This is a genomic window from Brevibacillus sp. HD3.3A, assembly GCF_013284375.2.
Classification (GTDB): domain Bacteria; phylum Bacillota; class Bacilli; order Brevibacillales; family Brevibacillaceae; genus Brevibacillus; species Brevibacillus parabrevis.
The window spans coordinates 3,574,288-3,689,630 of record NZ_CP085874.1 but is presented as its reverse complement, the minus strand read 5'-3'; the positions used below and the strand labels follow the sequence as shown (position 1 = coordinate 3,689,630).

Genomic DNA, 115,343 nt, shown 5'->3' with positions numbered 1-115,343 from the left:
TGGGTAACAGAGACACCGGATACGGCAACTGCTTCCGTCATCGTCGATGTAGAACCAGGCACGACCCTGGAGCAAAAGCAAATTAACTCGCTCTACCTGCTCGTTTCCCGAAGCGTTCCGAAGTTGCCGATCGATGCGATTGCCATTACGGACCAATATTCGAATCCGCTGGAGCGCGCAGAAGGCGAAGAAGCAGAAGGAAGCTTGAGCAGCTTTAAACAACAAGAAGCGATCAAGTCCGAGGTTGAAAAGAAGATTCAACAAAATCTGTACAACCTGCTTGGTACAATCATGGGTCGCGATAAAGTGATTGTTCACGCTTTTATCAAAATGAACTTTGATAAAGAAACTCGCGTGGAAAATCTCGTGGAAGCGCCTGACAAAGAGAACAACGAAGGACTTATCATCTCTTCTCAAAAATTATCAAAAGCTTTCTCGGGTCAAGGCCAACCGCCAGGGGGCATCGCAGGTACAGGCGCGAATGCCGTTCCAAACTACCCGGGGAACAATCCTCAAGGAAGCAACAGCCAGTATGAAGAGTTGAATGATACAATCAATCGCGAAGTCAATCGGTTTACTCGGAATATTACGTTGAGCCCGTACAAAATCGAAGACTTGACGATCAACGTCGGGGTTGAGCCTCCGAATGGCACAGAATTGGATGCGGCTACACTTGAAAGCATCAAGCAAGTGCTGCGCAATGTTGTGCGTGTAACGTTAAGCGACAAGGCTGTCGATTTGAGCGAAGAAGAACTGGACAAGCATATTTCCGTTCTTCCGCGTCAGTTCTCTGGAAAAGTGGCTGTCGAAGAATCCAGCGCACTCAGTCCAGCTGTATTGTGGACCGTTGGTGGTATTGCCGTTTTGGCACTCGCCGCTGTTGCCTTCCTCATCATCCGCCGCCGCAATCAAGCGAAGCTGGAGCAGGAAGAAGAAATGTCCGATTTGCTGGCACCTGGTCAACCTACCGAAATTCCGGATCTGATTTATCAGGAAGACGGAGATCAGGTTGTGGTCAGAAAACAGCTTGAAAAATTGGCGCGAAGCAAGCCGGATGAATTTGTTGTTCTGCTTCGTACTTGGTTAGCAGAAGATTAAGGAGTGAAAGATATGGCTCGCGGCGCTAAAGAGTTGTCTGGACGACAGAAGGCGGCTATCCTCCTCATCTCACTAGGGCCGGAAATCTCTGCCCAGGTGTTCAAGCACTTGCGTGAGGATGAGATCGAGCAACTGACGTTGGAAATTGCCAACGTTCGAAAAGTCGATACAGAAGAAAAAGATAAAATCTTGGCCGAATTTCATCAAATCGCCGTAGCAAAAGAAGTAATCTCGCAAGGCGGGATCACCTACGCGAAAGAAATCTTGCAAAAAGCTTTGGGCGAGACGAAAGCGATGGATATTATTAATCGCTTGACTGCCAACCTGCAAGTACGGCCATTCGATTTTGCCCGGAAGGCTGATCCAGGCCAGATTTTGAACTTTATCCAAAACGAGCACCCGCAAACGATTGCCCTGGTTCTTTCTTATCTCGAACCGCAGCAAGCAGCGATGATTTTGTCCGCGCTTCCGCAAGAGCGGCAAGCTGAGGTAGCGAAGCGGATTGCCATGATGGACAGCACTTCTCCGGAAGTAATTGCACAGGTAGAACAAGTCCTCGAACAGAAGCTCTCGGCCACTGTCACGCAGGATTATACGCAAGCAGGCGGGATCGAAGCAATCGTGGCTGTACTCAATGGTGTCGATCGTGGGACGGAGCGCACGATTCTCGATTCTCTCGAAATTCAGGACCCCGAATTGGCCGAAGAAATCAAGAAACGCATGTTTGTATTCGAAGATATCGCTACACTGGACAACCGTTCGATTCAGCGCGTAATCCGCGATGTAGAAAATGCGGATCTGCAACTTTCTCTCAAAGTGTCCAGCGAAGAAGTTCGGGAAGTTATTTTCCGCAATATGTCCAAACGGATGGCGGACACTTTCAAAGAAGAAATGGAATTTATGGGACCAGTTCGTCTGCGCGACGTAGAAGAAGCACAATCTCGTATCGTTGCCATTATCCGTCGCTTAGAGGAGGCTGGTGAGATCATCATCGCCCGCGGTGGAGGAGATGATATCATTGTCTAGGATTATCAAAGTGGCTAATTATCGGCCTTCGGAGGACGCTGTTCTCCTCTCGGTGACGCCTGTACCACTAAAGACGGAAAATGATCCCGAAAGGTTGCAAGAAAATCTACAAATTTTACAACAAGCTGAAATTGAGGCCAAAACGATCCTCGCAGATGCCGAAGAAACCGCGCAAAACATCCTTCAACAAGCATCCGAGCAGGCTGAGCAACTGAAGCAGGAAGCACTCCTGGAGATCCAGCAATGGTGGGAACAAAAGCAGCAGGAAGCTTCCGAATTGTTCAGCTCTGTGCAGGAGCAAGCGGTTGTTGAAGGACAGGAAAAAGGTTTCGAGGAAGGGAAGCGCCAAGCGTATGAAGAGGAGATAAAAGCACTCTCTGACGCGCGCGCAATTCTGGAGCAGGCGTACAGCAGCAAGCAGCAGATTATAGCCGAAGGGGAACCTTTTTTAGTGGAACTTGCCCTTGATGTTGCCAAAAAAATTATCGGGCAAGAATTGCAGCAAAATCCGGAACAAGTCATGGAGATTGCCAAAAAAGCGCTGCGACGCTCCCGGGTTCACGGGGAGATAACGATATGCGTCAATCACAACTACTTTGATTACGTTTCTGACCACCGAGCCCAATTGCTTGCCCTGCTGGACGGTCAGGCGGAGCTTTCCGTCTATCCTGACTACACGATTTCCGATGGCGGGTGTGTGATTCGGACGCCGCTCGGAAGTGTGGATGCAAGAGTGGATACACAGCTGGAAGAGATCAAACAAGCATTGCTTGCGATTGCCGGAGGAAGTGAGTCCCGATGAGTTTCCTAGACATAACGAAGTACAAGCAGGCGCTGGGTGAGATTGATCCGATGCGCGTGAATGGAAAAGTGACGCAAGTTGTGGGGCTCACCATCGAGTCTCAGGGACCAGAAGTAAAGCTCGGCGAAATTTGCCATCTGTATCCGGCAAACAGCAAAGAGCCGATTATCGCTGAAGTAGTTGGCTTTCGCGAAAATAAAGTGCTGCTCATGCCGCTGGGCGAGCTGACAGCAATCGGACCGGGCTGTGATGTAGTGGCTACGGGGCGATCGCTGGAAGTGAAGGTAGGCCCGGAAATTTTGGGATCTGTCCTCGACGGCCTCGGTAGACCGTATCAAGGAGCGTTGCCGTTTGGCTTGAGTTCCTATCCGACGAACAATCTGCCGCCCAATCCGATTTTACGGCCGCGCATTAAAGAGCCGCTAAGCGTGGGCGTACGCGCCATCGATGGATTGTTGACTGTCGGAAAAGGACAGCGGGTCGGAATTTTTGCCGGATCAGGGGTAGGGAAAAGTACCTTGATGGGAATGATTGCCCGCAATACTACGGCGGACATCAACGTCATCGGACTGATCGGGGAGCGCGGCCGCGAGGTCATGGAGTTTATCGAGCGCGATCTGGGGGAAGAAGGTCTAAAGAGGTCTGTCGTAGTCGTTGCGACCTCCGACCAGCCTGCGATGATCCGCATCAAGGGAGCCTTGATTGCCACATCGATCGCCGAATACTTCCGTGATCGCGGGTTGAATGTGATGCTCATGATGGACTCGGTAACCCGTTTTGCCATGGCGCAGCGGGAAGTAGGACTTGCTATCGGAGAACCGCCGGCAACACGCGGCTATACACCGTCTGTGTTCGCGCTGATGCCGAAGCTGATGGAGCGGGCAGGGACAGCCGACAAAGGCAGCATTACGGCGTTTTACACGGTGCTCGTCGACTCCGACGACATGAATGACCCGATTGCAGATGCGGCGCGAGGAATTTTGGACGGACATATTGTGCTCGACCGGAAAATCGCGCAAAAAGGCCACTTTCCTGCCATTGATGTGATGGCGAGCGTCAGCCGTGTCATGTCAGAGATCGTTACAGACGATCACAAGGAAGCGGCAAGACAGTTGAAAAAACATTTGGCCACTTTTCGCGAGGCGGAAGATTTGATCAATATCGGAGCGTACAAGCCTGGCTCGAACCGCGATATTGATGCTGCCGTCCGCTACAAAGACATCATTAGCGAGTTTACGGCTCAAGGGACACATGAGCCCTCGACATTACAAAGCGCGGTCAAGGCGCTGTTAGCCCATTTCGGAGGAGTGAACTAATGTGAAAGTGTTTCAGTTTCATCTCCAAAAAGTTCTCGATCTGAAGGAAAAAGAGAAAGAGCAGGCAGAGTGGGCATTTGGGAAATCGGTTCAACGCAAGAACGAAGAAGAGTGGAAGCTCGCGCAATTGACAGTGCAGCATGATGAGATGACCCATATGCTTGAGGAAACGCAAATGCAGACATGCAGTGCCGCCCAACTGATTTCAATCACGCAGTATCAACAGTCGGTTGCCAGATCGATAACGAGACAGCAGCGAACGTTGCGCGGATGTGAGCAGGATGTGGAACGATGTCAGTCCCATTTGACGGAGAGAATGAAGGAATCAAAGCTATGGCATCGATTGCGTGAAAAATCTCTCTACCAATTTCTCGACGAACAGCGTCAGCGCGAACAAAAAGAATTGGATGAAATCGGCACTCAGCTCTATCTTCGCCGCAGCAACTAAGGGAGGTACCAGATGGAAGAAATCCAAGAAGAACGGGAATACGGCAGGTGGGAATGGTTTTTCTACATGATTGTCATTCCTGCACTGTTTGCCAGCCTCCTTGGCGGCGTACTCCTGAGCTTGCTGGGAGTAAACGTGCTAGGGAATGTTCTCCACTGGGCTAACTCCATACCGTACGTGGAAAAGCTCGTCCCGGACGAATACGCGGCTACACCCGGTGAAGAAAAGAAACCCGACACCGAGAAACAGGTTGCGACTTTGCAGCAGGATCAGGCGAAAAACCAGCAGCAAATTTCCGTGCTGAAAGAAGAAGCAGCCAAAAAGGATGCAACGATCCAAGCGTTGGAAAAGCAAGTGCAAGACTTGAACAAGCTTATGGAAGATCGCAGGGCCACCGAGGAGGAGCGTCAAAAGCAGTTTGCTGATCTCGCCAAGGTGTACACGACCATGTCAGCGAAAAATGCAGCAGCCATCATCGAAAATCTTAGCCTGGATGAGTCTGTCACGGTCATGACCAAAATGAAGCCAAACCAGCGCGCTGACATTTTGGCCAAAATGGACCCGAAAAAAGCGGCTGACATTTCCATTCTGCTAAAAGACTCTGTGGTCAACAAAGATGATGACATCGCTGCTCTCCAGGAGCGCGTTCAAGTGTTGACGAAAGCACTCAGCGAAACGCGCAGCGGTACTTCCGCGAGCGCTAACGATCAAGTGTTGAGTGACACGTTTGCTCAAATGCCTGCGGAAGATTCCGCGGCGGTCATTCGCTCGCTGATGGCGACGAACAAGAGCAGAGCCTTGTCACTGATCAAAGAAATGCCTGCGGACAAACGGGCGCAAACTCTCTCAGCGATCGCCAAAGAGGACAAGAAAGAAAAAGACAATTTGGCGGCTCGCATTACGGAAGAGTTGCTTCGATAACAAAAGCTTCGCTTCTCGTTATCGTTAAAATAAGCAACAAATCAACCATAAGGAGGTGACGAGATGAATGTAGCCAATCTGACTCCGCCGGTAGGCTCGGCTGGTAGTGTAACATCTGCCACTGGTACTGCGGGCAATGGAGAAGCTGGCTTGGGACAACTGTTTTCGTTGCAAATGCTGCAATCTTTTGAAGCGATGCTCGATTCCAAAGGCGCCGTTGCGGCTCCAGAAGGCTTGTCAGAAGACGACCAGAAATTGCTGGATGAACTGATGGCGCTGATCGCTCAACTGCTTGCCGCCAGTCAACAAGGCAATCAAGAATTGAATGGACAAGTAGAAGAGAAAGCAGCAGCCGTTGAACAGCTTTTGGGAAAAGCGTCCGGGCTTAGCCAGGAACTTCAGGCACAGTCCGGAATGGATCTGAAACAGCTTTTGTCCAAGCTTTCGCAAAGCGAGACTTCTTCCGAGGAACTGAACAAGCTGGCCGCACTTCTCGAGTCCCTGAAGAACCAGAAAGGCAATGAAAGCAAGCAAAAGAACGGGGTTTTGCAACTGCGTTCCGAAGCGGTTCCCGTTCTGAATGCTTCGCAGCAAGAAGGGTTCAAGACAATTTCGCCTTTGCGAATGAATCAGGGCTTGGCTGCCTACAAGCTGGAGGCGGGAGTAGCCACGCAAACGGTTCAACCTGCACTTTCCGGCAGCCTGTTGAACCAAGAAGGAAATCAGGAAGACGGCGGCTTGACGATGGCCAACCAAAACCCGGTTGTCGCCCAGCAAACGACGCAAACGCAAAACGCTTCCTTCCAACAGTCACAAGCACAGCCGCATCATGTGAATGCGAACCAATTGCCGCAGCAGCTCACACAGCTGTTTGTCTCGAAGTTGCAACTCGGCGGGCAAAACGGTGTGCATGAAGCTAAGCTGATCTTGAACCCGCAATCACTTGGACAGGTAGACGTGACAATTACGTCGCACAATGGCGTGATCACTGCTCAGTTCCACGCTGAAACGCAGGCAGGCAAAGATTTGCTCGACAATCAGCTTCCGCAATTGCGGATGGCATTGACGCAGCAAGGCTTGCAGGTGGATCGACTGGAAGTCAACCAGCAGCAGGACACCGCATTCAACTTCCAGCAGCAGCGTGAGCAAGCTGGACAACAACGAGAAAACCAGCAGCAACAGAAAGAGGAAGAGCAAGAGTTTGCTCTGGACGCACTCGTAGACAGCAGTGAAACGAGCGAGTCGCTCTGGAATCGCCTGCGGGAATCGGCCCGCGGAGTGAACGATCTCGTCTAGGATTGGAATGAAGGAGGAAGCAGCATGAACCAATTTCGTGTCGCGCAGCCCTATTTCCCTCCGAAAACGAATCACGTCACCAAAACGGCTGCCCAAACAGCTCAGGGGACTGGCAAATCGTTTCAACAGTATTTGACGGAAGCGACATCGCCAACTGCCAAGACACAGCCACTATCGTTCAGTCAGCACGCTATTAGCCGCTTGCAGCAGCGTGGAATTGCCCTTGGCGGACAGCAGATGGAGCGTTTGGAGTCAGCGGTTCAAAAGGCAGCCTCCAAAGGCGCCAGAGAATCTCTTATCATCATGGATAACGTGGCTTATGTCGTGAGTATCGTAAATCGGAAGATCATTACCGCTGTGGACGATGGCAGCATGAAAGACAACGTATTTACAAACATAGACAGCGCCATCTTCGTATAAATGGCCTGTACGGGCTGGACCTCCCAGGAGGAAGCCTGATGGTTACCGAACGACAGAGGTAATCTAGACAAGCGAGAAAGCAGAGGAGGAAACAGATCATGCTTCGTTCCATGTATTCAGGTATCTCAGGTATGCGTGGCTTTCAAACAAAGCTCGATGTCATTGGTAACAACATTGCGAACGTAAACACAGTGGGCTTCAAAAAGGGCCGCGTGATGTTCCAAGACATTTTGAGCCAAAACGTGCAAGGCGCCGGTGCTCCTACTGACGGAGGAAAAGGTGGTACCAACCCGACTCAAATCGGTCTTGGTTCATCGATTGCATCGATTGATACCGTGTTTTCTGCGGGAAGCCCGATGACGACCAACTTGCCAACGGACCTTTCCATCGAGGGTGACGCCTTCTTCATGGTGACTCCGGATGATGGCGCAACGATCTACTATACACGCGCTGGTAACTTCACCCGCGATTCCCAAGGGTTCCTGGTAAACCCGCAAGGACTCAAGCTGTTGAACTCGGACGCTGCTCCGATTCAAATCAACCAGGCTGACGGGATTGTCTCTTACTCGATCGGCAAGGACGGCGTAATCACTACCGTAGATGAAGCCGGAACGCTCGCTTCCGACAATACGGTCGGTGTCATGACCTTCAACAACCCAGGCGGTTTGAAAAAGGTCGGCAACTCCCTGTATGAGAACACAGTGAACGCGGGAGCGCGTGATGAAGATCCAATGACACCTGTTACCCCAGGTACAGCAAAAGTGAGCGTCATTGCCGGACAACTGGAAATGTCCAACGTTGACCTTTCCGAAGAGTTTACGGAAATGATCGTCGCGCAGCGCGGCTTCCAGGCCAACTCGCGGATCATTACCACTTCCGATTCCGTTCTCGAAGAATTGGTGAACCTGAAACGATAACTTCTTGCAGTGGGTTAGGGAGGGGAAGCGATTGACTCCTTCCCCTGCTTGATCCCAGGAGGAGCACACGATGATCAAACTGACCCGTTTTAACGGCACTGCTTTTTATCTGAACATTACTCACATTGAAACTGTTGAAGCGACACCAGACACTGTGATTACGTTGTTCAACGACAGGAAGTACATCGTGAAGGATTCTATCGAATCGATCGCTGAACGTGTTCAGGCTTTTTATCAAAATGCTCATCCGATAGCGACTGCACCCAAGCTGCCGGACGACTTAAATGAATAGCGGGAGGCATTGCGATGTTTCAAAATCGTTTGTTTAACATGGCTCTAATTATCATCATCGCGATTTCGCTACTGGGAGTAATCTCGTTTGTCCTTTGGCAAACATACCTCTCTCCGGCCGCTCAGACGGCCAGCACGGAACAAACAGAAATGAAGCCTTTGTCCGCGAAGGAAATGAAAGAGTACTCCGTTGACACAGGCGAAATTACGACCAATCTGCTGACGAACAACTACATGATCGTGCGCTTCAGCATCACAGCGGACAGCTCGGATGCGAAAGCGGAGCTGGAGCAACGTTTGCCCCAGGTCAATCAGGTCATTATCAAAACGTTGGCTGGCCTGACGCCAGAAGACATAAAAGGAACAGAAGGCGTAAACAAGCTGGAAGCAAAAATTATGAATGAAATCAGCTCCCTGATGCAAGAGGGCAAGATCGTGCAAGTTGTGACGACCAAGCGCGTCTTGTCATAAAGGAAGCGATCACACGGATACATAGCAAGGAGGTGACGACATATGGCCGAGGTTCTCTCACAAAGTGAGATTGATGCGTTGTTGGCCGCTCTATCATCTGGCGAGATGGATGCCAACGAGCTGAAAAAAGAAGAGACTGAGCGCAAAGTCAAAGTGTATGATTTCAAACGCGCGTTGCGGTTCTCCAAAGATCAGATCCGTGGCTTGACGCGAATCCACGAGAACTATGCGAGGCTGTTGACTACTTATTTTTCAGCTCAGCTCCGTACCTTCGTGCAAATTACGGTTGCCTCCGTCGATCAATTGCCGTATGACGAATTTATCCGCTCCATTCCCAAGATGACCATCTTGAACATCTTCGAAGCTCCACCTTTGGAAGGACGAATGGTCTTGGAAGTCAATCCAAACATCGCCTATACCATGCTGGATCGGCTTCTTGGTGGCCAGGGTGCAATCCCGGAAAAAATGGGTGCACTTACGGAAATTGAAACAACGGTGATGGAGCGAGTATTCGGCAAAGCGCTGGATACTTTCCACGAGGCATGGAAGCAAATTATTGAGCTTGATCCGTACCAGGAAGGACTGGAGATGAATCCCCAGTTCATGCAGATTGTCTCGCCAAACGAGATTGTCGTCGTAATCTCGTTCAGTACCAAAATTGGAGATACGACAGGAATGATCAACCTCTGTCTGCCTCACGTTGTACTGGAGCCAATCATGACCAAGCTCTCCGGGCAATACTGGTTCTCCAAGCAGAAAAAGACGCGGGATGAGGATGAGCGCCTGCGGGTCGAAGAGCGAGTCAAGGTTGCCAAACTGCCGATTATTGCAGAAATGGGAACCGCTACAATTACAGTCGGCGATTTCTTGCAACTGCAAAAAGGAGACGTCATTCAATTGGATCAGTCGCTTGATACCAAGCTGAAAATCAAGATTGGCGATCAGCTGAAATTCCTGGGACAACCAGGGACACTCAAAGGCAGAATGGCTGTGCAGATTGATGAAGTCATAGAGGAGGGGGAGGAACAAAATGAGTAGAGATATGCTTTCTCAAGACGAGATTGACGCGCTGCTTCGCGCGAACAACTTGGTTGAGGACGAAGAGGAAGCAGGACCCATGGAGAGTCAGGATGTGGCCGATTTTCTTTCCCCATTTGAACAGGATGCGCTTGGCGAAATCGGAAATATCTCCTTCGGTAGTGCAGCGACTGCGTTATCGACTTTGTTAAGCCAAAAAGTAGATATCACCACGCCGACGGTTTCCGTTGTCAATGTGGATGAATTGGAAAGTGAGTTTCCGATTCCCCATGTAGCGGTCCACGTTGAGTACACCGACGGTTTCAAAGGGATTAACCTGCTTGTTATTCGGATGGAAGATGCGGCTGTCATCGCAGACTTGATGATGGGCGGCGACGGCAGACCTGCCAATACAGAAATGTCCGAGCTGCACATCAGTGCGGTACAGGAAGCGATGAATCAGATGATGGGTTCTGCGGCGACGTCCATGTCGACGATTTTTAACCAGTTCATCAATATTACGCCTCCAGGCATCGACGTCATGGATTTGGCCCAAGGCAAGGGCGGAGACAGCTTCTCGGACGATGACAGTCCGTTGGTCAAAGTCTCCTTCCGTCTGAAGGTCGGGGAACAGGGAGAATTGATTGACTCCAATATCATGCAGCTTTTGCCGCTTTCGTTCGCGAAGAAGATGATCGATCGACTGGTTGGCGGATCAGAAGGCGAAGCAGCAGCAGCGCTTGTAGCGGAGACAGAAATGCCTTCTATACCGGCAATTACCCAGTCGGCTCCACCAGCCCAACCTGTGCATCAGGAGCCTGTACAGAGCCACGTACCGCCTGTAGCGCCGCCTCCTGTGCAGCAACCGCCACAGGTGCAGCAACAACCGCCTGCATACCCAGGCCAACCGATGTATCCAGATCCTTATGCGCAGTATGCGATGCCACCGGGCTATGCGCCGTATCCAGGTGCTTATCAGCAACCGCCAATGGCACCGCCACCGCCTCAGCATTTTGGCAGTCCTGCGGTTAACCAGGCAAACGTCGTTCCTGCACAGTTTGCGCCGCTTGGAACAACGCCTATGTATGCAGGAGACAATCAAAACTTGAACCTTTTGCATGACATTCCGCTGCAAGTAACCGTTGAATTGGGACGGACCAAGAAGCTGATCAGAGAAATTCTTGACTTGTCTGCTGGTTCCATCATACAGTTGGACAAGCTGGCAGGTGAACACGTGGATATCTTGGTAAACAACAAGCTGATTGCCAGGGGCGAGGTTGTCGTTATCGACGAGAATTTCGGGGTTCGCGTAACAGATATCATCAGCCAGTTTGATCGTGTTCAAAAATTGCAATAAAAACAAATCAAGAGTCAAGTATTGGGGAGGATCTATCCATGTCGAACAAAGTATTAATCGTTGATGATGCAGCATTCATGCGTATGATGATCAAGGAGATTTTGTCCAAAAACGGATACAGCGTCGTAGGGGAAGCTAGTGATGGCGCACAAGCAGTAGAAAAATACAAAGAATTGGGTCCGGATTTGGTTACGATGGATATTACCATGCCGGAAATGGACGGAATTTCCGCTCTGAAGGAAATCAAAAAACTCGATCCAAACGCACGTGTGATCATGTGCTCTGCGATGGGACAACAGGCAATGGTTATTGACGCCATTCAGGCGGGGGCAAAAGACTTCATCGTGAAGCCATTCCAAGCGGATCGCGTATTGGAAGCGATCAAAAAGACTTTGAGCTAATGATGAAGATCCGGAATGCAGGGATGAGACTATCCTGGGTCTTCTGTCTGATCCTGTTGCTGTCTGTCTTAGCCCTGCCCATTGCCGTCCATGCGGAAGGTACTGTTGCCGATGCGTACAACCAGAAGAACACAGAACAGAGCAATGCGCCCGCCGGCGGCGAACAGCCGGCGGCCATTCCGGGCAGCGGAACAGGAAGTATGATCGGCTATCTGGTTCAAGTCGTTTTTTCACTAGGCTTTATCGCTGTTCTGATCTTTTTCCTGCTCCGTTTCCTCGGACGGCGTCAAGTCGGACAAAGTCAAGGGCCGATCAAGATCATCAGCGCAGCCGCTCTCGGCAACGGGAAGACGCTGCAAGTCGTCATGATCGGAGAGTCCTTGTACATTGTAGGTGTGGGTGATAACGTCCAGTTGCTTAGACGAATCGAACCGGGTGAAGAAGTGGATCTGATCTTGTCTGATGCCGAGATCGGGCCCATAAAAAATCCGCTTTCGCTAAGCTGGCTGCCCTTTGGCAAAAAAAAGCAGGCTGACGAAGAGTTGCTGTTCTCATCCGATGTGGATGGAAAAACGTTTCAAGACCTGCTGAAAGGCCAATGGGACAACGTGAAAAAACGGCCACTCCACTCCGAATCGTGGGACAAAGAGGAAGCTTCCGACAGAGGGGACCGAAAATGAAACATTTTTTGCAGGTGCTCGTGCTTGTCGCTGTGATGCTCCTGGTACCAGAGATAGCGCTTGCTGCGCCAGCGGGATCACCGCTTATTCCGAGCATTGATTTGCAAATTGGCGGCGGCAATGGGACACCACAGGAGACATCTTCAGCGATCCAGATTTTGCTAATTTTGACGGTGCTCTCTGTTGCGCCAGCTATATTGCTCTTGATGACAAGCTTTACCCGAATCGTCATTGTCTTGTCTTTTGTGCGAAATGCCTTGGCGACACAGCAAATGCCGCCCAACCAGGTACTGGTGGCACTCGCGCTGTTCCTGACGTTTTTCATCATGGCACCGACCTTCGGGAAGGTGAACGAAACGGCTGTACAACCGTTTATGCAGGGCAAGCTGACACAGGAACAGGCATTCAACGCGGCTGTCATTCCTTTTAAAGAATTTATGGCCAAGCAAACACGCGAGAAAGATTTGGCGCTGTTTTTGGAATTTACCAAAGCGGAGAGACCGAAGACGATTCAAGATATTCCGCTGACTGCTCTCGTACCTGCTTATGCGATCAGTGAATTGAAGACAGCTTTTCAGATCGGGTTTATGATCTTCATTCCATTCCTCGTGATCGACATGATCATATCCAGTATTTTGATGGGGATGGGGATGATGATGCTGCCGCCCGTCATGATTTCATTGCCGTTCAAAATTTTGCTATTCATTATGGTGGACGGCTGGTATTTAGTTGTGAAGTCGCTCTTGACCAGTTTTTAGCGGCATTCCGAAGGGACCAGGAGGGTAGACATGACACAGGAATTATTAATGCAAATTGCCCAAAACGCTGTTTATACCATCCTGCTGATATCCGCACCCGCACTCGGGATTGCCTTGCTGGTCGGATTGATGGTCAGTGTTTTTCAGGCAACGACACAAATCCAGGAGCAGACCCTTGCATTCATCCCTAAAATTGTTGCCGTGTTCATTACCATCTTGGCAGTGGGACCGTGGATGCTGCGCGTCATGCTTGATTTTACGATGGGGATTTTTGGCAACCTTCATCGTTTTGTCGGATAGCTTATGAATCTTTATCTCGTATATTTGCCCGTTTTCTTGCTCGTGTTTGTCAGGATGAGTGCCTTTTTCGTCGCAGCTCCCTTTTTCTCGATCAAGGGTGTGCCAGCCCACTTTAAAATTGGCTTGGCATTCATCGTTGCCCTGATCAGCTTTCAAACGTTGCCTGTACAAGGACAAATTCCTCTGGACCTGACGTTTGTGCTGTATGTGATGAAGGAAGCGCTGATTGGCGTCATACTCGGTTACATTTGTGAGTTGATGTTCATCGCCATCCAAGTTGCCGGAGGACTGATGGACATGCAGATGGGTCTGGCCATGGCAAACGTGATCGACCCGAAAACAGGCGCGTATGTCCCGATTACGGGTAACTTCAAAAACATGCTCGCTGTCTTGTATTTTTTCAGTATCAACGGACATCACATGCTGCTGCGCGGCATCATGAGCAGCTATCAGGTAATCCCGGTTGATAAGATGTGGGCTGCTTTTGGCAGCGAGGCTGTGATGATGACGGCGGTAAAAGTGTTTCAGAACATGTTTCTGAGCGCCTTTATGATGGCGGCACCCATCGTGGTCGCACTGTTTCTCGTAGACCTCTCTCTTGGTATTATCGCCAAATCCGTCCCGCAGTTTAATATCTTTGTTGTCGGATTGCCCATCAAACTGCTTGCAGGCTTCCTGCTCCTGATTGTCGTCATGCCCGCCTTTTTATTGACGCTAAGCGGATTGTTCGACCACATGTTCCGGGCACTCGCGGAAATGATGAAATCGCTCGGAGGATCACCATGACGCAGAAGAGGTTCCTTTTACCCGTAGACCTGCAATTTTTTAGCGGAGAAAAAACGGAGAAGGCGACTCCCAAGAAAAAAGAAGATGCACGAAAAAAGGGGCAGGTGGCCAAAAGCCAGGATCTGTCGCCCTCCATCGCGCTAACAGGATTCTTTTTTTTGCTGATGATGCTCGGTTCATCCATGCTCGGTACGTTTCAGAACCTCATGCGTGAAGCGCTGATTACTTTCACGAGCTGGCAGTTGAACGAAGAGAATCTCAAAGTGATCGTCATGACAATGACCTTCGAGGCGATAAAAATTGTGGGACCTGTCCTGGGGCTGTCTTTTTTGCTTGCCTTTGCTGTCAACTACATGCAGGTGGGATGGATGATCAGTACAGAGCCGCTCCAGATGAAACTGGAGAAGTTGGACCCGATCAAAGGAGCCAAACGCATTTTTTCCATGCGATCAGTCGTTGAGCTTCTGAAGTCGCTGTTAAAAATCAGTGCTTGTATGTACGTCGCCTATGTTATTTTGTGGAATTCAAAGGAACAAGTAACCCAGCTTTCTTTGCTCTCACTGGGGAGCGTCCTGTCGTTTACGGCAAACGAAGTAGCCAAGCTCGGGATTTACATCGGTTTGCTGCTGTTCATCCTGGCGATTATGGATTACGCCTACCAGAAATATGAACATGAAAAGAATTTGCGGATGTCCAAACAGGATCTTAAAGACGAGCACAAGCAGGCGGAAGGGGACCCGTTAATCAAAGGGAAAATTCGTGAAAGGCAAAGGAGCATGGCGCTTCGCCGGATGATGCAGGAACTGCCCAAGGCAGACGTGATCATCACGAACCCGACCCACTTTGCCGTCGCAATCCGCTACGATGCCAGTGCAATGAGCGCGCCTACTGTATTGGCCAAAGGCCAGGATTACATGGCGCTGAAAATCAGAGAAGTGGCCAAGAAGCACCGGATTGTTACGATGGAAAACAAGCCCCTGGCCCGGGCTCTCTATAGTCAAGTTGAAATTGGACAACAAATTCCCGAAGAGATGTTTAAAGCGGTCGCGGAAGTTCTCGCGTACGTCTACAAGCTGCAAGGGAAAGTGAAATAACGAGGAAGGAGGATGAACAGTGGGATTTCGAATCAAGGAAGTAGGTACGATTTTATTTGTAATAAGCATTGTTGTCATGATGGTAATCCCACTCCCTTCTGGGCTGCTTGATCTGTTGCTGATATTGAACATCTCCCTTGCGTTGACGATCTTGCTTGTGTCGATGTACACAAAAGAAACACTGGAGTTTTCCATCTTTCCGACAGTTCTGCTGATTACGACGTTGTTTCGTCTCGCCCTGAACGTATCCACTACACGGAACATCTTGTCGCACGGGGAAGGCGGGCAAGTCATTGAAACCTTCGGAAGCTTTGTTGTCGGAGGCAACCAGGTCGTCGGATTTGTCGTGTTTCTGATTCTGATCATCATTCAGTTCATCGTCATTACAAAAGGTTCAGAGCGTGTCGCAGAGGTAGCTGCACGTTTTACGCTGGATGCGATGCCAGGTAAGCAAATGAGTATCGACGCAGATTTGAATGCCGGGATGATTACGGAAGCAGAAGCGCGAGTGCGGAGAAAAAAGATCGAAAACGAAGCAGACTTTTACGGGGCCATGGATGGTGCGAGTAAATTCGTAAAAGGGGATGCAATCGCGGGAATTATCATTTTTATTGTAAACATCATCGGCGGCTTTATTATCGGGATGCTCGTGCATGGCTTCAGCTTCCAGGAATCCGCTTCCCGTTTCACTACCATGTCGGTCGGGGACGCGCTGGTCAGCCAGATTCCTGCCTTGCTTATCTCGACTGCTGCAGGTATTATTGTCACTCGCTCCACTTCCGGAGAAGGTCTGGGAGAGGACATCGCTCGGCAAATGTTCTCCTTCCCGCGTCTGTTGTACATCGTGGGAGGCTGCATGCTCTTGCTCGGCCTTTTCACGCCAATCGGTCTTCTGCCAGTTTTGCCCGTGTCGGGGATTATGGGATTTGCCGCATGGCGCATGGACAAAAAGCAAAAAATCGAGATTCAGGAATCGGCGGACAAGGTGGAGGAGCAACAAATCGAAGAAGTGCGCAGCCCGGAAAGCGTGGTCAACCTGTTGCAAGTCGACCCGATCGAGTTCGAGTTCGGCTACGGTCTGATTCCGCTGGCAGATGTGAAACAGGGGGGAGACTTGCTGGATCGCGTGATCATGATCCGCAGGCAGATTGCGTTGGAGATGGGGATTGTCGTTCCCGTCATCCGCATTCGCGACAACATTCAGTTGCGGCCTAATGAATACATGATCAAGATCAAGGGCAACCAGGTGGCAAAAGGGGAAATTTTGCTCGATCACTACCTTGCCATGAGTCCGGGAATAGAAGATGATTCCATTGTCGGGATCGAAACAGTAGAACCTGCGTTTGGATTGCCCGCATTATGGGTAACAGAAGAAAATAAGGAGATTGCAGAGCTTTCTGGCTACACGGTAGTCGATCCGCCGTCTGTGGTGGCGACACACCTTACCGAAATCGTCAAGCGCCATGCGCATGAGCTGCTTGGCCGCCAAGAAACGCGAGCGCTTATCGACAACGTTCGAGAAGTGGCGCCGGTTTTGGTGGACGAGCTCATTCCGGGACTGCTGTCGATTGGCGATGTGCAGAAGGTGCTCCAGAAGCTTTTGCGGGAGAAAGTGTCCGTACGCAATCTTCAAGTCATTCTCGAAGCTTTGGCGGATCATGCCTTGTTTACCAAAGACCCGGATGTGCTCACCGAGTACGTGAGACAGGCGATGTCCAGGCAGATTACGTTACAGTTTACAGAGCCAGGGCAGCCTTTGCGGGTAGTGACAGCAGGCGCTGGTCTGGAAAAAGCAATCTCCGAGCGGGTGGAGCAGTCGGAGCAAGGAAGTTATCTGGCGATGGACCCTGATACATCGCAACGAATCTTCCAGGGTATGTCGGCAGAAGTGAGCAAAATGATCAACTCCGGTCAACAGCCGATTCTCCTTTGTTCTCCGGCGATCCGCATGTATCTGCGTCAGCTGGTTGATCGAATGATGCCCGACGTTCCTGTATTGTCATACAGCGAGCTTGAGCCACATGTTGAAGTGCAAAGCGTAGGGATGGTGAACATTTCGTGAGAGTAAAACGTTACATTGTCGATTCGATGCCAGAAGCGATGGAAAAAATCAGACTCGATCTGGGGATAGACGCAGTCATCCTGAACTCCAAATCGATCAAGACGGGCGGATTGTTCGGTATGTTTGGCAAACAAAAAATCGAAGTGATCGCTGCCGTCGATGAAAAGGTGCCCGAGCGCGGGAACACCTTGGTCGCGGATGAACATCGGTCGAAGGACGTTTTCTCCTCTAAAGGACAGGCCGGCACCTACACGGCTCAACAGGCTTACCGGAAGGCGAATCTGGCGAAGGAGCCTGCCGAGAAGACCGCGACTTTGCCCAATGAGCAAAGAGCAGAAGCTGCTTCGAAAGCAGCTCCACCGATGGTAGCTCCTCGAACGGAAGCGAGAGAACAGTCATCGGTGCAACAGGCGGAAATTCCGGCGCAAGTGCCCCATGTATCACCGGAATCAACAGGTGCTGCCGGAAACAAAGCGGCAAATGACGCCCTTGCCAATGAAGTGCGCGATATGCGGCAAATGTTCCAAAAGCTTTTGGTCAATGACCTGAGCCAACAGCTCCCGCCTGCTGTTCAAGAAGTGCGCAGCCGACTGGTGAGCCAGGAAGTAGGGGAAGAGGTTACCGCGGAAATCATCCGCAAGCTGCTGGAAGCGAAGAAGCTTGAGGAAACGTGGGATCAGGAGACGGCTTTCGGCGAGGCGCGAAGCATCATTTCTTCCATCGTTGCCTCGTATGCGCCAAAAACATCAGGGATTAGCAGGGATGTGCAGTACGCTTTCTTTTTTGGCCCTACAGGCGTTGGCAAAACAACGACGATCGCCAAACTGGCAGCGAGCAGCATGTTGAAGGAAAAGCGCAAAATCGGCTTTATCACCGCGGACACGTACCGGATGGCTGCGGTGGAACAACTGAAGACGTACGCGAACATCTTGAATGTGCCGCTCGAAGTGGTGTTTTCCCCGAAGGAAATGGTTCCGGCCATGGAGCGTTTAAGCGACTGCGACCTGATTTTTGTCGACACCGCAGGCCGTAACTTCCGCAACGATGAGTACGTGCAAGGCATCCGGGAACTGGTGGAGCATGGGAAGAACAGCATGAATTACCTCGTGCTGAGCCTCAGCTCGAAGTACAACGATATGAAGACGATCGTGGAAAACTTTGCAGAGGTGCCTGACAAGCAAGTCATTTTTACCAAGGCAGATGAGACAAACAGCTACGGTTCCGTTTTGAACATTTGTCACGAGAGCAAGCTTGCACTCTCCTACTTCACGACGGGACAAAACGTCCCAGATGATATCGTAGTGGCTACACCAGAGCTGGTAGCAACGATGATTATGGGAGATTGACTGGATGAGAGACCAAGCAGAACAACTTCGGATGCGCATGCAGCAGTCAGGTGCGAAAGAAAAAACGACGCGGCTGGTGACCGTAACGAGTGGAAAAGGCGGGGTCGGCAAATCCAATTTCAGTTTGAATTTTGGACTTGGATTGCTCGAACGGGGCCATAAAGCCGTATTGTTCGACGTCGATCTCGGGCTTGCCAACCTCGATGTATTGATGGGGATTACCCCGAAAAAGCACTTGTTTCACTTGCTTGAGCCGGACACGGATGTGTGGGAGATCATCGAGCATGGGCCAGGCGGACTGGAATTTATTGCCGGAGGTTCGGGCTTCACTCAGATCATGCAGCTGGACGAAGCCAAGCTGGATCGCCTGTTTACTAGGCTTGAGCCGTTGCAGGGCTATGCGGATACGATCATCTTTGATACGGGAGCAGGCTTTTCCAAAGAATCGTTGCGCTTCATGCTCTCGTCTGACGAAGTCATTCTGGTGACGACGCCAGAACCGCCAGCGATTACGGATGCCTATGCCGTCATTAAGATGCTTCACGCGCGAAACCCTGCGATTGTGATTCGTCTGGTCATTAACCGGGCTTCCTCGGAAAGAGAAGGCAGAATGACAGCGGACAAGCTTGCGATGGTAGCCAAACGTTTTCTGGATATGGACATCCAGTCGCTCGGATATGTTTCAGACGACCCGCACGTATCAAAAGCTGTCAAGCAGCAGCGTCCTTTTCTACTTACATATCCGCAATCGCAAGCCGCAAAGAGCATTCGGAACCTGGTTGACCGATACTTGGACAGCCCGACCGGACAGGATGCGAAAACAAATGGACTGAAAGGCTTTCTTGCGAGGCTGAAACACTTCATACGTTGAGACACATAGGTAGGAAGGGAGTGACATTCGATTGAGCAAAATTCGAGTTCTGGTCACAGATGATTCTGCATTCATGCGTAAAGTTATTAGCGACATTTTATCAGGTGATCCTGAAATTGAAGTGATTGATCGAGCAAAGAACGGACTCGAATGCGTGGAGAAATGCAAGCAACTCAGTCCGGATGTCCTCACCCTGGACATCGAGATGCCGGTGATGAACGGCTTGGAAGCGTTGGAAAAGCTCATGGTTGACTGTCCGGTTCCAGTGGTCATGCTGAGCAGCCTGACACGCGAGGGAGCTGAGGCGACGATTCAGGCTCTGGAGCTTGGAGCATTTGACTTTATTACCAAACCTTCCGGACCGATCTCACTCGATATCCACAAAGTGGCGGATCGGCTGATCGAAAGAGTCAAAGCGGCAGCTGCTGTAAAAGGCCGCATGCGCAGGACGCTCAGACCGAGTCGACCTGCCGCGCCGGAACCAACGCGCCAAAGTCCAATTCCTGCCCCCGCTCCGTTGCGCCCTGCGCAGCCGGTGATCAATGCTTTGCCTCGCATCCAAAACAACGGGAAAGCAAGGTTGGTCGTGCTGGGAACATCGACAGGCGGACCGAAAGCGCTGCAAAATGTGCTGACGGCAATTCCGGCCGGGTTCCCTGCACCGATCGCGATTGTCCAGCACATGCCGGCCGGGTTTACGAAGTCGCTGGCGCAAAGGCTCGACTCTCTGTGCCAGATTCGGGTGACAGAGGTAACCGACGGGGAATGGCTGGAGCCGGGCACGGCCTATATTGCACCGGGCGGATATCACTTTGAGGTACAGCAGGTGAGTGGAAAGCTGCAAGCGCTATTGCACCAGCAAGAGCCACGAGGAGGCCATCGTCCTTCCGTAGATGTCCTTTTTGAATCTGTGAGTCGATTGACAAATGTAGACAAATGGGCAATTATCATGACAGGCATGGGAAATGATGGGACCAAAGGTCTGAAGCAAATGAAGGAGTTTGGACCTGTTACCAGTATTATCGAAGACGAGTCGAGTTGTGTCGTATTCGGGATGCCACGAGCGGCGATCCAGGCAGGACTGGCAGATCATGTGGCCCCATTAGAAAAAATTCCAGAGCTGTTGTGCAAGCTCTTGCACTGATTTTGGGAGGTGGATCACCGATGGATATGAATCAGTATTTGGACATGTTTATTGAGGAATCAAAAGAACACCTGCAAGCAATCAACGCCAACTTGTTGCTGCTGGAAAGTGATCCGGGAAACATTGGGCACGTGAAGGAGATTTTTCGTTCGGCGCACACGTTGAAGGGAATGTCGGCGACCATGGGTTTTGAAGACATGGCCAGCCTGACGCACGAAGCGGAAAATGTGCTCGATCTGATCCGCAACCAAAAACTGACGATTACCAGTGACATTATGGATGTGATCTTTCATAGCGTGGATTTGATTGAGAGCATGGTAATCGACATTACGGAGGGCGGAGATGGTTCCGCTGACGTATCCGCTCCGGTGAAAAAACTGAGAGCGATTGTGGCTGGCGACTATACGGCTGACCAGGAAGTAGCGGCGGCGACAGCGGTAGCCGAGGCAGAAGCAGTGGAAGCTGCCGAAGAGGAAGGAACGCCAGCCGAGGATCACGAGCTGGACGATTACGCTCTGATGGTGCTCAAGCAGTCCAAGGAGCTGGGCAACAACCTGATGTGGATCACGGTGACGCTCAATGAGAACTGCCTGCTGAAAGCGGCGCGCTCCTACATGGTGTTCGACCAGCTCGAATCCATGGGTGAAGTGATCAAGACGAAGCCATCGGTAGAGGATATCGAGAACGAGCGTTTCGAGCAGTCTTTTGAGATCGCCTACGTCACCATGCAGTCGGTCGAAAAAGTGCGCAGCACGATTCTCAACATTTCGGAAATCCAGGATGTTGTCATTGAACCGATTCAATTGAAAAGTGAAGCGCCACCTGCTCCGGTAGTCACAGAAGTTGCCGCGCCTGTAGAGAAAAAGCCGGCAGACAACGCCCAGACAGCTGCTGCGAAGAAAGCGACGGCTGGCGGAAAAACAATTCGCGTCGACATTGATCGCCTGGACATTTTGATGAACCTGTTCAGTGAGCTGGTCATCGATCGTGGTCGTCTGGAACAGCTTGCACGCGAGATCGGAAAAAGCGAGCTGCAAGAGACTGTGGAGCATATGAGTCGCATCAGCGGCGATTTGCAAAACATCATTCTGACCATGCGCATGGTTCCGGTCGAGCAAGTGTTTAACCGCTTCCCGCGTATGATTCGCGATTTGCAAAAAGATCTACATAAAAAAGTGAATCTGGAAATCATCGGGGCGGAAACCGAGCTGGATCGCACCGTTATCGATGAAATCGGCGACCCGCTCAACCACTTGCTGCGCAACTCGCTCGACCACGGAATCGAATCGCCTGCCGATCGGAAAAAAGCAGGGAAGCCGGAGGAAGGAACTATCGTACTGCGTGCGTTCCACAGCGGCAACCACGTCTTTATCGAAGTCAAAGACGACGGCGCAGGCATCAACAAGGAAAAGGTGCTGAAAAAAGCGCTTGAGCGCGGCATCGTCAATCCGGCGAACGCTGACAGCATGTCGGACAAGCAGATTCATGAACTGCTGTTCGCAGCAGGCTTCAGTACCGCTGAAGTGGTTTCGGATATTTCTGGCCGCGGTGTCGGTCTGGATGTCGTCAAATCGAAAATCGAATCGCTTGGCGGAAGCGTAGGTGTTGAATCCGTTCGCGGACAAGGCACGACCTTCCTGATTCAGTTGCCGCTGACGCTCTCGATTATTTCCGCCATGCTCGTACAAGTCAAAGACGAGAAATATGCGGTGCCGCTCTCCTCTATTATTGAAACAGCCGTGTTCAAGAAAGATCAGATCATGATGGCCCACCGTCAAAAAGTAATCGACTTCCGGGGACGTGTCGTTCCACTCGTTTCGTTGCAAGACATTTTCCAAGTGCCGGACAACGGAGCGGATAAAGAAGATGAAGTGGCGGTTGTCATTGTGCGCAAAGGCGAGAAGATGGCCGGACTGGTCGTTGACTCCTTCATCGGGCAACAAGAGATCGTCCTCAAATCGCTTGGCAAGTACATGGTCAACGTCTTCGCGATCTCAGGCGCTACGATCCTGGGTGACGGACAGGTCGCACTCATCATTGATTGCAATGCACTGATTAAGTAGAGGGAGGGGCAGTCACATGCTCGATCAAAAAGAAATCGTAAGCGAAGTCAAAGTGATTGTGTTCCGTTTGAAAGATGAAGAGTACGGAGTAGAAGTCAACCAGGTGAAATCCATCGAAAAATTGGAGCACATCACTCGCGTTCCACGCACGCCTCCATTTGTCAAAGGCGTAATCAACCTGCGTGGAGTGGTGACGCCGATCATCGACCTGCGCAATCGCTTCGGATTGGAAGAAAGCCTCTATTCCGAATCGACGCGCATCATCATCGTAGCGGTAGGCGAGCTGGAAGTCGGGCTGATCGTCGATGCAGCCAACGACGTTATCGATATTCCGGTCAACGCGATCGAGCCGCCGCCTGAGGTTGTAGGCGGCGTGGAAGCGGCTTACTTGCGAGGAGTAGCAAAACTGGACAAGCGGCTTTTGATTTTGTTGAATCTCGATAAAGTATTGAGCACAGAGGAAATTAAACAGCTGGACTCAATTGAGGGGTAAGAAAGATGGCCTATTTCACAAAGTTTGGAGATTTCCAATTTGACGTGCTGCGGGAAATCGGGAATATCGGTGCAGGACATGCTGCAACGGCGCTCTCCAAGCTGATGCAAAAAGAGATCGACATGAAAGTGCCCCAGGTCAACATCATCCCGTTTGACAAAGTGGCAGATTGTGTCGGCGGAGCCGAAGCAGTTGTCCTTGCCGTGTTTTTTCGTGTGGAAGGCGATTGTCCGGGAAACATGTTCTTCATTCTCGATCTGGATTCCGCGAGATACCTGCTTGAACAAATTACGGGAATCAGCAAGGATGTCTATGAATGGGAAGAGCTAGAGATTTCTGCGCTTCACGAGATCGGCAATATTTTGACAGGTTCCTATCTCTCCTCGCTGGCGGATTTTACACAGCTTAATTTGCAGCCTTCCGTGCCTGCACTCGCTGTGGATATGGCTGGAGCTATTCTTAGCTACGGACTGATAGCGTTGGGTCAAGCGGGTGACTTTGCCCTCACGATTGACACAGCATTTTTTGAAGGCAACGAGAAAGTCAAAGGGAATTTTTTCCTTATACCTGATCCTGAATCGCTTCCTATTCTATTTCGTTCATTAGGGGTTCCGTTCGATGGAGATTATTAAGATAGGTATGGCCGACCTCGGTGTGGCAAAGCCGCCGAGTAAATTACGAACTACTGGTCTAGGTTCTTGCGTAGGGGTTGTCCTCTACGACCAGACCCATAAAATTGCAGGAATGGCACATGTTATGCTTCCAGAGTCTTCGCTGGCCAAAAGCGGAGAACTGACGATTGGAAAGTACGCAGATACAGCTATTCCCCATCTGATCAATCTGATGGAAAAGGCAGGGGCGCAAACCCGAAACATCGTTGCCAAAATCGCGGGTGGAGCACAAATGTTCGCTTTCTTGGGAAACAGTGATACGATGCGGATTGGGCCGAGAAACGTCGAGGCTTGCAAGCAGGCTTTGAAGGACGCACACATTAAAATCGTGGCAGAAGATACAGGGGGAAACTGCGGTCGGACGATAGAGATGGATGCCACAAATGGAGTTCTTCAAATCCGTACGGTAAATCAAGGTGTGAAGGAAGTATAAGAATGTTGGGAACCATTTGGATAAATACAGGCATGGGGTTGCTCGCTTTTGTCATTACATTGTGCACGGCGCTTGCGAGTAATGTCTGGTTGGTCTCCTTGGAGCGAGCCGGCATTGCTCTGGTGATATTCTTCCTTGCCGCTTTCCCGATTCGCTTTGTGCTGGCGCTCGTCACGCAAACACCAGCCCAGTCTGCAGAAGCAGGCGGCCAAGAGGAGTTGAATGCTCCTCTGGCCGATGGCGGGGATGAGGCGAATCCGCCAGGTCAAACGGGAGAGCAAGCGGCAGCAGAAGCATTTTCTCCGCTGTCCTTCACCAAGCTGGAAACGATCCATCCGTCAGAGGACCCAGCCACCGTTGCAGAGGTCGTTAGGCGCTTAACAGATGAGTAAAGGTTGGTGACTATTCGTGGCACGGCTAACCAGTCAAGAAAAAGCAAAAGAGTTCGATAAATGGGTCATGTGGAAGCAAGAGGGCAGTCGCGAGGCGGAAGTTGACCTGATCACTAAATTTTTGCCGCTGGTGGACAAAGTGGCGAATCGTCTGGCGATCAATTTGCCAGCGAATGTGGACAAGGACGACTTGATTAGCTACGGACGATTTGGGCTGTTGGATGCTTTGGCCAAATTCGATCATACGCGGGGACTGCAATTCGAGACGTATGCCATGTGGCGCATTCGTGGAGCCATGATTGATGGCCTGCGCGAAAATGACTGGATTCCTCGCACCGTTCGAGACAAAGCCAAAAAAATCGAAGAAGCGTACACCACTTTGGAACAGCAGATGCTGCGAATGCCAACCGATCAGGAAGTGTCCGAATATCTCGGAATAAGCGAAAAAGATCTGCAGCAGGTGTTTTTGGAAACCTCTTTGGCTAGCATGGTCTCCATTGACGAGGCAGTAGGGGAAGAGGACGAGCAAAAAACCGCAAGACATTCCTACATCGTGGACGAGCTGACTCCTCGCCCGGAATCGGTAGCAGAAGTCAGCAGCCTGAAAGAAGTGTTGGTCGGTGTGATTGACAAGCTTCCTGAAAAAGAAAGACTCGTCGTCTCCCTGTTTTATTTCGAGGAGCTGACGCTGTCGGAAATTGCTGAGATCATGAGCTTGTCGCCTTCACGCATTTCCCAGCTTCATTCAAAGGCGCTTTTCCGACTTCGTTCCGCATTGTCAAGATGGAAGTCGCAGTTACTGTAAACAGAAATTTACCCAAGCTTGAGAGGGGTAGAATGTATGGAAGGGATCGGGAATTATAGACTAGAGGTCAAGTTATCCGCAGACAAATTAGAAGCAGATATCATTTTGCGCGTAGATGAAGAAGACATCGACAACATTGTCGTCGTGGAATCGGATATTTACAACGCATTGCAACAGCAAAAAGTGAAGGCTGGCATTTTGGAAGACGTCGTGCAGGGGCTATGTACTTTTCCGGCGAAGTATGCCAATGCCAAGGTTACCATTGCACGCGGAGTGGCTCCAGTCCCAGGCGCAGACGCCATCATCGAGTACCCGTACTTGGCGACTGTTTCAGACAATGAAGGGCCGAAAGAGCTGGAAGACGGCCGCGTCGATTATTACAACATAACCAGTATTCCGAATGTCGCCAAAGGACAGCTTTTGGCCCGCAAGACTCCAGCTAGCTCTGGAACTCCAGGGACAGCAGTTACCGGAGAGCCCATCGCTCCCAAAGCAGGCAAGGAAATCAACCTCAAGCCAGGCAAAAATGTCGTGCACAATCAGGAGCGCACGATGCTTTACGCCGCTATTGATGGACAGGTTTCCTTTACCGACCACGACAAGCTGAATGTTTTTCCCGTCTTTGAAGTAAAAGGGGATGTCGATTTTGGTGTAGGCAACATCGATTTTGTGGGAACGGTGGTCATTCGCGGGAACGTACTAAACGGTTTTCGGGTGAAGGCGTCTGGTGACATCCGTGTACTGGGAAGCGTGGAAGGCGCCGAGTTGTACGCGGAGGGCTCTATCGAGATCAAAAGTGGCATTGTTGCCCAAGACAAAGGGGCGATTGTTGCCGGCAAGGACATTCGCACATCCTTTATTCAAAACGCGAACGTCACCGCTGGCAATCAGGTGATTGTGTCTCAAAGCATCATGTTTTCCAATGTGCGTGCAGGGAAGCAAATTATTTGCAAAGGCCCGAAAGGAATTATCATCGGGGGCGTCCTGCAAGCGGGAGAGAAAATTGCTGCGAGAGTTTTCGGCAACACCAGTGCTACACCTACACTCTTGGAAGTAGGCGTGAAGCCAGAACTGCGTCAGGAACTTTCGAACATCCAGAAAGATTTGCAAAATGTGTATGAAAATTTACGCAAAACGGATCAAGGCCTGGGTGTGCTCAATCAAATTTTGCAAACAGGCAAGGAGCTTACCACCGAGAAAAGAATCATGCAAATCAAGCTGACCAACACGCGGCTTGTTCTCGAAAAAGAGTGCAAGCAGCTGGAAGCGCGCAGAAAAGATTTGGAGAGCGAGCTGAAAGGGGAAGGCCCTGCGGCAGTCGAAGCGTACCACGTCATGTACCCCGGGATCAAAATGACATTCGGCAAGCTTGTGCATTTTATCAAACACGAGTATGCACGTACGCGATTTATCGTTCTCGATGGGGAGATCAGTACAGCAACACTCATCTAATAGCCGAATGTGATTTCGAGAGGCGAGGAAGGGGCTGGGCTGCATGAGCTTGAAAGCAGTGGAATTGCAGGTGGCATTGCCACGCACCTTGGAAGTCGGCCGAATCCAAGAGCACCAGATGCAACGGTCCATGCATGAAACGCAATCGATGATCGATCAGCGCAAAGAACTGGACGCGCACATGCGCCATCGTGCGACGGATATTGATGAAACGCAAAAAAATCAGATTCGCGATAGGGAGCAGGGGCAACAGCGAGAGCATGATGAGTCAGGTGACAGCTCTTCCGCAGGACAGAAGAATGCCGCAGCAAAAGACCAAAATGCCCCTTCCTCGGTCTCCATGAGAGATCCGATGCGCGGACGCTTCATTGATATTTCCTTATAAAAGGAACAGAAATTGACAAGCCAGAAGTAAAGGTGGTCAACATGGATCAAGTGTACATCATCCTGATTGGCGCAGGAATCATCACCATGCTGCTTGCTTTGTTCATCCAAAGAAAGTCGCCTGCTGATCATACTGCCGCCATCCAGACATCACGATCAACTGACAAGGCAGATATTGAAAAAAACCTGCAACGCTTGAACAAGCAGTTCAAGCAGGAGACCGCCCTTCTTTCTGCCGAATGGCAAGAAACAAGGGCTGATTTGCTTCGTGAAATCGAATTTTTGCAAAAGCGCGTGGAGCAACTGGAACAACAGTTGGATGAAAGAGTAGTCGTTCGCGAAACCGCCGCTGCTGTAGAGGATCCGCCAGTCAAAAGCGCAGAGCCTGTAGAGGAGCAAGTCGACATGCTTGCCTTGCGGGAACGCTATCGGCGCGTCTTTGAGCTAAGCAAGGAAGGGCTCGCTCCAGACGAGATTGCGAAACGGCTGGGGGCGGGCCGGGGAGAAATCGACCTGATTTTCTCATTGGCGCAAAGAAACGAGCGAGGTTTTGCCGATGCGTAAACGCGAATTGTTATTTGGATTCGGCGCGGGCTTGATCGTGGCTGCTTCGGCTCTCGGGCTGATGGCTCCGAAAAGCGGGGCGCCCAGTCCTGCGCTAACCGAGGCTGAAATCAAGCAGGCTGCCACCGAGCTGCAAATGGTCGTGCTTACGCCTGAAGAATACAAGCAGTGGCAGGAAGAAAAGAAAGTGAACGTGCAGCCTGCTCCAAACGCGCCAAAAGCTCCGGCGGCACCAAACGTCGAGCAGACGAAGACACCTGCGGCTGCCAAGCCCCAAACTCCTGGAGTTAATGAAGTGATACCGCCAAGCGTGAATAGCGTCCAGGAGACGTCGTCAGCCGCTGAGAGCAAGGTACAGTCTGTTGCAGCTCCGGCACAGACAGAGACGCCACAAGCACCTGCGGTCGAGACTCCCGTCGTGAAAAAGACCGCTTCCTTTACCGTGCCATACAAGGCGACGGCAGAGGGTGTTGCAGCTACGCTCGTCAAGGAAGGTATTTTGCCTGCAAACAATCATTTTGTCGACCAGCTGCGTACGATGGACAAGCTGAATCGGATTCGCGTAGGGACGTATCAGGTTTCCCTGCCCGCTTCTGAGGAAGAGATCGTCAAGCTGATTACTACGCCGCCGAAAAAATAGGGCGGTATTTTTTTGCAAAAATAATGGGATTCGTTTGTTGCAATTGAAAGACCCATATGATATATTCATTTACGGTGTTGAAATCGCACGTCCACCAATTCCGGCAACGGTGCTGCCACTGGCAGAATTGCTTGGAACATGCGGTGAGGCGGAGGTAGGCATCACAAAAACCATTTTTGAAGGAGGTGTGAAATATGGCAGTAATTTCGATGAAACAATTGCTCGAGGCTGGTGTACACTTCGGTCACCAAACTCGCCGTTGGAACCCGAAAATGGCTCGCTATATCTTCACCGAACGTAACGGAATCTACATTATCGACCTGCAAAAAACCGTTAAAAAAGTAGAGGAAGCGTACAACTTCGTGCGTGAACTCGCTCAAGACGGCGGAAAAGTGCTCTTCGTTGGTACGAAGAAACAAGCACAAGAATCCGTAAAAGAAGAAGCTGAGCGCACAGGTCACTACTTCATCAACCAACGTTGGTTGGGTGGTACCTTGACTAACTTCACTACCATCAAAAAACGTACTGCTCGCCTTGCTGAGCTGAAACGTATGGAAAACGATGGCACTTTCGCAGTATTGCCTAAGAAAGAAGTTATCGTACTGCGCAAAGAAATGGATCGCCTGGAGAAATTCCTCGGCGGTATCGCTCACATGGATAAATTGCCAGACGCACTGTTTGTCATCGATCCTCGTAAAGAGCGCATCGCTGTAGCAGAAGCTCGCAAATTGGGTATCCCAATCGTTGCTATCGTAGATACTAACTGCGATCCAGATGAGATCGACTACGTGATCCCAGGTAACGACGACGCAATTCGCGCTGTTAAACTGCTCACTGCAAAAATGGCAGACGCTCTGCTGGAAGGCAACCAAGGCACAGAGCAACAAGCCACAACAACTGCGTAAGCAAGTGTGTAAAAGGGTGGACTGAGGGTGTCAGAGCCCCCGGCCACCCTTTTTTTCTTAGCAAGCATTTGTAACAGTTGACTTGCATTTCCCCTATACTAGGATCGTAACTTTCCAAGGAGGTTTCACTCAATGGCAATTAGTGCACAAGCGGTTAAAGAACTGCGCGAGCGTACAGGCGCAGGTATGATGGATTGCAAACGCGCGCTGGAAGAAACAGCAGGCGACATGGAAAAAGCAATTGACTTGCTCCGTGAGCGCGGTATCGCGAAAGCGGCGAAAAAATCCGGCCGTATCGCAGCAGAAGGTTTGACAGCTACAGCAGTTGCTGGTAACGTAGCAGCAGTTGTAGAAGTAAACTGCGAAACAGACTTCGTAGCGAAAAACCCTGAGTTCCAAGCACTCGTGAAAGACATTGCAGAACACGTTGTATCCCAACGCCCTGCATCCGTTGAAGCAGCTCTGGAGCAACCGTTCAAAGGTGCTGGCGAGTCTTTGGCTCACGTCATCAACGAAAAAATCGCGACTATCGGAGAAAACATCTCCTTCCGTCGTTTCGCTCTGTCCGAGAAATCCGATAGCGGCGTATTCGGTACTTACCTGCACATGGGTGGACGAATCGGCGTTCTGGTAACTTTGGAAGGTACACAAGACGAAGCGCTGGCTAAAGACCTGGGCATGCACGCAGCAGCGTCCAACCCACGTTTCGCTAACCGCGAAGAAGTTTCTCAAGACGAGATCGAACGCGAGCGCGAAGTTCTGAAAAACCAAGCGCTGGCTGAAGGCAAGCCTGCTAACATCGTTGAGAAAATGGTGGAAGGCCGCCTCTCCAAATTCTTCGAAGAATACGTACTGGTTGAGCAACCATTCGTAAAAGATCCAGACAAGAAAGTAGCTGCTTTGTTGAAAGAAGCAGGAGCTACCTTGAAAGGCTTCGCTCGCTTCCAAGTAGGCGAAGGTATCGAGAAGAAACAAGAAGACTTCGCAGCTGAAGTAATGGCTCAAGTGAATAAGCAGTAATAAAGGTATAGGGAACACCTTCGTGTTCCCTATTTTCAAAGCGAGAGTTTCACTTCATGTGAAACTCTCCTGCACGTAAAAAGCAATGTGTGCCGCAGCTTGCAGAAGGAATGCAGGAGGCGCACAGAGAATGATTCATGAATGGAGGCCGTTTCACATGCCACTTCCTGCCTATAAACGGGTTGTGTTAAAGTTGAGTGGGGAAGCACTGGCGGGAGACCTCGGGTACGGAATCGACCCGAAGGTGATTCTCTCCGTAGCGAACCAGATCAAGGAAATCGTAGAATTGGGAGTACAAGTCGCCGTAGTCGTCGGAGGAGGTAACATCTGGCGCGGACTTTCCGGAAGCTCAAAAGGAATGGATCGGGCTACTGCCGACTATATGGGGATGTTGGCCACGATTATGAACTCACTCGCCTTGCAGGATGGGTTGGAAAAAGTGAACGTCCCGACTCGTGTTCAAACCTCGATTGAGATGAGACAGGTAGCCGAGCCATACATACGCCGACGCGCCATTCGCCATCTGGAGAAAATGCGCGTGGTCATTTTCGCTGCGGGAACGGGTAATCCTTACTTTTCTACAGATACAACGGCTGCCCTGCGCGCTGCTGAAATCGAAGCAGAGGTCATTTTGATGGCGAAAAACAAGGTCGATGGGGTCTACTCCGCTGACCCAAGCCTGGACCCAAATGCAGAGAAGTACGATAAGCTGACATTCCTGGAGGTCCTCAACAAAGGATTGGGAGTGATGGATTCGACCGCATCGAGCTTGTGCATGGATAACAGCATCCCACTCATCGTATTTAACATTTCCGAAGAAGGTAATATTCGTCGGGCAGTAATGGGCGATAAAATCGGTACTCTAGTGAAGGGGGAATAAACGATGCCACAAACAGTGCTAAAAGACATGGAAGATCGTATGAGCAAAGCGATCCTCGCTTTGAAAAAAGACTTGTCCAGCCTCCGCGCTGGCCGTGCTAACCCTGCGATGCTGGACCGCGTCATGGTTGACTACTACGGTTCGCCAACGCCAATCAGCCAATTGGCTAACATCAGCGTTCCGGAGCCGCGCATGCTGACCATCCAGCCTTGGGACAAAACAGCGCTGAAAGAAATTGACCGCGCGCTGCAACAGTCCGATTTGGGCATTTCTCCATCCAACGACGGGGTAATCATTCGCCTGATCATTCCTCCGCTTACAGAAGAACGCCGCAAAGAATTGGTGAAGCTGGCTGGAAAAGGCGGAGAAGAAGCGAAAGTTGCCATCCGTAACATCCGTCGTGATGCGAACGATGACATCAAAAAGCTGGAAAAGGCTGCGACCATTTCCGAGGATGAATCCCATCGTCATCAAGAAACGATCCAAAAAACGACAGATAAGTTCATCGCTGAAGTCGACAAGATCGTAAAAGACAAAGAAAAAGACATCTTGGAAGTATAAATTTTAGGGCGATCCCCCTCATTTGAGGGGGATGCACGTCTATATCTCTCATTACGGGGGAACACTTTATGTTAGAACATCTGGCGCGCAAATGGAGCCGCAAGGAAAAACAAACGGTACCAGCCGAGTTGGATCGTTCCGGGAAAATCCCGCAGCATGTTGCGGTGATTATGGACGGCAACGGTCGTTGGGCCAAAATGCGCAATTTACCCCGGGTCGCCGGGCATCGAGCAGGCATGAAAACGGTCAAGGAAGTCGTAAAAGCTGCTGACGAGATCGGCGTGCGCTACATGACCATGTACGCTTTTTCTACTGAAAACTGGAAGCGACCGCGGGACGAAGTGGATTTTCTCATGAAGCTTCCGCAGGAATTTTTGTCGACAGAATTGGATGAATTGATCGAACGGGACGTGCGTATCCGCATGCTCGGCAGCAAAGACGAGCTGCCGTCGCATACACTAGATGCTCTCTTGGAAGCAGAAGCACGTACGCAAAACAATCAAGGGCTTCAATTGTGCTTTGCCATGAATTACGGTGGCCGCGACGAAATCGTCAAAGCTGTTTCCGTATTGGCTTCGAAAGTAAAAGCGGGCGAACTCGATCCACAAGACCTGGATGAAGAGGCGATTTCCCGCTATCTGTATACAAGCGATATTCCAGACCCTGATCTTTTGATCCGCACCAGTGGAGAAATTCGCTTGAGTAATTTTATGCTTTGGCAATTGGCTTACACAGAATTGTGGTTTACGGATGTGCTCTGGCCTGATTTTACCCGTGAACACTTTTATCAAGCGATTGTGGAATACCAAGGCCGAGCTCGTCGCTACGGGGCGGTATAGCCGAGAGGTGGAATCAGTTGAAGCAACGAATCATAACAGGCTTGATTGGTGGAGCGGCATTTCTGTTTTTTATCTACCAAGGTGGAGCCTGGTACTCACTTTTGGTGTTATTACTGGCCGTCATAGGCCATTTTGAATTTATGCGGATGGCTGGCATTCAGCCATTCAATGTGGCAGGGATACTCGGATACGTGCTCATGGCCAGTTTGCTGTGGCCATCGCTCGCGTTTTCTGACTGGCTTCGCATCAGCATGCCGGATCTGATGCTGCCTGTCCTTTTGCTTTTGTTGATTTACTCCGTTCTGCGGAAAAATCAGTTTCACATTGAACACGTCGCCCTTACACTGGTGGGGGCGTTATACATAGGCTTCGGTTTTACATACATGGCCGCAGCCCGCAATCTTCCAGACGGATTGATGCTCACTGCGCTTGTGATTGCTGCGATCTGGTCCACAGATTCGGGGGCCTATTTTGTCGGGAAAGCAATCGGAAAGCGAAAGCTCTGGCCCGAGATCAGTCCGAACAAAACGGTCGAGGGCGCGCTTGGCGGGCTGGCAGCGGCCGTTCTGATCGTGATCGTCATCAATGCTTGCTTCGGCAGCATAGCATTTGACAAGGCACTAACGATTGCCCTGGTTGCCGGCATCATTGGACAAATGGGCGACCTGGTAGAATCGGCATTCAAACGTCATTTTCAGGTAAAAGATTCAGGACAGCTCATTCCCGGACACGGTGGCGTGCTGGATCGCTTTGACAGTTTTCTGCTTGTCTTTCCGGTTTTGCATCTACTAGGTATCGTCTGAAACCTGGTGCATATAGAAGAGATATAGAGGGTGAAATCAGTGAAAAAAATAGCGCTCTTGGGTTCGACTGGCTCGATTGGAACAAGCACCTTGGAAGTGGTTGAACAGCACCCGGAAGATTTTGCTGTCGTCGCAATGGCAGCAGGGACGAATGTGGAGCTGTTTGCCAAGCAGGTCGAAAAGTTTCGGCCTGAGCTTGTTTCGGTGGGGAGCGAGCAAGCGGCTGTCCAGCTTCGCGAACAGTTGGGAAGCGGACATAAACCCGAGATTGTTTTCGGATCAGCGGGGCTTGAACTGGTTGCCTGCCACGATGCCGCCAGCTTTGTCATGACAGCGGTGGTCGGCAGCGTAGGCGTGGCGCCTACCCTTGCCGCTATCGAAGCGGGCAAGACGATTGGACTAGCAAATAAGGAAACGCTGGTGAGCGCAGGTCCCGTTGTGATGAAGCGGGCGAAAGAAAAAGGGGTTTCCATCATCCCTGTCGACAGCGAGCACTCTGCTGTCTTTCAATGTCTGCAAGGAGAAAGAGCAGAAGATGTAGCCCGTATCATCTTGACTGCTTCCGGAGGCTCGTTCCGCCATTTGAGCCGCGAGGAACTGCAACAGGTGACGGTAGAGCAAGCACTGGCGCACCCGAACTGGAGTATGGGCGCAAAAATCACCATTGATTCGGCTACCATGATGAACAAAGGCTTCGAAGTAATCGAGGCCCATTGGCTGTTTGATATGCCGTACGAGCACATTGACTGTGTGCTGCATTATGAAAGTATCGTTCACTCTATGGTAGAATACAAAGACCGGGCCGTTATGGCGCAGTTGGGCACACCTGACATGAAGGTGCCAATCCAGTACGCCATGGGGTATCCCGGCAGACAAAATTTGAGTACAGAACCTCTTGATCTGGTCAAAATCGGCTCGCTTCATTTTGCTGCCATGGATTTTGAACGCTATCCTCTGCTACAATTGGCGTATGAATGCGGGAGAGCGGGCGGTACGCATACCGCTGTCCTGAATGCAGCCAATGAAGTCGCTGTCGACCTTTTCCTGAAAGGCGCCATTGCGTTCCTCGACATCGAAAAGGTTGTCAGACAGACGTGTGAGGCCCATGAGGGAGTACATAATCCCGAGCTGGACGAGATTTTTGCGGCTGATCAGTGGGCGCGCGCTCATGCGCTTGCGTCCGTTTAAGAGACTGGATCTAGACACTCCAACGAAAGGTGGCTGTTCACTTGCCTTTTCCCAACATGGATTCCGTTGAATCAATTCTCGCGATTGTCGTCGTTTTTGGTGCGCTCGTTTTCGTGCATGAGCTGGGGCACTTTCTCTTGGCTAAAAGAGCCGGGATTCTGTGCCGCGAATTTGCACTGGGAATGGGGCCGAAAATCTTTCGCGTGAAGCGGGGAGAAACGGAATACACGCTTCGCCTCCTCCCCATTGGAGGTATGGTCCGCATGGCGGGCGAAGACCCCGAAATGGATATGTTGAAACCGCACATGGAAGTAAGTTTGGAGCGGGATGCGTTAGGAAAGGTAACCCATATTTTGCTGGACGGACCGAATACTGCTTCCCCTCGTGCGATCACGGGGACAGTGGTTCGTTTTGACTTGGAAAACGATTTGCATATCGTAGTGGATGTGGCAGGAGATGAGCGCCAGTTTTCCATTCATCCGCAGGCGCAGTTGGTCAAGGATGGACAAGAGGTGCAGATCGCGCCATTGAACAGACAGTTTAAAGGAAAGACGATCTCGCAGCGCTTCTGGGCGATTTTCGCCGGGCCTTTTGCCAACTTCTTGCTGGCGTTTCTGTTGTTCATCGCTATCGGTCTGCTGTACGGCGTGCCGAAAGACATCCCGTACCTGGGCGAAGTCAGGGCAAATGGACCAGCGGCTGAAGCTGGCTTGATGCAAGGAGACAAAATTATTTCGATTCAGGGACAGCCTGTGGCTTCCTGGAAAGAAATCGTCCAGATTATCAGTACATCGCCGGGCAAGGAAATGAAGTTTGAGTACGAGCGCAATGGACAGCGCAACTCGGTTTTGGTCAAGGTCGGAAAAGACGAAAATAACGTGGGCAAAATCATGGTGACGAATCCGTTGACGTACGCCCCGGGAGAAGTGTTGAAGTACGGCGCGTCCTCGACTTACGAGTTCACGGCGATGATTTTGAAAAGTTTAGGGATGCTCTTTACGGGTTCAGTCGGGCTTAACGACCTGAGCGGACCAGTAGGCATCTTCAAGATGACCGGAGAGTTTGCTCAGCAAGGCATGGCCATTTTGATGAAATGGGCAGCCGTGCTCTCCATCAACCTCGGACTGTTCAATCTGTTGCCGCTTCCGGCACTGGACGGAGGAAGACTCGCCTTCCTCGCGGTAGAAGCGCTGCGTGGACGTCCGGTTGATCCGCATAAAGAAGGAATGGTTCATTTTCTGGGCTTTGCTTTCTTGATGTTGCTGATTCTTGTTGTAACCTGGAACGATCTGCAACGGTTGTTCTTCCAATAACGTACTATCATGATGAGTAGAATACAGACAAATTTAAAGGATGGTGCAAAATGTACAAGCGCGAGGAGACGAAACCGGTTTTTGTGGGAGGCGTGCAAATCGGTGGCCAAAAAAGCGTAGTAATTCAATCGATGACGACAGCAGACACGCGTGATGTAGAAAAAACACTGGCCGAGATTCAAAGACTTCACGATGCTGGTTGCCAAATTGTCCGCCTAGCCGTCATCAATCAAGACGCAGCGCTCGCCATCAAAAAAATCAAGGAGCGTTCCCCGCTGCCGCTTGTTGCCGACATCCATTTTGACTATAGGCTGGCGTTGACTGCGCTGGAAAGCGGCATCGACAAAATCCGGATCAATCCGGGAAATATCGGGTCCATTGAAAGAACAAAGCGCGTTGTGGAGGCTTGCCGCGAGCGGAACGTTCCGATCCGCATCGGGGTAAACTCCGGTTCGGTCGAGAGACGACTGCTGGAGAAGTACGGATATCCTTCGCCAGAAGCGATTGTTGAAAGTGCGCTTGACCACGTGGAAATTTTGGAAGACCTGAACTACGACAATATCGTCATTTCCTTGAAGTCGTCCGATGTGCCGACGATGATCCAGACGTATTCGCTGATGGCGCAAAAACGCAACTATCCGCTGCACGTTGGGGTGACAGAAGCAGGAACACAGTTCTCCGGCACGGTCAAGTCTTCCGTCGGCATCGGTACAGTTCTGTCGATGGGAATCGGCGACACGATCCGCGTATCCTTGACGGCTGATCCGGTAGAAGAAATCAAGGTTGCCAAGCAGATTTTGCGCAGCCTCGATATCGTGAACAACGATCCTGTCGTGATTGCCTGCCCGTCTTGCGGCCGTTGTGCGATCGATCTGATCGGCTTGGCTACAAAGGTCGAGGATGCGATTTCCACTTTGAAAGTGCCGTTGAAAGTAGCCGTCATGGGATGTGCTGTAAACGGGCCGGGGGAAGCGCGCGAAGCGGATGTCGGCGTTGCGGGCGGAAACGGTGAAGGTCTGATTTTCCGCAATGGTAGAATTGTTCGCAAAGTGAAAGAAGATGAATTGTTCGAAGAGTTGATGAAAGAAATTAACGAAATGGTCAACGAGAAAAAGCCGACTGAAGTAGGCTGATCATTGTTGATTGCTGACGAGGCATAAGGAGGACACGCACGTGTTGAAGCAAAGTCAAATGTTGATTCCTACCTTGCGGGAAGTGCCTGCGGATGCGGAGATTGCCAGCCATAAGCTGCTTCTCCGCGCCGGTATGGCCCGCCAACTGGCTTCCGGTATTTATACATACCTGCCATTGGCGCTTCGGACCCTGCATAAAATCCAGGCCATTGTGCGTGAAGAGATGAACAACGCAGGCGCCCAGGAGCTGTTGATGCCAGCGATGCAGCCGGCTGAGCTGTGGCATCAGACAGGCCGTTGGGACGTGTACGGGCCAGAACTCGTACGTCTGCGCGACCGCCACGACCGCTCCTTTGCGCTCGGACCGACGCATGAAGAAGTCATTACCAGTCTGGTTCGTGACGAGATTAACTCTTACAAAAAACTCCCGATCAACCTGTATCAAATTCAAACGAAGTTCCGCGATGAAGTGCGTCCGCGCTTCGGTTTGATTCGTTGCCGCGAGTTTATCATGAAGGATGCGTATTCCTTTGATACGACCCAAGAAGGACTGGATCGCAACTTCCAGGCGATGTACGACGCCTATACGAACATTTTCACCCGCGTTGGCCTGAATTTCCGTGCAGTAGAAGCGGATGCAGGCGCGATCGGCGGAAAAGGCACGTATGAGTTCATGGCACTGTGCGACATCGGGGAAGATACGATTGCTTATTCCGAAGAAGGCGACTTTGCCGCCAACCTGGAAAAAGCAGAAGTCGTGTACAAGCCAGCAACAAAACCAGCTGCAGAAGCGGCAGCAAAAGAAAAAGTGCACACGCCAGGCAGCAAAACGATTGATCAACTCGTACAAGCTTTGCAAGTCGAAGCGAAGCAAATCATCAAGAGCCTCATCTACCGCGTAGACGACAAGCTGGTGATGGTGCTCGTTCGCGGCGATCATGAGCTGAATGAAGTGAAGCTGAAAAACATGTACGATGCAACCTTCGTTGGATTGGCAACAGAAGCGGACATCGTTTCCGTGACGGGAGTACCTGCCGGATTTGTCGGCCCTGTCGGTATCGATGCCGAAAAAGTGGAAATCGTTGCGGACAACTTCGTGCAGGACGTGCACGATGGCATCGTCGGCGCCAACGAGACGGACTACCATCTGTTGCACGTCGTCCCAGGCCGCGATTTTGCCGTTTCCCGCTATGCTGATTTGCGCAACATCACAGAAGGCGATGAATGCCCGCGTACGGGTGGCGCGATCAAGTTTGCGCGCGGCGTAGAGGTTGGACACGTGTTCAAGCTCGGAACGAAATACTCTACGGCTATGGGCGCTACCTTCCTGGATGAGAACGGCCGCAGCCAGCCGATGATCATGGGCTGCTACGGTATCGGCGTATCGCGGACGATTGCAGCGGTCATCGAGCAAAACAACGATGAGAATGGGATTATTTGGCCGGTAGCTGTCGCGCCTTTCCATGTACATGTGATCCCGGTCAATGTTAAAGTAGAGGAGCAGCGCCAAATCAGCGAACAAGTTACGGAAGCCCTGCAAAAAGCAGGCGTGGAAGTATTGTTCGATGACCGCCCTGAGCGTGCTGGCGTGAAGTTCAAGGATGCAGACCTGATCGGACTGCCGCTGCGCATTACCGTATCGGACAAAGCGGCGCAGGAAGGCACGATCGAAGTACGCGTCCGCAAAAATGGAGAAACCGTAAACGTGAAGCTGGAAGACCTCGTATCCGAAGTGAAAGCGATGCTTGCTCGCGTGGATCATACGGGAGCCGCCCTGTTTGGCATCGAGTAGCTTGCAGGATTGAAGGAAGATTTTGTCGAATTTTACGGGGTACTCCCCTAGTCACAATGGGAGTACCTCTTTTTCTTGTTTTTGGGAGGGTGGAATACCGTGGACCGTATACAAGAGCAAAAACAGCGTTTCTCTCTGTTACTCAAGCAAATGGAAGTACCTGAAGAATGGGTCAACCGCTATTTTCTTGACGGGCAGGTCGACAAGCTGGAGCTGTACAAACAAAACAAAGAGTGGGTTTTCCATTTTACATTGCCCAAGCTTTTGCCCGTCGAAGCTTATGCAGCTTTCACGAAGCGATTGACGCAGTCCTTCTCCCATCTGGCGAAAGTCGATGCCAGGTTTTGCTACAGGCAGAAGCCTGCGCTTGATTTTGTCGTGGAGCAGTATTGGGACTTGCTCGTCGGGGGACTGGAGCCGACGCTCAATTCCTTGGCTGCAACGTTGCGTACCGCGAGAAAACAGGTGGAGCAGCAAGAAGTAAAAGTGTACTTGCCGACCGAGATGACAGTCGAAGTAGCCAAGCGAAAGCGCGCTGACAACGAATTGCTTGCCGCTTTCCAAAAAGCGACGGATACTTCCATGCGGTTTTCATTTCATGGTGAGGAGAGCGATGAAGCGTACCAGGCTTTTGTCGAGCAGCGGAATGAAGAAGAGCGGGCGCTGGTTGAAGTCGTCATGACGGCGGCAGCCCAGGAAAACAAAGGCTCCGACAAAACAGAAGCCATCACGACATTGATGATGGGCTACGAGATCAAAGACGCCCCGATCCCGATCTGCGAGATTCAGGAGGAAGAGCGCCGAATCGTGATTCAGGGTGCCGTGTTCAACGTGGAAGTAAAAGAGCTGCGCAGCGGCCGTCACTTGCTGACGTTCAACGTGTCTGACTATACGGATTCATTGACGGTCAAAATGTTTTCGCGTGACAAAGAAGACGTCAAGATGCTGGAAGCACTCAAAGACGGCATGTGGGTCAAGGTGCGCGGGAGCGTTCAGCATGACACCTTTATCCGCGAGCTGGTGATGAATGCCAATGACTTGAACCAGATCGAGCAAGTCATTCGCCGCGATCAGGCGGAAGAAAAGCGGGTGGAGCTGCATTGCCACACGCCGATGAGCGCGCTGGACGCAGTAGCTTCCGTCAAGTCGCTTGTTTCCACAGCGGCCAAATGGGGTCATAAGGCGATCGCGATTACCGACCACGGGGTTGTGCAGGCGTTCCCGGAGGCGTATTCGATCGCGAAGAAAAACAACATCAAGTGCATTCTCGGCATGGAAGCCTACGTGGTGGAAGATGGCATCGACATCGTCTACAACTTGAATGCAGACAACAACTTGCCAATCGACGAGACGACAGAATACGTCGTGTTCGATACGGAGACGACGGGTCTGAATGCTGCCGAGCACACGATTATCGAGATCGCTGCGGTAAAAATGAAAGGGTCGGAAATTGTCGATCAATGGACAGAGCTGATCGATCCGCAACTGGAGATCGGGCCAAAGACGACGGAGATCACGGGGATTACGAACGAGATGCTGCGCGGTCAAGACACGCTCGACGTCGTGCTTCGCAAGTTCAAGGATTTTACCGGCGACGCCGTGCTGGTTGCGCATAACGCCGAGTTTGACAAGGCGTTTATTAACGCGTGTGCCAAGCGCATCGGGATGGAGCCGTGGAACAACCCGTTTTTGGACACATTGCCCCTGGCGCGGATGATGTACAAAGGCATGCGCAACTACCGTCTCGGTTCACTCGCCAAGAAGTTTAATGTCGAGCTGATCAACGCTCACCGGGCGTTGGACGATACAGTCGCACTCGCACACGTCTTCCAGCAAATGCTTAAAGATATCAAGGAAGCGCAGATCAAGTCGCTCGCCGAGCTGAACGAAAAAAGCAACGAAGAAGCCGATTACAAGAGCGGACGTCCTTTCCATGCCACGATTTTGGTGAAAAACAAGGAAGGTCTCAAAAACTTGTACAAGCTCGTCAGCCGCTCCCACGTGGAGACGTTCTTCCGTTGGCCTCGCATCCAGCGCAGCCAGCTGAGCAAATACCGCGAAGGCTTGCTGATCGGGACGGCGTGCAAAGACGGAGAGCTGATGCAGTCGATTTTGCGCGGGAAGTCGCCCGAAGAATTGAAGGAAGTCGCTGCTTTTTACGATTTCCTGGAGATTCAGCCTATCGCTCATTACTCGCCGCTGCTCCGCAACGAAGAGATTCCTTCGCTGGAGACGATGAAAAACTATCACAAAATGATCGTGGACATGGGAAAAGAGATGGGCAAGCTGGTCGCTGCGACAGGCGACGTTCATTTTCTCAATCCACAGGATGAAATTTTCCGCGATGTGTTCCTGTTGTCAAAAGGCGATCCGACAGCAGGGAATCAACCGCCTTTGTATTTGCACACGACAGATGAAATGCTGGAGTCCTTTTCCTACCTTGGCGAAGAGCTGGCCAAAGAAATCGTCGTGACGAACACCAATGCCATAGCCGACATGATCGAGGACGTCAGCCCGATTCCAGACAAGCTGTACACCCCGATTATCGAGGGAGCAGATGATGAACTGCGGGAAATGTGCTACAACAAGGCGAAGCTGCTCTACGGCGATCCATTGCCGGAGCTGGTGGAAAAGCGTCTGGAAAAGGAACTGAACAGTATCATCACGCACGGCTTCGGGGTTATTTACTTGATTTCGCAGCGTCTGGTGACCAAGTCGCTTCAGGATGGTTACCTGGTTGGCTCGCGTGGATCGGTCGGGTCCTCCTTCGTGGCGACGATGTCGGAAATTACTGAGGTAAATCCGCTGCCGCCGCACTATCGTTGCCCGAATTGCAAGCATAGCGAATTTATTACGGACGGTTCCATCGCTTCCGGTTTCGACTTGCCTGACAAAGAATGCCCGCAGTGCGGAACCAGCTTTGCAAAAGACGGACAGGATATTCCGTTTGAAACGTTCCTTGGCTTCAAGGGAGACAAAGTCCCGGATATTGACTTGAACTTCTCGGGTGACTATCAGCCGCGAGCCCATAAATACACGCAAGAGCTTTTCGGCGCAGACTACGTATATCGCGCAGGAACGATTGGTACTGTCGCGGAGAAGACAGCGTACGGCTATGTGAGAAAGTACGCTGATGAGCGGGGCATGACTTTGCGCAATGCAGAGATATCCCGGATCGTGAACGGATGCACGGGCGTCAAACGGACGACTGGGCAGCACCCGGGCGGAATTATTGTTGTTCCTGACTACATGGAAATTGAAGATTTTTGTCCGATCCAGTTCCCGGCAGATGATAATGAATCCGAGTGGCGCACGACCCATTTCGACTTCCACTCGATCCATGACAACTTGCTGAAACTCGATATTCTCGGACACGACGACCCGACCGTCATTCGCATGCTGCAAGACTTGACAGGCATGGACCCGAAAACGATCCCGCTCGACGACAAGAAGACGATGTCCATTTTCAGCTCGACAGAAGCATTGGGTGTGACACCGGAGCAGATTGGGACGAATATGGGAACGCTCGGCATCCCCGAGTTTGGAACCAAGTTCGTTCGCCAGATGCTTGAGGATACGAAGCCGACGACATTCGCCGAGCTTGTCCAGATTTCCGGGTTGTCTCACGGTACGGATGTATGGTTGAACAACGCCCAGGATTTGATCCGCAACGGCATATGCAAACTGCCTGAAGTTATCGGTTGTCGTGACGACATCATGGTTTATTTGATCTATAAAGGTTTGGAACCGTCCCGCGCATTCAAAATCATGGAGTCTGTGCGGAAAGGGAAAGGCGTGCCGGAAGAGGATCAGGAAGAAATGCGCAAAAACAACGTACCGGATTGGTACATCCAGTCTTGCCAGCGCATCAAGTACATGTTCCCGAAAGCCCACGCCACGGCTTACGTGATGATGGCTGTGCGGATTGCCTACTTCAAGGTGCATCGTCCGCTTGAATTTTACGCGACTTACTTCACTGTGCGGGCAGATGACTTCGATATCCCGTTGATGGTCAAAGGCTCCGCTGCCATCCGGCAAAAAATCGACGAAATCGAAGGCAAGGGCCACGACGCGCAGCCGAAAGAGAAAGCGCTGTTGACCGTGCTGGAGATGGCGCTGGAGATGGTGGAGCGCGGCTTCCGGTTTGCCAACGTCGACCTGTATGAATCGGACGCGACACGCTTCCTGATCAAAGGCGACTCGCTGATTGCTCCGTTCAACGCTTTGCCAGGCTTGGGCACGAACGCTGCGATCAGCATCGTGGAGGCGAGAGAACAAGGAGAGTTTTTGTCGAAGGAAGACCTGCTGTCCCGTTCCCGCATCTCCAAGACGATTTTGGAGTATCTGGAGGAACAAGGCGCTCTGAAAGGACTGCCGGAATCGAACCAGCTGTCGCTGTTCTAGTCCGGCCTAGCGGGCCCGCGTATCCAAAGGTTGTCAGCGAAGGGCTGTTATGCTATAATTTTTTTGGAAATACTGGTTTTATACGCATGGCAGATCGAGAGTGGGGAAACCCACTCTTTCTTTCTGGTTACACCTCATGGTTCAAACGTAAAGGAGGTACTTGCTTGAGCAAGGTAACGGGCATCGTCACCGAACTGGTCACGCCCATTGTTGACGAATTGGGTTTGGAACTGGTTGACATCGAGTACAAAAAGGAAGGCAGCAACTGGTTTCTGCGCGTGTTTATCGACAATGAAACTGGCAACATCGACATCGATGACTGCAGCCTTGTCAGCGAGAAGCTGAGTCAAAAACTTGACGAAGTAGATCCGATTCCGACTGCATATTTTTTGGAAGTATCTTCGCCGGGTGCTGAGCGTCCGTTGCGCAAGGATAAGGATTTTACCAAAGCTGTCGGCAGGCATGTGCACATTACAACCAAAGAGCCGATAGAAGGAGCAAGCCAGTTCGAGGGCGAACTGATATCGTACGAGGACGGCAAACTGACTGTTAAAGAAGCGAAAAAAACGTACGTGATTTCCCAAGAGCAAATTGACACGGCACGAATGGCAATCGTTTTCTAGATTGCTGGTGGCCGGTGGGTAAGTAAAGGAGGAGGCAACGAAAGTCATGAACGGCGATTTTATCGAGGCTCTAGAAGCCATTGAGAGAGAGAAAGGCATCACCAAAGACGTGCTGATCGAGGCCATCGAAGCGGCTCTTATCTCTGGATACAAACGTAACTTCAACTCGGCCCAAAATGTACGGGTGGATGTAAATCGTCATTCAGGTATGGTTCGCGTGTATGCACGCAAAGAAGTGGTGGAAGAAGTTTTTGACCCGCGCCTGGAGATTTCCCAGGAAGCTGCCCAAGAAATCGATCCGAATTTTAGACTGGAAGATATCGTGGAAATCGAGGTTACGCCTCGTGACTTCGGACGAATTGCTGCACAAACCGCGAAGCAAGTGGTGACACAGCGCATTCGCGAAGCGGAGCGCGGCCTCATTTACAGCGAGTTTATCGAGCGCGAAGACGATATCGTTACAGGGGTTGTCCAACGCATGGACGCCCGCAATTATTACATCGATCTTGGCAAAGCGGAAGCTGTTATGCCGATCACCGAGAAAATGCCGTCCGAAGATTTCAAGTCGCAAGATCGCGTGAAGGCATACATCATTAAAGTAGAAAAAACCACCAAGGGTCCGCAAATCGTCGTTTCCCGTACTCATCCGGGACTTTTGAAGCGCCTCTTTGAATTGGAAGTGCCAGAGATTTACGATGGTGTGGTTGAAATCAAGTCCGTTGCTCGCGAAGCAGGCGACCGTTCCAAAATCGCTGTTCATTCCATCAACCCGGATGTAGATCCTGTAGGGGCATGTGTTGGTCCAAAAGGCATGCGCGTACAGACGATCGTCACCGAGCTGAAGGGCGAGAAAATCGACATCGTCCGCTGGTCTGAAGATCCGGCCGAGTACGTAGCCAACGCGCTCAGCCCGGCGAAAGTGCTTCACGTTGAAGTCAACCTCGCGGAAAAAGTAACCCGTGTCATCGTGCCGGATTACCAATTGTCGCTTGCGATCGGTAAACGTGGACAAAACGCTCGTCTCGCTGCCAAGCTGACTGGCTGGAAGATCGACATCAAGAGCGAATCCCAGGCAGATCAAGAAGGCATCGTCTACCCGAAAGAAGTAGAGGGCGATGAAGGAGTCGACAACGAATAGTCATGAAGCAAAAAAAGATCCCTTTGCGTAAATGCATTGTTTGCCAAGGAATGTTTCCGAAAAAGGAATTGATCCGTGTGGTCCGAACGCCGGCTGAAGAGATCGTCATCGATCTGACGGGAAAGGCGGCAGGACGCGGTACCTATGTGTGTCGGCAGGAAAGCTGTCTGAAGCCGGATGCGTTCGCATCGGGAAAATGGAAAAAAGTGCTGGAACGTGCCCTCAACATGTCCATCGCGGAAGAAAAGTATGACGCTTTTCGCGAGAAGTGGCTGGAGATGATGGGACGATGATCCCGAAGGCAGCTCAGCTGCTCGGAATTGCGATGCGCGCGAGAAAAATCGTGACAGGAGAGGAATTGGTCATTACGTCTATCCGCAATGGCCAGGCTCGTCTGGTTTTGCTCGCATCAGATGCATCAGACAATACCGCCAAAAAAGTCAAGGATAAATGTTCCTATTACGGGGTCTCATGTATAACCACAGGCGACCGACATTCATTGGGACACGCAATCGGAAAAGATGGGCGCGTTACCGTGGCGGTGACCGATGGGAAGTTGGCTGAAAGCATTCAGCGTCTGCTCACCTAACTTAGAAAGGGTGAAGTTTATTTGAAGACACGTGTGTATGAATATGCCAAACAGCACAACATGAGCAGTAAGGAAATCCTCAATTTGCTAAAGCGATTGAACATAGAAGTAGCAAATCATATGAGTATCATGGAAGAAGGGACGATTAAGCGGATCGAGGATCACATGGCCAAATTGCGCGCCGGTTCCAAGCCGGAAGGACGCAATACGCCAAGTGATGCAAGACCAAAGCCAATGGACGAACAACGACGCCCCAACGAATCCAGAGGACAGCAGACCCCGTCCCAGCAACAGCCGGGGCAAGGTCAGCAGTCACAAGCTGCCAAAAGCGATAGACAAAACGATCGCGGCGGTTTTGCTACCAGCAACAATCGTCCAGTCAACACCACAGCAAGTGGAAAACAGCCCGATCAGCAAAGTCCTCAACATGGAAAAAATCAGGGGAAGAATCAGGAGAGAAGACCAAACCATATGAGAAGTCAACCTGCGAAACCGAGTGACCGCAAACCGCAAAACCAACAACGACCACAAGGCCAAGGCCAACAAAGACCACAGAACCAACAGCAAAGACCGCAAAACCAACAGCGTCCTCCGCAACAGGCTGCTGCGACCAGCCAAACCGAGACGCGCACAGGTGATGAGTTTGAAGACAAAGTAAAACTCCCATCCAACGTCGGTATGGAAAAGCGCGAGAAAATCAAAAAAGCGCCGCAAACGCAAAAGACGTTTGAAGACAATAAAAAGAGCCAGCCTTTCCGTGGCGGCAATAACCGCAACAACCAAAACAACCGTCGTGGCGGCAATCACAACCAGCGCGGTGCCCAAAAAGCGCAGCGCCCTGTGATTGAACCACCAACGAAAATCACTTTTACCGATTCCTTGACAGTGAACGAGTTGGCTGTGAAACTGCGCAGAGAACCGGCGGAAATCATCAAAAAGTTGTTTAATTTGGGGATCATGGCAACGATCAACCAATATTTGGAACGCGAAGCGATTGAGTTGATCTGCGCTGACTACGGCGTAGAAGTGGAAGAAAAAATCATCATCGACGAGACAAACTTCGAAACGCTGGAAGAAGTAGATGCACCAGAAACCCTTTTGGAGCGTCCTCCGGTTGTTACCATCATGGGTCACGTTGACCACGGAAAAACGACTTTGCTCGACGCCATCCGCTCTACCAACGTAGTAGCAGGCGAAGCAGGCGGTATCACCCAGCACATCGGTGCTTACCAGGTAGAGATCAAAGGCAAGAAGATCACGTTCCTCGATACGCCTGGTCACGCGGCGTTCACAACGATGCGTGCACGCGGTGCGCAAATTACGGACATCACGATTCTCGTGGTTGCAGCCGATGACGGTGTTATGCCACAAACCATTGAAGCGATCAGCCATGCGAAAGCAGCGAACGTTCCGATCATCGTAGCTGTGAACAAGGTCGACAAACCGGAAGCCAACATCGACCGGATCAAGCAAGAACTGACCGAGTATGAACTGGTTGCAGAAGAATGGGGCGGCGAAACCATTTTCTCTCCTCTGTCTGCCAAACAGCGTACAGGTATCGAAGAATTGCTGGAGTACATTTTGCTCGTCGCAGAAGTTCAGGAGCTGAAAGCAAACCCTGACAAGCGCGCGCGTGGTACGGTAGTAGAAGCCGAGCTGGACAAAGGCCGCGGTCCTGTAGCGACCATCCTGGTACAGCAAGGAACACTGCGTGTCGGCGATCCGATCGTAGTCGGTTCTGCTTATGGCCGTGTTCGTGCGATGGTGAACGACAAAGGCCGTCGTCTGAAAGAAGCAGGCCCATCTACGCCAGTGGAAATCACAGGTTTGAACGATGTGCCGCAAGCTGGCGACCAGTTCCGCGTATTTGAAGACGAGAAAAAAGCTCGTGCGATCGGGGAAGCCCGCGCAGTCAAACAGCGCGAATCCGAGCGCCGCGAAAGCTCTCGCGTATCGCTGGACGATCTGTTCCAACACATTCAGGAAGGCGATATCAAAGAGCTGAACCTGATCGTAAAAGGCGACGTGCAAGGTTCTGTAGAAGCTCTGCGCGGTTCCCTGGAAAAGATCGACGTCAACGGTACCCGCGTGAAGATCATTCACACTGGTGTCGGAGCGATTACCGAGTCCGACGTAACCTTGGCGAACGCATCGAATGCCATCATCATCGGTTTCAACGTGCGTCCTGAGCCAAACGCTCGCAGCATGGCTGAACAAGAGAAGATCGACATTCGCCTGCACCGCGTTATCTACACCGTCATCGAAGAGATCGAGCAAGCCCTGAAAGGCATGCTGGACCCTGTTTACAAAGAAAACATCATCGGTCAGGCAGAAATCCGCGAAGTATTCAAAGTATCCAAAGTCGGAAACATCGCTGGTTGCTATGTAACCGAAGGCAAGCTGAGCCGTGATGCAGGTGCCCGTCTGATTCGCGAAGGCATCGTCATTTACGAAGGCAAGCTGGACACCTTGAAACGCTTCAAGGATGACGCTAAAGACGTAAACGCAGGTTACGAGTGCGGTCTGACCTTGGAACGCTTCCAAGACCTGAAAGTTGGCGACGTTGTCGAAGCTTTCGTCATGGTTGAAGTGAAGCAATAATGATAGCAGGGGTGCAGATCGAACTGTTTCTGCCCGCTTGCCAAAACTTGAAAGAAAAACGGGCCATCGTCAAAAGTCTGATTGCCAAGCTGCGAAGCCGTTTCAATGTCTCCGCAGCTGAGGTGGCTTATTACGAGCAGTGGCAGCGTACCGTGTTGGGTATCGCTGCCGTTGCTAATGAAATGTCATTTTTACAACAAGAAATGCAGGCTGTGGTGCGATTTGTGGAAAACCATCCCGATGCCGAGTTGATTCGGGTCGATACGGAATACTACGAATAGGACAGCCAGCGGAGGTGAGAGTAAATGAACAAAACACGGATTAGCCGCGTCGGTGAAGAAATCAAAAAAGAACTGAGCCTCGTTTTGCAGCGTGGATTGAAAGATCCTCGCGTCGGCTTTGTCACAGTAACGGATGTAGAAGTAAGCAGCGATCTTCAGCTTGCCAAAGTATTCGTCAGCATTTTTGGGTCTGAGGAAGAGCGCAAAGCCTCTCTGGCAGGACTGACAAAAGCAAAAGGCTACCTGCGTACCGAAATTGGCAAACGCGTGAAGCTGCGCCATATCCCTGATTTCGTCTTCAAGCTGGACGAGTCGATTGACTACGGTACCAAAATTGAGTCGATCCTGCGGGAAATCTCCACAGAAGGAGAGAAACAGGATGAATCGTAATCAAGCAACAGTAGAGGAAGCGGCCCGTTTTTTGCGGGAGCATAACCGCTTCCTGGTTCTTTCCCATATCAGTCCAGATGGCGATGCTACCGGCTCCGCACTGGGAGTCGTGCTCATGCTAGAGCAGCTGGGAAAAGAATACGTGGTGGTAAACGAAGGGGAAACGCCGCTCAAGTTCAACTTTTTGCCGCGTTTTGACCGCTTGCGGGACCTTCGCAAACAACCGCTTGCTGAAACATTTGAGGCCGTAATCGCCGTAGACTGTGCCGATGAGTCACGGATGGGCGATGTACGGTCTTTATTTGCTTCTGGAGCCGCTTTGTTGAATATTGATCATCATCCGACAAATGACGATTTCGGAACCGTCAATCTCGTTCGTCCGGAAGCGGCAGCTACGGCGGAGATTTTGTTCGATGTGGCAGAGCAGGCGGGGATTGCTTTTAACGAAGAACTCGCTCTGTGCATCTACACAGGGCTTTTGACGGACACAGGCGGTTTTCGCTATTCCAACACGACGCCGCGCGTCATGGAAATTGCCGCACGCTTGCTCAGCTATGGCGTGAAGCCGGGCGAGGTTGCGGAGCGCTGCCTGGAAGAGATCACTTTTGCCCATGTCAAAGTGTTGCGGCGTGCGCTGCAGACGCTGGAGCTGTCTCATGGAAGTCTCGTCGCTTCGATTGCCGTATCTGTCGGCGATTTTTCGGAAGCAAATGCCCAACGCGAGGATGCGGGTGGTCTGGTGAACTACTGCCGCAATATCGAGGGCGTCGAGGTAGGCGTTTCTTTTGTCGAGGCAGAGCCGGGAGTCGTCAAGGTGAGTATGCGCGCCCGCGATCGCGTCGACGTGTCTGCCATCGCCAAGCAGCTTGGCGGCGGAGGGCATGCCAAAGCATCCGGCTGCACGGTCAAGGGAACGATTGCAGAAGCGAAGCAAAAGGTATGGGACGTATTGGAACCAGCATTAGGAGTGAAACACGATGAGTAGCAACCATGGCGTGCTGGTAATCGACAAGCCGGCGGGTATGACCTCCCACGACTGCGTGGCGCGTATCCGTCGGCTGTATGGTACAAAAAAAGTCGGGCATACGGGAACACTCGATCCGGATGTGACCGGAGTGCTCCCGATATGTGTCGGGAACGCTACCCGGCTGGTGGAGTATTTGCAAGAACTGCCCAAGCGCTATTCGGTGGTCATGCGCCTCGGCTCCGCGACTACGACGGAGGACGCTTCGGGAGAGCTGCTGGAACAGGCGCAAGTAGACGCTGCGTCCATTACGCAGGAGCGCATCGAAAGCTTGTTTGCCTCCTTTTTGGGTGAAATCGAACAAGTGCCGCCGATGTTTTCAGCCGTCAAAGTAAACGGAAAGCGTCTTTACGACTTGGCGCGAGAAGGCACTGTGATTGAGAGACAGGCGCGCAAAGTTACGCTTTACGAGTTGACGCTTCACGAGATCAAGACAGACCAAGACTATGTCGACATCTCTTTCTCCTGCACGTGCTCGAAAGGTACATACATGCGCACCTTATGTGTTGACCTCGGACGCTCTCTGGGGTATCCTGCCCATATGAAGCTGCTTCGGCGAATCAAGAGCGGTCCGTTCATGGAAGGGGAGGCGATTCCTCTTCAGGAACTGGAGGAGCGGGCTGCCAATGGGGAGGATCTCTCCCGTTATCTTGTCTCCATCCCACAGGCGATTTCATTTTTGCCGTCTTATCAGGTCAAGCCGGAGCGAACCCGCGCGGTACGCAACGGACTGGCGACTGCACTGCCGGGTGTAACGGCCGAGGTTGGCAGCTTGATCTGCCTGTTTGCAGGGGAAGAGCTGCTTGGCATTCATCGCGTGTGCCGTGGGGACAAAGGTCTTTTCGCCAAAGCAGAAAAAGTCTTTCCAGCCGAGGTGTAAACCGTGAAAACGATCTCCCTGACCTATCCACTACCGAATGAATTGCAAGCGAAGCCGTGCGCAATTGCACTTGGCTACTTCGATGGTGTACATATTGGACATCGCCGAGTCATTCAAAAGGCGATTGATACAGCAAAAGCGAACGGATGGGAAAGTACCGTTCTGACTTTTGACCCTCATCCGCGCGAGGTTCTTGGGCAGAGCGGCTATACGAGCTACCTGACTCCTCTGTCGGACAAACTGGAACAATTCGAGAAGATGGGGGTAGACACGACGTATGTCATGAAGTTCGATATCGGGTTTGCTGCGGTTTACCCGGAGGACTTCATTACCGAGTGCATGCTCCCGCTCGCTTGCCAGCATGTTGTGGTCGGATTTGATTACACTTTTGGATACAGAGGAATGGGAACGGCCCACACGCTGCAGGAGATGAGCAAAGGCCGCTATGGCCTCGACATCATCAGCCCGGTTAACCGCTTGGGCGAAAAAGTGAGCAGCACGATCATTCGCGAGTATCTCCACCACGGCAACGTAGAGCAAGTGCGTCACCTGCTTGGCCGTCCGTACAAGGTTCGCGGCAAAGTCGTGCACGGCGACAAGCGCGGGCGCACAATCGGCTTCCCTACAGCAAACGTTCGGGTCAACGCTCCGTATTTGATCGGCAAAAACGGCGTGTACGGAGTGCGGTTTACAGTCGATGCGAAAAGCTACTACGGGGTCATGAATGTGGGAATCAAGCCTACGTTTGAACTGGAGAAAAAAGAAAAATCGCTAGAAGTACACATTTTCGAGTTCTCTGGTGAGATTTACGACAAAGAGGTAGAAGTAGAGTTCCTCTTCTATATCCGCGAAGAGCAAAAATTCGCTGGTGTGGAAGCTCTGATTGCGCAAATTGGCCGGGATGTAGACGCGGCGAAGCAAAAGTTTGCGAGCGGAGTCTCGTAAAACGAATCTCTTTGCTTTTTCAAAAATGGTATGCTATAATTCAAAACGTTGTACAGATAACCGCAGCTTGGCTGTCCGATGCTCACCGACGGCAGACTCGGCTAACGGGATATAAAAAAAGGAGGTGAGTCATGATGGCATTGTCTCAAGAGCGTAAAACTCAACTGATTCAAGAGTTCCGTACTCATGACAACGACACCGGTTCTCCGGAAGTTCAAATCGCTATCTTGACCGAAAACATTAACAACCTGAACGGACACTTGCGTACGCACAAAAAAGATCACCACAGCCGTCGTGGTCTGTTGAAAATGGTAGGTCAACGCCGTAACCTGTTGACATACTTGCGTGAAGCAGATGTTCAACGCTATCGTTCGGTTGTAGACCGTCTGGGTCTGCGCCGCTAGTCAGCGTTTTGCAAAAAGCGGGTTCTTCCCGCTTTTTCTATCGTGTAGGGGAGCTTGGCACATCTGTTGTCAGGCTCTCTGAAACGATACAAATAAAGTGATTCAAGCGTGATGAAAATGGCTTCAAAAGAAGCTTTTTTTATTATCCAAAATGACTGCCAAAGCTCACCATTTAATTTTCATGGTGGCAGGAAATAATACATACAGGTAGAAAACAAAGTGTAGATATGCACATTGTCGTGAAGGAGGACTGCTAGCATCATGGAGCAACAATACCGTACATACGATTTTGAACTGGCAGGCCGCAAGCTGACCCTGGAATTTGGCAAAATGGCCAAACAGGCTCACGGATCGGTTCTGGTTCGGTACGGCGATACGGCAATCCTGTCTGCAGTTACAGTCTCGAAAGAGCCAAAAGCTCTTGATTTTTTCCCGTTGACTGTTAACTATGAGGAACGTCTCTATGCAGTCGGAAAAATTCCCGGCGGCTTTATTAAAAGAGAAGGTCGTCCAAGCGAAAAAGCGATTTTGGCAAGCCGCTTGATTGACCGCCCAATTCGTCCCCTTTTCGCAGAAGGATTCCGTAACGACGTACAAATTGTCAATACTGTTCTGTCGGTTGATCAGGACTGCTCACCGGAAATCGCCGCTATGATCGGTACGTCTGCCGCTCTTTGCGTTTCCGAAATTCCGTTTGAAGGTCCGATTGCCGGTGTCATCGTTGGGCGCATTGACGGCGAGTTCATCATCAACCCGACTGTGGAGCAGGCAGAAAAAAGCGATATTCACCTCGTAGTCGCAGGTACACACAAAGCGATCAACATGGTCGAGGCTGCCGCAAATCAAGTGCCGGAGTCTGTCATGCTCGAAGCAATCATGACAGGTCACGAGGTTATCAAGAAGCTGGTTGAGTTCCAAAACCAGATCGTGGCAGAAATCGGCAAAGAAAAAATGGAAGTCATCCTGCATGAAGTCGATCCGGAAATCGATCAGGCTGTGCGCGCATTTGCAGAAGCACGTCTGAAAGAAGCGGTTCGGATTGAAGAAAAGCAGGCTCGTTACGACGCGATTGACGCGATCAAGGACGAGACGAAAGAGCATTTCGCTGCCAAAGATCCGGAAAACTATCCGGAGCAGGAAAAGATGATTGGCGAAGTGTTGGGCAACATCGTCAAAGACGAAGTTCGCCGCCTCATTACCGAAGAAAAAGTTCGTCCGGATGGACGGGCTCTTGGCGAAATTCGCCCGCTTTCCAGCGAGACAAGCATCTTGTCCCGTACGCACGGTTCCGCGATGTTCACCCGTGGTCAAACACAAGCTTTGAGCGTGTGCACGCTTGGGGCGCTGGGTGATGTGCAAATCCTGGACGGACTCGGTCTGGAAGAGTCGAAGCGATTCATGCACCACTACAACTTCCCGCCATACAGCGTAGGTGAAGCTCGTCCACTGCGTCCTCCAGGCCGTCGTGAAATCGGGCACGGAGCGTTGGGTGAGCGCGCGATTGAGCCGATCATTCCATCTGAACACGAGTTCCCGTACACGATCCGACTGGTTTCCGAAGTCATCGAGTCCAACGGTTCGACGTCGCAAGCTTCCATTTGCGCGAGCGTATTGGCTCTGATGGATGCAGGGGTGCCGATCAAAGCACCTGTAGCAGGTATCGCAATGGGCTTGATCATGAGCAAGGACGAACAGTCTTTCTCGATCTTGACAGACATCCAAGGCATGGAAGACCACCTGGGCGATATGGACTTCAAAGTGGCTGGCACCGAAGCGGGTGTAACCGCGATCCAGATGGATATCAAAATTTCCGGGATCAACCGCGAAATCTTGGAGCAAGCTTTGGAGCAAGCGCGTGAAGGTCGTTTGCACATCCTGAAGCATATGATGAGCACCATTTCCAAACCGCGTGAAGAGCTGTCTCCTTATGCGCCTAAGATATTGACTATGTCGATCAATCCGGAGAAAATCCGTGATGTCATCGGCCCACAAGGTCGCGTCATCAACAAGATTATCGAAGAAACCGGCGTAAAAATCGACATCGAGCAAGATGGACGAGTCTTCATCGCTTCGATCAATCACGAAGCGAATCTGCGTGCCAAACAAATCATCGAGGACCTGGTTCGCGAGGTCGCTGTCGGCCAGATTTATCTGGGAACCGTCAAGCGCGTAGAGAAGTACGGAGCGTTCATCGAGCTGTTTGCAGGCAAAGAAGGCTTGTGCCATATCTCCCAATTGGCAGAAGAACGCGTAGCCAAGACGGAAGACGTAGTTGCTGTTGGCGACAAGGTGCAAGTGAAGGTGACAGAGATTGACGATCAAGGTCGCATCAATCTGTCCCGCAAAGCTGTACTCAAAGAGCAAGCTGCGGCTCAGGCCGAAAATGCTCCGACCCAAGCAGAATAATCAACAAACAAAAGGCTTCGTCACTCGAAGAAATTCGTGTACGGAAGCTTTTTTCTTTTGGCCAAAAATGTCTAAGTCACTCGGTATGCTCATACATTGGACAAAGAGAGACTTGTACGTACATAAGGAGGGCTGGCTCCACGATGGCGGAAAGAAAGAGCAGGCTTTGGGTTACGGTCTTTGTCGCAGTCGGAATGATCATGCTGCTGCAATACCAGCCAATTCACGAATATATCAGCTTTGTGAAAAAGGAACAGACCGTAACGGCGGAAAAAATTTTGGATGAAAAAGAACGGTTGCGCGCCCAGGTGGAGAAGTGGAAAGCCGAGCGGGATGAAGCGCCGATCGACGCGGTCATTGATCCGACATGGAAAGCCATTCCCGGCTACAACGGGCGAATCGTCGATGTGGACGCTTCCGTCGAGAAAATGTTGGCAACGGGAGTAGCAGGACCGGAAATGTTGGTATATAAAGAAGTACCTCCCGCGATTTCACTTGACCAGCTTGGAGCACAGCCGATCTATCGCGGAAATCCGAAAAAGCCGACGATCTCCTTCATGATAAATGTGGCCTGGGGCAACGAATATTTGGACTCCATGCTGGATACGTTGGATAAGCATCAAGTGAAGACGACGTTTTTTCTGGATGGCTCGTGGGTCAAACGCTATCCGGAAGAGGCGAAAAAAATTGCAGCGCGCGGACACGAGATTGGCAACCATGCCTACTCGCACCCTGACATGAGCACCCTGGGCACGCAGCGCATCCATCAAGAGATCAGTCGGACACAGGAGATCATCACCAAGACGCTGGAGATCAAGCCCATCTTGTTCGCCCCTCCTTCGGGTGCATTCAACAAGCAGGTGGTTCAAATTGCCCACTCCTCGTACCAGATGAAGACGATTATGTGGACGGCGGATACGGTAGACTGGAAAAAGCCTTCTCCCAGCCTCGTGATTAAAAAGATCAGCGGTTTGATGAGCAACGGAACATTGGTGCTGATGCACCCGACAGCCGCGTCACAGGCGAGTCTCGACCAGTTGCTGACAATCGCCAAGAAAAAGGGGCTTCAGCCCGTCACCGTCTCGGAAGTTTTGTCCAGCCGCCGACTCCCGTGATGGGAAAACAAGCTCATTTATTGTGGAGACAAAAGAAGTTTGCTATAGTTAGACGTGTTTACAGCCATTTCCCGGAAGTTGCGGATAGAGAGATGATCAACCGAGGAGGATTTGCGTGATACAACGTCATACATGTGAAAACGGTCTTCGAATTGTGACGGAAAAAATTCCGTCCGTTCGCTCTGTTGCTTTGGGCATCTGGGTGGGGACCGGTTCGAAATATGAACAGGAGAAAAACAACGGGATTTCCCATTTTCTTGAGCATATGTTTTTTAAAGGTACAAGTACCCGGTCTGCGAAAGAAATCGCGGAGACTTTTGATGAGATCGGCGGAAACGTAAACGCATTCACATCGAAAGAGTACACCTGCTATTATGCGCGAGTGCTCGACCAGCACGCACCGATCGCGTTAGACGTGCTTTCCGATATGTATTTCCACTCTGTCTTCGACGCAGAGGAACTGGAAAAAGAAAAAAATGTCGTCATTGAAGAAATCAGCATGTACGAGGATACGCCTGACGATCTTGTGCACGATTTGATTGCCAGGGCTACTTACAGCAAACACCCGCTCGGCTACTCGATTTTGGGTACGGAAGACGTCCTGCGCAGTCTGAAACGCGACGATTTGCTGAGCTACATCGACGCCCACTACCTTCCGTCCAATACAGTGGTGACGGTAGCAGGGAACTTTGATGACAACCTCATTGAAGAGATCAAGAAGCGCTTCAGCGGCTTTTCGCGCCAAGGCAAGCTGGCGCCTCTGTCAGAACCCGAGTTTGCTGCGAATGTGATCGCCCACAACAAAGCGACTGAGCAGGCGCACTTGTGCCTGTCCCTGCCAGGGTTTAAAGTCGGTCACCCGGATGTGTACTCGCTCATTTTGCTGAACAACGTATTGGGAGGCAGCATGAGCTCGCGTCTCTTCCAGGAAATTCGCGAAGAGCGGGGATTGGCATACTCGGTCTATTCGTACCATTCTTCCTACAAGGAAGCGGGAACTTTCACTGTGTATACGGGCACAGCGCCTGAGCACGTGGGTCAAGTGTTCGATATCGTGACAAACGTCCTGCGCGATGTGGCTGACCGCGGCATCTCCGACAAAGAGCTGAACAAAGGAAAAGAGCAGCTGAAAGGCAGCCTGATGCTCAGCCTGGAAAGCACCAACAGCCGGATGAGCCGCCTTGGCAAAAACGAGCTGCTCCTGGAACGCCACCTCAATCTGGACGAGATCATCGCCAAAATCGACCGCGTCTCGCACGAATCTGTCCTGGCTGTCGCGCAGGAGCTGTTCCGCTCGAAGCTGGCGATGGCGATGGTAAGCCCGCTTGAGGGATACCCTGCCAACGTGAAAAACGACATTTTGCTATAGCTTTTCCCTTTGCGAAAAATCCGGCATAGCCCGGATTTTTTTGCGTATATCAACAGTAACGCAAACAAGGACAAAGGGGGGCTTGGCCAATGCGGCTTAGCGAACTGGGCGGCAAAGAAATCATCGGCTTGGACAACGGGGAAAAAATGGGGGTGATCAGCGACTCCGACCTCGTCATCCAGCCGGAAAACGGCGCGATTCAGTCGATCATTTTGCCAGGCAGCAGCTTTTTTGGCTTCGGCAAAAAACGCGAAGACCTGGTGATCCCGTGGAGCTCCATCGTGAAAATCGGTCCGGACATGGTCATCGTCTCGCTCGGACAAGAAGAGACACAGGCTTCGCAAAAGTAGGCTCTGCTGTCACCGAAGTAGCGCAAGCCGAATAGGATGGGGGTAGAGCGCACGGACTTCCGACAACTTTTTCAAAAGGAAAACCTTTGCGTTCCGATCATTTAATGCAGTAAAATGTGTGGAAAGGGGAACGCAGCATGCTAACGGGCATACATGTTGCCTTCATTGGCGGAGACGCTCGCCAGCTGGAAGTCATCAAGCGATGCATTCAGCTGGACGCCAGTGTCACGTTAGTTGGCTTCGACAACCTGGAAAGCAATTTTACAGGGGCAACGAAGAGACCATTAACATGCGATGTGTTGAAAGACGTGGACGCCCTCATCCTGCCCATCGTAGGAACCGATGACCAAGGCTTTGTGGAAAGCATTTTTTGCTCCAAACAAATGCAGCTTCTGGATCAACACGTGGAGAGCTTGCCTAAGCATTGTGTGGTATATACGGGAATGGCTAAACCTTACCTGAAAAAACTGTTGGCATCCAAGCAAGTTCCGCTTGTGGAACTGCTGGATCGAGATGACGTAGCCATATACAACTCCATCCCTACTGTGGAGGGAGCGCTGATGATGGCGATTCAAAATACGGATATCACGATTCATGGATCTTCGTCAATTGTTTTGGGATTGGGACGAACAGGTTTGTCTATGGCCCGGGCCCTGCATGCACTGGGAGCCCGTGTAAGAGTGGGGGCTAGGCGTCAGGAACACTTGGCACGCATCTATGAGATGGGATTGACTCCCTTCCCGATCAGTGAGCTAAAGCAACAAGTCACGAATGCTGATTTCATTTTTAATACCATCCCGCAGCTACTACTCACGGCAGAGGTAATCGCTCAAATGCCGCAGTCGGCGTTTATTCTCGATCTTGCCTCCAAACCGGGAGGGACAGATTTTCGATACGCCGAAAGAAGAGGCATTAAAGCGCTTCTCGCTCCCGGATTGCCTGGAATCGTTGCACCGAAAACCGCAGGGCAGATTTTGGCCCAGACTTTGTCTCGTCTCATTGCGGAGCAGAGGAAAACCAGGGGGGAGTCATCATCATGAGCAGTCTGCAGGGGAAGACCATTGGTTTCGGATTGTCTGGATCGCATTGCACGTTTGAAGAGACGATGCCGCAGATCAAGCGATTTGTGGATGCTGGAGCAAGAGTCATCCCGATTGTTTCGAATACAATCATGACGACGGATACGCGTTTTGGCACCTCGCAAAGCTGGCAGCAGCAAATCAAGGATTTGACAGGGGAGGAACTGATTTCAACGATTCCCCAGGCAGAACCTTTGGGCCCTTCAAAATTGTTGGACGTTATGTTGATTGCACCATGCACAGGCAGCTCGACCAGCCGCCTGGCAAACGCGATTACCGACAGCGCCGTCCTCATGGCGGCCAAAGCGACCATGCGCAATTTGCGACCGCTTGTCATCGCAATCTCCACGAACGATGGTTTGGGATTAAATGCTGCCAATATTGCCAAGCTGTTGGCGGCGAAGAATATCTATTTCGTGCCATTCGGGCAGGATGCTCCGGATAAAAAGCCAAACTCGCTCGTAGCCCGCATGGATCTGTTACTGGAAACATGCGAGGCAGCATTGGAAGGTAGGCAATTGCAACCCTTGCTCATCGAAAGGTTCAACTACTAAACAAAACGACAGAAAAAACAATTTACCTGCTTTTTTGCGATTAGGAGGAGAGTAAGAGATGGCTAACCAACTGACTTACAATGTAGCAGTAGTCGGTGCGACTGGCGCAGTCGGACAACAAATGATTCGCTTGCTGGAAGAGCGCAACTTCCCCATTAAACAGCTCAAGCTGCTTGCTTCTGGACGTTCTGCCGGCAAGACGGTCACGTTCAAGGGACAAGAAGTTGTCCTGGAAGAAGCAACTCCTGATAGCTTTGCGGGAATCGATTTTGCCTTGTTTAGCGCGGGTGGCTCCGTGAGCAAGGAACTGGCTCATCATGCAGTGCGCCACGGTGCTGTCGTCATTGACAATACCAGCGCGTTCCGGATGGACCCGGATGTTCCTCTGGTGGTGCCTGAAGTAAACATGGATGCCGCTCTCGCCCATAATGGAATCATTGCGAATCCGAACTGCTCCACCATTCAGATGGTAGCCGCTCTGAAACCCTTGTATGATCGTTTTGGAATAGACCGCATTATCGTTTCTACTTACCAGGCAGTTTCTGGCGCAGGCCAATCGGCAATCAATGAGTTGCACGAACAGAGCCGCGACGTGCTTGACGGCAAAGAGGCACAATGTCAGGTTCTGCCTGTTGGCAAGCTGCCTGTTCACCATCAAATTGCCTTTAACGCGATTCCGCAAATTGATGTGTTTACCGACAACGGTTTTACTTACGAAGAGATGAAAATGGTGAATGAAACCAAAAAAATCTTCGGTGATGACACGGTGCTGGTTTCTGCCACATGCGTACGCATTCCGGTCGTTTACGGACACAGTGAGTCGGTATACGTCGAATTGAAACAGGATTACGACCTGAACGAAGTAAAAGCACTCTTGGAAAACGCCCCTGGCGTAGTGGTGGTAGACGCGCCGCAAGAACAGCAGTATCCTCTGGCTACGGATGCTACTGGCAAGCTGGATATTTTTGTCGGCCGCTTGCGTCGTGATCTCCATCACCCTCGAGGACTGCATATGTGGATCGTATCTGACAACCTTCTCAAAGGTGCAGCATGGAATACAGTACAAATCGCTGAAGAACTCATCAAAGCAAGAGCATAGGGGAGAGGTTTGTGAAGATTCTCGTCCAGAAGTTCGGTGGTTCTTCCTTGACGACGGAAGATTGCCGGATGCGGGCAATCTACCATATAGAAAAGGCGATCGACGAAGGCTATGCCCTCGTCGTTGTCGTATCGGCCATGGGGCGCAAGGGTGACCCATATGCAACCGATACTCTTTTGCAGTTGGTTCGCTCCAATGGGAACCAACTGCCCCGTCGTGAAATGGATATGCTGATGCATACGGGGGAAATCATCTCCGCTACAGTCATGTGCAGCATGTTGAACGCGCGTGGAATCAAAGCGACGATTTTGACAGGCGGTCAGGCCAACATCGTGACCAGCGACGATTTTACCAACGCGCAAATTACGACCATTGACCCGAGCCGCATTTTGCAAGACTTGCAAGCGGGTCAAGTGGTGATCGTTCCCGGGTTTCAGGGAAGGACGGTCGATTGGGAAATTACGACGCTCGGCCGCGGCGGCAGCGACACGACAGCAACAGCGCTCGGCGTTGCCCTGCAAGCGGAAATGGTGGACATTTTTACCGATGTGGAAGGCATCATGACAGCGGACCCGCGGATCGTCGAAGAAGCGCAGCCGCTGGAAATGGTGACTTACACGGAAATTTGCAACATGGCTCACCTCGGAGCAAAAGTCATCCATCCACGAGCGGTAGAAATCGCGATGCAGGCCAACGTGCCGATTCGTGTCCGCTCTACGTTTTCGGACGACCCTGGTACACTTGTGACGACCATGCTGGAGATCGGCAAAAAAGGCTACTCGGTTCAGGACAGAGTCGTCATGGGGATCGCCCACGTGCCGAATATTACGCAGATCAAGGTAGCCAACAAGGAAGGGTACTACGATACACAGCTGCAAGTTTTCAAAACCATGGCAACCAATAATATCAGTGTCGATTTCATCAACGTGAATCCGTTAGGGGTTGCTTACACGGTTCACGATGAGATGGGAGCCAAAGCAGCCGAGCTGCTGACGGACATGGGATATGAGCCGCAGCTCTTGCCGCATTGCGCGAAAGTGTCGGTAATCGGGGCAGGAATGACGGGAGTGCCGGGCGTCATGGCACAAATCGTAGAGGCATTGACGCAGGAAGACATCCAGATTCTTCAGTCAGCTGACTCCCATACGACCATCTGGGTTTTGGTGCATGAGATGGATATGGTGCGGGCCGTACGCGCCTTGCATCAGCAGTTCAATCTCCATGCCCACCATATGTGAGCGATCTTATCTTCATTTTTGATGCCTACTGATCACAACAAGAGGAGTTGGAAAGCTAGTGGCACGTTTTGGTCGGCTTGTTACCGCGATGGTAACGCCTTTTAATGAACAATTACAGATCGATTTCGATAAAACGGAACGCCTGATCGATCACCTGATCGCAAACGGAACGACAGGGATCGTGCTGAGCGGCACAACTGGCGAATCGCCGACGCTCTCCCGTGCGGAGAAGCTGGAGCTGTTTCGCCACGCAGTCGCTTATGCAAAAGGGAAGTGCCATATTATCGCTGGAACAGGCAGCAATGACACCGCAGCGAGCATCGAGTTCACCGAGGCTGTTCAATCGATTGGCGTAGATGCCGTGATGGTCGTTGCTCCTTACTACAGCAAGCCGTCTCAGGAGGGCCTGTACGCTCATTTCAAAGCGCTGGCAGAGTCCACAGAGCTTCCGGTCATGCTGTACAACGTGCCGGGCCGTTCTGTCGTGAATATGACTGCGGAGACGACCTTGCGCTTGGCCCAGCTGCCCAATGTGGTCTGCATCAAAGAAGCATCCGGCAATTTGAGCCAAATGGCGCAAATTATCGAGCATGCTCCGGAAGGCTTTGAGCTGTACAGCGGTGATGACGGACTGACTTTGCCGATTTTGTCCATTGGCGGAGTGGGGATTGTCAGTGTAGCCAGTCACGTTGTCGGCCGGCAAATGACGGAGATGATGGACGCTTTTTTCCAGGGCAACCATGCGGAAGCGGCGAGCATTCATCGCAAGCTCGTGCCTGTGTTCGACGGACTGTTCGCTTATCCAAGTCCTGGGCCGACAAAAGTCGCTCTGGAAAAACTGGGAGTAGCCACTGGTGGAGTTCGTCTGCCATTGGTCGAGCTGAACGAACAGGAAAAAGCGTTTGTCCACTCCTTGTTCGCCTAAGAAGCCCAATAACAAGAAGACCAAGAGCCATTCCATAAACGGGATGGCTCTTTTTCCTTGTGTTCAGGTTTTCACTTCGGGTATAATGAAAACAAGTGATTTGGGGCGGTTTTTTTGAGTGGACATGACAACTAAATATAGGAGGTTACACGTTTGGCAAAGTCGAATCACTCTGTTCTCATTTTCGCCCTGGGCGGAGTCGGCGAAATTGGGAAGAATATGTACGTGGTACAAAGCGGGGACGACATCGTAGTGATTGATGCCGGATTGAAATTCCCGGAAGAGGAAATGCTGGGAATTGACATGGTGATTCCGGATATCACCTACTTGGAAGAGAACCGTGATAAAGTTCGGGGTATTATTATTACGCATGGACACGAAGACCACATCGGCGGCCTCAGCTACGTGCTGAAGCATTTGAAAGTCCCGGTTTATGCGACAAAACTTACCCTCGGTCTGATTGATGCAAAATTGAAAGAAGCGGGTATTCTAAACGAAACGAAACGAGTATTGATCAACAGTGATTCAGAGGTTGTCCTCGGGAAAATGAAAGCGACCTTTTTCCGGGTGAATCACAGTATCCCGGATTGCGTGGGAGTATGCCTGGACACACCGGAAGGCTACGTCGTCCACACCGGGGACTTCAAGTTCGATCAAACACCAATCAATAACCAGGCAGCCGACTTGGCCAAAATGGCGATGATTGGCGATCGTGGAGTGCTGTGCCTGTTGTCGGACAGTACCAATGCAGAACGTCCAGGATTTACCGGATCGGAGCGCTCTGTTGGCATCGCGATCAAGGATGTTTTCAGCAAGGCGACGGGACGCATCGTCGTTTCTACCTTCGCATCCAACGTTCACCGCATTCAGCAGGTCGTGGATGCAGCGGTGCAGTTCAACCGCAAGCTGACGGTTGTTGGCCGAAGCATGCAAAATGTCATGAATATCAGCAGAGAGCTGGGTTATTTGTTCGTTCCGGACGGCTTGATTGTCGAGAGCGACGAAATCAACAAGCTGCCTGCTGAGCAAGTCGTTATTTTATCTACTGGAAGCCAAGGAGAGCCAATGTCTGCGCTCACACGCATGGCCCGATCCGCCCATCGGAAAATTGACATCCTTCCAGGAGATACGGTCATCATCGCAGCGACCCCGATTCCGGGGAATGAAAAGTATGTTGCACGCACGATTGACCAGCTTTCGAGAATTGGCGCTGACGTCATTTATGGCGGCCATGGACCAAACGGAACCGTCCACGTCTCCGGTCATGGCAGCCAGGAAGAGTTGCGCCTGATGTTGAATTTAATGAAGCCTAAGTACTTTATTCCTGTTCACGGCGAATACCGGATGCTCAAAACGCACTCGCTCCTCGCTGAACAGGTTGGCATCCCGGAGGAGAACATCTTTTTGCTGGATAACGGCGACACGGTGGAAATCTCCGGTGGACGGGCGCGTTACGGCCCGAAAGTCCACGCGGGCAATGTCCTGATCGACGGCCTCGGTGTCGGCGATGTAGGAAACATCGTACTTAGAGATCGCAAATTACTGTCACAAGATGGCATACTGGTAGTTGTCGTTACACTCAGCAAACAAAATGGCACGATTCTTTCTGGTCCAGACATCATCTCTCGCGGTTTCGTCTATGTGCGTGAATCCGAGGAATTGCTGGATGAAGCGAATCGCATAGTGACCCAAACACTTGTCAAGTGCATGGAAGAAAACGTAAATGAATGGTCATCCCTCAAAAACAATGTAAAAGAATCGTTGGGACGTTACCTGTACGAACAAACTCGTCGCCGTCCGATGATCTTGCCGATTATCATGGAAGTGTAAGCAAGCAAAGAGTCAGGAATCCTCTGTAACCACAGGGGTTCCTGGCTTTTTTTGGCTTGCCCGGGCGCATGATTTTCCCACCTGCTATCCATACTACAGAGGAAAGGGAGGGAGTATCATCCATGTCGAAGCAACCATACAACCAATTTTTAAATAAGCCCCCATTTGCAAGCACAGCACTGAACAATAACAAAGGCCCAGCGCCACAAAGCTCACCTCCGGAAGAGCAGGAGCCTGCCGTTGCTCCGCCTGAAGCGCCTGCGCAGGAAGATCCGAAGAAAAAGCTCTTGGACTCCATCACCCAGCTGGGGCAAACGAATGTTCCGCAACTGGAAAGCAATATTTATTGTATGACCATTATCGGGCAAGTAGAAGGGCATATTCAGCTGCCTCCGCAAAACAAGACGACCAAGTACGAACACCTCATTCCGCAGCTCGTGGCAGCCGAGCAGAACAACAAAATCGAAGGCGTACTCGTCATTTTGAACACGGTCGGGGGAGACGTTGAAGCAGGGCTGGCGATCGCCGAGATGGTGTCGTCGATGTCCAAGCCGGTCGTGACGCTCGTTCTTGGCGGCGGCCACAGCATTGGCGTGCCGATTGCAGTTGCCGGCTCGTATTCTTTTATCGCGGAGACAGCCACGATGACGATTCATCCGATCCGCTTGACTGGCCTTGTGATCGGCGTGCCGCAAACGTTTGAATACCTGGACAAAATGCAGGATCGCGTCGTCAGCTTTATCGCACGCCACTCCAACATCTCCGAAGAAAAGTTTCGCGAGTTGATGACGCGCACAGGCGAGTTGACTCGTGACATCGGAACAAACGTCATCGGTGTCGATGCCGTCAAGTACGGCTTGATCGATGAGGTCGGAGGCTTGGGCAAGGCGTTGAAAAAGCTGAATGAGCTGATCGAGAAAGCACGCAGCGGGGAGGAGCGCGTTCTCCAATGATTTTGTACTCGATTATCCCGACGGAAACGGTATTTGCCAATATGGAGCAGGTCGAAAAGCAGGAGCTGGAAGAAATTACGAACGGTCACGCGACGATGCTGGTAGAGCGCACCGGACCGTATGAAGGAAGAATTGTCCGTTTGATCAGTCCAGACCCGCAAGATTATTTGAAACCGCACTATGCCCCTGGACAAAAAGTTCAATTTCGCCCCGAATGGCTCGTCTAAGAAGTCCTGTATTTCTATGAATTTCCTGTGTTATACTAATTGTGTACGAACAGCAGCCGAACAAAATACGGCTGCCTTTTTACCATTTTGTACATATCTGGAAAAAGCACAAGAAGGAGGCGTGCCATTGAGTAGAAGAAAAAAAGAGCGGTCGCAAGCGGCATTGGCCTCAGTTGTCAAAATAGAGCTGCTGGGACTGCTCATTATTGTGCTGTCCTTGATCGGACTGCTCGAAAGCGGGTGGCTGGGCAAAAACGTTCTGGCTTTTCTGTTCCGCTTTATTGCGGGCTCCTGGGATTTCTTGCTCCCGGTGCTGATGATTGTCATGGCTGTGTTCATGATGTTTACCCGCCAGGCACCGCGCTTGACGTATCGCGTGCTTGGTATCGTGCTGATCATGGTGGCGATTTTGACCTGGGACCACATGATTTTGTACAAGCAGATCACGGCAGACGGCAAGTTCGCGGAGCAGAGCATCATCCGCGTGACCTGGGACCGGGTCTGGCTGGATCACAGTCAAAAAGTATCCACAACCGGAGTAGGCGGAGGCATGGTAGGCGCTCTGTTCTTTGCCGTCACGAACGGTCTGGTCGGGACGATCGGGACGGGCTTGATGATCGTCTTTTTGTTCCTCGTCGGCCTCATGTTTCTGTTCAATCTGTCTTATGTGAACATTGTGATGTTTCTCCGCGACAAAATGGCGCTTTTTTACGGAAAAGCAAAGGAGACCGTCAAAGACTCCGTGCAGCTTTTGCAGGAAGAGAGCGAGCGCAGAAAACAAGCGACGAAGGAAGCCGACGAACAACGCAAGCAAAAGCTGGCAGAGACCGCCGATCAAGAGGCGACTCCGCTACCTGTTAGAGAGATCAGGACGGCGCACGATGAGCAGGCAAATGAACAGCTCGTCATCCCGGTGATTCGCGACTTTGCCGACCGGATTGCTCTGGGGGATGAAGAGACTGTAGAGCCAGCCGCAGCAGCACGTCCGGCGAAGACTGCCACAGCGCAAGCGACACAGGAAATTACGTTTGCCCTGGAGGGAGACGAAGAGATTTTCGGGACGCTGGAGACAGCAGAAGAACAGCCAGCCGCACCTTATGAGCTGCCGAGCTTGCAGATGCTCGCCAGACCGCGCCAAGCAGGTACAGCCAAAGACGTCGATCACACCTCGAATGCGGCCAAGCTTGTGCAGACGCTAAAAAGCTTCGGCGTCAGCGCGACGGTTTCCGAAGTGCACCGCGGGCCAGCAGTCACCCGGTACGAGGTTCAGCCTGCCACCGGGGTAAAAGTGAGCAGAATTGTCAGTTTGACAGACGATTTGGCCTTGGCTCTGGCTGCCAAAGACATTCGTATCGAAGCTCCGATTCCAGGGAAGTCGGCAATCGGGATTGAGGTACCGAACTCCGAGGTAGCGGTCGTATCGCTGAGAGAAGTGCTGGAAGCGCCGCAATACCAAGATGCGCCTGGCAAGCTCACCGTAGCTTTGGGCCGTGATATTTCTGGCGAGCCGATTGTCGCTGACCTGACGAAAATGCCGCACTTGCTTGTGGCCGGAGCCACGGGAAGCGGGAAGTCTGTCTGCATCAACGGACTGATCATGAGCATTTTGTTCAAGGCAAGACCGGACGAAGTCAAGCTGATGATGGTCGACCCGAAAATGGTCGAGCTGAACATTTACAACGGAATCCCGCATTTGCTGGCTCCGGTAGTGACCGACCCGAAACGGGCGTCTGTCGCCCTGAAAAAAGTGGTGGCCGAAATGGAGCGGCGCTACAACCTGTTTGCGAAAACGGGCAGCCGCAACATCGAAATGTACAACGCCCAGGTGCAAGGCACACCTTTGCCGTACATCGTCGTCATCGTCGACGAGCTTGCCGACCTGATGATGGTAGCTCCTGGTGAAGTGGAGGACGCCATCTGCCGCTTGGCACAGATGGCGCGTGCATCGGGGATTCACTTGATCATTGCCACACAGCGCCCGTCTGTCGATGTCATCACGGGTGTCATCAAGGCGAACATCCCTTCCCGCATTGCCTTCGGCGTGTCTTCCATGGCGGACTCCCGCACGATTTTGGATATGGGAGGAGCCGAGAAGCTGCTCGGCCGAGGAGATATGCTGTCGTTGCCGATGGGAGCATCCAAGCCGATTCGCGTTCAGGGCGCTTTTGTATCGGACAAAGAGGTGGAGGAAGTCGTCCGCTTTGTCAAAGAGCAGCAGGAAGTTCGCTACAACGAAGAAATGATTCCTGGCGAAGTGCAAGAGGAGCAGCAGGCTGTTGTGGATGACGAGCTGTACGATCAGGCTGTACAGATCGTGTCCGAAGCACAGACTGCTTCCGCATCGCTGTTGCAGCGCCGTTTGCGGGTCGGTTATACGAGAGCCGCACGGTTGATCGACATGATGGAAGCGCAAGGGATCGTAGGGCCGTATGAAGGCTCCAAACCGCGAGAGGTTCGCGTTCCGCGTCCTTCTATCGAATCCAATATATCCTAGGGATGGACTTTGCTGGAAAAACATAGCCAGCAAAGTCTTTTTTTCGCTGGCGAGAGGGATATTTTTTTTCGTTTCCACCCGTTGTTCAAAAAGATTTGACTTGCATGATACACGCCCCTCATGTAAAATTTTTAACAGATTGAGGGAAATTGTTGCTATCACGTCTCATGAGAATCAGAGGTCTGACGTCCTACCTGTTGGGATGGCTCGAAGGACAACAGGAGTGAATTGACGATGAGCATTAAAGGAAACGTTCGATCACTTTTCCTCTTGGTTATGGATAAAATCAAGAGCGATATTGAAAGCGGACAGCTGCGTGCTGGTGAACGCCTCCCGTCCGAAGCCGAACTATCCAAACAGTTAGGTGTAAGCAGGGCAACACTTCGCGAGGCGCTTCGTCTTCTGGAAGAAGAGAAAATTGTCATTCGTAGGCACGGAGTCGGTACTTTTATCAATTCAAAACCTGTTTTTTCAGGGGGAATTGGGGAACTCTTTAGTGTGACGGATGCAATTGAGCGTCAAGGGTACACGGCAGGAACGATGATCCTGAAGACATCCTTTGGCGAATCTGGGGAAGACGAGCGTAAGAGCTTGGCCTTGAATCCAGGCGAAGGCGTGCTGATGGTAGAACGCATTCGGACAGCTGACGGCGAACCTGTGGTCTATTGCATAGACCGTATTCCCGCGCGCTTGGTGCCAGAAGGCTATACGGCTGGCGGAGAGTCCATTTTCAAATGGCTGGAGAGCGCTACTGGGGTGCGGATCGCTTATGCGGTGGCTCACATTGTACCCATGGGCTACAATGAAAAGGTTTCCAATCTGCTGCATTGCGACAAATCCACACCGCTGCTCTTGCTCAAGCAGATTCATTACGACGAAAGTGAAAAGCCTGTTTTATACTCCCATAACTACTTCAGAGCTGACAAAATTCACTTTCACGTCGTGCGGAGACGGTTGTAACCGTGAGGGAAACCTCACTCAACAATTTTCATCAACTAAAAACAGGGGGTAATCTCAGATGAAGAAAGTTCTATCCGTGCTTTCTGTGGCAACACTCAGCCTGTCGCTGGTTCTTGCCGGATGCGGAAGCAAACCAGAAGCACAACCTCAAGGTCAAACTGGAGGCGCTGAAGGCGGTGCCAAAACAGCTGTCAAAATTGGTATGGTTACTGACGTTGGCGGCGTAAACGACAACTCCTTCAACCAAAGTGCTTGGGAAGGTCTGCAAAAATTCCAAGCCGACATGAATCTGCCGAAAGACAGCGTTAACTACCTGCAATCTACAAGTGATGCTGAGTATGTACCTAACCTGACTCAATTTGTAAAAGACAAATGGGATCTGACTTGGGGTATCGGTTTCCTGATGGGCGACCACCTGAAAAAAGTTGCTGACGAAAACAAAGATGCAAAACTGGCGATCATCGATGCTGAAGTAGACGCGCCAAACGTAGAATCCGTACTCTTCAAAGAGCACGAAGGTTCTTTCCTCGCTGGGGTAGTTGCAGCGAAAATGTCCAAAACGAAAACAGTTGGTTTCGTGGGCGGCGTTGAAATTCCAGTTATCAAACGCTTCGAAGTTGGTTTCGAAGCAGGTGTGAAAGCTGCTGATCCTAGCGTAAAAGTAATCAAAGTATACACAGGTGCATTTGACAAGCCTGACCTTGGCAAATCCACTGCTTCCCAAATGTACGGTCAAGGCGCTGACATCATCTTCCACGCTTCCGGCGGTACAGGTGATGGCGTATTTAACGAAGCAAAAGACCGCAAAGCTAAAGGCGAAAACGTTTGGGTAATCGGTGTAGACAAAGACCAATCCCTGACTTTCGGCGATGAGATCACTCTCACTTCCATGGTAAAACGCGTTGACGAAGCTGTATATCGTGTATCCAAAGACCTGTCCGAAGGTAAATTCGAGGGCGGCAAAATCAAATGGCTCGGTCTTGCTGAAGACGGTGTAGGCTTGGCTTCCACATCCACGAAGAACGTTCCAGAAGACGTACTGAAGCTGGTTGATGAGTACAAGCAAAAAATCGTTAAAGGCGAAATCCAAGTGCCAGACAAGTAAAACGATGAAGCGGCAAAGGGACAAGGCTGGTTCGAGGAACTGGCCTTGTTCTTTACCTTCACATTAACCCAAAAAAATGGGGTGAGCATGGTTGAGTTCGGTAAAAAAAGTAGTTGAGATGCGAGGGATTACCAAGCGGTTCCCAGGGATTGTGGCAAACGATAACATCACGCTTTCTGTCAAGCAAGGCGAAATTCATGCGCTTCTCGGCGAGAATGGCGCAGGCAAGTCGACGTTAATGAACATTTTGTTTGGCCTGTATCAACCGGATGAGGGCGAAATCCTCATCAACGAAAAAGCAGTGAAAATTACAAGTCCGAACGTTGCCAACGAACTTGGCATCGGGATGGTACACCAGCACTTTATGCTTGTGGAGACGTTTACGGTAACAGAAAACATTGTATTGGGAAACGAACCGAAAAACGGGTTGCAAATAGATATCCAGAGCGCGGAAAAAGCGGTGGAAAAGCTTTCGAATCAATACGGACTAAAGGTTGATCCTAGAGCAAAGATTCAGGATATCTCCGTAGGTATGCAACAACGCGTAGAGATCTTGAAAACGCTTTATCGCGGGGCCGACATCCTGATTTTCGACGAGCCGACTGCTGTTCTGACCCCTCAAGAAATTCATGAACTCATTGAAATCATGCATAACTTGGTCAAAGAGGGCAAGACCATTATTTTGATTACCCACAAGCTGAAAGAGATTATGGCGGTATGTAATGCCTGCACCATCATCCGACGCGGAAAAGTGATTGACTCTGTATTGATTAAGGATACCAATCCGGATGAGCTTGCTGCGAAAATGGTCGGACGTGAAGTCAGCTTCCACGTGGACAAGATAGCAGCAAAACCGAAGGAAACGATCCTTGCTGTCGAAAACGTGACAGCGATGGGCAACCGGGGTGTCAACGCACTGAACAATCTCAGCCTCGAAGTTCGCGCAGGCGAAATTCTCGGGATTGCAGGCGTAGACGGCAACGGACAGAGCGAACTGATTGAAGTATTGACCGGGTTGCGCAAAGCGACCAGCGGCCGTGTCCTTCTCAATGGTAAAGAAATCACCAACGAATCTCCGCGCAGCATTTCCGAATCGGGCTTGTCCCACATTCCGGAAGACCGTCACAAGCGCGGATTGGTTCTCGATTTCACCATGAGCGAGAATATGGTATTGGAAACGTATTTCCATCCAACGTTTAACAAAAACGGTTTTCTCGATTATGGCGCGATTGACAAGCATGCGGCCAAACTTATCGAAGAATTTGACGTGCGCACGCCTTCGATCTACACGCCAGCGCGCGCTTTGTCCGGTGGTAACCAGCAGAAGGCGATTATTGCCCGCGAAGTGGACAAGAACCCTGATCTGTTGATTGCGGCGCAGCCTACTCGCGGTTTGGACGTCGGGGCGATCGAGTTCATCCATCGACGTCTGATTGAACAGCGCGACAACGGAAAAGCGGTTCTCCTGCTCTCGCTTGAGTTGGATGAAATCATTAACGTATCCGACCGGATTGCCGTTATTTACGAAGGCAGCATTGTAGGAATCGTCGATGCCAAAGCGACAAGTGAACAAGAGCTGGGCTTGATGATGTCCGGTGGAAAACGAATGCCTGGAGGAGGAAACGATGAATAAAGTGATAGCCGTCTTTACAAAAGAATCGTTCCTCGTCCCTGTAGTGGCAATCATTCTCGGCTTGTTGACGGGTGCGATTGCGATGCTGGCAGGGGGCTTCAACCCGATTCAGGCTTACATGGCCCTGATTGAAAAAGTATTCGGAAGCGCGTACAACTTCGGGGAAACGATTCGCCAAATTACGCCGCTGATTTTTACGGGTCTTGCAGTGGCGTTTGCCTTTCGGACAGGCCTTTTCAACATCGGGGCTGAGGGGCAGTTCATCGTAGGGATGATCGCTGCTACAAGCGTTGGGGTTTCTTTTGACCTGCCTGCCTACATCCACGCTCCGCTCGCTGTTATTGCGGGTGCGGTAGCAGGTGGCTTGTGGGGTTCCATTGCCGGTTACTTGAAAGCCGCTCGCGGCGTGAACGAAGTAATCACGAGCATCATGTTGAACTGGGTTGCTCTGTATTTGGCTAACTGGGTGATGAATGCTTTCTTCATTCCAACTGGCCAACAACGTTCGGAAATGATCAAGGAATCATCGATGATCACGATCACATGGCTTTCGCAAATGTTTGACAGTGCCCGTCTGCACTGGGGAACACTGATTGCTGTCCTTGCCGCTATTTTCTTCTACGTCATTCTTTGGAAAACAAAGTCGGGCTATGAATTGCGCGCAGTAGGTCTGAATCCGCACGCATCCGAATACGCCGGGATGAACGTCAACCGCAATGTCGTAAAAGCGATGTTCATTGGTGGAATGTTTGCGGGAATCGGTGGAGCTTGCGAGATTTTGGGAGTCTTCCATTATCAAGCGATCATGACGGCGCAGCCTGGCTATGGTTTTGATGGAATTGCGGTTGCCCTGATCGGCGGAAATACGCCATTGGGTGTCGTGCTTGCCGCGATTTTGTTCGGTATCCTCACGTTTGGGGCGGCTGGAATGAAATTCGGCGCGGGCGTTCCTGTTGAGTTGATCCGTGTCGTAATCGCCTCCGTTATTTTCTTCGTGGCGGCACACGGCATCGTGAAGATTTTTGTTAAACCAATCTTGCAGAAGAAAAAGGAAGGTGGGCACTGATGGATTGGGGATTAATTATTAGCAACCTCGTTCATGATACCATCGTGTTTTCCACTGCCTTGATTTTTGCCTCTTTGGGCGGGCTCTACTCGGAGCGCTCTGGTGTCGTGAATATTGCCCTGGAAGGCATGATGATCATCGGTGCTTTTACAGGTGCCGTGCTGACCTACGCGTTTCAGGATTCGCTGGGGCCTTTGGCTCCTTGGATTGGCTTTATCTTGGCCGGGGTTGCCGGAGCGATTTTCGCGCTTCCGCATGCGGTGGCTTCTGTCACCTTTAAAGCGGATCAAACGGTCAGCGGCGTGGCCCTGAACTTTTTGGCGGCGGGCTTGTCTGTCTACTTGACGAAAATTATTTTCAACGGCGCAGGCCAGACAACGACCTTGTCGAGCGTCTTTACAAAATGGAGCATTCCGGTTCTCCATGACATTCCGTATTTGGGACATGCCATCTTTGAGGCGTACCCAACCAGCTTCCTTGCGTTTATTGCCGTGTTCTTTACCTGGTATTTGATCTTCAAGACGCCATTCGGTCTGCGTCTGCGCGCAGTTGGTGAGCATCCACGCGCTGCTGATACAGTGGGGATCAACGTGAAAAAAATGCGTTACACAGCTGTCATGATCAGTGGCGCGCTGGCTGCATTGGGCGGTGCGACGATCTCTTTGACCACGACGAGCAACTTTTCCCATAATACCGTATCGGGACAAGGGTTTATCGCCATTGCGGCGCTGATTTTCGGAAAATGGCATCCGGCTGGAGCCATGGGAGCAGCTTTGTTCTTCGGGGTTGCCCAGGCGATCAAGTCTTTGGTGCAGATTTTCGGTTTGACCAAGTACATTCCGACTGAATTTATTTTCATGCTTCCGTACGTGCTGACCATCTTGGTCATGGCCGGTCTGGTTGGACGCTCCAGCGCTCCAGCTGCCTTGGGCAAGCCGTACGATACAGGCTCTCGTTAAGTAAAAGTTGACATAATTTGCGTCTGGAACCGGTTCCATCCCCTGTGCGATAATTTTTGATGTGAGATTGCACGGGGAGGGAATAGAATGAACCGCTGGCTACAAAAGCACAGCCGTTTACGTTCTGCCGGGATTCTGGGCGCATTTTTTGTTTGTCTTTGTTTCGTGGCAATCGGTACAGCGCAAGCAACAGAGCCAGGTCCGGTGATATCGATTGTGGTGGACGGACGGGGAGTGGACTCGGATGTGCTGCCGCTGAAGCAGAACGGACGGATGCTGGTGCCGATTCGCGTGATCGGGGAAGCGACTGGCGCGCAGGTTACATATGATGCCACCAACCGAAGAGTAGCGTTTAATCAAAAAGGCGAACACGTGTCTTTGGATATAAACAGTCGACTCGCCTATGTGAACGGGAAGCGCGTCACGCTGGAGACGGCGCCGATCATTGTCAACAAGCGGACGCTGGTGCCGCTCCGGTTTGTCAGCGAGGCGCTCGGCTATCAGGTCGAATGGGATGCACTCGCTTCCGTGGCCCATGTGCAAACAAAGCCTGTCGAAGATCGCGCCGCAAGCGTACTGGAAGCGGGGAATCCGTACGTGGTTCAGCAAAAGGATACGCTGGGAGCGATTGCGCTTCGGCACGGGACGACGATGAGTGCGATCAAGCAAAACAACTACTTGTCAGGCGATCAGTTGATAGTAGGGCAAATTTTGTTTTTGCCGCACGCTGCGAAAAAAGCGGAGCACCCGCTGTCGAGCAAAGTGGGAGATCAGCGTCTGCTAGGAAAAGGCTATTCGTTTCCTTTTGACGATGCGAGCTGGTACGAGCCTTACGGCGACAGCTTCGGATCGGATCGAGAATGGACGGAAAGCAATAGCGGAAGTGTCCGCAGGCACGAAGGCATCGATATCATGGCCCCGAAAGGAACGCCTGTCTACTCGGTTTCCGATGGGACGATTAATCGGGTGGGCTGGAACACTTACGGTGGCTGGCGAGTCAATATTACGGATAAAAATGGGCAGTTTCGCATGTATTACGCTCACTTGAGCGCCTACGCACCGGGATTGCGAATCGGCGGCGAGGTCAAGGCAGGACAGTTGATCGGCTTTGTCGGGGATACGGGCTACGGAGGAACGGGCACCGTGGGGATGTTCGCTCCGCATCTGCACTTTGGGCTGTATCGCAACGACAACGGACGGGCTGTCGATCCGTATGACTATTTGCGTTTCTGGGAGCAAAAGAAAGTAGTAAGCTTGTTTGCTTAATGGGACAGACTATACGATAGGGAATCCTGATCAATGAAAAGGAGGACTTCGTATGTGGATTTGTCCGTACTGTGGCGGAAATCACGGTTTGCCTTTTCACGACGAGCAGTTGGACGGGGTGCTTTGCCTTTCTTCCGATTGCGGCCGGTTCGTGGAGGAAGACGCTGTTTCAGATAACACCCGCGACTGGGATTATATGGATTTGTAGCAAAAAGAGCGAGTGCGCCGGAAAAGGGCGGCTTGCTCTTTTTGCTTGTAAACAGGGAGAAAACAAAGCACAAGACGGCGAGGAAGAGAGTCGTACGGAAAGCCAGGGGAGCATACGATGGAAGACGGGGCAATTATAATGGAAGATTCTGATGAAAGATGGCCTGCCAATTGGTTACAATAGAGAAGTATACGCAGATGGAGAAGGGAGAAGTTGCAATGAAAGCACAGACGTCTGATATCGCGTTTCAAAGCTCCCAAATTAACGGGATGAACGTACATATCCTTCCGACCGCCAAATTCAAAACAACGACAATTGTGACGATGATTGAGCAGGCTTTGTCGGAGGAACACGTGACCAAGACGGCGCTTTTGGCCATGGTCATGAAGCGGGCAAGCGAGCGTTTTCCGGAAACGAAGCTCCTGCGCGCGCACCTCGATTTTTTGTATGGCGCCATTTTTGATGTGGATGTCATGAAAAAAGGCGAACGGCAAATCCTGCAAATCTACATGGAGGTGCCGAATGAAAAGTACCTGTCCGAAGGCGATGCCCTTCTGGAACAGGCGATTCAGTTCGTAGGCGACATGCTGGTGCGCCCTTATGTACAAGACAATGCTTTTGCGCAGAAGTATGTGTCGCAGGAAAAAGAAACATTGAAAAAACGGGTCGAAAGCCTGATTGATGACAAGATGAAGTACGCCAACCAGCGGGTAACGGAAGAGATGTGCAAAGGCGAGCCTTTTGCCCTGTTGGTTCAAGGACGGGTGCAAGACTTGGCAGCCATCACGGGACAAGAGCTGTACCGCTATTTTAAAGAAATCACAACATCCAACCCGATCAACGTGTTCGTAGTGGGGGACGTGGAGCCAGACGCAGTGGCCGCAGCGATTCGCACCCATATCCCGCTGGAGCGCAAAGAAGTTGGCGAGCTGCAAATTGGTGGCGCAGCCAAGACGGTTTCGGAGGAAAAAGAAGTCGTCGATCGACTCGACGTGAATCAGGCCAAGCTGAATATCGGCTGCCGGACACAAGTCACGTACAAGGATGACGATTATCCGGCGCTGCTCTTGTACAACGGCATTTTGGGCGGATTCCCGCACTCCAAGCTGTTTGTCAATGTGCGGGAAAAAGAGAGCCTCGCTTACTACGCTGTATCGCGTCTGGAAAGCCACAAAGGCATCATGATGATCATGTCCGGAATCGAGGTGGGCAAATACTCGCGCGCGGTGGAAATCATCAAGGAACAGCTGGAGCAGATGCGCGCAGGCAACATTTCCGAAGAAGAACTGTCGCAGACGAGAGCTACGTTGTCCAACCAGTTCCGTGAGCTGCTGGACAGTGCCCGCGGCATGATCGATTTTACCTACAATGGCGTCATCAGCGGCCGCAAGCGGAAGCTGGACGAATTGCTCGCCGGGATTGAACAGGCCAGCATCGAAGATATCAAACGGGTGGCGAACAAGGTAGCGATCGATACGATCTACTTGCTGCGCGACAAGAAGGGAGAGGCGTAATCATGCAGACGACCGTTTTTGACCAAGTAAATGAAACCGTCTACCACGAAACATTGGACAATGGGCTGCAAGTCTACCTTGTTCCCAAGCAAGGGTTCAGCAAGACGTACGCCGTTTTTACTACGCGTTACGGCTCGATCGACAGCCATTTCAAAACGCGCAGCGGGGAAGAAATCAATGTGCCGGACGGGATCGCCCATTTTCTCGAACACAAAATGTTTGAGAAAAAAGACCGGGATGTCATGCACGAGTTCAGCAAGAACGGCGCATCGTGCAACGCCTTCACGAGCTTTAACCGCACAGCTTATCTGTTTTCGTGCACAGACAAGCTGGATGACAACCTGAATCTGCTGCTGGACTACGTGCAAGACCCGTACTTCACAGATGCCAGCGTGGAGAAAGAAAAAGGAATCATCGGCCAGGAAATTACGATGTACGACGACAATCCGGACTGGAAAGTCTACATGAACCTGCTCAAGGCCATGTACCAAAAATATCCGATCAACATCGAGATTGCCGGCACGATTGAGACGATCTCGCATATCACAAAAGAGTACCTTTACCAGTGCTACGAGACGTTTTACCATCCGTCGAACATGCTGCTTTTGGTGGTGGGCTCGTTCGAACCGGAGTCGATCATGAAGCTGATCCGCGAGAACCAGACGAAGAAGGAGTTTCCTCCTGCTCCGCAGATTACCCGCGTGTTCCCGGATGAGCCTGCCGCTGTGGCGCAGGCCAAAGTCGAAGCGTTTCTCACGGTCGGTCTTCCGAAGTGCATGATCGGCATCAAGGAAAAAGAAACGGGACTGTCGAAGGAAGCGCTGCTGAAAAGGGACTTGACGACAAAGCTCATTTTGGACATCGCGTTTGGAACCAGCTCCGCCATCTACGAGCGGCTGTACGAAAGCGAACTGATTACGGAGAGCTTTGATTTTGACTACAGCAGCGAAAAAGACTACGCCTATACGATTATCGGGGGAGATACGCCAGACCCGGACCGTTTGGTGGCGACTATCAAAGCGGAAATCGCACAACTCAAGCAAACAGGCATCAACCAGGAAGAGTTCGAGCGGGCCAAGCGGAAAAAGATCGGAAATTTCTTGCGCTCGCTCAATTCCGTGGAGTTTATCGCGAACCAGTTTACAAGCTTCAAGTTCAACGGCAACGATTTGTTCTCCGTCGTGCCGACGCTGGAGTCGATTACATTGGAAGAAGTGGGTCAACGTCTGAACGAGCATTTTCTGGAGGAACAGATGGCAGTTTCTATCGTGCGTTCCGCTTCGCCGCAAGAGTAAGGAGTGGGCATGATGGAAAAGACGCCATGGGCGTTTATTTCGGGAGCCTCTGGAGAAATCGGCCAGGCGATCGGCACCTATCTGGCTGAGGCAGGGGTTCCCCTTTACCTGCATTACAACCGTTCGGAAAGCAAGCTGGATCGTTTGGTGCAGCTGTGCCAGGAAAGAAATGTACCTTTTTGCAAGCTGCAGGCGGATTTGCGGGAGCCGGCGCAAATTGCCGCGATGTTTGCCCAGATGCCGTCACCGCCGCTGTTGATTGTCAACAACGCTTCGGCCGATCACGTCGGACTGTTTACCGACGTGTCGGTCGAGATGTTTGACGAGCTGGTCGCGCTGAATGTTCGCTCTGCTTTTTTGGTCTGTCAGGCTGCGTTGCCGGCCATGCTCCGTGAGCGATATGGACGGATCGTCAATGTTTCTTCGATCTGGGGGCTTACGGGCGGTTCCTGCGAAGTGCTGTATTCGTTGACGAAGGGCGCGATCAACACGTTTACCAAAGCGTTGGCCAAGGAAATGGCGCCCAATGGCATCACGGTGAACGCCGTAGCCCCCGGCGCGATTGCTGGCGGGATGATGGCGCGTTTTTCCCCTGACGAAGTGGAGATGATCGCAGAGGAAATTCCGGCGAACCGGCTTGGCGATCCGCGCGAGGTGGCGGCTGTTGTGCGGTTTCTGTTATCGGCAGATGCCAGCTATGTGACGGGGCAGATCATTAGCCCGAACGGCGGCTGGTATACATAAGCTTGGGCGTGCATAATTTCCGAGAAATAGTGGAAATCTACCTCCTGTGTGGGCAGCAGAAGACTCTATTGCCCCAACGAAAAAAGGAGGGAATTTCCTTATGTCGATTCTGGACAACTTTCGCGACTGGAAAGAATTTCTCGGAGACCGAGTAGAACAGGCCAGACAGGCTGGGATGGAAAGCCAGACGCTGGAAAACGTAGCGTATCAGATTGGAGGCTATCTCGCCGAGCAGGTTGATCCGAAAAATGATCAGGAGCGCTTGCTGAAACAGCTTTGGGACGCGGGCGATCAACAGCAACAACAAGCGCTGGCTTCCCTCATGGTGAAGCTCGTGCAAAATCCAGATAGCCTGAACAAAGGCAATTAGTCTTTTAAATCCCCTATTCACGGGGATTTTTCTTTTCGCGTTTGTTTGTCGAACGATACGAACGTGATATACTACAGAGGAAGATTATTCTGTCTTGGCGGAGAGGATTCTATATGGAAGCGAAAAAAGAATGGTACATGGAGTACGAAATTGCCCGTAACCGTCCTGGTTTGTTGGGTGACGTGTCTTCTATTCTGGGGATGTTGAACATTAATATCGTCACGATCAACGGTGTCGATACGATGCGCCGCGGCATGTTGCTTTTGACAGATGACGATGAAAAAATGGAGGTTTTGCGCAACGTTGTGCAAAAAATGGACAACATAACCATAACGAGGTTACGTCCCCCTACCATGCTGGATCGTCTCGCTGTTCGCCATGGACGCTACATCGAGCGTGACAGCGAGGACAAAAAAACGTTCCGCTTCGTCCGTGACGAGCTGGGGCTGTTGGTAGACTTCATGGCTGAGATTTTGAAAAAAGAGGGCCATCAACTAATTGGAATCCGGGGAATGCCTCGTGTCGGGAAGACAGAATCGATGATTGCAGCCAGCGTGTCTGCGAACAAGCGCTGGACGTTTATTTCATCTACTTTGCTGCGGCAGACAGTGCGCAATTCCTTAGCCATTGATGAATTGTCTACTGATCATGTATATTTGATAGATGGAATTGTTTCAACGCTGCGATCGACAGAGAAGCATTACACCTTGCTTCGGGAGATTATGAACTTTCCTGCCGCGAAGATCATCGAGCATCCGGACATTTTTGTAAGAGAATCAGAGTACGAAATATCTGATTTTCATTACATTATCGAGCTTCGTCACTATCCGGATGAGGAAATTACATACGAGCTGATCAACAATCGCGGCTTCGATAATTTTGACATGAATTAAGGAGGGGCAGCTGTGTCTGAGCTAGGTCAAGTCCTGCAAAGGGCCCGCGAAGAAAAAGGAATCACGCTCGACGACATCCAACGAATCACCAAGATACAGCGGCGATATTTGGAAGCCATTGAAAGAGGTCATTTTCATGTACTTCCCGGCCACTTTTACGCGCGTGCGTTCATTAAGAGTTATGCGGAAGCCGTTGGTCTCGACCCGAATCACATCCTGACGCATTTTCAGGCCGATTTGCCAGCCCAGCCACCTACGGAGCAAGTGGAAAGACTGCGTCGCAGGAGAGTTGCTTCCGCGAACAACCCGCTACAGGCAGGAAGATGGGTTACCAAGACGTTGCTGGTGCTTTTCATTGCCTTGATTATTGGCGTTATTTACATCGCAGCGGTAAATAACAACGGCAATACAATCACCCAGCCTGTACCAAGCGGAACGGTCAATCCTGGAGCGGAAATCGTCACTCCGGGCAATGGTGGAGGGGCTACTACTTCTCCGATTGCGCAGCAGCCGCAACCGCCATCTACTGTCACACCTACTCCTGATCCGGGAACGACAACGCCGGAGCCGGGAGAGGTAGCCTCTTCAGCGACAATCACATTCGAGTCGCAGCAAGGCTCCATGTACAATTACTCTTTGCAAGGCGGAGAGAAAATTACGGTTCATTTGAAAGTGAAGGAAGACAGAAGCTGGTTCGGTGTATCGGAAGGAAAAGGCAAGAAGTATGTGGAGGAAGGCGAACTGCGAAAAGGCGCCAAGGAAGAGATCACGATTGAATTGAAGAAATCGGCGTATGTCCGCCTCGGAAAGCCGACGGCCTTGGAGCTGACCGTGAACGGAGCTGCGGTCGATACATCCAAAATGAAGTTCATGCCGTCGAACCTTACCATCAAAATGAAAGAGGCAACAGCACAGTAGGCAAGCATTATGCTTGCCTTTCGTACTTTCGTCTCTTTTGACACTTCCTTTAGGCTTATATTATACTGGATAGGTGTAATATGGGCTGGTATGACCAATTGGAGGAAAGAGGAAAAAAGATGGCAGAGAAGGTAGGCACGCGTGAAAAAGTAGCGATTGTTACGCTGGGCTGTGAGAAGAATTTGGTCGATTCCGACATGATGGCCCATCTGATAGATGAAAAAGGCTATGAACTGGTTGACAATCCGGAAGAAGCAACCGTGGTCATCGTCAATACCTGTGGCTTCATTGATGCCGCCAAGGAAGAATCTGTGAACAAGATTCTGGAGATGGGCGAGCTGAAGGAAGCCGGCAAGCTGAAATCGCTTGTGGTGGCAGGCTGTCTCACACAACGCTACAAAGAGGATATCTTGAACGAGATCCCTGAAGTGGACGGCATTGTCGGAACAGGCGATTTTATGTCGATTACAGGGATCATTGAAGAATCGCTGGAAGGCAAGCGTCCGATTTTTGTGGGCAACCCAATCTTTGCGTACGAAGATGTCGTCAAGCGAAAAGTGAAAGAAGGCACGTATTCGGCATACATTAAAATTGCCGAGGGATGCGACAATGCCTGTACCTTCTGTAGTATCCCCCTGATGCGTGGCGGATTCCGCAGCCGGACGATCGAGTCCATTCTGGAGGAAGCCCGCCATCTGGCGCAGCAGGGGATTGTGGAGATCAGCTTGATTGCCCAGGACTCCACGAACTACGGTACAGATATTTACGATGGCAAGTTGATGCTTCCCGAGCTGCTCAACCGGCTCGCCGAAGTGGAGGGAATCGAGTGGATTCGTCTGCATTACGCATACCCGGGCTTTTTTACAGACGAATTGATTCAAACGTTTGCTACGAATCCAAAGGTATGCAAATACATCGACATGCCATTGCAGCATTCAGAAGACCACATTCTGAAAAGAATGCGTCGTCCGGGTCGCCAAACGGATATTCGCGAGCTTGTCGGTAAAATCCGCGCGCAAGTACCGGATGTTGCCCTGCGAACTTCCTTGATTGTAGGCTTCCCTGGCGAAAACGAAGAGGACTTTGCCAAGTTGTCCGACTTCGTGAAAGACATCCGTTTTGACCGTTTGGGTGTGTTCACTTATTCGAATGAAGAGGACACCCCGGCTTCCCGTCTGCCTGATCATGTGGACGAAGAGGTCAAGGAAAAGCGGGCGAACATGCTGATGGAAATTCAGCGTGAGATTGCAAGCGAGCGCAATGGCCGCTTTGTCGGCCAGGAGCTGGACGTCCTGATTGAGCGTTACGAAGGGCGCAACGACATTTATGTAGGCCGGACGCAATACGATGCCCCGGAAATTGACGGGGAAGTATTCGTAACCGGATTCAAAGGCAAATTAGGCTCAATCGTAAAGGTAAAGATCACACACTCCTATGAATACGATTTGGCCGGGGAGGTAGTCTAGGTGAATCTCGCCAACCGCATCACCCTCGCCAGGATTTTCCTGGTGCCGGTAGTTATGTTTTTTCTGCTGGTGCGTTACAACATCGGGACATTTTCCATTGGCAGCCTGACGATGACGTATAACGAGCTGATTGCGGCTTTGGTGTTTATCCTAGCAGCCAGTACGGACGGACTCGACGGTTACATTGCACGCAAACGCAAGATCGTGACCAATCTCGGAAAATTTTTGGACCCGCTTGCCGACAAGCTGCTCATCTCTGCTGCCTTGATTTCCTTGGTGGAGATGCAGCGGCTGGAGGCGTGGATTGCGATTGTGATTATCAGCAGGGAGTTTGCTGTAACAGGTTTGCGCCTTGTTGCTGCGGCTGAAGGACAGGTAATTGCTGCCAGTGCTTTGGGTAAACTGAAAACATGGGTGCAGATCGTGGCGATTACAGCCGTCATGATCCGCAATTTCCCATTCGGCTTTTTCGGGATTCCCTTCGATGAGGTAGCCACTTGGGCCATGGTTGTGATTACGCTTTATTCCGGGTACGACTACTTTGCGAAAAATCGCAACGTCATCCAATACTCGTAGTTACGGGTATTGGTCTCTTTTTTCACAAGACTCTTCTCTTGCGCCACTATCGGTGATAAACTGTTTGGTTAGAGGCTTTTCTACTCTCAAAGAGAATGGATGAGGAAAATGAGAGCGGAGATTATCGCAGTAGGTACCGAGCTTTTGCTAGGCCAGATTGCCAACACCAATGCTCAGTTTCTCTCGCAAAAACTGGCGGAAATTGGTGTCGGAGTGTATTTTCATTCCGTTGTCGGCGATAACACGCAGCGGTTGCAGCAGGTGATCGCCCTCGCAGCCGACCGTTCCGATCTTGTCATTTTTACGGGTGGGCTTGGACCGACTCAGGATGACCTGACAAAAGAAACAGTGGCAGGGCACGTGGGCGTCGGACTGGAGACAAATCCGGAAGCCATGGAAAGAATTGAACAATTCTTTTTGCAACGTGGGATTGTCATGACGGAAAACAATCGGAAGCAGGCGCTGGTTCTCTCAGGCAGCCATGTCTTCCCCAATGACTTCGGGATGGCGCCTGGGATGGCGATCCGTCATGACAGTTGCACGTTCGTGCTTCTCCCTGGACCGCCTAGCGAGCTGTACCCGATGGTGGAGCATTACGTCATGCCGTACTTGACGGATCTGTTGCCGGAGAAGCGAGTATTTCATTCTCATGTGCTGCGCTTCTACGGGATCGGTGAGTCTGCTCTGGAGGAGCGGTTGCTGGATCTGATTGAAAAACAGGACAACCCGACGATTGCTCCGTATGCAAAAGAATTTGAAGTAACGCTGCGGATTACGGCGAGGGCCTCAACGGCAGAAGAAGGAGAAGCCTTGATTTTGCCGGTCGAGGAGGAGATTCGCAAGCGCGTTGGCGAGTACGTGTACGGGATGGGGGAGGATTCTTCCCTGCACGATGTATTGGTAAGCGAACTGAAAAAGCGAAACGAGACCATCGCATGTGCAGAGAGCTGTACAGGCGGCACGATCGCTTCGCTCATTACTTCCGTTCCTGGCAGTTCGTCTGTTTTCCAAGGAGGCATCGTTTGCTATACAAACGATGTGAAAAACCAGCTGCTCGACGTGCCTGAAGAAGTGTTGTCCACAGACGGCGCAGTCAGCCGCCAGACAGCGCAGCTGCTTGCGGAGAATGTACGAGCCAAGCTGGGAGCCACATACGGAGTTTCCGTGACGGGTGTGGCTGGTCCCGATCCATCGGAAGGCAAGCCTGTAGGTCTTGTCTACGTAGGGATTGCGGGTGAAGGGATGCCAACAGTAGTCAAAGAGCTTCGCCTTGCAGGCAGAAGAAAGGCGATTGTTGGGCGTGCCGCCAAATTTGCGCTATTTTATGCGCTGCAAATGCAAAAAGAAAGGTGACGTTTTCATGACGATGTTTTCTGATTTTCCTTTACATAAATCCATTTTGCAGGCGATCCACGATATGGGCTTCGAAGAGCCATCGCCGATTCAGGCAGCCTGCATTCCGAAAGTGCTGGACGGAGGAGACTTGATCGGTCAAGCACAGACCGGAACGGGAAAAACAGCGGCTTTCGGGATTCCGCTTGTAGAAAAAATTACACCAGCCAATCGCGTACAAGCGATTGTGTTGACCCCGACTCGCGAGTTGGCCATCCAGGTTGCCGGAGAGCTTTTGCGCATCTCCAAGTACAACAAAGTGCGCACACTGCCAATCTACGGCGGACAGTCCATCGGTCACCAGATTCGCGCTCTGCGCCAAGGCGTACAGATCGTGGTGGGAACCCCTGGACGCGTCATGGACCATTTGCGTCGCAAAACGCTGAAGCTGGAGAATGTACATACGCTCATTCTCGATGAAGCGGACGAAATGCTGGACATGGGCTTCATCGAAGATATCGAAACAATCATCAATCATATGCCGGAAGAGCGCCAGACGTTGCTCTTCTCTGCAACGATGCCGCCTGAAATCAAGCGTTTGGCTACCCGTTACATGAAACAGCCGCAAACGATCGCTGTCAGCCGCGAAGAAGTGACAGCGCCGTTGATCGAGCAAGTGTACTACAAAGTGTTCGACCGAAACAAAGTAGAGAGCCTGTGTCGCATTCTCGACAGCGAAGATGTAGAGCTTGGCATCATCTTTTGCCGTACCAAACGCGGCGTAGATGAGCTGTCCGAAGTGCTGCAATCCCGCGGATACTTGGCAGATGGCTTGCACGGTGACCTGTCCCAGGCACAGCGCGACAAAGTGATGAACTCTTTCCGTGAAGGCTCGATTGAATTTTTGATCGCAACAGACGTAGCAGCGCGCGGGATCGACGTAGGCAACGTCTCGCACGTAATCAACTACGACATTCCGCAAGACTCCGAAAGCTACGTGCACCGGATCGGCCGTACAGGCCGTGCAGGACGCAAAGGAATCGCCATGACATTGGTGACGCCGCGCGAAGTCAGACAGATGATGTTCATCCAGAAGCAGACAAAAGCGCAAGTGCTGTCCCGCAACGTACCGTCGCTTGAGGAAGTGGCGGAGCGCAAGCAAGAACAGCTTCGCGAGCAGCTGACAAGCCTTTTGGAGAGCGATGCGATCGCGGATATGTACCAAAAGGTTGCGGAATCGCTCGTCGCCCAATACCCGGCTGAGAAAGTCGCGGCTGCTGCCCTGCATCTGGCTTTCCATTCCGAAGCAGGCCAAATGCAGGAGGCAGAAGCGTACAACTTCGGAGAGACGGGTGCTGCAAAAGGCATGGTTCGCTTCTTCCTGAACGTAGGCCGCAATGCGAACATGAAGCCGCAAGATTTGGTGCGCGAGATTTCCGAGTCGGTAGGCATTCCTGGCAAATCGGTTGGCCGCATCGACATTTTCGAGAACTTCACGTTCGTGGAAGTGCCGGAAGAAGTGGCGGCATTCGTTTACGAGTCGCTGCGCCAAACCCGCATCAACGGCAAACGCATCAACCTGGAGCCGGCAAAGCCGCGCGGTGCAAAACGCTCCTAATTGCTCAGGTGAAAAACAGACAGCCATTTCTCTGGAACTATCCAGAAAATGGCTGTTTTTTACAATGCGAATATTTGTTCGCAAAAAACACTTGGCAAACGGTTCTATCTCGATGTATGATGAAGACAAGCAAAAGAGATGCGAAAAGTGAAAGGGTGTGTACCATTTGTCAGATCGTCGCGCAGCTTTGGAGAGTGCATTGCGTCAAATAGAAAAGCAGTTCGGAAAAGGTTCCATCATGAAGTTGGGAGAGGTGTCCAACGTTCAGATTTCGACCGTTTCCAGTGGTGCGTTAGCGTTGGATATCGCATTGGGTGTAGGTGGATTCCCACGTGGCCGTATCGTCGAGATTTATGGTCCTGAGTCTTCCGGTAAAACAACCGTAGCGCTCCATGCGATCGCAGAAGTACAACGTCAAGGTGGACAAGCGGCTTTCATCGACGCCGAGCATGCACTGGACCCTGTCTATGCAGCCAAGCTGGGCGTGAACATCGATGAGTTGCTGCTTTCCCAGCCGGATACAGGGGAGCAAGCATTGGAAATTGCCGAAGCGCTGGTGCGCTCCGGTGCAGTAGATATCATCGTAGTGGACTCTGTAGCAGCACTGGTTCCAAAAGCAGAGATTGAAGGCGAGATGGGAGATTCCCACGTAGGTTTGCAAGCCCGCCTGATGTCGCAAGCTTTGCGCAAACTGTCCGGTGCGATCAACAAGTCCAAGACAATCGCGATCTTCATCAACCAGCTGCGTGAAAAAGTAGGCGTGATGTTCGGTAACCCAGAGACAACTCCAGGTGGACGCGCTCTGAAATTCTACGCCAGCGTGCGTCTGGATGTTCGTAAAGCAGAATCGATCAAAGTCGGTAACGACATCCTTGGCAGCAAGACCAAGATCAAAGTCGTGAAAAACAAAGTAGCGCCACCGTTCAAAGTCGCTGAAGTGGACATCATGTACGGGGAAGGGATCTCCAAAGAGGGCAGCATCCTCGATATCGGTTCCGAAATCGATGTGGTACAAAAAAGTGGTGCTTGGTACTCCTTCAACGAGGAGCGCCTCGGCCAAGGACGGGAAAACTCGAAAGTCTTCCTCAAAGAAAACCCGCATATTGCTTCCCAAATCGAGACAAAGGTTCGCGAGTATTTCAGCCTCAATCCAGGCTCTGTTCCTGAAGCAGAACCAGTCGTCGATCCTGAGCAAGACGAAGAGCCAGCATTTGACCTTGAGTAATGGAGCATAAGTGAACAGCCTGTCGATGAGACAGGCTGTTTTCTGTGACAGACGTCCCGAGGCTTTTCTATGTTCTATTAGATTGAACAACAAAGCCGAAGAAAGGAGTGGGCCAAAATGAAGAGCGGCCAAATCACTGCCGTTCACCGCGACAACAAGCAAAAACAGCGGTATCACATTGATTTGGATGGGGAGTATGCGTTTACGGTACATGAAGACATACTGGTAAAGTACAACCTATTTAAAGGCACCGATGTGGACGAGTCGTTTTATTGTGAAGTGCTGGTGGCGGAAGAGCGACACAAGGCGTATTTGGGCGCCCTGAAATACTTGGGGATGCGCCCGCGCACCCGCAGTCAGTTGCAAGCGTATTTGCTGGACAAAGGCTTTGATGCAAAAGTTGCCGATGAGATTTGCCAGCGTTGCGAAGATCACGGATACATAGACGATGAAGCATTTGCCAAGCAGTGGGTGGAAGAACGGCTGCGCCTGAAGCCGCGAAGCTCCTACATGCTGCGCATGGAACTGGCGCAGCGCGGGGTAGACAAGGCGATTGCCGAAGATGCCGTGCAAGGCGTTTCAAGAGAGGCTGAACTGGAAGCTGCCCGCGCTTTGATAGAGAAGAAAGCGCGGCGGATCACAGGAGCGCCGAATCCTGACGAGGAGCGAAAACTACTCGCCATGCTGATGCGCAAGGGCTTCTCGCATTCCATCATCCAGCAAGTTCGCACAGAATTGCGTCAGAGAAGGGACGAAGAGCGCTGACTCTATTTGCATGATCTTGACAATTCTTGTTCACAAATAATAAAATAGGTTTGTATTTACTTGGTGTATCATAACTTTTGACGCTTTGCTCACTCGTTGCCTGTGAAACAACTGAACAACCGTGCGATAGCAGTACGGATTCAGCGGACCGAGTAAAATCGGTCTTGTTTTTTAGCGAATGCTCTATGTGAGAGCAAAACGAAAGCGGCACTCCATGAAAAACGAATGCTTGGAAAGCGGGGAGATCTTACAATAAGGAGGTGAAACGAAAAAGTCTATGGAGCCTATACTAACAGTTGTCATCGTGCTCGTCGCCCTGCTCATCGGCTTGGGTGCTGGCTACTTCATTCGAAAATCGATTGCGGAAGCAAAGATCTCCAGTGCGGAGGAAGCTGCACGCCAGATCGTCGAGGAAGCGAAACGGGACGCCGAAGCCGTTAAAAAGGAAAAGGTGCTGGAAGCCAAGGATGAAGTGTTCAAACTTCGTTCCGAAGCAGAAACCGAGTTGCGCGAAAGACGCAACGAGATCCAGCGTCAGGAACGGCGCATTCTTCAAAAAGAAGAAACGCTGGACCGCAAGATGGAACAGTTGGAGCGCAAAGAGGAAGAATTGGCTGAGCGCGACCGCGCCATCGCAGAACTGCAAAGCAAGGTAGAGCACTTATATAAAGAACAAGTTTCCGAGTTGGAACGCATTTCCGGATTGACGCAGGATGAGGCGAAAAATATCATTCTGACTGACGTGGAAAATACCGTTCGCCACGAAATGGCCGTGATGATCAAAGAGATAGAGACGCAGGCCAAAGAAGAGGCGGACAAGCGCGCTCGCGAAATTATTACCACCTCCATTCAGCGCTGTGCAGCTGATCACGTAGCAGAGACAACCGTTTCTGTGGTGACGTTGCCAAACGATGAGATGAAGGGACGGATTATCGGACGGGAAGGACGAAACATCCGTGCTTTGGAGACGTTGACAGGAATCGATCTGATCATCGACGACACTCCGGAAGCAGTCATCCTGTCTGGCTTTGATCCGATCCGTCGGGAAATCGCCAAGACGGCGCTCGACAAGCTCGTTGCAGACGGACGCATCCACCCGGCCCGCATTGAGGAAATGGTGGAAAAAGCGCGCCGCGAAGTAGACGAGCGTATCCGTGAATACGGAGAACAAGCAACATTTGAAACTGGCGTACATGGCCTGCATCCGGATCTGATCAAGATTTTGGGACGACTGCGTTATCGTACCAGCTATGGTCAGAACGTGCTGAAGCACTCGATGGAAGTGGCTCATCTCGCTGGCTTGATGGCAGCAGAACTGAAAGAAGACGTGAAGCTGGCCAAACGTGCAGGTCTTCTGCACGATATCGGAAAAGCGATTGACCATGAAGTGGAAGGCTCACACGTGGAAATCGGTGTGGAGCTGGCCAAGAAGTACAATGAGCATCATGTTGTTGTCAACAGTATTGCTTCTCATCACGGTGATACCGAACCAACTTCCGTCATTGCCATGCTCGTGGGAGCGGCAGATGCTCTGTCTGCTGCACGTCCAGGCGCACGCCGTGAGACATTGGAAACTTATATCAGACGTTTGGAGAAACTCGAAGAAATCTCTGAGTCGTTCGATGGCGTAGAAAAGTCTTATGCGATTCAAGCGGGACGCGAAATTCGCGTAATGGTTCAACCTGACAAGATTGATGATGCGGAAGCTACCCGTCTGGCACGGGAGATCACAAAACGAATTGAAAATGAACTGGACTACCCGGGACATATCAAAGTAACGGTCATCCGTGAAACACGGGCAGTCGAGTATGCAAAGTAAAGTGGCTAATGGCCACTTTACTTTTTTTCTAAACGCTTGCAGTTGTGTATACTAGCAATGAGGTGAATGTCAGATGAAGCTGTTGTTTATCGGAGATATTATGGGATCGCCCGGCAGAGAAATCGTGAAAACGTACCTGCCGCTTTTGAAAAGAAAATACGGACCAACCTTTATCGTCGCCAATGGCGAAAATGCGGCACACGGTCGCGGGATTACAGAAAAAATTACGAAAGAGCTGTTCGAATGGGGAGTCCAGGCGATTACGCTCGGAAACCATACGTGGGATCAACGAGAAATTTTTGACTTTATCGATGATGAGCCGCGAATGATTCGTCCGGCGAATTTTCCGGCAGGAACGCCTGGAAAAGGCATTACATACATCAAGCAGCCAGAAGGAGAGCTGGCGGTAATCAATTTGATGGGCAGGACGTTCCTTCCTCCGCTCGATTGCCCGTTTCAGATGGCAGACAAACTGGTTGAGCAAGCGCGCAAACGCACCAAATTGATTTTTGTCGATTTTCACGCCGAGGCGACATCAGAGAAGCAAGCCATGTCCTGGTACCTCGACGGGCGGGTTAGCGCGGTTGTAGGTACGCATACGCACGTGCAGACGGCTGACGAACGGGTTTTGCCGCAAGGAACAGGCTTTTTGTGCGACGTGGGCATGTGCGGCCCAAGCAATGGCATTCTCGGGATGGAGCGGGAAGCCGTGATCAAGAAATTTTTGACCCAGCTGCCTGTCCGTTTCGAAGTGGCGCCTGACCCGGCGCAGTTGAACGCTGTCCTGATTACGCTGGATAAAGCCACTGGTCACGCGAAGAAATTGCAGCGAATCAGAATTGACGCAGACCACCCGTTTATGGAATAATAAACATAAGATTAGAATTTTTTGAATCTTTCTAGCGAGTTAGCAGGAATTTTTAGGGGTTATGCGAATATCATTCTAATGATGACAGGATTCCTATCAGACGGGAGGTTCAAAAAGGATGGAAGTATTAAAAGTTTCAGCAAAGTCTAACCCCAATTCCGTTGCTGGTGCCCTTGCCGGCGTTCTTAGAGAACGCGGTGCAGCTGAAATCCAAGCCATTGGCGCTGGGGCGCTTAATCAAGCTGTGAAGGCCGTAGCAATCGCACGAGGGTTCGTAGCGCCGAGTGGAGTTGACCTCATATGTATTCCAGCCTTTACCGACATCGTGATTGATGGAGAAGAGCGTACTGCAATCAAACTAATCGTAGAACCCAGATAATAAAACTGCAAACGTATCGCCTGCCTGTTTGTTCGAAGAATGAACAGGTTTTTTCGTGTGCAAATATGCGGTTACATAGAAGGAGAGAGAATCATGAACGTATTCGATGCGCATTGCGATGTATTGTGCAAGCTGTGGAAAGAGCCGGAGCGTGACTTCTATAAAGAAGACGATTTTTTGCAGGCTGGTTTTCCCGCTCTCGTGAAAGGGAATGTAGATATACAGGTGCTTGCCTGTTTTGTTCCTACTCATGTGCCTTATGGCCGCCGTTTTCATACGATACTAGAAATGATCGATATATTTTATGAAAAGGTGGCGAGTGAACAATTCCGCCCGATTTACACGAAAGCTGATTTGGACGAGCGCGTATTAAAGGGGGAGAAAGGGGCTATTCTGTTTGTAGAAGGAGCACACGCCCTGGAGGAAAGCCTCGTACAGCTTCGCACATGGTATCGCCTTGGTGTTCGCGGAATGACATTGACCTGGAACCACGGCAACTGTGTGGCAGATGGCAGCGGGGAACCGAACCCGGGTGGACTCACCGCATTTGGTCGACAAGTAATAGAAGAAATGAATCGGCTCGGGATGATCGTCGACGTTTCCCACTTGGCCGATCCGGGGTTTTGGGACGTGATGGAGATTTCCAAAGCACCTGTCATCGCTTCCCACTCCAATGCGCGACAAATTTGCCGCCATCCGCGCAACTTGACGGACGAGCAGATTCGCGCCTTGATTGCCAAGGATGGAGTCATGGGGCTGACGTTTGTCGACTTTTTCACGGTGGAAGAGAAGCGGACGGCATGGATTGATGACTTGCTGCGCCATTTGGATCACGTATGCGGGCTGGGCGGAGTCGATCATGTTGCGTTTGGTTCCGACTTTGACGGCATCACGAACACCTTTGGCGACCTGTCTTCCTCAGCAGCGTATTCCCAATTACTAGAAGCTCTGCTTAGACGTTACAAAGAGGCGGAAGTATTGAAATTTGTGCGAGGAAATTGGTTGCGTGTTTTCGGAAACGTGCTACAATAATACATGAGGATATTAATGTACCAAGTTCAACATTAAAATTCAGGTCAAAAGTAAGTTGAGTAAAAGCACTTGCAATTTGACAGGGACAGGACTACAATTGTTACTGTCTATGCACAGAATTGTCACATCTTATCAATCTTTTCGGGTAAGATGGGCAGCTTTCTCACAGTCACTGAAAGGGTGGAATCTGAATGATTAGTCAACTTTCCTGGAAAGTTGGAGGACAGCAAGGGGAGGGTATCGAGAGTACTGGTGAGATTTTCTCGATGGCGATGAACCGGATGGGTTACCATCTGTACAGCTACCGTCACTTCTCTTCCCGTATTAAGGGTGGACACACGAACAACAAAATTCGCGTGAGCACAACACCAATGCGTGCGATCTCTGACGATCTGGACATTCTCGTAGCGTTTGACCAGGAGACGATCGATTTCAATGCGCATGAGCTGCGCGAAGGCGGCATCATTATCGCGGATGCTAAATTCAATCCAAAGTTGCCGGACGGGTTGAAGCCAGTTCGCTTCTTCACTGTACCACTAACTGAGATTGCTGATGAACTGGGAACTTCCCTGATGAAAAACATGGTGTCGATTGGTGCGTCCAGTGCAATCCTCGGCATTCCAGTGGAAAGTTACCGTGTTATCGTTGAAGATATGTTCCTCCGCAAAGGCGAAAAAGTGGTTGAAAAGAACATGGATGCCATTCGTCGCGGATTTGATTTCGTAAATGAACTGACTGGCGGTCAACTGCCTGAATTCCAAATGGAAAAAGCAGATCCGCAAAAACAACTGTTCCTGATCGGTAACGATGCGATCGCTCTGGGTGCTGTAGCAGCAGGCTGCCGCTTCATGCCAGCTTACCCGATCACACCTGCTTCCGAAGTAATGGAATACTTGATCAAAAAGCTGCCAAAATTGGGCGGAACCGTTATCCAAACGGAAGACGAGATCGCTGCGATTACAATGGCAATCGGTGCTAACTACGGTGGTGCCCGTTCCTTGACTGCTTCTGCAGGTCCTGGTCTGGCTCTGATGATGGAAGCAATCGGTCTGGCTGGTATCACAGAAACACCAGTTGTGATCGTGAACACGCAACGTGGTGGCCCATCTACAGGTATGCCTACCAAAATCGAGCAATCCGACGTGAATGCGATGATTTATGGTACTCACGGTGACATTCCAAAAGTCGTTATCACGCCAAGCACAGTAGAAGAGTGTTTCTACGATGCCGTTGAAGCTTTCAACATTGCCGAAGAATATCAGTTGCCAGTTATTTTGATGACTGACCTGACTCTTTCCTTGGGCAAACAAACTGTTACTCCATTTGACTACAGCCAAGTAGAAATCCGCCGCGGAAAACTGCTTGCTGGACAAGAATTGCCAGAAAAAGAGCAAAACGACCTGTTCAAACGTTATGAAGTAACCGAAGACGGCGTTTCTCCACGCGTAATTCCTGGTCAAAAATACGGTCTGCACCACGTAACAGGTGTTGAGCATGATCAAACGGGTCGTCCGTCCGAGAATGCTGCTAACCGTGTTCAACAAATGGATAAACGTATGCGCAAGCTGGAAGGCGTACTGAAAACTTTCAAAAACCCTGTAACTGTCGATGCACCTCACGCTGAAGCGGATGTTCTGGTAGTAGGTATCAACTCTACCATCGGTACGATTCAAGAAGCAAAAGGCCGTCTGGAAAAAGAGGGAGTGAAAGTAAACCACGCGCAAATCCGTTTGCTGCACCCATTCCCAACTGAACAAATCAAAGCACTTGTGGACAAAGCGAAGAAAGTCGTTGTTGTCGAGCACAACATCCAAGCACAAGTTACAAACCTGCTCAAACAACACGTTGGAAACGCTGAAAAAATCCAATCTGTGCTCAAATATGACGGTAACCCATTCCTGCCGAAGGAAATCTATGCTGAAGTGAAGGAGCTGGTAAAACATGGCGACTATGAAAGAGTTTCGAAATAACGTAAAGCCTAACTGGTGCCCAGGCTGTGGAGACTTCTCCATCCAGGCGGCTATTCAACGCGCCGCAGCAAACGTAGGTCTGGAACCTGAAAATCTGGCGGTTATTTCTGGTATCGGGTGTTCCGGGCGCATTTCCGGTTACATCAACTGCTATGGTTTCCACGGTATTCACGGACGTTCCCTGCCAATCGCACAAGGTGTGAAAATGGCAAACCGCGAGCTGACTGTTATCGCAGCGGGTGGTGACGGGGATGGATTTGCAATCGGTATGGGCCACACTGTACACGCGATCCGTCGTAACATGAACGTTACGTACATCGTAATGGACAACCAAATTTACGGTCTGACAAAAGGTCAAACCTCCCCGCGTTCCGCGACTGGTTTCGTGACCAAGTCTACACCGCAAGGCTCTATCGAGTCTTCCATCACTCCAGTTGAACTGGCGCTGTCTGTTGGTGCGACTTTCGTTGCTCAATCTTTCTCCAGCGACCTGAAAGGTTTGACTGATCTGATTGAAAAAGGTATCCAACACGAAGGCTTCTCCCTGATCAACGTATTCAGCCCTTGTGTAACCTATAACAAAGTAAACACCTATGACTGGTTCAAAGAGAACATCGTGCCTGTAGACACAATCGAAGGCTACGATCCTCATGACCGCATCAAGGCTATGTCTACTTCCATGCAATACAAAGGTCTGATCACTGGTCTGATCTACCAAAACACCGAGCAAAAACCTTACGAAGCTCTCGTAAAAGGCTTCAAAGAAGAAGGCTTGGCAAACCAAGACATTCGTCTTTCCCAAGAAGACTTCGACAAACTGGTTGCAGAATTTGCATAAGGTTTCGATGAAAAAACCTCTCCGAAAAACGGAGAGGTTTTTTGCGTTATTACCAGGCGCGATCCCGCCATTGTCTGTAGACGAGCATCACCAGGAAAAACAGGACAAGCTGCCCAAACAGCGGGTACAAAAAGCGCAGCAGCGAGCTGAAGCCGATAAAGCTGACCAGGTAGCAAATCAGTAAAATCCCGAGAAGAATTGTCGGGCCACGCAACCGGGTAACTTGGCGGATTTGCTGGGCCAGGCCGAAGACGTTGGCTACGAGAGTCGAGAAAATTTCCGCGTAGACCAGCAGCGAGAACAAAAAGGGGATTCCTTTGCCCAGTCCTTTTAGCAAGGCAATCATCGGCATTTCCGCCTCCTGGATACCCGGCATTTTTACCGACAGCGAGCAATAGGCGAGCAATAGGAGCAGGCCGATTCCCAGTCCACCGATGATTCCGCCGGCGATCAGTGGCTTTTCGCTCGTACTATGTCTGCCGATTGGCACAAGAACTGCTTGTGTAAGCGTGACATTTAAGGCAACATAATAGAGAGGAGAGCTGATCCAGGCCAAGGGGCGTACGGCTTCTACCGTGACGCCTGTAAACAGCCACGGCTTCGAATAGAGAAACACGAGCAGCGTAAACAAAATCAGCATCGGTACAAAGATGCTGTTTACTTGATGGATGGCAAACAACCCTTTGCGGGTCACGAAGAAAATCAAGATCATGCTAAGCCAAATGCCGATTTGCGGAGACAAGCGAAACGACTCCCAGAAAATAGCGCCAGTAGCCGCTAACATGACGGATGTAGTTCCTAGCAACACCGTCAATAGCAACGTGTTGAAAACCGTGCCAAAAGGGTGCCCAAACAAATATGTGCTGACTTCTTGATAGGAATTGGCCTGGATGCGATAGGAAATCAGCATGACACGGATTCCGGCCCATACAAATAAACTTGTGGCGATGACAATGCCGATCAAGCCTTGCGTTCCGTATTGAACAAAGAACTCGACAATTTCTTTGCCAGAAGCAAAACCAGCCCCTACGACGGTACCGATATACGTAAAAGCGATTTGCCATGAGGCTCTCCATGTTCCTTGCATCTCAGACCTCCTGTCCCACCTTATTCCATCCTATGAATGGGAGTGAACCGAATATGCGCGTAACCGTACTTGGCTACCAATCTCCTTACCCAGGCCCTCAGGGTGCCACTCCAGGCTATTTGATCGAAACAGAGGAAGTGAAGCTGCTCCTGGATTGCGGAAGCGGGGTGCTTTCCCAGTTAGGCGTTCATTTGCCTGTTTACGAAGTGGATGCCTTGCTATTGTCTCACTATCATCACGACCATGTGGCAGATGTCGGTGTGTTGCAGTACGGCTTGATGGTTCATCAACTGTTTGGACAGCGGCCTGCCGACAAGCCGCTTCCTATCTATGCTCCAGACAAGCCAGAGGGACAGACAAAAACGTTGACGTACCGGGACGCAACCCGCTTTTTCCCGGTTCACGCGGAGACCAGCCTGTCCATTGGAGATGCGCACATCTCCTTTTTGCGTACCGACCATGGAGACGGCGATCCTTGCTATGCGATGCGCCTTGTGGCAAACGGCAAGACGCTGGTGTATGGCGCAGACAGCGGGCCTGGCACCAACTGGAGCGGTTTTGTCGATGGGGCAGACCTGTTCATTTGCGAAGGGACTTATTTGGATCATAACCTGCCTTTCAGGCCAAACGGGCATTTGTCCGTTCGCCAGGCAGCGGAGTTGGCGCAAGCGCACCACTGTCGTTCTTTGCTGATCACCCATCTGTTTCACGGGTATCCGGAGAGCGACGTGCTGGCGCAGGCAGGGGCGTTTGTGGCAGGTCCCGTCTATGCGGCCCGGATTGGATTGAAAATCGAACTATAAGCGGCGTGTGCGACACAAAGAGAGGAGAGAGGGCAGTGTTTCCAAATGTATTAGAGGTAGCACGAAAACTGATTCGCGAGCGAGTACAACCGGGAGAAACGGTGATTGACGCCACGATGGGCAACGGAAATGACACCATGTTTTTGGCGCAGCTCGTCCAGGAGACCGGGAAAGTCATCGCTTTTGATATTCAGCCACAGGCGATTGCCAAAACGAAAGAGCGATTGGAGCGCGAAGGCTTGGCAGAGCGCGTCGAGCTGAAGCTGGCCAGTCACGAGGAGATCGACCGACTGGACGGGCAAGCAGGTGCGATCATGTTCAATCTCGGCTATTTGCCAGGCGGCGACAAAGAAATTACGACGCAAGCGACGAGCACGATTCGAGCGATCCAGTCTGGTCTGCAAGTGCTTCGACCAGGGGGAGTCATGACCGTCATGATCTACTGGGGCCACACAGCAGGCGAAGTCGAAAAGGAAGCTGTCGAGTCTTTTTGCCAGGAACTCAGCCAGCTTGAGTTTCTCGTGCTGAAATACCAGTACGTCAACCAGCAAAACCAGGCTCCCTTTTTGCTGGCGATCGAACGCCGGGGGCAATGAGTTCATTTCCCTTTCCCGGGCAAGCGCATATTCCGACAGATTACGGAACGGGTACGAGAAATTTGTCTGGAGCTGGAATAGGCTTGCTGTTCGCAAAATAGGCACGCCCCTGCCGTTTTTCACACATACCTTATGGTGAGGAATGGAGCAAGGGGGATCTTTTGTGAACAGAATCGGCATTATGTTGGATTGGGGCATTATGCAGAAAGGGATCAAAGGAGACAAGTCTTACGAGCGTCTGCCGTACTATGTGGAAATCGGCAAAGAGCTCGGATTGGAGCCTGTCTTTTTTCACCCCAGGCATGTCCTTGCAGGCGATGAACGGGTGCAGGGCTATTTTTGGAACGGACACAGACTCGTTTCCCGATTGGTCCATATACCGAAAGTGATCCATAATCGCGTCCTGACAGGGGATCAAAAGGCCCGTGCCGTCATCTCCAGATTGAGCAGGAAAAAGACGGTCTTTAACGGCCTCGTTGTCCGCGACAAGCGCAAGGTCCACCAGATGCTTTGGAAAAATGAGCAGATTCGTCCATACTTGCCTAACACGGTTCCCTATTCAGGAGAACAGCTTCGCCAGTTTCTCGATAAATACCAAGTTGTCTACGTCAAGCCGTCGATTGGCTCTGTCGGCATCGGAGTAGCCAGAATCGAGCGACACGGCAGCGACTACCACTTTATCGCTTCGAAAAAACGCAAAGTGATGTCACGCCCCGAACTGTTGGCGGCTGTCCGCCGTTGGGTCGGCAACAAGCGCTTTCTCATCCAGCGCGGGATTCCGCTGGCGCGTTACGGAGGAAAAACGTTTGACATCCGTGTATCGGTGCAAAAAAACAGGGAGCGGGACTGGACAGTGAGCGGTATGGTTGCCAAAGTGGCCAACAGCAAAAACAAGCTGAGCAACCTTTCACGGGGCGGAAGAGCGGTCCCTTTTTCGGAGGCTGTGTCGACCCTGTTCACGCCTGAACAACAAGCGCAGACGGTCCAGCGAATCAATGACGCGGCAGTAGCGATCGCGAAGCAGTACGGGCGTCATTTTCCTTCTCTGGCCGACCTTGGCATGGACATGGGGATCGACGAGAAAGGCAATCCGTATTTGATCGAGGTCAATGTGCGCGATCAGCGCTATTCCTTTTTCAAAGCAGGGGAAAAAGCGATGTTCAAGCAGACGTATCGTCATCCGATGGAGTATGCATTGACATTGATCGAGGAGCAAAAGCTCAGGAAAAAACATGCGGCCCAATACTTGCGGCTGCACGGTTGACGCTGGAAAGCAGACTATTGCGAGAGCAACGTCTGCTTTTTCATTTTGGCGGGAAAAGCAAGACACGTATTGACGAAAGAGAGCAGCTATGTATAATCTTGGGAAAAAGAGAAAGCGAGAAGCTGTGAATGAAACGCTACGTGTGGTGGATTGTGCTGGTCGTTGTGCTCTTGCTCGTGCTGACGCCTTTTGTTTATGTCGAATACAACAAGTACGCCTACGCCGAGCGCGTGAAAACATATTTGGTAGAGGAAGCGCATTACAAGCCAGAGCAGATCAAGTCGGTAACAGGGGTATGGAGCAAGAAGCTGCCGAGCTTTTTAGCGGAAGTCGTCTTTGCGGACGAGCCGGAAGTGACCTACATCTATTTCGCTCACAACGATGTGATGCAGTACGGTTATGTGCTCACAGACGAAGGGAAAAAGCGGGGATGGGAAGAGAAGGACCTGAAGCACGATCACCGCAAACAGGAATGACGGGAAAAGCTGATGGAGAACGAAAAGGACGGCGGCGCTGGCCCCCGTCTTTTTGCATGCAACGTCAAGCTTTCTCTTGTGCCGACTGCTGTTCGGCCAATGGGTACGGCAAGTTGCGGAAATGGCGATAAACCAGAGCCAAAATCGATTTGCGCGTTAAAATTCCTTGGAAGTAATGCTCCTTGTCTTCAATACAGACAAACGGGTGATTGATCGAGACTTCCAAAGCCTTTAAAAATTCATCCGTATCATTCAGACGCGGCACTTTCGTGTCCATGACATCATCGACGGTATGCTCGGAGATTTTTTCAAGCTCGAAGCGTTCGAGTCCAAGCGATTTGTTGATAATCATGTTCGTGCTGATCAAACCGTGCAAACGGTATTGGTGATCCAGTACCGGAACAGCCGAGTAACCGGATTTGATGAGGACGAGCAGGGCGTGCTCAAGTGAGTTCCCCAATTGCACATGAGCGACCTTAGTGGAAGCGATAATAAGCTCTTTAATGGGAGTATGTAACAATGGAATTTCCTGATTCATCAGATCGACCACCTTTTCTGTCGTCTACGGCAGCCAATGCGCTGCCAGTGATCCTCTTCTATGATACCGTAAGTGCGGTGCCAGCGGTAGATCTACACAAAAAAAGCCCGGCAGTTTGCCAGGCAAAGAATCGAGGTGTGGAACAATTGTCCCTGATTCTAGTATGCAAGAAGGAGCCTTTGATTACATTAGGAGTTTGGAGGAAAGCAAACGCGGGGCGCTATGCTTTGTAAACTTCCGTCTTGTAAAGCGGCTTGGATGTCGCCTTGCCTTTTCCCCGCATCCAGTGCGAGACGAGGGTATGCTCGTACAGGAAAATACAGAGCGGCGGCGTCACGACGAACATCGCCAGCATAATCCAGGGCGTGGACCAATCCAGCCGGAAAATGACATAGCTCTCAAGCAAAAACAAGATCAGCGGATGGACGAGATAGATCGCCATGTTTTGCCGGGCCATGTCCGATAGCCATTGCCCGAACTTGGGCAGCTTTCCGAGATAGCGGGAAAGCGAGTAGAAGCTGATCAGAAAGCTTGTCGTATAGAGCAAATAGAGCGGCTTGAAGATGTTCAGGCTCTCGTAATACGACTTCGAGCCGCTCACGAAATCGTTTGCAATCCAGAGCGCGGTGATCAGCGTGACGATACAGGCAGGCACTTGCAAACGCCATGTCCAGGCTCGCCATTTTTCCAGATTCAGGCCAGCGTACGCACCGAGGGCGAACGTGAAGATGTACATATGCACGTAGTTTTGTCCAGCCACATACGTATGCTGGAAAAAAGTCAAAAGCGGTGAAGCTGCCCAGTCGATTTCCCAGAGCGGGTGGATGAACAAGTAGTTGTAAATCCCGTACAAGCCGATTTGTCCAACAAAAAGCACAACGAGCGTGCGAAAGCGCAAAAATCGCTCAAACCATGGCTTGATCAGGCAAAACAGCAGACACAGCTGCAAGTAAAGCGGGATGTAGTACAGATGGTAAAAGGCGCTGCCGGTAAAAAGGCTGTCCAAAAACGGAACAGCCAACACACTCGGATCAACCGTCTGGAGCTTGAAACAGGTGAAGATCGCCGTCCAGATCACGTACGGCACAATGATGACCCGAAAACGCTTTTTCCAGAAGACAGCCCAGTTCATCTCCCGTTGCTGATACCAGTAAAACAGCAGCATGCCCGTCGCAAAAATAAACAGAGAGCGCCCGAAGCGCAACAAAATGAGCAGAACGGTTTCGATTTCGCCATTCCAAGGATAGTCTTGCTGGTTTTCCACAAAAAAACCGAGAATGTGAATCGCAAGTACAGAGAGTGCTCCAAAAACAAAAAGGGCATTCAGATCCTGAAACGTCCCCTTTCGATCGCTATTCATAAATCCTCCCAAAGTCTCACCGGCTACACCACCTGATTTTCCAGATGGAAAAGCTTATTTAGGCAAACGCCATTGGGGTATAGCCAGTTCTTTTGCGGTAAAGGAGAAAAGCTGCAAGCGCTGGGACAGATGATGCTCTGATTCGGCCAGCAACGACTCCTCTACGGAAAAAGGAACAGAGATGACAGGCCACTGGGAACGAATCGCAGCGAACAAACGCGCTTTTACATCGTCGACAGTAGTCGGCTTCCCGGTCAGTCCGGCAATGCTGCCTACCGTCGAGCCAACGATGCCAGGAATCGGCTTGTGCGCTTCCATCTCATCCAGTCCGGCCAGCGCATAAAAACGCTCCATCCATTCCCCGCGCGGTCTTTCCTCTATATTAATGCAAATCTGCAAAATCGATCCGTAGCGGGTACGGCGCTGCGCCATTCCCCCGATTTTTTTCCCGTGCAAGGAAAAATCGTACTCTCCGGCACAGTAAGATCCGACGACCTCGCCAAATTCCAGCTCGCCGTAGTCGCGCAGCCCAACTTGAAGCATGTCGGCTACAAAAGCAAAGAAAGCATCGATAGAGATTGCCGTATCGGGCAAGAGCCAGGCGATGTTGAGCACACCAGCATCCAGCGGTACACAGGCGCCGCCGGAAGATCGCAGCACACAGCCGAAGCCATCCTGACCGAACTGGTGCAGAGCTTGCTCCAGATGGGGGAGTCTGGCGTCTCTGCGCCCCAGATACAAAGCCTGATCGTATACCCAAAGGTGGATGATCGGTACAGCAGATTCCCGTTGCATACCAGCCGCCAAAGCCTCATCGCGATACAACGGTTCAAGCGGTTGCCCTTGATAAATTCCTGAATCCATCCAGTGGAAAGGCTGATTGACAGAAAATGACATGAAAAAGGCTCCTCACAGGACAAGAATAGCTATCATTATACAACTGAACCGTGTACATTTCTAGGTTTTCGCCCCCCTTTTTTCTGGATGGGAAAAGCTTGCAGACAAGCCTGAGAAAAACAACACCCGACAAGCAGAGAGGCGCGTGTCGGATGTATGGGGGTTACTTCACTTCTTTCAGTTGGAAATTGTCCAGGTAAGTCATTTTGCGAGGAGCTTCTTCTGCCGCATCCTCTTGCATGTACAGACCAAGCTGTGTTCCTTCTTGCTTGATTTGTTGCTGTCCGAACAAATACTGATCGTTCGCATAAATCGAAACCGTGTTGCCTTTGACAGCTACCTTCAGGCGGTTGGACGATTTTAGCTTGTAGGAACCGGATGCGATGACATCGATGTCGTCTTTGTTGGCGTCTGACACTTTGCCGAGAACGACGCGATCTTTTTGGACGAACACGACATTGGCTTTTCCGTCTTTTCCGTTGAAGAAAAGTCCGGCCAATCCATTCGTACCCGATACATTTACATCGATGCTCAGCTCGTAATTTTCCGGTTTGGCGGATTCATTCCAGCTGAGCGGCAGGAAGTAGTGGTCGACGTCGTCATCGTCGGAAACAGCCGTAGCTTGCTTGCTGATGACGCCCCAGCTTCCGGTAGCCTTTTTCGTATCCCAGTTTTTCAGTTCTGTGCTGGAAAAAGAGTCGCTGATGTTGATTGGTTCAGGCTTTGGCGGTTCCGGGTTCGGGAAGACGACTTTTGTTTCGTCGTCGCGGTCCAGGATGGCCCGGTACAGCAAGGAAGCAGCTTCTGCGCGAGTGATCGGGTCTTGCGGGCGGAAGTAGCTGTTGTAGCCTTTCATCAAATCAGTTTGCAGGGCGATGGCGATATACGGACGCAGGGCGGAAGAAATTTCGTTTTGATCCCGGAAGTTCTTCAACTGATCCAGGTCCGCCTTGTATTTTTTGTCATAGCCAAGCAGTCGAACGAGAGCGACCGCAATATCTTCGCGGACGGCGGATTGATCCGGTTTGTACGTGTAGGTGGAACCGGATTTGTAGCCAGTCAAGTAAGGCTTTGCGTACTCGACGTAATAAAACGCCCAGTGGGAACGGGGAACATCTTTAAACGTTGGACTGACGGAGTTTTTCTGGATGTTGACATCAGCTGCCGCAATCATGATTTTGGCAAACTCTGCGCGGGTTACCTGATTGTTGGGACGGAAAGTCCGGTCGTCATATCCTTTGATGATCCCTTTTGCTGCCATTTCGGTGATTTCCTTGTACGCCCAGTGACTGCGGGGAACGTCCGAGAATGAAGTCGAAGCGGCACCGACAAAAGGGATGGCAGTCAGGAACATCAACACCGACAGAAGTAAGGCGAATGCTCGTTTCATGCTGACCTCCTCAATTTTGCTCGTGTTTTTTGGTAGCTGCCTTCTTCGACGACGTCTGGGCGGGGAATGTTGCAAGGGACAAAGTCAATTCGGGAAAATTAGGAAAAAAGACGGAGGCCGTCCGCGGAAACGGCAGGAGCGCGGGGAAGCTTCTTAGGGAAAAGGTCAGGGAATCGTCAGGCAAAAAGGCTGGGTCATTACTGTCGAATAGGCAGAAGGCAGCTTGCACCATTTTGGCTTTTATACAGTGAGCAGCTTTTCGTTTCGCGAATAGCGAATGCCCGGCAAACTTGCATGTTTAATCATCGAAAAGCTGCTGTTGAAAAGCGTCCTTTTCGAAACGATTCCGTTCGTTTCGTACATATTTTGCCTCATTATGCATTGGCTTTTGTATGCACCAAAATGCTATAATTCTTTATTGGTTACTTATAAAGAAAATACTAGCTGAGGTGATACATGATGACGGAATCGAAAGTGGCGACTCCGGACTTAAAATCCGCCAAGTCACCGAAAACAACGGCGGACTTTGCGAAATACTTTCAGCCCCCGTCCTTGAAAGATGCGAAAAAGCGGGGAAAAGAAGAAATCCAGGTGCTTTACGATTTCGCGATCCCGGAAGACATGCAAGGAATCGGAAAAGGAAAGCGTTATCACGTTCGCACATACGGCTGTCAGATGAACGAGCATGACTCCGAGACGATCTCCGGCATTTTGCAGCAGATGGGCTACACTTCCACAGACGATGTGGAAGCGGCGGATGTCATCTTGTTCAATACCTGTGCGATCCGCGAAAATGCGGAGGATAAAGTGTTTGGCGAGCTGGGACATATGAAACGGCTCAAGCATAACAACCCGAACCTGATCCTCGGCGTTTGCGGCTGTATGTCCCAGGAAGAGAAGGTCGTCAACAAAATCTTGAAAAGCTACCAGCAAGTCGATTTGATCTTTGGGACGCATAACATTCACCGCTTGCCGCAGCTGATGCGCGATGCCATGTTCAGCAAGGAAATGGTGATCGAGGTATGGTCCAAGGAAGGCGACATCGTCGAAAACATGCCGAAGCAGCGGGAAGGAAACACCAAGGCATGGGTCAACATCATGTACGGCTGTGACAAGTTCTGTACGTACTGCATCGTGCCGTATACGCGAGGAAAAGAGCGGAGCCGCCGTCCGGAAGACGTCATCGCGGAAGTCCGTGACCTCGCCCGCCAAGGCTTCAAGGAAATTATGCTGCTCGGCCAAAACGTCAACGCCTACGGAAAAGACTTTGAAGACATCGAGTATGGCTTCGGCGATCTTTTGGACGAGATTCGCAAAATCGACATTCCGCGCATTCGTTTCACGACGAGCCATCCCCGCGATTTTGACGATCACCTGATTGAAGTGTTGGCAAAAGGCGGAAACTTGGTGGAGCAAATTCATTTGCCAGTCCAATCCGGTTCGTCGGAGATTTTGAAGCGCATGGCTCGCAAATACACGCGGGAGCACTATTTGGAGCTTGTACGCAAAATCAAGGCTGCGATTCCGAATGTATCCCTTTCTTCAGATATTATTGTAGGTTTCCCGGGCGAGACCGACGAGCAGTTCGAAGAGACGATCTCGATGGTCGAAGAAGTCCGGTATGAATTTGCCTATACCTTCATCTATTCCCCGCGCGAGGGCACTCCGGCTGCTGTCATGGAAGACAACGTGCCGATGGAAGTGAAAAAAGCGCGCCTCTACCGTCTGAACGAAGTGCTGGCTCGGATCGGCCTGGAAGAGAACAAAAAGCTGCAGGATCAGGTTCTGGAAGTGCTGGTAGAAGGCGAGTCGAAAAACAACCCGAACGTATTGGCTGGCCGCACGCGCACGAACAAGCTCGTGCACTTCACGGCAGACAAGTCTTTGATTGGTCAATATGTGCATGTCAAAATTACAGATGCGAAAACGTGGACGCTTCATGGCGAACTCGTAACCAAAGTCGAGGTGTAGAAGATGGAACAAACAAACCTGTACACACAAAAAGAAATTTTGGACAAAGCGCGCGAACTGGCTGCCATGATCTCCCGCACGAATGAAGTCGATTTCTTCAAGCGTGCCGAGCTGCAAATCAAGCACAATGAACGCGTGCAGGACTTGATCGACAAGCTGAAGCAAAAACAAAAGCAGATGGTCATGTTCGAATCGATCAATAAAAAGGAACTGGTGGAAAAGGTAGAAGCCGAGTACAACCAGCTGCAAGAAGAGCTGGATGCGATTCCGCTCGTCACCGAATTTAAGCAATCGCAGGTCGATGTGAACGATCTGTTGCAAATGGTGACGAATGTCATCACGAACACCGTTTCCGAGCGTATTATTTTGGATACAGGCGGAAATCCGCTGACAGGCGAAACTGGCGGCGGACCGGAAAAGAAACATAGTGGCGGTTGCTGCTCGTAAGGTAGCATCCAACGCGCAAAACGTTGCTACGCGTGAGTTCCCAAACGAGGCACCCAATTTCAGGTGGGTGTTTGCACCCTAGCCGAATGCCCTGCATACAAATGTACAGAAACGTTGTATGGAGGAGGTAACGAAATGTCGGGTACAGACAAAGATCTACAGTGCCGGGAACTCATCGCGAAAGCTGTCTGCGGTAAAGGCCATAAATTCTCTACTACCACCCACACCATCATACCGTCGCAAACTCCTTCGACGATCCTCGGATGCTGGATTATAAACACGAACTTCCAGGCAGAGAAAGTCGGAGACGCGGTTGAAGTATCTGGTACGTATGACGTCAACCTGTGGTTCTCGTTTGCCAATAACACGCAAACCGAAGTCAAGCGGGAAACTGTCAAGTTCTCCGTACTCGTTCCGCTTACGTTCTTCGACAAAAACTGCAGAGGCGATCTGGAAATTGTCGCTCGCGCCGTGGAACAGCCGAAGTGCGTAAAAGCCGAGTTGAGTGCTGGAGGTACCATCACAGTCAGGGTTGAAAGCGAATTTGCCGTTGAAATCATTGGAGAAACCAAAGTCTGCGTAGTGGTATGCAATAACTGCGATGACAAGGACTTCACGCTGATTGGCGACTATGAAGAAAACAGTGATGAATTCGACGACTTTGATTCAGCCAGCATGCTCGATGAGCTTGACTAAAGAGGAGAGATATCTCCTCTTTTTCTTTTTTTATCGGGAAAAAGCGGTATAGGCTAGGCTCTCACTCTTCTCTGGGCGCGATCATATGATAACGAAGAATACAGCATGGGAGAGTGGAAAGCATGGTACGCACGCGAGGAAGGGCATGGGAGGGACTGCAGGAGAGCGCTGTTTCGCAGCCAATGACGGCAAACGCCAAAGAGGCTGTCGCCTTTTTGCACCGTCCCGAGATCGGGCGTTGGCTGTTGAAAACGAGTGGTCTGCCTGTGGCGTCCGGGCGCACGACACCGCCTGGATGGCGGACCTACAAGCTTTGCCTGTACCAGGACCTGGTGCTCGATGTCGCGCGGAGCCTGGAACACCCGCAATGGCTGCTTTATCGCCTGGAAGAGCCGGACTTTGAGCCAGTTCCGTTTCCCTCTTCCGATCCGGAGGTGCAAGTCGTAAAAGCGCTGGCCGTGCGCAGCTTGTATGCGGTCGGTGCCGAAGCGGGGCAAGTGACCGTCATGGCAGCGTCTTCTCATCGGGCGAAGGTCGTTCGCGTGGAACCGGATTGGCCTGCGCAAAAGGCAGATGCTTACATGCAGCGTGCGCGAGAGTGGTGGCGGGAGCGCATGAGCAAGCAGCCGCAAGAGCTGAACAAAATGGGAGCGGACCCGGAGTTTTCCTTGCGCCGGGCAACAGGCGAGATGGCGCTCGCCTCTGATTTTTTGAAAATCAACGGGACGGTTGGGTGCGACACGACCCGCTACCGGGAAGATTTGGCTCTGCATCAGCATCCTGTAGCCGAATTGCGCCCCGCCCCAACGGAAGACCCTGACGAGCTGTTTCTGCATATTTACGAAGCGTTGCGGCTCGCAGGGAAAAAAATCCCGCACAAGGATGTGGAGTGGCTGGCGGGCGGGATGCCTTTTTCCGGCTATCCGATTGGCGGACACATTCACTTCGGCGGGATGACGCCTACGTTTTCTTTGCGGCGCAAGCTCGATGCGTACTTGGCGTTGCCGCTCGTGCTGATTGAAGATCCGGGTTGCATCGAGCGCAGACATCGCTACGGCTTTTTGGGCGATGTGCGGGAAAAGTCGTACGGCTTCGAATACCGGACACTGCCAAGCTGGCTGGTGCACCCGGTCATCGCGCGTGGAGTTTTGCATCTGGCCAAACTGGTCATGATGAGCCATGCCGAGCTGAAAGCGACCCCGCATTTGCAGTTGCCGCTGGTCAAGGCTTACTATCGCGGCGACAAAGAAACGTTGGAGCCGTACGTCAAGCAAATCCGCGAAGAATTGCGAGAGTTGCCTGGCTACGCGCTTTCGCGAATACACTTGGAGCAATATTTTGACTTGTTGCTGCGAGGCGAGACATGGCTTTGCGATTTCGACCTGAGAAGTGCCTGGAATCTTCTGTGAATTTTTTGCCGCGAATCGAGCATCAACATCATGGGAGGAACATGGTATAATAGCGTCGAGATTGGAAGGCTAGGAGAAGAAAAAATGGCGCAATATACCCCGATGATTCAGCAGTATCTGGCTATCAAAAAAGACTATCCGGATACTTTCTTATTTTTTCGCTTAGGCGACTTTTACGAACTGTTTTTTGACGATGCTATTCTCGCGTCCCGCGAGCTGGAAATTACGCTCACCGGACGCGAGGGTGGTGGCGATGAACGGATTCCGATGTGTGGCGTGCCGCATCATTCTGCGGATGGGTACATAGCGGAACTGTTGAAAAAAGGTCACAAGGTAGCGGTATGCGAACAGGTGGAAGACCCGAAAGAAGCCAAAGGGGTCGTTCGCCGCGAAGTGACCCGTGTCATTACGCCCGGCACGATGATGGAGGGCAAATGGCTAACCGACAAGGAAAACAACTACATGGCTGCCTTGGCAGCGCTGGACGGCCGCGTCGGAATTGCCGCATGCGACATGAGTACAGGAGAAATGTACGTCACATCCGTGCTCGGCCAGATGGAGGCGGCCCTGGATGAGGCTCTGCAATACCGTCCGAAAGAACTGGTGTTCTGCGGTGTCGAAGCTTTGCCCAAGACAGCTTTGCCGACGACGGTTGTAGAGAGTCACCAGCTGGATGCTTTTGCGGTGGACAACCAGTATCCCGAAACAGGGAAAGAGCTGGATGTCTCCATGCGCTCGGCCGTCAACGCGCTGCTCTACTACATCGGCACGACGCAGAAGCGCAGTCTCGCGCACATGCGGCTCTTGAAGCGCTACGACAGCAAGCAATATTTGCAAATGGACGGCTTTTCCCGAAGAAATCTGGAGCTGACCGAAACGATCCGCGACAAGACGAAAAAAGGTTCTCTCTTGTGGCTGTTGGACCGGACGCAAACCGCGATGGGCGGACGGCTTTTGCGCAGATGGATCGAGCGGCCGCTGCTCGGACGCGCGGAACTGGATGCCAGACTGGAAGCGGTAGAGGCGCTGAAAGCCGATTTGTTGCTGCGCTCCGATTTGCGGACTTGCCTGGACAACGTGTACGATCTGGAGCGGCTGGCTGGGCGGATTTCCTATGGGAACGCCAATGCCCGCGACCTGATTCAGCTGCGATTGTCACTCACGGCAGTTCCTGAGCTGAAAGCGTACTTGGAGCAGACAAAAGCGCCCGTGTTGCAGGAGCTTTCCCGCGGCATGGATGAGTGCGCAGACCTCGTCAGCTTTTTGCAGTCGGCGCTCGTCGACGATCCGCCGATCTCCGTGCGGGAAGGCGGAATGATTCGCACAGGCTACGATGAATATTTGGACAAGCTGCACTCGGCGAGCCGCGACGGAAAAACGTGGATTGCCCAATTGGAGCAAAGCGAACGGGAAGCGACAGGGATTCGCTCGCTGAAAGTCGGATTCAACAAAGTGTTCGGCTATTACATCGAGGTGTCCAAGTCCAACATTGCCAACGTGCCAGCGGGCCGTTACGAGCGCAAGCAAACGCTCGCCAACGCAGAGCGCTACATAACCCCCGAGTTGAAAGAGCGGGAAGCGCTCATTCTCGAAGCAGAGGAAAAAATGATTGAGCTGGAGTACCAGCTGTTTGCCGCCGTCCGCAGCGAAATCGCCAAGCACATTCCGAGATTGCAAAGCCTTGCCGAACGGATTGCCTCTGTAGACGTTCTCCAGGCTTTCGCTACGGTCAGTGACGAGCGCGGATTCGTGCGCCCGCAGCTTGTCGATGACGGGGAATACGTGATCGTGGACGGCCGCCATCCCGTTGTGGAAGCCGTATTGGAGCGGGAGAAGTACGTCGCGAACGACGTGAGGATGAACCAGGACGAGCGTCAAGTGTTGCTGATCACGGGACCGAACATGGCTGGTAAAAGCACGTATATGCGCCAAATCGCCCTCATTACGGTCATGGCGCAAATCGGTTGTTTCGTCCCGGCAAAAGAAGCGAAGCTGTCGATTGTCGATCAGATTTTTACCCGGATCGGAGCGGCTGACGACCTCGTCGGCGGTCACAGTACGTTCATGGTCGAGATGCTGGAGACGAGACATGCCTTGCAAAAGGCGACAGCAAAAAGCTTGATCTTGCTCGATGAGATCGGTCGCGGGACTTCTACGTACGATGGCATGGCGCTGGCACAGGCGGTCATCGAGTACATTTGCCAGCGGATCGGTGCCAAGACGCTGTTTTCCACGCACTATCACGAGCTGACGGGCCTTGCCGAGACGATGAAAGGCGTCGTCAACGTGAACGCTCGCTGCGAGGAGCGGGATGGCAAGCTGTTGTTCCTGCACAAGATCGAAGAAGGCCGGGCAGATAAAAGCTACGGGATTCACGTGGCGGAGCTGGCGGAAATGCCTGGATGGGTCATCGAGCGGGCGCGCAGCATTTTGGCAGGACTGGAAGCAACAAGTTCGGCTGCTTCCGACATGCAGATGTCGCTAGAGTCGCTCTGGTCCGCGCCAGTTGCCGCTGTGCGCGAGGAGCCTGTGTCGCTTTTGTCGTCGGAGGAAGAAGAGATTTTGCGCGATTTGCGTGAGATCGACCTGAATCAGACGACACCGATGGATGCGATGATGAAGCTGTTCGCGTGGAAACAACAGTTGAAGAAAAAATAAGCTTCGGGGGGAGGGGAGGATCGCATGGGAACGATTCGAGTGCTTGATGAGCAGCTCGCCAATATGATCGCGGCGGGTGAAGTGGTGGAACGTCCGGCATCTGTCGTCAAAGAGCTGGTCGAGAACGCGATTGACGCCAAAGCCACTTCGATTGAGATTCATGTGGAGGAAGGCGGTCTGGAGCTGATCCGCATTGTCGACAACGGACACGGCATGGATCGGGACGATTGCTTGCTGGCATTGGAACGCCATGCGACGAGCAAGATCAGCACCCAGCGCGACTTGTTCCGGATTCGCACACTCGGCTTTCGCGGCGAAGCTTTGCCGAGTATTGCCGCAGTGTCTCGGATGGAGCTGACGAGCAACCGATCGAGCCGCGAGATCGGTACGCGGCTGCTCGTCGAAGGCGGCGCAGTCAGCGAAGTGGCAGACGCGGCAGCAGTGCAAGGGACGGAAATATGTGTCCGCAGCCTGTTTTTCAATACACCTGCCCGGTTGAAATACATGAAGTCGATTGCCACAGAGGTTGGGCATATCTCGGATTACGTCAATCGGCTCGCTTTGACACACCCGTCGATTTCCTTTCTTTTGACGCACAACGGGAAAAATTTGCTGCAAACGACGGGGGACGGCAAGCTGCTGCACGTCATGGCGGCGATTTACGGTGTGCAGATTGCCAAGCTTCTCATTCCGATTTCGGGGGAAACGCTCGATTTCCGCTGGAACGGATTTTTGTCCAAGACGGAGGTAACGCGAGCAAACCGCTCCTACCTTTCTACACTGGTCAACGGTCGCTACGTTCGCAGCTATTCGCTCAACAATGCGATCATGCGCGGCTATCACACGCTTTTGCCGATCGGCCGCTTCCCGATCGTCGCGCTGCAAATCGAGATGGACCCGACGCTTGTCGATGTCAATGTCCACCCTGCCAAGCTGGAGGCGCGTTTCAGCAAAGAGGACGAGCTGTGTACGGCAATCGAGCAATCCGTCAAAACGACGCTCCGGCAAGGTTTGGGCATCGTCCGACCGATGGAGACACCGCAAAAGGCGAAAATCACCACGCAAGTCGTCCAGCCGCAGTTTGACTTGACGTTTGCCAAGCCAGCCGCGGAGACGCAGACGCGCTCACTTGTGGAAGCCAGCCCGCGCCTGCAAGAGTGGATGGCGCGGCAGGAGCAAAGCCAGCCGTTGCCGTTGCAAAAAGAAGCGGCAAGCGAGCTTTTGCCGGTTGCCCAAAGCAGGAAGGTTCAGGAAGCTTCCGAATCTTATCCGCGTGCAGAGCAAGAGCAAGGGCTGGCGAGTTCTGCTCCAGAAGCAGAGAAAACGGGACGAGAGTGGTCACAACAAGAGCAGGCCGCCGCTTCAGGGAGCGTGTTCGAAAAGGTCGCGCCCGTATCCGTTGCCACCGCTCCTTCTGCTTTCCTTGAAGGAACGAGTGGTTCTGCTAGTCCTTCTGCTTCGCTTGAAGGGAAGACTGGTTCTGCCGCTCCACTTGAAGGCATGGCTGCTCCACTTGCTCAACCTGATGCAGAGCAAGCGAGCGAGCCAGAGCAGAACGCCGCACCTGTAGCGGAGGAGCGCGTGCAATCGGCTGTTCCGGTCATGTATCCGGTCGGACAAGTGCATGGAACGTACATCGTCGCCCAAAACGATGAAGGGATGTACTTGATCGACCAGCACGCCGCCCAGGAGCGCATCTTCTACGAGTATTTCATGGCCAAGCTGGCGGAAGAAGGTGTGGCCAGCCAGATGATGCTGTTTCCGCACACGGTCGAGTTCACGACCGCGGAGGCGGCCAGACTGGAAAAACGGCTGTCGCTTCTGCAATCGTTCGGCTTGGAAGTAGAAGCTTTTGGCGGGCGCACGTTCATCGTCAGGGCGCACCCGCATTGGTTCCCGGAAGGAGCCGAGCTGGAAGTTATCGAAGAGCTGATTCAGTTCGTACTGGAGGCGGGAGAGCAAGGGCAGGCCCATCCTGTGCAAATGCGGGAAAAGGCTGCGATCATGATGTCGTGCAAAGCATCGATCAAAGCCAATCGCTTTTTGACCCACGCCGAAATGGAGAGCCTGCTGAATCAGCTGCGCGAGACGAGCAGCCCGTTTACGTGTCCGCACGGCAGGCCGATTGTAATTCATTTTACTGGCTATGATTTGGAGAAAATGTTCAAGCGCGTCATGTAGTGCGAACACGCATTTTGCTAATACCGCCCCTCGGATGAACGCCGATGAACGACGACCGATTCGGCGGGGCGTCGGCTGTCCTGGCGGATGGAGATGTAGTCGTGATTGGCGGCGGAATGGTGGCGACAGGCGAGCGGTACGATGTGAAAAACGATGAATGGTCGAGTCTTGCCCAGATGGACGAGGTTCGCTATGGTCCGGGCGCAGCGATTTTGCCGGATGGACGGGTGCTGCTTGCAGGAGGTCAAACATCGAAAAGCGAAAAAGCCACCTTGTTCTACCAGCCACAGTTGCAAATCCGGCTGCTGTTCAGCGAAGCTGCCCGTTTGCAGGTCGACCGACAGGACGTTTTGCAAAATCTCTCCTACTCGATTGATGGGGGAGCTTACCAGGCTTTTGGCGAAGAGGATCGTGTTGTCGTATCGGAGGAGCACCTCGACATTACGCTGGATATTGTGCCGAAAGGATCGAACATCCGAATCAAACTCGCAGCAGGCATTTTCGCCGATGAAGCCGGAAACGAAAACGAAGAAGTGATTACGGACAGCCTCGTGTACAACTAAAATCACCAGCTTGCCAATCGTTGAAAAGGCGATCGCCACCAAACAGGCCCAATCCGCTATGGGCCTGTTTGGCTTACGTACATTCATTCTTTGTAAAAAAATTCACAAGCTCGCAACGGACGAAGGAAAACATGATATGATAAGAAAAGAGAGGGAGTTTGGCTCAGATTCTATTTGACCGCCAAATTAATCCTGCTTACAATAAAAGAGTTTCCGTCCTGAAGAGGCGTAGACGTACGGAAAGGAAACAGATACGTGATTGTGACGACGGGACTTGAGCCTGCCGAGGAAACCTTGCGACACGCTGTACATTTGGCTGAGACATTCGGCGTACAGACAGTCAGACGAGGCGACCTTTCTCTCAGTCAGCTGCGAAAACGGCATGGCGACGACGAGGTACTGGTTGTTTCAGCGCAAGGAGCGCGCCTGGAGGTACCGGGGAAAAAGCCTTTCTTTTTTCACCCGAACACTTCCGCTTTTCGTATAAAGCGGCTGTTGCGCGGCGATACTGATACTATGCTTGTTGCTTGCCAAATTCAGCCAGGTGATGAAGTGTTGGATGCTACGCTTGGATTGGGTGCTGACGCGATTGTGTTTTCCCATGCGACAGGAGCTAACGGGAAAGTAGTCGGTATCGAATCGGAACGGGTGCTGGCCATCATGGTCGAAGACGGGCTCAAGCACTGGACATCTGACTCGGAACAGCTGGAGACAGCCATGCGTCGCATTGAAGTGCGGTGCGGGAACCATTTGGAAGTCATGCAGGGATTGCCAAGCCGCTCTTTCGATGTCGTTTATTTCGATCCGATGTTTGAAATGACGGTGGAAAGCTCGGCAGGCATCGCTGGGGTACGGGAGTTTGCCAACCCGCAGCCATTGACAGAAGAAGCGATTGCAGAAGCACTTCGCGTAGCAAGAAGACGCGTGGTGATGAAGGAAGGGAAAACAGGCAAAATCCACGAGCGCTTTGGTTTCACGCCATTTCGCTCTCGCGGCCAGCAGGTCGTGTACAGTTACAAAGAGACAGGTGGAGGGGAGTGACTTTGCAAGAGAGAGAAAAGCTAGTCGTCATTGTTGGACCGACAGCCGTCGGCAAGACCCAACTCAGTCTGGAATTGGCCCAGCAGTTCAACGGCGAGATTATTTCCGGGGATTCCATGCAAGTGTATCGCGGCATGGACATCGGGACGGCGAAGGCGGAGCCAGCCGAATTGGCACTGGTGCCGCATCATCTCATCGATATCAAAAATCCGGACGAAGAATATTCTGTCGCGATGTTTCAGGAAAGCGCTACCCAACTGATCAGCTCGATCAATGGGCGAGGCGGCCTTCCGTTTATCGTAGGCGGTACGGGTCTCTACATAGAATCGGTTACCCATCGTTTTCAATTTTCACAAGCCACGCAAGATCCAGAGCTGCGGGAAAGGTTGCAGCGTTTGGCGGATACAGAAGGCGTGGATGCGCTGCACGCGAGATTGGCCGACGTCGATCCTGTAACGGCTGAGCGTTTGCATCCGAACGATGTAAAGCGGGTGATTCGCGCTTTGGAGATTTATGAGAGTACGGGCTACAAAATGTCCGACTTTCAGCTTCGAGCACAGCACTCCCCATACGAACTGGTGATGATCGGACTCACGATGGATCGCGCCATTTTGTATGAGCGGATCAATCGTCGCGTCGAGCTGATGATCGAAGCGGGGCTGATCGAGGAAGTGCGCGGACTTCTGGACAAAGGCTACGACGCCTCGCTGGTGTCGATGCAAGGCTTGGGCTACAAAGAATTGATTCCTTATCTGTACGGTGAAATTACGTTGGAAAAGGCGATCAATGACATCAAGCAGCGGACGCGCCATTTTGCCAAACGACAGCTGTCGTGGTTCCGCCGTATGCCGGAAATCCAGTGGTTTGACATGACCGATCCGGCTTGTCAAGCGAACTCAGTGGAAACTATCAAGCAGATATTGGCAGGAAAGTTTCAACAATTGCCGAATATATAACATACAAGTCCTTTTAGGGGGTAGTGTACATGAAACAGACGATCAACATTCAAGATACGTTCTTGAATCATTTGCGGAAAGAAAACATCGCGGTTACCATTTACCTTGTGAACGGATTTC

112 protein-coding genes (2 of these 112 only partly in view) are annotated in these 115,343 nt (G+C 51.4%); 107 read left to right on the top strand and 5 right to left on the bottom strand.

Features of this window, described 5'->3' with window-relative positions; genetic code table 11:
• From fliF to HP435_RS16455, 93 genes are all read left to right on the top strand, one after another.
• A protein-coding gene (fliF, locus tag HP435_RS16915) for a flagellar basal-body MS-ring/collar protein FliF (RefSeq protein ID WP_122965193.1) crosses the window boundary here: on the top strand, positions 1-1,098 show its 3' portion. The gene continues 489 nt to the left of window position 1, outside the view; the window shows 1,098 of its 1,587 coding nt (coding positions 490-1,587); its start codon lies beyond the left edge, outside the window; it ends in the stop codon at positions 1,096-1,098.
• A 12-nt stretch (positions 1,099-1,110) separates the two neighbouring features.
• Complete coding sequence (gene fliG / locus HP435_RS16910) at positions 1,111-2,124, top strand: flagellar motor switch protein FliG (protein ID WP_122965194.1); 1,014 nt, start codon at positions 1,111-1,113, stop codon at positions 2,122-2,124.
• Entirely contained in the window at positions 2,108-2,926 is an 819-nt protein-coding gene (locus tag HP435_RS16905; protein WP_122965195.1) for a FliH/SctL family protein, read from the top strand. Before fliG ends, HP435_RS16905 begins: the two co-directional genes overlap by 17 nt.
• Positions 2,923-4,242, top strand: coding sequence for a flagellar protein export ATPase FliI (gene fliI, locus HP435_RS16900; RefSeq protein ID WP_173598878.1), 1,320 nt, complete (start codon positions 2,923-2,925; stop codon positions 4,240-4,242). Before HP435_RS16905 ends, fliI begins: the two co-directional genes overlap by 4 nt.
• A gap of 1 nt (position 4,243) precedes the next feature.
• Positions 4,244-4,690, top strand: coding sequence for a flagellar export protein FliJ (gene fliJ, locus HP435_RS16895; RefSeq protein ID WP_122965197.1), 447 nt, complete (start codon positions 4,244-4,246; stop codon positions 4,688-4,690).
• A 12-nt stretch (positions 4,691-4,702) separates the two neighbouring features.
• The gene (locus tag HP435_RS16890) at positions 4,703-5,611 is read left to right on the top strand and encodes a MotE family protein (RefSeq protein ID WP_063227630.1); all 909 of its coding nucleotides are present in this window, start codon (positions 4,703-4,705) and stop codon (positions 5,609-5,611) included.
• Between the two features lie 63 nt (positions 5,612-5,674).
• Entirely contained in the window at positions 5,675-6,907 is a 1,233-nt protein-coding gene (locus HP435_RS16885; protein WP_122965199.1) for a flagellar hook-length control protein FliK, read from the top strand.
• A gap of 24 nt (positions 6,908-6,931) precedes the next feature.
• On the top strand, positions 6,932-7,327 hold the full coding sequence (locus HP435_RS16880) for a TIGR02530 family flagellar biosynthesis protein (RefSeq protein WP_063227628.1): 396 nt from the start codon (positions 6,932-6,934) through the stop codon (positions 7,325-7,327).
• A 98-nt stretch (positions 7,328-7,425) separates the two neighbouring features.
• Positions 7,426-8,244: a flagellar basal body rod protein FlgG gene (flgG, locus tag HP435_RS16875; RefSeq protein ID WP_122965200.1), complete on the top strand. Its 819-nt coding sequence runs from the start codon at positions 7,426-7,428 to the stop codon at positions 8,242-8,244.
• Positions 8,245-8,314: 70 nt separating this feature from the next.
• A complete protein-coding gene (locus tag HP435_RS16870) occupies positions 8,315-8,536 on the top strand; it encodes a flagellar FlbD family protein (RefSeq protein WP_122965201.1) in 222 nt (73 codons plus the stop codon).
• A gap of 14 nt (positions 8,537-8,550) precedes the next feature.
• Complete coding sequence (locus tag HP435_RS16865) at positions 8,551-9,006, top strand: flagellar basal body-associated FliL family protein (RefSeq protein ID WP_122965202.1); 456 nt, start codon at positions 8,551-8,553, stop codon at positions 9,004-9,006.
• 42 nt (positions 9,007-9,048) lie between these two features.
• Positions 9,049-10,044: a flagellar motor switch protein FliM gene (gene fliM, locus HP435_RS16860; protein WP_063227624.1), complete on the top strand. Its 996-nt coding sequence runs from the start codon at positions 9,049-9,051 to the stop codon at positions 10,042-10,044.
• Positions 10,037-11,380, top strand: a complete 1,344-nt coding sequence (gene fliY, locus HP435_RS16855) for a flagellar motor switch phosphatase FliY (protein ID WP_173598877.1) — start codon at positions 10,037-10,039, stop codon at positions 11,378-11,380. The genes fliM and fliY overlap by 8 nt, the downstream gene beginning before the upstream one ends.
• 38 nt (positions 11,381-11,418) lie before the next feature.
• A complete protein-coding gene (locus HP435_RS16850; protein WP_005834238.1) occupies positions 11,419-11,781 on the top strand; it encodes a response regulator in 363 nt (120 codons plus the stop codon).
• 23 nt (positions 11,782-11,804) lie between these two features.
• On the top strand, positions 11,805-12,461 hold the full coding sequence (locus HP435_RS16845; protein WP_229049699.1) for a flagellar biosynthetic protein FliO: 657 nt from the start codon (positions 11,805-11,807) through the stop codon (positions 12,459-12,461).
• On the top strand, positions 12,458-13,219 hold the full coding sequence (gene fliP, locus HP435_RS16840) for a flagellar type III secretion system pore protein FliP (protein ID WP_122965205.1): 762 nt from the start codon (positions 12,458-12,460) through the stop codon (positions 13,217-13,219). Before HP435_RS16845 ends, fliP begins: the two co-directional genes overlap by 4 nt.
• A 30-nt stretch (positions 13,220-13,249) precedes the next feature.
• Positions 13,250-13,519, top strand: coding sequence for a flagellar biosynthesis protein FliQ (fliQ, locus tag HP435_RS16835; RefSeq protein WP_063227620.1), 270 nt, complete (start codon positions 13,250-13,252; stop codon positions 13,517-13,519).
• A 3-nt stretch (positions 13,520-13,522) separates the two neighbouring features.
• The gene (gene fliR / locus HP435_RS16830; RefSeq protein WP_122965206.1) at positions 13,523-14,305 is read left to right on the top strand and encodes a flagellar biosynthetic protein FliR; all 783 of its coding nucleotides are present in this window, start codon (positions 13,523-13,525) and stop codon (positions 14,303-14,305) included.
• A complete protein-coding gene (flhB, locus tag HP435_RS16825; RefSeq protein ID WP_122965207.1) occupies positions 14,302-15,399 on the top strand; it encodes a flagellar biosynthesis protein FlhB in 1,098 nt (365 codons plus the stop codon). The genes fliR and flhB overlap by 4 nt, the downstream gene beginning before the upstream one ends.
• A 19-nt stretch (positions 15,400-15,418) precedes the next feature.
• Positions 15,419-17,461 (top strand): flagellar biosynthesis protein FlhA, encoded by a 2,043-nt coding sequence (flhA, locus tag HP435_RS16820; protein WP_122965208.1) that lies wholly within the window; start codon positions 15,419-15,421, stop codon positions 17,459-17,461.
• Entirely contained in the window at positions 17,458-18,807 is a 1,350-nt protein-coding gene (flhF, locus tag HP435_RS16815; protein ID WP_173598876.1) for a flagellar biosynthesis GTPase FlhF, read from the top strand. The genes flhA and flhF overlap by 4 nt, the downstream gene beginning before the upstream one ends.
• Before the next feature lie 4 nt (positions 18,808-18,811).
• Complete coding sequence (locus tag HP435_RS16810; RefSeq protein ID WP_122965210.1) at positions 18,812-19,678, top strand: MinD/ParA family protein; 867 nt, start codon at positions 18,812-18,814, stop codon at positions 19,676-19,678.
• A 31-nt stretch (positions 19,679-19,709) separates the two neighbouring features.
• Complete coding sequence (locus HP435_RS16805; RefSeq protein WP_122965211.1) at positions 19,710-20,822, top strand: protein-glutamate methylesterase/protein-glutamine glutaminase; 1,113 nt, start codon at positions 19,710-19,712, stop codon at positions 20,820-20,822.
• A gap of 20 nt (positions 20,823-20,842) precedes the next feature.
• The gene (locus HP435_RS16800) at positions 20,843-22,885 is read left to right on the top strand and encodes a chemotaxis protein CheA (protein WP_122965212.1); all 2,043 of its coding nucleotides are present in this window, start codon (positions 20,843-20,845) and stop codon (positions 22,883-22,885) included.
• 16 nt (positions 22,886-22,901) lie between these two features.
• Positions 22,902-23,378 carry a chemotaxis protein CheW gene (locus tag HP435_RS16795; protein WP_063227612.1) on the top strand — a complete coding sequence of 159 codons (477 nt, stop codon included), beginning with the start codon at positions 22,902-22,904 and terminating at the stop codon, positions 23,376-23,378.
• Between the two features lie 5 nt (positions 23,379-23,383).
• Complete coding sequence (locus tag HP435_RS16790) at positions 23,384-24,010, top strand: chemotaxis protein CheC (protein ID WP_122965213.1); 627 nt, start codon at positions 23,384-23,386, stop codon at positions 24,008-24,010.
• A complete protein-coding gene (locus HP435_RS16785; protein WP_063227610.1) occupies positions 23,997-24,482 on the top strand; it encodes a chemotaxis protein CheD in 486 nt (161 codons plus the stop codon). Before HP435_RS16790 ends, HP435_RS16785 begins: the two co-directional genes overlap by 14 nt.
• A gap of 2 nt (positions 24,483-24,484) precedes the next feature.
• Positions 24,485-24,874: a hypothetical protein gene (locus tag HP435_RS16780; RefSeq protein WP_122965214.1), complete on the top strand. Its 390-nt coding sequence runs from the start codon at positions 24,485-24,487 to the stop codon at positions 24,872-24,874.
• A 16-nt stretch (positions 24,875-24,890) separates the two neighbouring features.
• On the top strand, positions 24,891-25,679 hold the full coding sequence (locus HP435_RS16775; RefSeq protein ID WP_063227608.1) for a FliA/WhiG family RNA polymerase sigma factor: 789 nt from the start codon (positions 24,891-24,893) through the stop codon (positions 25,677-25,679).
• Between the two features lie 36 nt (positions 25,680-25,715).
• Positions 25,716-27,131, top strand: a complete 1,416-nt coding sequence (locus HP435_RS16770) for a FapA family protein (RefSeq protein WP_122965215.1) — start codon at positions 25,716-25,718, stop codon at positions 27,129-27,131.
• 43 nt (positions 27,132-27,174) lie between these two features.
• The gene (locus tag HP435_RS16765; RefSeq protein WP_122965216.1) at positions 27,175-27,516 is read left to right on the top strand and encodes a hypothetical protein; all 342 of its coding nucleotides are present in this window, start codon (positions 27,175-27,177) and stop codon (positions 27,514-27,516) included.
• A 41-nt stretch (positions 27,517-27,557) separates the two neighbouring features.
• The gene (locus tag HP435_RS16760) at positions 27,558-28,079 is read left to right on the top strand and encodes a DUF6115 domain-containing protein (RefSeq protein ID WP_173598875.1); all 522 of its coding nucleotides are present in this window, start codon (positions 27,558-27,560) and stop codon (positions 28,077-28,079) included.
• Positions 28,072-28,719: a DNA polymerase III subunit gamma/tau gene (locus tag HP435_RS16755; RefSeq protein WP_173598874.1), complete on the top strand. Its 648-nt coding sequence runs from the start codon at positions 28,072-28,074 to the stop codon at positions 28,717-28,719. The genes HP435_RS16760 and HP435_RS16755 overlap by 8 nt, the downstream gene beginning before the upstream one ends.
• 194 nt (positions 28,720-28,913) lie before the next feature.
• Entirely contained in the window at positions 28,914-29,624 is a 711-nt protein-coding gene (rpsB, locus tag HP435_RS16750; RefSeq protein WP_063227604.1) for a 30S ribosomal protein S2, read from the top strand.
• A gap of 132 nt (positions 29,625-29,756) precedes the next feature.
• Positions 29,757-30,644: a translation elongation factor Ts gene (gene tsf / locus HP435_RS16745; protein WP_122965219.1), complete on the top strand. Its 888-nt coding sequence runs from the start codon at positions 29,757-29,759 to the stop codon at positions 30,642-30,644.
• A gap of 157 nt (positions 30,645-30,801) precedes the next feature.
• The gene (gene pyrH, locus HP435_RS16740; protein WP_063227712.1) at positions 30,802-31,524 is read left to right on the top strand and encodes a UMP kinase; all 723 of its coding nucleotides are present in this window, start codon (positions 30,802-30,804) and stop codon (positions 31,522-31,524) included.
• A gap of 3 nt (positions 31,525-31,527) precedes the next feature.
• Positions 31,528-32,085, top strand: a complete 558-nt coding sequence (gene frr, locus HP435_RS16735) for a ribosome recycling factor (protein ID WP_122965220.1) — start codon at positions 31,528-31,530, stop codon at positions 32,083-32,085.
• A 68-nt stretch (positions 32,086-32,153) separates the two neighbouring features.
• Positions 32,154-32,924, top strand: coding sequence for an undecaprenyl pyrophosphate synthase (locus tag HP435_RS16730; RefSeq protein WP_122965221.1), 771 nt, complete (start codon positions 32,154-32,156; stop codon positions 32,922-32,924).
• A gap of 17 nt (positions 32,925-32,941) precedes the next feature.
• Positions 32,942-33,727: a phosphatidate cytidylyltransferase gene (locus HP435_RS16725; RefSeq protein ID WP_122965222.1), complete on the top strand. Its 786-nt coding sequence runs from the start codon at positions 32,942-32,944 to the stop codon at positions 33,725-33,727.
• 39 nt (positions 33,728-33,766) lie between these two features.
• A complete protein-coding gene (locus HP435_RS16720; protein WP_173598905.1) occupies positions 33,767-34,915 on the top strand; it encodes a 1-deoxy-D-xylulose-5-phosphate reductoisomerase in 1,149 nt (382 codons plus the stop codon).
• 41 nt (positions 34,916-34,956) lie between these two features.
• Positions 34,957-36,228: an RIP metalloprotease RseP gene (gene rseP / locus HP435_RS16715; protein WP_173598873.1), complete on the top strand. Its 1,272-nt coding sequence runs from the start codon at positions 34,957-34,959 to the stop codon at positions 36,226-36,228.
• A 50-nt stretch (positions 36,229-36,278) separates the two neighbouring features.
• Positions 36,279-37,361, top strand: a complete 1,083-nt coding sequence (ispG, locus tag HP435_RS16710) for a flavodoxin-dependent (E)-4-hydroxy-3-methylbut-2-enyl-diphosphate synthase (protein ID WP_122965223.1) — start codon at positions 36,279-36,281, stop codon at positions 37,359-37,361.
• A 43-nt stretch (positions 37,362-37,404) separates the two neighbouring features.
• Positions 37,405-39,153, top strand: a complete 1,749-nt coding sequence (locus tag HP435_RS16705; protein WP_167470345.1) for a proline--tRNA ligase — start codon at positions 37,405-37,407, stop codon at positions 39,151-39,153.
• A gap of 99 nt (positions 39,154-39,252) precedes the next feature.
• Complete coding sequence (locus HP435_RS16700; RefSeq protein WP_173598872.1) at positions 39,253-43,557, top strand: PolC-type DNA polymerase III; 4,305 nt, start codon at positions 39,253-39,255, stop codon at positions 43,555-43,557.
• A 164-nt stretch (positions 43,558-43,721) separates the two neighbouring features.
• Positions 43,722-44,180 (top strand): ribosome maturation factor RimP, encoded by a 459-nt coding sequence (gene rimP / locus HP435_RS16695; RefSeq protein ID WP_063227597.1) that lies wholly within the window; start codon positions 43,722-43,724, stop codon positions 44,178-44,180.
• Positions 44,181-44,226: 46 nt separating this feature from the next.
• Positions 44,227-45,318 (top strand): transcription termination factor NusA, encoded by a 1,092-nt coding sequence (gene nusA / locus HP435_RS16690; RefSeq protein WP_063227596.1) that lies wholly within the window; start codon positions 44,227-44,229, stop codon positions 45,316-45,318.
• 2 nt (positions 45,319-45,320) lie between these two features.
• Positions 45,321-45,611 carry an RNase P modulator RnpM gene (rnpM, locus tag HP435_RS16685; RefSeq protein ID WP_122965226.1) on the top strand — a complete coding sequence of 97 codons (291 nt, stop codon included), beginning with the start codon at positions 45,321-45,323 and terminating at the stop codon, positions 45,609-45,611.
• A complete protein-coding gene (locus HP435_RS16680; protein ID WP_122965227.1) occupies positions 45,608-45,907 on the top strand; it encodes a YlxQ family RNA-binding protein in 300 nt (99 codons plus the stop codon). Before rnpM ends, HP435_RS16680 begins: the two co-directional genes overlap by 4 nt.
• Before the next feature lie 21 nt (positions 45,908-45,928).
• A complete protein-coding gene (infB, locus tag HP435_RS16675) occupies positions 45,929-48,508 on the top strand; it encodes a translation initiation factor IF-2 (protein ID WP_173598871.1) in 2,580 nt (859 codons plus the stop codon).
• Positions 48,508-48,789, top strand: coding sequence for a DUF503 domain-containing protein (locus tag HP435_RS16670; protein ID WP_173596495.1), 282 nt, complete (start codon positions 48,508-48,510; stop codon positions 48,787-48,789). The genes infB and HP435_RS16670 overlap by 1 nt, the downstream gene beginning before the upstream one ends.
• A 24-nt stretch (positions 48,790-48,813) precedes the next feature.
• Positions 48,814-49,179, top strand: coding sequence for a 30S ribosome-binding factor RbfA (gene rbfA, locus HP435_RS16665; RefSeq protein WP_063227592.1), 366 nt, complete (start codon positions 48,814-48,816; stop codon positions 49,177-49,179).
• Positions 49,169-50,164: a DHH family phosphoesterase gene (locus HP435_RS16660; protein ID WP_173596496.1), complete on the top strand. Its 996-nt coding sequence runs from the start codon at positions 49,169-49,171 to the stop codon at positions 50,162-50,164. Before rbfA ends, HP435_RS16660 begins: the two co-directional genes overlap by 11 nt.
• Complete coding sequence (truB, locus tag HP435_RS16655; protein ID WP_122965231.1) at positions 50,157-51,083, top strand: tRNA pseudouridine(55) synthase TruB; 927 nt, start codon at positions 50,157-50,159, stop codon at positions 51,081-51,083. Before HP435_RS16660 ends, truB begins: the two co-directional genes overlap by 8 nt.
• 3 nt (positions 51,084-51,086) lie before the next feature.
• On the top strand, positions 51,087-52,028 hold the full coding sequence (locus HP435_RS16650; RefSeq protein ID WP_063227589.1) for a bifunctional riboflavin kinase/FAD synthetase: 942 nt from the start codon (positions 51,087-51,089) through the stop codon (positions 52,026-52,028).
• A gap of 134 nt (positions 52,029-52,162) precedes the next feature.
• On the top strand, positions 52,163-52,432 hold the full coding sequence (gene rpsO / locus HP435_RS16645) for a 30S ribosomal protein S15 (protein WP_063227708.1): 270 nt from the start codon (positions 52,163-52,165) through the stop codon (positions 52,430-52,432).
• 261 nt (positions 52,433-52,693) lie between these two features.
• Positions 52,694-54,838, top strand: coding sequence for a polyribonucleotide nucleotidyltransferase (pnp, locus tag HP435_RS16640; RefSeq protein ID WP_122965232.1), 2,145 nt, complete (start codon positions 52,694-52,696; stop codon positions 54,836-54,838).
• 143 nt (positions 54,839-54,981) lie between these two features.
• A complete protein-coding gene (locus HP435_RS16635; RefSeq protein ID WP_173598870.1) occupies positions 54,982-55,953 on the top strand; it encodes a polysaccharide deacetylase family protein in 972 nt (323 codons plus the stop codon).
• Positions 55,954-56,068: 115 nt separating this feature from the next.
• Positions 56,069-57,322 (top strand): M16 family metallopeptidase, encoded by a 1,254-nt coding sequence (locus HP435_RS16630; protein WP_122965234.1) that lies wholly within the window; start codon positions 56,069-56,071, stop codon positions 57,320-57,322.
• 89 nt (positions 57,323-57,411) lie between these two features.
• A complete protein-coding gene (locus HP435_RS16625; RefSeq protein WP_122965235.1) occupies positions 57,412-57,672 on the top strand; it encodes a YlmC/YmxH family sporulation protein in 261 nt (86 codons plus the stop codon).
• A 137-nt stretch (positions 57,673-57,809) separates the two neighbouring features.
• Positions 57,810-58,712 (top strand): dipicolinate synthase subunit DpsA, encoded by a 903-nt coding sequence (gene dpsA, locus HP435_RS16620; RefSeq protein WP_122965236.1) that lies wholly within the window; start codon positions 57,810-57,812, stop codon positions 58,710-58,712.
• A complete protein-coding gene (locus HP435_RS16615) occupies positions 58,709-59,305 on the top strand; it encodes a dipicolinate synthase subunit B (RefSeq protein ID WP_063227583.1) in 597 nt (198 codons plus the stop codon). The genes dpsA and HP435_RS16615 overlap by 4 nt, the downstream gene beginning before the upstream one ends.
• A 58-nt stretch (positions 59,306-59,363) precedes the next feature.
• The gene (locus tag HP435_RS16610; protein ID WP_063227582.1) at positions 59,364-60,404 is read left to right on the top strand and encodes an aspartate-semialdehyde dehydrogenase; all 1,041 of its coding nucleotides are present in this window, start codon (positions 59,364-59,366) and stop codon (positions 60,402-60,404) included.
• An 11-nt stretch (positions 60,405-60,415) separates the two neighbouring features.
• A complete protein-coding gene (gene dapG, locus HP435_RS16605) occupies positions 60,416-61,642 on the top strand; it encodes an aspartate kinase (protein ID WP_122965237.1) in 1,227 nt (408 codons plus the stop codon).
• A gap of 58 nt (positions 61,643-61,700) precedes the next feature.
• The gene (dapA, locus tag HP435_RS16600; protein WP_122965238.1) at positions 61,701-62,567 is read left to right on the top strand and encodes a 4-hydroxy-tetrahydrodipicolinate synthase; all 867 of its coding nucleotides are present in this window, start codon (positions 61,701-61,703) and stop codon (positions 62,565-62,567) included.
• A 153-nt stretch (positions 62,568-62,720) separates the two neighbouring features.
• Positions 62,721-64,397, top strand: coding sequence for a ribonuclease J (locus tag HP435_RS16595; RefSeq protein ID WP_122965239.1), 1,677 nt, complete (start codon positions 62,721-62,723; stop codon positions 64,395-64,397).
• 122 nt (positions 64,398-64,519) lie between these two features.
• Positions 64,520-65,350 carry a ClpP family protease gene (locus tag HP435_RS16590; protein ID WP_122965240.1) on the top strand — a complete coding sequence of 277 codons (831 nt, stop codon included), beginning with the start codon at positions 64,520-64,522 and terminating at the stop codon, positions 65,348-65,350.
• Positions 65,347-65,577 carry a YlzJ-like family protein gene (locus HP435_RS16585; RefSeq protein ID WP_063227577.1) on the top strand — a complete coding sequence of 77 codons (231 nt, stop codon included), beginning with the start codon at positions 65,347-65,349 and terminating at the stop codon, positions 65,575-65,577. The genes HP435_RS16590 and HP435_RS16585 overlap by 4 nt, the downstream gene beginning before the upstream one ends.
• A 121-nt stretch (positions 65,578-65,698) precedes the next feature.
• On the top strand, positions 65,699-68,071 hold the full coding sequence (locus HP435_RS16580; protein WP_173598869.1) for an FtsK/SpoIIIE family DNA translocase: 2,373 nt from the start codon (positions 65,699-65,701) through the stop codon (positions 68,069-68,071).
• Between the two features lie 234 nt (positions 68,072-68,305).
• Entirely contained in the window at positions 68,306-69,031 is a 726-nt protein-coding gene (locus HP435_RS16575; protein WP_173596501.1) for a GntR family transcriptional regulator, read from the top strand.
• Between the two features lie 58 nt (positions 69,032-69,089).
• Positions 69,090-70,136 (top strand): BMP family lipoprotein, encoded by a 1,047-nt coding sequence (locus HP435_RS16570; RefSeq protein WP_122965243.1) that lies wholly within the window; start codon positions 69,090-69,092, stop codon positions 70,134-70,136.
• A gap of 118 nt (positions 70,137-70,254) precedes the next feature.
• A complete protein-coding gene (locus HP435_RS16565; RefSeq protein ID WP_173596609.1) occupies positions 70,255-71,769 on the top strand; it encodes an ABC transporter ATP-binding protein in 1,515 nt (504 codons plus the stop codon).
• Positions 71,762-72,835, top strand: a complete 1,074-nt coding sequence (locus HP435_RS16560) for an ABC transporter permease (protein WP_173596502.1) — start codon at positions 71,762-71,764, stop codon at positions 72,833-72,835. Before HP435_RS16565 ends, HP435_RS16560 begins: the two co-directional genes overlap by 8 nt.
• On the top strand, positions 72,835-73,794 hold the full coding sequence (locus HP435_RS16555) for an ABC transporter permease (RefSeq protein WP_122965246.1): 960 nt from the start codon (positions 72,835-72,837) through the stop codon (positions 73,792-73,794). Before HP435_RS16560 ends, HP435_RS16555 begins: the two co-directional genes overlap by 1 nt.
• A gap of 87 nt (positions 73,795-73,881) precedes the next feature.
• On the top strand, positions 73,882-75,060 hold the full coding sequence (locus HP435_RS16550) for a stalk domain-containing protein (RefSeq protein ID WP_173598868.1): 1,179 nt from the start codon (positions 73,882-73,884) through the stop codon (positions 75,058-75,060).
• 52 nt (positions 75,061-75,112) lie between these two features.
• The gene (locus HP435_RS16545) at positions 75,113-75,268 is read left to right on the top strand and encodes a hypothetical protein (protein WP_167470329.1); all 156 of its coding nucleotides are present in this window, start codon (positions 75,113-75,115) and stop codon (positions 75,266-75,268) included.
• A gap of 218 nt (positions 75,269-75,486) precedes the next feature.
• On the top strand, positions 75,487-76,782 hold the full coding sequence (gene yfmF, locus HP435_RS16540) for an EF-P 5-aminopentanol modification-associated protein YfmF (RefSeq protein WP_173598867.1): 1,296 nt from the start codon (positions 75,487-75,489) through the stop codon (positions 76,780-76,782).
• A gap of 2 nt (positions 76,783-76,784) precedes the next feature.
• Positions 76,785-78,077, top strand: coding sequence for an EF-P 5-aminopentanol modification-associated protein YfmH (gene yfmH / locus HP435_RS16535; protein ID WP_122965249.1), 1,293 nt, complete (start codon positions 76,785-76,787; stop codon positions 78,075-78,077).
• A 9-nt stretch (positions 78,078-78,086) separates the two neighbouring features.
• The gene (ymfI, locus tag HP435_RS16530) at positions 78,087-78,821 is read left to right on the top strand and encodes an elongation factor P 5-aminopentanone reductase (protein ID WP_173598866.1); all 735 of its coding nucleotides are present in this window, start codon (positions 78,087-78,089) and stop codon (positions 78,819-78,821) included.
• Positions 78,822-78,921: 100 nt separating this feature from the next.
• Positions 78,922-79,191: a DUF3243 domain-containing protein gene (locus HP435_RS16525; protein ID WP_122965251.1), complete on the top strand. Its 270-nt coding sequence runs from the start codon at positions 78,922-78,924 to the stop codon at positions 79,189-79,191.
• 113 nt (positions 79,192-79,304) lie between these two features.
• The gene (locus HP435_RS16520; RefSeq protein WP_122965252.1) at positions 79,305-80,084 is read left to right on the top strand and encodes a YmfK family protein; all 780 of its coding nucleotides are present in this window, start codon (positions 79,305-79,307) and stop codon (positions 80,082-80,084) included.
• Between the two features lie 12 nt (positions 80,085-80,096).
• Entirely contained in the window at positions 80,097-81,002 is a 906-nt protein-coding gene (locus HP435_RS16515) for a helix-turn-helix domain-containing protein (RefSeq protein WP_122965253.1), read from the top strand.
• A gap of 119 nt (positions 81,003-81,121) precedes the next feature.
• A complete protein-coding gene (gene rimO / locus HP435_RS16510) occupies positions 81,122-82,468 on the top strand; it encodes a 30S ribosomal protein S12 methylthiotransferase RimO (protein WP_173596504.1) in 1,347 nt (448 codons plus the stop codon).
• A complete protein-coding gene (gene pgsA / locus HP435_RS16505) occupies positions 82,469-83,044 on the top strand; it encodes a CDP-diacylglycerol--glycerol-3-phosphate 3-phosphatidyltransferase (RefSeq protein WP_063227562.1) in 576 nt (191 codons plus the stop codon).
• A 108-nt stretch (positions 83,045-83,152) separates the two neighbouring features.
• The gene (locus tag HP435_RS16500; protein WP_122965254.1) at positions 83,153-84,397 is read left to right on the top strand and encodes a competence/damage-inducible protein A; all 1,245 of its coding nucleotides are present in this window, start codon (positions 83,153-83,155) and stop codon (positions 84,395-84,397) included.
• Between the two features lie 7 nt (positions 84,398-84,404).
• Positions 84,405-85,994: a DEAD/DEAH box helicase gene (locus tag HP435_RS16495; RefSeq protein ID WP_122965255.1), complete on the top strand. Its 1,590-nt coding sequence runs from the start codon at positions 84,405-84,407 to the stop codon at positions 85,992-85,994.
• A 166-nt stretch (positions 85,995-86,160) separates the two neighbouring features.
• Positions 86,161-87,219: a recombinase RecA gene (gene recA, locus HP435_RS16490; protein ID WP_122965256.1), complete on the top strand. Its 1,059-nt coding sequence runs from the start codon at positions 86,161-86,163 to the stop codon at positions 87,217-87,219.
• Between the two features lie 117 nt (positions 87,220-87,336).
• Positions 87,337-87,984: a regulatory protein RecX gene (locus HP435_RS16485; RefSeq protein WP_173598865.1), complete on the top strand. Its 648-nt coding sequence runs from the start codon at positions 87,337-87,339 to the stop codon at positions 87,982-87,984.
• A gap of 277 nt (positions 87,985-88,261) precedes the next feature.
• Positions 88,262-89,803, top strand: a complete 1,542-nt coding sequence (gene rny / locus HP435_RS16480; RefSeq protein ID WP_122965258.1) for a ribonuclease Y — start codon at positions 88,262-88,264, stop codon at positions 89,801-89,803.
• A gap of 73 nt (positions 89,804-89,876) precedes the next feature.
• Positions 89,877-90,671, top strand: a complete 795-nt coding sequence (locus HP435_RS16475; RefSeq protein WP_173598864.1) for a TIGR00282 family metallophosphoesterase — start codon at positions 89,877-89,879, stop codon at positions 90,669-90,671.
• A gap of 118 nt (positions 90,672-90,789) precedes the next feature.
• Positions 90,790-91,050 carry a stage V sporulation protein SpoVS gene (gene spoVS / locus HP435_RS16470; RefSeq protein ID WP_003385776.1) on the top strand — a complete coding sequence of 87 codons (261 nt, stop codon included), beginning with the start codon at positions 90,790-90,792 and terminating at the stop codon, positions 91,048-91,050.
• Positions 91,051-91,143: 93 nt separating this feature from the next.
• Positions 91,144-92,082, top strand: a complete 939-nt coding sequence (locus tag HP435_RS16465) for a dipeptidase (protein ID WP_173598863.1) — start codon at positions 91,144-91,146, stop codon at positions 92,080-92,082.
• Positions 92,083-92,273: 191 nt separating this feature from the next.
• Positions 92,274-94,052 carry a 2-oxoacid:acceptor oxidoreductase subunit alpha gene (locus HP435_RS16460; protein WP_122965261.1) on the top strand — a complete coding sequence of 593 codons (1,779 nt, stop codon included), beginning with the start codon at positions 92,274-92,276 and terminating at the stop codon, positions 94,050-94,052.
• Positions 94,024-94,890: a 2-oxoacid:ferredoxin oxidoreductase subunit beta gene (locus HP435_RS16455; protein ID WP_122965262.1), complete on the top strand. Its 867-nt coding sequence runs from the start codon at positions 94,024-94,026 to the stop codon at positions 94,888-94,890. Before HP435_RS16460 ends, HP435_RS16455 begins: the two co-directional genes overlap by 29 nt.
• Before the next feature lie 49 nt (positions 94,891-94,939).
• Here HP435_RS16455 and HP435_RS16450 read toward each other — a convergent pair whose 3' ends face one another.
• Complete coding sequence (locus HP435_RS16450) at positions 94,940-95,977, bottom strand: YkvI family membrane protein (RefSeq protein ID WP_173598862.1); 1,038 nt, start codon at positions 95,975-95,977, stop codon at positions 94,940-94,942.
• A gap of 53 nt (positions 95,978-96,030) precedes the next feature.
• Between HP435_RS16450 and HP435_RS16445 the strand changes: the two genes are divergently transcribed.
• The 4 genes from HP435_RS16445 (at position 96,031) to HP435_RS16430 (ending at position 99,116) form a co-directional block, all read left to right on the top strand.
• The gene (locus HP435_RS16445; protein WP_173598861.1) at positions 96,031-96,780 is read left to right on the top strand and encodes an MBL fold metallo-hydrolase; all 750 of its coding nucleotides are present in this window, start codon (positions 96,031-96,033) and stop codon (positions 96,778-96,780) included.
• Between the two features lie 35 nt (positions 96,781-96,815).
• Positions 96,816-97,376: a tRNA 5-(aminomethyl)-2-thiouridylate-methyltransferase MnmM gene (locus HP435_RS16440; RefSeq protein ID WP_063227550.1), complete on the top strand. Its 561-nt coding sequence runs from the start codon at positions 96,816-96,818 to the stop codon at positions 97,374-97,376.
• Positions 97,377-97,539: 163 nt separating this feature from the next.
• Positions 97,540-98,640 (top strand): YheC/YheD family endospore coat-associated protein, encoded by a 1,101-nt coding sequence (locus HP435_RS16435; protein WP_122965265.1) that lies wholly within the window; start codon positions 97,540-97,542, stop codon positions 98,638-98,640.
• Positions 98,641-98,768: 128 nt separating this feature from the next.
• Complete coding sequence (locus HP435_RS16430; protein ID WP_122965266.1) at positions 98,769-99,116, top strand: DUF3139 domain-containing protein; 348 nt, start codon at positions 98,769-98,771, stop codon at positions 99,114-99,116.
• A gap of 64 nt (positions 99,117-99,180) precedes the next feature.
• Here HP435_RS16430 and cbpB read toward each other — a convergent pair whose 3' ends face one another.
• From cbpB to HP435_RS16410, 4 genes are all read right to left on the bottom strand, one after another.
• Positions 99,181-99,654 carry a cyclic-di-AMP-binding protein CbpB gene (cbpB, locus tag HP435_RS16425; RefSeq protein WP_122965267.1) on the bottom strand — a complete coding sequence of 158 codons (474 nt, stop codon included), beginning with the start codon at positions 99,652-99,654 and terminating at the stop codon, positions 99,181-99,183.
• Between the two features lie 220 nt (positions 99,655-99,874).
• Complete coding sequence (locus HP435_RS16420; RefSeq protein WP_173598860.1) at positions 99,875-101,014, bottom strand: acyltransferase; 1,140 nt, start codon at positions 101,012-101,014, stop codon at positions 99,875-99,877.
• Between the two features lie 54 nt (positions 101,015-101,068).
• A complete protein-coding gene (locus HP435_RS16415; protein ID WP_122965269.1) occupies positions 101,069-101,911 on the bottom strand; it encodes a lipoate--protein ligase family protein in 843 nt (280 codons plus the stop codon).
• A gap of 163 nt (positions 101,912-102,074) precedes the next feature.
• A complete protein-coding gene (locus tag HP435_RS16410) occupies positions 102,075-103,301 on the bottom strand; it encodes an S-layer homology domain-containing protein (RefSeq protein WP_173598859.1) in 1,227 nt (408 codons plus the stop codon).
• 459 nt (positions 103,302-103,760) lie between these two features.
• Between HP435_RS16410 and miaB the strand changes: the two genes are divergently transcribed.
• The 10 genes from miaB to hfq all read left to right on the top strand — a co-directional run.
• On the top strand, positions 103,761-105,272 hold the full coding sequence (gene miaB, locus HP435_RS16405) for a tRNA (N6-isopentenyl adenosine(37)-C2)-methylthiotransferase MiaB (protein WP_122965271.1): 1,512 nt from the start codon (positions 103,761-103,763) through the stop codon (positions 105,270-105,272).
• Between the two features lie 3 nt (positions 105,273-105,275).
• A complete protein-coding gene (locus HP435_RS16400; RefSeq protein ID WP_063227542.1) occupies positions 105,276-105,719 on the top strand; it encodes a YlbF/YmcA family competence regulator in 444 nt (147 codons plus the stop codon).
• A gap of 135 nt (positions 105,720-105,854) precedes the next feature.
• The gene (gene cotE / locus HP435_RS16395; RefSeq protein ID WP_063227541.1) at positions 105,855-106,415 is read left to right on the top strand and encodes an outer spore coat protein CotE; all 561 of its coding nucleotides are present in this window, start codon (positions 105,855-105,857) and stop codon (positions 106,413-106,415) included.
• A 122-nt stretch (positions 106,416-106,537) separates the two neighbouring features.
• Positions 106,538-107,824, top strand: coding sequence for a putative amidoligase domain-containing protein (locus tag HP435_RS16390; protein WP_229049698.1), 1,287 nt, complete (start codon positions 106,538-106,540; stop codon positions 107,822-107,824).
• Positions 107,825-107,908: 84 nt separating this feature from the next.
• Positions 107,909-110,482: a DNA mismatch repair protein MutS gene (mutS, locus tag HP435_RS16385; protein WP_122965273.1), complete on the top strand. Its 2,574-nt coding sequence runs from the start codon at positions 107,909-107,911 to the stop codon at positions 110,480-110,482.
• A gap of 24 nt (positions 110,483-110,506) precedes the next feature.
• A complete protein-coding gene (gene mutL / locus HP435_RS16380; RefSeq protein WP_173598858.1) occupies positions 110,507-112,663 on the top strand; it encodes a DNA mismatch repair endonuclease MutL in 2,157 nt (718 codons plus the stop codon).
• 44 nt (positions 112,664-112,707) lie between these two features.
• A complete protein-coding gene (locus HP435_RS16375) occupies positions 112,708-113,226 on the top strand; it encodes a Kelch repeat-containing protein (RefSeq protein ID WP_173598857.1) in 519 nt (172 codons plus the stop codon).
• 255 nt (positions 113,227-113,481) lie between these two features.
• On the top strand, positions 113,482-114,267 hold the full coding sequence (locus HP435_RS16370) for a class I SAM-dependent methyltransferase (protein WP_173596513.1): 786 nt from the start codon (positions 113,482-113,484) through the stop codon (positions 114,265-114,267).
• Positions 114,264-115,223 (top strand): tRNA (adenosine(37)-N6)-dimethylallyltransferase MiaA, encoded by a 960-nt coding sequence (gene miaA / locus HP435_RS16365; RefSeq protein WP_173596514.1) that lies wholly within the window; start codon positions 114,264-114,266, stop codon positions 115,221-115,223. Before HP435_RS16370 ends, miaA begins: the two co-directional genes overlap by 4 nt.
• 29 nt (positions 115,224-115,252) lie before the next feature.
• Positions 115,253-115,343: the 5' end (the start) of an RNA chaperone Hfq gene (hfq, locus tag HP435_RS16360; protein WP_063227534.1), read on the top strand. Its footprint extends 149 nt past the window's final position; the window shows 91 of its 240 coding nt (coding positions 1-91); its start codon is at positions 115,253-115,255; its stop codon lies beyond the right edge, outside the window.

What these genes read in the sequence shown, in the direction of transcription:
- fliG (WP_122965194.1), top strand. Translation starts at nt 1,111, where the DNA reads ATGGCTCGCGGCGCTAAAGAGTTGTCTGGACGACAGAAGGCGGCTATC.
- HP435_RS16905 (WP_122965195.1), top strand. Translation starts at nt 2,108, where the DNA reads ATGATATCATTGTCTAGGATTATCAAAGTGGCTAATTATCGGCCTTCG.
- fliI (WP_173598878.1), top strand. Translation starts at nt 2,923, where the DNA reads ATGAGTTTCCTAGACATAACGAAGTACAAGCAGGCGCTGGGTGAGATT.
- HP435_RS16890 (WP_063227630.1), top strand. Translation starts at nt 4,703, where the DNA reads ATGGAAGAAATCCAAGAAGAACGGGAATACGGCAGGTGGGAATGGTTT.
- HP435_RS16885 (WP_122965199.1), top strand. Translation starts at nt 5,675, where the DNA reads ATGAATGTAGCCAATCTGACTCCGCCGGTAGGCTCGGCTGGTAGTGTA.
- HP435_RS16880 (WP_063227628.1), top strand. Translation starts at nt 6,932, where the DNA reads ATGAACCAATTTCGTGTCGCGCAGCCCTATTTCCCTCCGAAAACGAAT.
- flgG (WP_122965200.1), top strand. Translation starts at nt 7,426, where the DNA reads ATGCTTCGTTCCATGTATTCAGGTATCTCAGGTATGCGTGGCTTTCAA.
- HP435_RS16870 (WP_122965201.1), top strand. Translation starts at nt 8,315, where the DNA reads ATGATCAAACTGACCCGTTTTAACGGCACTGCTTTTTATCTGAACATT.
- HP435_RS16865 (WP_122965202.1), top strand. Translation starts at nt 8,551, where the DNA reads ATGTTTCAAAATCGTTTGTTTAACATGGCTCTAATTATCATCATCGCG.
- fliM (WP_063227624.1), top strand. Translation starts at nt 9,049, where the DNA reads ATGGCCGAGGTTCTCTCACAAAGTGAGATTGATGCGTTGTTGGCCGCT.
- fliY (WP_173598877.1), top strand. Translation starts at nt 10,037, where the DNA reads ATGAGTAGAGATATGCTTTCTCAAGACGAGATTGACGCGCTGCTTCGC.
- HP435_RS16850 (WP_005834238.1), top strand. Translation starts at nt 11,419, where the DNA reads ATGTCGAACAAAGTATTAATCGTTGATGATGCAGCATTCATGCGTATG.
- HP435_RS16845 (WP_229049699.1), top strand. Translation starts at nt 11,805, where the DNA reads ATGAGACTATCCTGGGTCTTCTGTCTGATCCTGTTGCTGTCTGTCTTA.
- fliP (WP_122965205.1), top strand. Translation starts at nt 12,458, where the DNA reads ATGAAACATTTTTTGCAGGTGCTCGTGCTTGTCGCTGTGATGCTCCTG.
- fliQ (WP_063227620.1), top strand. Translation starts at nt 13,250, where the DNA reads ATGACACAGGAATTATTAATGCAAATTGCCCAAAACGCTGTTTATACC.
- fliR (WP_122965206.1), top strand. Translation starts at nt 13,523, where the DNA reads ATGAATCTTTATCTCGTATATTTGCCCGTTTTCTTGCTCGTGTTTGTC.
- flhB (WP_122965207.1), top strand. Translation starts at nt 14,302, where the DNA reads ATGACGCAGAAGAGGTTCCTTTTACCCGTAGACCTGCAATTTTTTAGC.
- HP435_RS16810 (WP_122965210.1), top strand. Translation starts at nt 18,812, where the DNA reads ATGAGAGACCAAGCAGAACAACTTCGGATGCGCATGCAGCAGTCAGGT.
- HP435_RS16800 (WP_122965212.1), top strand. Translation starts at nt 20,843, where the DNA reads ATGGATATGAATCAGTATTTGGACATGTTTATTGAGGAATCAAAAGAA.
- HP435_RS16795 (WP_063227612.1), top strand. Translation starts at nt 22,902, where the DNA reads ATGCTCGATCAAAAAGAAATCGTAAGCGAAGTCAAAGTGATTGTGTTC.
- HP435_RS16790 (WP_122965213.1), top strand. Translation starts at nt 23,384, where the DNA reads ATGGCCTATTTCACAAAGTTTGGAGATTTCCAATTTGACGTGCTGCGG.
- HP435_RS16785 (WP_063227610.1), top strand. Translation starts at nt 23,997, where the DNA reads ATGGAGATTATTAAGATAGGTATGGCCGACCTCGGTGTGGCAAAGCCG.
- HP435_RS16780 (WP_122965214.1), top strand. Translation starts at nt 24,485, where the DNA reads ATGTTGGGAACCATTTGGATAAATACAGGCATGGGGTTGCTCGCTTTT.
- HP435_RS16770 (WP_122965215.1), top strand. Translation starts at nt 25,716, where the DNA reads ATGGAAGGGATCGGGAATTATAGACTAGAGGTCAAGTTATCCGCAGAC.
- HP435_RS16765 (WP_122965216.1), top strand. Translation starts at nt 27,175, where the DNA reads ATGAGCTTGAAAGCAGTGGAATTGCAGGTGGCATTGCCACGCACCTTG.
- HP435_RS16760 (WP_173598875.1), top strand. Translation starts at nt 27,558, where the DNA reads ATGGATCAAGTGTACATCATCCTGATTGGCGCAGGAATCATCACCATG.
- HP435_RS16755 (WP_173598874.1), top strand. Translation starts at nt 28,072, where the DNA reads ATGCGTAAACGCGAATTGTTATTTGGATTCGGCGCGGGCTTGATCGTG.
- rpsB (WP_063227604.1), top strand. Translation starts at nt 28,914, where the DNA reads ATGGCAGTAATTTCGATGAAACAATTGCTCGAGGCTGGTGTACACTTC.
- tsf (WP_122965219.1), top strand. Translation starts at nt 29,757, where the DNA reads ATGGCAATTAGTGCACAAGCGGTTAAAGAACTGCGCGAGCGTACAGGC.
- pyrH (WP_063227712.1), top strand. Translation starts at nt 30,802, where the DNA reads ATGCCACTTCCTGCCTATAAACGGGTTGTGTTAAAGTTGAGTGGGGAA.
- frr (WP_122965220.1), top strand. Translation starts at nt 31,528, where the DNA reads ATGCCACAAACAGTGCTAAAAGACATGGAAGATCGTATGAGCAAAGCG.
- HP435_RS16730 (WP_122965221.1), top strand. Translation starts at nt 32,154, where the DNA reads ATGTTAGAACATCTGGCGCGCAAATGGAGCCGCAAGGAAAAACAAACG.
- ispG (WP_122965223.1), top strand. Translation starts at nt 36,279, where the DNA reads ATGTACAAGCGCGAGGAGACGAAACCGGTTTTTGTGGGAGGCGTGCAA.
- nusA (WP_063227596.1), top strand. Translation starts at nt 44,227, where the DNA reads ATGAACGGCGATTTTATCGAGGCTCTAGAAGCCATTGAGAGAGAGAAA.
- rnpM (WP_122965226.1), top strand. Translation starts at nt 45,321, where the DNA reads ATGAAGCAAAAAAAGATCCCTTTGCGTAAATGCATTGTTTGCCAAGGA.
- HP435_RS16680 (WP_122965227.1), top strand. Translation starts at nt 45,608, where the DNA reads ATGATCCCGAAGGCAGCTCAGCTGCTCGGAATTGCGATGCGCGCGAGA.
- HP435_RS16670 (WP_173596495.1), top strand. Translation starts at nt 48,508, where the DNA reads ATGATAGCAGGGGTGCAGATCGAACTGTTTCTGCCCGCTTGCCAAAAC.
- rbfA (WP_063227592.1), top strand. Translation starts at nt 48,814, where the DNA reads ATGAACAAAACACGGATTAGCCGCGTCGGTGAAGAAATCAAAAAAGAA.
- HP435_RS16660 (WP_173596496.1), top strand. Translation starts at nt 49,169, where the DNA reads ATGAATCGTAATCAAGCAACAGTAGAGGAAGCGGCCCGTTTTTTGCGG.
- truB (WP_122965231.1), top strand. Translation starts at nt 50,157, where the DNA reads ATGAGTAGCAACCATGGCGTGCTGGTAATCGACAAGCCGGCGGGTATG.
- rpsO (WP_063227708.1), top strand. Translation starts at nt 52,163, where the DNA reads ATGGCATTGTCTCAAGAGCGTAAAACTCAACTGATTCAAGAGTTCCGT.
- pnp (WP_122965232.1), top strand. Translation starts at nt 52,694, where the DNA reads ATGGAGCAACAATACCGTACATACGATTTTGAACTGGCAGGCCGCAAG.
- HP435_RS16635 (WP_173598870.1), top strand. Translation starts at nt 54,982, where the DNA reads ATGGCGGAAAGAAAGAGCAGGCTTTGGGTTACGGTCTTTGTCGCAGTC.
- HP435_RS16625 (WP_122965235.1), top strand. Translation starts at nt 57,412, where the DNA reads ATGCGGCTTAGCGAACTGGGCGGCAAAGAAATCATCGGCTTGGACAAC.
- dpsA (WP_122965236.1), top strand. Translation starts at nt 57,810, where the DNA reads ATGCTAACGGGCATACATGTTGCCTTCATTGGCGGAGACGCTCGCCAG.
- HP435_RS16615 (WP_063227583.1), top strand. Translation starts at nt 58,709, where the DNA reads ATGAGCAGTCTGCAGGGGAAGACCATTGGTTTCGGATTGTCTGGATCG.
- HP435_RS16610 (WP_063227582.1), top strand. Translation starts at nt 59,364, where the DNA reads ATGGCTAACCAACTGACTTACAATGTAGCAGTAGTCGGTGCGACTGGC.
- HP435_RS16590 (WP_122965240.1), top strand. Translation starts at nt 64,520, where the DNA reads ATGTCGAAGCAACCATACAACCAATTTTTAAATAAGCCCCCATTTGCA.
- HP435_RS16585 (WP_063227577.1), top strand. Translation starts at nt 65,347, where the DNA reads ATGATTTTGTACTCGATTATCCCGACGGAAACGGTATTTGCCAATATG.
- HP435_RS16575 (WP_173596501.1), top strand. Translation starts at nt 68,306, where the DNA reads ATGAGCATTAAAGGAAACGTTCGATCACTTTTCCTCTTGGTTATGGAT.
- HP435_RS16570 (WP_122965243.1), top strand. Translation starts at nt 69,090, where the DNA reads ATGAAGAAAGTTCTATCCGTGCTTTCTGTGGCAACACTCAGCCTGTCG.
- HP435_RS16565 (WP_173596609.1), top strand. Translation starts at nt 70,255, where the DNA reads ATGCGAGGGATTACCAAGCGGTTCCCAGGGATTGTGGCAAACGATAAC.
- HP435_RS16560 (WP_173596502.1), top strand. Translation starts at nt 71,762, where the DNA reads ATGAATAAAGTGATAGCCGTCTTTACAAAAGAATCGTTCCTCGTCCCT.
- HP435_RS16555 (WP_122965246.1), top strand. Translation starts at nt 72,835, where the DNA reads ATGGATTGGGGATTAATTATTAGCAACCTCGTTCATGATACCATCGTG.
- HP435_RS16550 (WP_173598868.1), top strand. Translation starts at nt 73,882, where the DNA reads ATGAACCGCTGGCTACAAAAGCACAGCCGTTTACGTTCTGCCGGGATT.
- HP435_RS16545 (WP_167470329.1), top strand. Translation starts at nt 75,113, where the DNA reads ATGTGGATTTGTCCGTACTGTGGCGGAAATCACGGTTTGCCTTTTCAC.
- yfmF (WP_173598867.1), top strand. Translation starts at nt 75,487, where the DNA reads ATGAAAGCACAGACGTCTGATATCGCGTTTCAAAGCTCCCAAATTAAC.
- yfmH (WP_122965249.1), top strand. Translation starts at nt 76,785, where the DNA reads ATGCAGACGACCGTTTTTGACCAAGTAAATGAAACCGTCTACCACGAA.
- ymfI (WP_173598866.1), top strand. Translation starts at nt 78,087, where the DNA reads ATGATGGAAAAGACGCCATGGGCGTTTATTTCGGGAGCCTCTGGAGAA.
- HP435_RS16525 (WP_122965251.1), top strand. Translation starts at nt 78,922, where the DNA reads ATGTCGATTCTGGACAACTTTCGCGACTGGAAAGAATTTCTCGGAGAC.
- HP435_RS16520 (WP_122965252.1), top strand. Translation starts at nt 79,305, where the DNA reads ATGGAAGCGAAAAAAGAATGGTACATGGAGTACGAAATTGCCCGTAAC.
- rimO (WP_173596504.1), top strand. Translation starts at nt 81,122, where the DNA reads ATGGCAGAGAAGGTAGGCACGCGTGAAAAAGTAGCGATTGTTACGCTG.
- HP435_RS16500 (WP_122965254.1), top strand. Translation starts at nt 83,153, where the DNA reads ATGAGAGCGGAGATTATCGCAGTAGGTACCGAGCTTTTGCTAGGCCAG.
- HP435_RS16495 (WP_122965255.1), top strand. Translation starts at nt 84,405, where the DNA reads ATGACGATGTTTTCTGATTTTCCTTTACATAAATCCATTTTGCAGGCG.
- HP435_RS16485 (WP_173598865.1), top strand. Translation starts at nt 87,337, where the DNA reads ATGAAGAGCGGCCAAATCACTGCCGTTCACCGCGACAACAAGCAAAAA.
- rny (WP_122965258.1), top strand. Translation starts at nt 88,262, where the DNA reads ATGGAGCCTATACTAACAGTTGTCATCGTGCTCGTCGCCCTGCTCATC.
- HP435_RS16475 (WP_173598864.1), top strand. Translation starts at nt 89,877, where the DNA reads ATGAAGCTGTTGTTTATCGGAGATATTATGGGATCGCCCGGCAGAGAA.
- spoVS (WP_003385776.1), top strand. Translation starts at nt 90,790, where the DNA reads ATGGAAGTATTAAAAGTTTCAGCAAAGTCTAACCCCAATTCCGTTGCT.
- HP435_RS16465 (WP_173598863.1), top strand. Translation starts at nt 91,144, where the DNA reads ATGAACGTATTCGATGCGCATTGCGATGTATTGTGCAAGCTGTGGAAA.
- HP435_RS16460 (WP_122965261.1), top strand. Translation starts at nt 92,274, where the DNA reads ATGATTAGTCAACTTTCCTGGAAAGTTGGAGGACAGCAAGGGGAGGGT.
- HP435_RS16455 (WP_122965262.1), top strand. Translation starts at nt 94,024, where the DNA reads ATGGCGACTATGAAAGAGTTTCGAAATAACGTAAAGCCTAACTGGTGC.
- HP435_RS16450 (WP_173598862.1), bottom strand. Translation starts at nt 95,977, where the DNA reads ATGCAAGGAACATGGAGAGCCTCATGGCAAATCGCTTTTACGTATATC.
- HP435_RS16445 (WP_173598861.1), top strand. Translation starts at nt 96,031, where the DNA reads ATGCGCGTAACCGTACTTGGCTACCAATCTCCTTACCCAGGCCCTCAG.
- HP435_RS16430 (WP_122965266.1), top strand. Translation starts at nt 98,769, where the DNA reads ATGAAACGCTACGTGTGGTGGATTGTGCTGGTCGTTGTGCTCTTGCTC.
- cbpB (WP_122965267.1), bottom strand. Translation starts at nt 99,654, where the DNA reads ATGAATCAGGAAATTCCATTGTTACATACTCCCATTAAAGAGCTTATT.
- HP435_RS16420 (WP_173598860.1), bottom strand. Translation starts at nt 101,014, where the DNA reads ATGAATAGCGATCGAAAGGGGACGTTTCAGGATCTGAATGCCCTTTTT.
- HP435_RS16415 (WP_122965269.1), bottom strand. Translation starts at nt 101,911, where the DNA reads ATGTCATTTTCTGTCAATCAGCCTTTCCACTGGATGGATTCAGGAATT.
- HP435_RS16410 (WP_173598859.1), bottom strand. Translation starts at nt 103,301, where the DNA reads ATGAAACGAGCATTCGCCTTACTTCTGTCGGTGTTGATGTTCCTGACT.
- miaB (WP_122965271.1), top strand. Translation starts at nt 103,761, where the DNA reads ATGACGGAATCGAAAGTGGCGACTCCGGACTTAAAATCCGCCAAGTCA.
- HP435_RS16400 (WP_063227542.1), top strand. Translation starts at nt 105,276, where the DNA reads ATGGAACAAACAAACCTGTACACACAAAAAGAAATTTTGGACAAAGCG.
- cotE (WP_063227541.1), top strand. Translation starts at nt 105,855, where the DNA reads ATGTCGGGTACAGACAAAGATCTACAGTGCCGGGAACTCATCGCGAAA.
- HP435_RS16390 (WP_229049698.1), top strand. Translation starts at nt 106,538, where the DNA reads ATGGTACGCACGCGAGGAAGGGCATGGGAGGGACTGCAGGAGAGCGCT.
- mutS (WP_122965273.1), top strand. Translation starts at nt 107,909, where the DNA reads ATGGCGCAATATACCCCGATGATTCAGCAGTATCTGGCTATCAAAAAA.
- mutL (WP_173598858.1), top strand. Translation starts at nt 110,507, where the DNA reads ATGGGAACGATTCGAGTGCTTGATGAGCAGCTCGCCAATATGATCGCG.
- HP435_RS16375 (WP_173598857.1), top strand. Translation starts at nt 112,708, where the DNA reads ATGAACGACGACCGATTCGGCGGGGCGTCGGCTGTCCTGGCGGATGGA.